This is a genomic window from Aeromonas sobria, assembly GCF_050266975.1.
Lineage (GTDB): Bacteria > Pseudomonadota > Gammaproteobacteria > Enterobacterales > Aeromonadaceae > Aeromonas > Aeromonas sobria_B.
In genome coordinates, this window is the sequence record NZ_JBKISU010000013.1 from 1 (window position 1) to 114,476 (window position 114,476).

General features: G+C 60.2%; 97 protein-coding genes and 3 pseudogenes (1 of these 100 running past the window's edge). 60 read left to right on the forward strand and 40 right to left on the reverse strand.

The genetic code is table 11. The features are described 5' to 3' along the window. Window positions 1–496: 496 nt before the first annotated feature. The 5 genes from ACLHZ1_RS09140 to ACLHZ1_RS09160 are packed head-to-tail and all read right to left on the reverse strand — an operon-like array spanning window position 497 to window position 4,003. Window positions 497–811, reverse strand: a complete 315-nt coding sequence (locus ACLHZ1_RS09140; protein ID WP_427261824.1) for a hypothetical protein — start codon at window positions 809–811, stop codon at window positions 497–499. Further along, a complete protein-coding gene (gene fliS, locus ACLHZ1_RS09145) occupies window positions 808–1,233 on the reverse strand; it encodes a flagellar export chaperone FliS (protein ID WP_427261825.1) in 426 nt (141 codons plus the stop codon). The genes ACLHZ1_RS09140 and fliS overlap by 4 nt, the downstream gene beginning before the upstream one ends. Window positions 1,234–1,258: 25 nt before the next feature. Further along, window positions 1,259–2,641, reverse strand: a complete 1,383-nt coding sequence (gene fliD, locus ACLHZ1_RS09150) for a flagellar filament capping protein FliD (RefSeq protein ID WP_427234565.1) — start codon at window positions 2,639–2,641, stop codon at window positions 1,259–1,261. Window positions 2,642–2,669: 28 nt separating this feature from the next. Further along, entirely contained in the window at window positions 2,670–3,131 is a 462-nt protein-coding gene (locus tag ACLHZ1_RS09155) for a flagellar protein FlaG (RefSeq protein ID WP_427261826.1), read from the reverse strand. A 38-nt stretch (window positions 3,132–3,169) separates the two neighbouring features. Then, a complete protein-coding gene (locus ACLHZ1_RS09160) occupies window positions 3,170–4,003 on the reverse strand; it encodes a flagellin (RefSeq protein WP_427261827.1) in 834 nt (277 codons plus the stop codon). Between the two features lie 415 nt (window positions 4,004–4,418). Between ACLHZ1_RS09160 and ACLHZ1_RS09165 the strand changes: the two genes are divergently transcribed. Next, the gene (locus tag ACLHZ1_RS09165) at window positions 4,419–5,051 is read left to right on the forward strand and encodes a trimeric intracellular cation channel family protein (protein WP_317841095.1); all 633 of its coding nucleotides are present in this window, start codon (window positions 4,419–4,421) and stop codon (window positions 5,049–5,051) included. A 102-nt stretch (window positions 5,052–5,153) separates the two neighbouring features. Continuing rightward, the gene (locus ACLHZ1_RS09170) at window positions 5,154–5,543 is read left to right on the forward strand and encodes a hypothetical protein (protein ID WP_408797437.1); all 390 of its coding nucleotides are present in this window, start codon (window positions 5,154–5,156) and stop codon (window positions 5,541–5,543) included. Window positions 5,544–5,622: 79 nt separating this feature from the next. Here the strand turns inward: ACLHZ1_RS09170 and thiI are convergent, their stop codons facing one another. Further along, window positions 5,623–7,071, reverse strand: a complete 1,449-nt coding sequence (thiI, locus tag ACLHZ1_RS09175; protein ID WP_427261828.1) for a tRNA uracil 4-sulfurtransferase ThiI — start codon at window positions 7,069–7,071, stop codon at window positions 5,623–5,625. A gap of 200 nt (window positions 7,072–7,271) precedes the next feature. On the opposite strand from thiI, the gene ACLHZ1_RS09180 reads away from it, so the two are divergent. Further along, window positions 7,272–8,261, forward strand: coding sequence for a hypothetical protein (locus tag ACLHZ1_RS09180; RefSeq protein WP_427261829.1), 990 nt, complete (start codon window positions 7,272–7,274; stop codon window positions 8,259–8,261). A 32-nt stretch (window positions 8,262–8,293) separates the two neighbouring features. On the opposite strand, the gene ACLHZ1_RS09185 is transcribed toward ACLHZ1_RS09180, so the two are convergent. After that, complete coding sequence (locus ACLHZ1_RS09185; protein ID WP_427261830.1) at window positions 8,294–9,991, reverse strand: FAD-dependent oxidoreductase; 1,698 nt, start codon at window positions 9,989–9,991, stop codon at window positions 8,294–8,296. A gap of 132 nt (window positions 9,992–10,123) precedes the next feature. Between ACLHZ1_RS09185 and ACLHZ1_RS09190 the strand changes: the two genes are divergently transcribed. The 3 genes from ACLHZ1_RS09190 to ACLHZ1_RS09200 all read left to right on the forward strand — a co-directional run bounded on the left by ACLHZ1_RS09190 (window position 10,124) and on the right by ACLHZ1_RS09200 (window position 14,627). Further along, entirely contained in the window at window positions 10,124–13,084 is a 2,961-nt protein-coding gene (locus ACLHZ1_RS09190; RefSeq protein ID WP_427261831.1) for a sensor domain-containing phosphodiesterase, read from the forward strand. Window positions 13,085–13,149: 65 nt separating this feature from the next. Next, window positions 13,150–13,935 carry a pyruvate formate lyase 1-activating protein gene (gene pflA / locus ACLHZ1_RS09195; RefSeq protein ID WP_427261832.1) on the forward strand — a complete coding sequence of 262 codons (786 nt, stop codon included), beginning with the start codon at window positions 13,150–13,152 and terminating at the stop codon, window positions 13,933–13,935. 50 nt (window positions 13,936–13,985) lie between these two features. Then, window positions 13,986–14,627, forward strand: a complete 642-nt coding sequence (locus ACLHZ1_RS09200; protein ID WP_427261833.1) for an energy-coupling factor ABC transporter permease — start codon at window positions 13,986–13,988, stop codon at window positions 14,625–14,627. A gap of 68 nt (window positions 14,628–14,695) precedes the next feature. Here ACLHZ1_RS09200 and ACLHZ1_RS09205 read toward each other — a convergent pair whose 3' ends face one another. Then, the gene (locus tag ACLHZ1_RS09205; RefSeq protein WP_427261834.1) at window positions 14,696–15,220 is read right to left on the reverse strand and encodes an acyloxyacyl hydrolase; all 525 of its coding nucleotides are present in this window, start codon (window positions 15,218–15,220) and stop codon (window positions 14,696–14,698) included. A 949-nt stretch (window positions 15,221–16,169) separates the two neighbouring features. Between ACLHZ1_RS09205 and ACLHZ1_RS09210 the strand changes: the two genes are divergently transcribed. The 15 genes from ACLHZ1_RS09210 (at window position 16,170) to ACLHZ1_RS09280 (ending at window position 35,747) form a co-directional block, all read left to right on the forward strand. Continuing rightward, window positions 16,170–16,544: a hypothetical protein gene (locus tag ACLHZ1_RS09210; RefSeq protein ID WP_427261835.1), complete on the forward strand. Its 375-nt coding sequence runs from the start codon at window positions 16,170–16,172 to the stop codon at window positions 16,542–16,544. A gap of 26 nt (window positions 16,545–16,570) precedes the next feature. Beyond that, on the forward strand, window positions 16,571–18,340 hold the full coding sequence (locus ACLHZ1_RS09215; protein ID WP_427261905.1) for a polysaccharide biosynthesis/export family protein: 1,770 nt from the start codon (window positions 16,571–16,573) through the stop codon (window positions 18,338–18,340). Between the two features lie 64 nt (window positions 18,341–18,404). Further along, on the forward strand, window positions 18,405–19,205 hold the full coding sequence (locus tag ACLHZ1_RS09220; protein WP_427261836.1) for an ABC transporter permease: 801 nt from the start codon (window positions 18,405–18,407) through the stop codon (window positions 19,203–19,205). A 6-nt stretch (window positions 19,206–19,211) separates the two neighbouring features. Then, entirely contained in the window at window positions 19,212–19,862 is a 651-nt protein-coding gene (locus ACLHZ1_RS09225; protein ID WP_427261837.1) for an ABC transporter ATP-binding protein, read from the forward strand. Window positions 19,863–19,877: 15 nt separating this feature from the next. Further along, window positions 19,878–21,080: a sugar transporter gene (locus tag ACLHZ1_RS09230; protein WP_427261838.1), complete on the forward strand. Its 1,203-nt coding sequence runs from the start codon at window positions 19,878–19,880 to the stop codon at window positions 21,078–21,080. Window positions 21,081–21,153: 73 nt separating this feature from the next. Then, window positions 21,154–22,149, forward strand: coding sequence for a KpsF/GutQ family sugar-phosphate isomerase (locus tag ACLHZ1_RS09235; protein ID WP_427261839.1), 996 nt, complete (start codon window positions 21,154–21,156; stop codon window positions 22,147–22,149). Window positions 22,150–22,401: 252 nt separating this feature from the next. Further along, on the forward strand, window positions 22,402–25,845 hold the full coding sequence (locus ACLHZ1_RS09240; protein WP_427261840.1) for an HAD family hydrolase: 3,444 nt from the start codon (window positions 22,402–22,404) through the stop codon (window positions 25,843–25,845). Window positions 25,846–25,847: 2 nt separating this feature from the next. After that, on the forward strand, window positions 25,848–27,878 hold the full coding sequence (locus ACLHZ1_RS09245) for a hypothetical protein (RefSeq protein WP_427261841.1): 2,031 nt from the start codon (window positions 25,848–25,850) through the stop codon (window positions 27,876–27,878). 16 nt (window positions 27,879–27,894) lie between these two features. Next, entirely contained in the window at window positions 27,895–28,593 is a 699-nt protein-coding gene (locus ACLHZ1_RS09250; RefSeq protein ID WP_427261842.1) for a glycosyltransferase family 2 protein, read from the forward strand. After that, window positions 28,593–28,964 (forward strand): HAD-IIIC family phosphatase, encoded by a 372-nt coding sequence (locus ACLHZ1_RS09255; RefSeq protein WP_427261843.1) that lies wholly within the window; start codon window positions 28,593–28,595, stop codon window positions 28,962–28,964. The genes ACLHZ1_RS09250 and ACLHZ1_RS09255 overlap by 1 nt, the downstream gene beginning before the upstream one ends. Beyond that, window positions 28,961–30,526 carry a hypothetical protein gene (locus tag ACLHZ1_RS09260; protein ID WP_427261844.1) on the forward strand — a complete coding sequence of 522 codons (1,566 nt, stop codon included), beginning with the start codon at window positions 28,961–28,963 and terminating at the stop codon, window positions 30,524–30,526. The genes ACLHZ1_RS09255 and ACLHZ1_RS09260 overlap by 4 nt, the downstream gene beginning before the upstream one ends. A gap of 120 nt (window positions 30,527–30,646) precedes the next feature. Then, window positions 30,647–31,444 (forward strand): 3-deoxy-8-phosphooctulonate synthase, encoded by a 798-nt coding sequence (gene kdsA / locus ACLHZ1_RS09265; RefSeq protein ID WP_427261845.1) that lies wholly within the window; start codon window positions 30,647–30,649, stop codon window positions 31,442–31,444. 97 nt (window positions 31,445–31,541) lie between these two features. Further along, window positions 31,542–32,342, forward strand: coding sequence for a 3-deoxy-manno-octulosonate cytidylyltransferase (gene kdsB, locus ACLHZ1_RS09270; RefSeq protein WP_427261846.1), 801 nt, complete (start codon window positions 31,542–31,544; stop codon window positions 32,340–32,342). 101 nt (window positions 32,343–32,443) lie between these two features. Then, window positions 32,444–34,426: a capsular polysaccharide biosynthesis protein gene (locus ACLHZ1_RS09275; protein WP_427261847.1), complete on the forward strand. Its 1,983-nt coding sequence runs from the start codon at window positions 32,444–32,446 to the stop codon at window positions 34,424–34,426. 7 nt (window positions 34,427–34,433) lie between these two features. Then, entirely contained in the window at window positions 34,434–35,747 is a 1,314-nt protein-coding gene (locus ACLHZ1_RS09280) for a capsule biosynthesis protein (protein WP_427261848.1), read from the forward strand. Between the two features lie 63 nt (window positions 35,748–35,810). Here ACLHZ1_RS09280 and ACLHZ1_RS09285 read toward each other — a convergent pair whose 3' ends face one another. The 4 genes from ACLHZ1_RS09285 to ACLHZ1_RS09300 all read right to left on the reverse strand — a co-directional run bounded on the left by ACLHZ1_RS09285 (window position 35,811) and on the right by ACLHZ1_RS09300 (window position 39,151). Continuing rightward, window positions 35,811–36,503 carry an ABC transporter permease gene (locus ACLHZ1_RS09285; protein WP_043130022.1) on the reverse strand — a complete coding sequence of 231 codons (693 nt, stop codon included), beginning with the start codon at window positions 36,501–36,503 and terminating at the stop codon, window positions 35,811–35,813. A 93-nt stretch (window positions 36,504–36,596) separates the two neighbouring features. Next, window positions 36,597–37,337 (reverse strand): ABC transporter permease, encoded by a 741-nt coding sequence (locus ACLHZ1_RS09290; protein WP_427261849.1) that lies wholly within the window; start codon window positions 37,335–37,337, stop codon window positions 36,597–36,599. A 204-nt stretch (window positions 37,338–37,541) separates the two neighbouring features. Next, window positions 37,542–38,315, reverse strand: a complete 774-nt coding sequence (locus ACLHZ1_RS09295) for an ABC transporter substrate-binding protein (RefSeq protein WP_041206090.1) — start codon at window positions 38,313–38,315, stop codon at window positions 37,542–37,544. A gap of 65 nt (window positions 38,316–38,380) precedes the next feature. Then, window positions 38,381–39,151, reverse strand: coding sequence for an ABC transporter ATP-binding protein (locus ACLHZ1_RS09300; protein ID WP_005332890.1), 771 nt, complete (start codon window positions 39,149–39,151; stop codon window positions 38,381–38,383). Window positions 39,152–39,683: 532 nt separating this feature from the next. Between ACLHZ1_RS09300 and ACLHZ1_RS09305 the strand changes: the two genes are divergently transcribed. The 3 genes from ACLHZ1_RS09305 to ACLHZ1_RS09315 all read left to right on the forward strand — a co-directional run bounded on the left by ACLHZ1_RS09305 (window position 39,684) and on the right by ACLHZ1_RS09315 (window position 42,901). Next, the gene (locus ACLHZ1_RS09305; protein ID WP_427261850.1) at window positions 39,684–40,586 is read left to right on the forward strand and encodes a lysine exporter LysO family protein; all 903 of its coding nucleotides are present in this window, start codon (window positions 39,684–39,686) and stop codon (window positions 40,584–40,586) included. 121 nt (window positions 40,587–40,707) lie between these two features. Further along, window positions 40,708–41,313: an ACP phosphodiesterase gene (locus ACLHZ1_RS09310; RefSeq protein WP_427261851.1), complete on the forward strand. Its 606-nt coding sequence runs from the start codon at window positions 40,708–40,710 to the stop codon at window positions 41,311–41,313. A gap of 253 nt (window positions 41,314–41,566) precedes the next feature. Next, the gene (locus ACLHZ1_RS09315; protein WP_427261852.1) at window positions 41,567–42,901 is read left to right on the forward strand and encodes an amidohydrolase family protein; all 1,335 of its coding nucleotides are present in this window, start codon (window positions 41,567–41,569) and stop codon (window positions 42,899–42,901) included. A 65-nt stretch (window positions 42,902–42,966) separates the two neighbouring features. On the opposite strand, the gene ACLHZ1_RS09320 is transcribed toward ACLHZ1_RS09315, so the two are convergent. Beyond that, window positions 42,967–43,347: a DUF2069 domain-containing protein gene (locus ACLHZ1_RS09320; protein WP_041996473.1), complete on the reverse strand. Its 381-nt coding sequence runs from the start codon at window positions 43,345–43,347 to the stop codon at window positions 42,967–42,969. After that, window positions 43,344–43,694, reverse strand: a complete 351-nt coding sequence (gene arsC, locus ACLHZ1_RS09325) for an arsenate reductase (glutaredoxin) (protein ID WP_427261853.1) — start codon at window positions 43,692–43,694, stop codon at window positions 43,344–43,346. Before arsC ends, ACLHZ1_RS09320 begins: the two co-directional genes overlap by 4 nt. A 174-nt stretch (window positions 43,695–43,868) precedes the next feature. Between arsC and ACLHZ1_RS09330 the strand changes: the two genes are divergently transcribed. Continuing rightward, the gene (locus tag ACLHZ1_RS09330) at window positions 43,869–44,315 is read left to right on the forward strand and encodes a TlpA family protein disulfide reductase (RefSeq protein WP_427261854.1); all 447 of its coding nucleotides are present in this window, start codon (window positions 43,869–43,871) and stop codon (window positions 44,313–44,315) included. Window positions 44,316–44,381: 66 nt separating this feature from the next. On the opposite strand, the gene ACLHZ1_RS09335 is transcribed toward ACLHZ1_RS09330, so the two are convergent. Next, window positions 44,382–45,836 carry a M48 family metalloprotease gene (locus tag ACLHZ1_RS09335; RefSeq protein WP_427261855.1) on the reverse strand — a complete coding sequence of 485 codons (1,455 nt, stop codon included), beginning with the start codon at window positions 45,834–45,836 and terminating at the stop codon, window positions 44,382–44,384. A gap of 119 nt (window positions 45,837–45,955) precedes the next feature. Here ACLHZ1_RS09335 and ACLHZ1_RS09340 point away from each other — a divergent pair, with 119 nt between their 5' ends. From ACLHZ1_RS09340 to ACLHZ1_RS09350, 3 genes are all read left to right on the forward strand, one after another. After that, complete coding sequence (locus tag ACLHZ1_RS09340) at window positions 45,956–46,189, forward strand: sulfurtransferase TusA family protein (RefSeq protein ID WP_427261856.1); 234 nt, start codon at window positions 45,956–45,958, stop codon at window positions 46,187–46,189. Between the two features lie 9 nt (window positions 46,190–46,198). After that, window positions 46,199–47,269, forward strand: a complete 1,071-nt coding sequence (locus ACLHZ1_RS09345) for an AI-2E family transporter (protein WP_427261857.1) — start codon at window positions 46,199–46,201, stop codon at window positions 47,267–47,269. A gap of 146 nt (window positions 47,270–47,415) precedes the next feature. Further along, complete coding sequence (locus tag ACLHZ1_RS09350; RefSeq protein WP_427261858.1) at window positions 47,416–48,225, forward strand: MipA/OmpV family protein; 810 nt, start codon at window positions 47,416–47,418, stop codon at window positions 48,223–48,225. A gap of 83 nt (window positions 48,226–48,308) precedes the next feature. Here ACLHZ1_RS09350 and ACLHZ1_RS09355 read toward each other — a convergent pair whose 3' ends face one another. Next, window positions 48,309–49,109: an alpha/beta fold hydrolase gene (locus tag ACLHZ1_RS09355; protein ID WP_427261859.1), complete on the reverse strand. Its 801-nt coding sequence runs from the start codon at window positions 49,107–49,109 to the stop codon at window positions 48,309–48,311. 138 nt (window positions 49,110–49,247) lie between these two features. On the opposite strand from ACLHZ1_RS09355, the pseudogene ppk2 reads away from it, so the two are divergent. Then, a pseudogene (gene ppk2 / locus ACLHZ1_RS09360) lies at window positions 49,248–50,051 on the forward strand (polyphosphate kinase 2); the annotation flags it as partial. Window positions 50,052–50,274: 223 nt separating this feature from the next. On the opposite strand, the gene ACLHZ1_RS09365 reads toward ppk2, so the two are convergent. From ACLHZ1_RS09365 to yejK, 5 genes are all read right to left on the reverse strand, one after another. Next, a complete protein-coding gene (locus tag ACLHZ1_RS09365; protein ID WP_427261860.1) occupies window positions 50,275–51,411 on the reverse strand; it encodes an ABC transporter ATP-binding protein in 1,137 nt (378 codons plus the stop codon). Between the two features lie 86 nt (window positions 51,412–51,497). After that, the gene (malG, locus tag ACLHZ1_RS09370; RefSeq protein ID WP_427261861.1) at window positions 51,498–52,388 is read right to left on the reverse strand and encodes a maltose ABC transporter permease MalG; all 891 of its coding nucleotides are present in this window, start codon (window positions 52,386–52,388) and stop codon (window positions 51,498–51,500) included. Window positions 52,389–52,398: 10 nt separating this feature from the next. After that, window positions 52,399–54,051 carry a maltose ABC transporter permease MalF gene (gene malF / locus ACLHZ1_RS09375; protein ID WP_427261862.1) on the reverse strand — a complete coding sequence of 551 codons (1,653 nt, stop codon included), beginning with the start codon at window positions 54,049–54,051 and terminating at the stop codon, window positions 52,399–52,401. Window positions 54,052–54,117: 66 nt separating this feature from the next. Then, window positions 54,118–55,299 (reverse strand): maltose/maltodextrin ABC transporter substrate-binding protein MalE, encoded by a 1,182-nt coding sequence (gene malE, locus ACLHZ1_RS09380; RefSeq protein ID WP_427261863.1) that lies wholly within the window; start codon window positions 55,297–55,299, stop codon window positions 54,118–54,120. 397 nt (window positions 55,300–55,696) lie between these two features. Next, a complete protein-coding gene (yejK, locus tag ACLHZ1_RS09385) occupies window positions 55,697–56,746 on the reverse strand; it encodes a nucleoid-associated protein YejK (protein ID WP_427261864.1) in 1,050 nt (349 codons plus the stop codon). A gap of 73 nt (window positions 56,747–56,819) precedes the next feature. Here yejK and ACLHZ1_RS09390 point away from each other — a divergent pair, with 73 nt between their 5' ends. From ACLHZ1_RS09390 to hdfR, 10 genes are all read left to right on the forward strand, one after another. Further along, a complete protein-coding gene (locus ACLHZ1_RS09390) occupies window positions 56,820–57,047 on the forward strand; it encodes a DUF1414 domain-containing protein (protein WP_408796910.1) in 228 nt (75 codons plus the stop codon). Window positions 57,048–57,090: 43 nt separating this feature from the next. Continuing rightward, window positions 57,091–58,941, forward strand: coding sequence for a DUF3413 domain-containing protein (locus ACLHZ1_RS09395; protein WP_427261865.1), 1,851 nt, complete (start codon window positions 57,091–57,093; stop codon window positions 58,939–58,941). A gap of 260 nt (window positions 58,942–59,201) precedes the next feature. Then, on the forward strand, window positions 59,202–61,361 hold the full coding sequence (locus ACLHZ1_RS09400) for a TonB-dependent hemoglobin/transferrin/lactoferrin family receptor (RefSeq protein WP_427261866.1): 2,160 nt from the start codon (window positions 59,202–59,204) through the stop codon (window positions 61,359–61,361). Next, a complete protein-coding gene (locus ACLHZ1_RS09405) occupies window positions 61,361–63,400 on the forward strand; it encodes a prolyl oligopeptidase family serine peptidase (RefSeq protein ID WP_427261867.1) in 2,040 nt (679 codons plus the stop codon). The genes ACLHZ1_RS09400 and ACLHZ1_RS09405 overlap by 1 nt, the downstream gene beginning before the upstream one ends. A gap of 35 nt (window positions 63,401–63,435) precedes the next feature. Then, window positions 63,436–65,850 carry a proprotein convertase P-domain-containing protein gene (locus tag ACLHZ1_RS09410; RefSeq protein WP_427261868.1) on the forward strand — a complete coding sequence of 805 codons (2,415 nt, stop codon included), beginning with the start codon at window positions 63,436–63,438 and terminating at the stop codon, window positions 65,848–65,850. Window positions 65,851–65,915: 65 nt separating this feature from the next. After that, window positions 65,916–67,274, forward strand: a complete 1,359-nt coding sequence (locus ACLHZ1_RS09415) for a DUF1566 domain-containing protein (RefSeq protein ID WP_427261906.1) — start codon at window positions 65,916–65,918, stop codon at window positions 67,272–67,274. Next, a complete protein-coding gene (locus ACLHZ1_RS09420) occupies window positions 67,271–67,828 on the forward strand; it encodes a DUF1566 domain-containing protein (RefSeq protein WP_427261869.1) in 558 nt (185 codons plus the stop codon). The genes ACLHZ1_RS09415 and ACLHZ1_RS09420 overlap by 4 nt, the downstream gene beginning before the upstream one ends. Window positions 67,829–68,020: 192 nt before the next feature. After that, window positions 68,021–68,503, forward strand: a complete 483-nt coding sequence (gene eco / locus ACLHZ1_RS09425; RefSeq protein WP_427261870.1) for a serine protease inhibitor ecotin — start codon at window positions 68,021–68,023, stop codon at window positions 68,501–68,503. A gap of 300 nt (window positions 68,504–68,803) precedes the next feature. Continuing rightward, complete coding sequence (maoP, locus tag ACLHZ1_RS09430; RefSeq protein WP_427261871.1) at window positions 68,804–69,169, forward strand: DUF413 domain-containing protein; 366 nt, start codon at window positions 68,804–68,806, stop codon at window positions 69,167–69,169. Further along, window positions 69,169–70,047: an HTH-type transcriptional regulator HdfR gene (gene hdfR, locus ACLHZ1_RS09435; RefSeq protein ID WP_408796903.1), complete on the forward strand. Its 879-nt coding sequence runs from the start codon at window positions 69,169–69,171 to the stop codon at window positions 70,045–70,047. Before maoP ends, hdfR begins: the two co-directional genes overlap by 1 nt. Before the next feature lie 65 nt (window positions 70,048–70,112). On the opposite strand, the gene tyrA is transcribed toward hdfR, so the two are convergent. The 4 genes from tyrA to glpD form a co-directional block, all read right to left on the reverse strand. Further along, entirely contained in the window at window positions 70,113–71,252 is a 1,140-nt protein-coding gene (tyrA, locus tag ACLHZ1_RS09440) for a bifunctional chorismate mutase/prephenate dehydrogenase (protein ID WP_427261872.1), read from the reverse strand. A 71-nt stretch (window positions 71,253–71,323) separates the two neighbouring features. Beyond that, entirely contained in the window at window positions 71,324–72,397 is a 1,074-nt protein-coding gene (locus ACLHZ1_RS09445; protein WP_427261873.1) for a 3-deoxy-7-phosphoheptulonate synthase, read from the reverse strand. 365 nt (window positions 72,398–72,762) lie between these two features. Beyond that, complete coding sequence (gene glpQ / locus ACLHZ1_RS09450; RefSeq protein WP_427261874.1) at window positions 72,763–73,845, reverse strand: glycerophosphodiester phosphodiesterase; 1,083 nt, start codon at window positions 73,843–73,845, stop codon at window positions 72,763–72,765. A gap of 172 nt (window positions 73,846–74,017) precedes the next feature. Continuing rightward, the gene (gene glpD / locus ACLHZ1_RS09455) at window positions 74,018–75,505 is read right to left on the reverse strand and encodes a glycerol-3-phosphate dehydrogenase (protein WP_427261875.1); all 1,488 of its coding nucleotides are present in this window, start codon (window positions 75,503–75,505) and stop codon (window positions 74,018–74,020) included. Between glpD and ACLHZ1_RS09460 the strand changes: the two genes are divergently transcribed. Next, a complete protein-coding gene (locus tag ACLHZ1_RS09460) occupies window positions 75,504–75,737 on the forward strand; it encodes a hypothetical protein (RefSeq protein WP_408796898.1) in 234 nt (77 codons plus the stop codon). The genes glpD and ACLHZ1_RS09460 overlap by 2 nt on opposite strands. Window positions 75,738–75,883: 146 nt before the next feature. Here ACLHZ1_RS09460 and ACLHZ1_RS09465 read toward each other — a convergent pair whose 3' ends face one another. Both ACLHZ1_RS09465 and glpT read right to left on the reverse strand, forming a co-directional pair. After that, entirely contained in the window at window positions 75,884–76,642 is a 759-nt protein-coding gene (locus ACLHZ1_RS09465) for a DeoR/GlpR family transcriptional regulator (protein WP_427261876.1), read from the reverse strand. A 101-nt stretch (window positions 76,643–76,743) separates the two neighbouring features. Next, a complete protein-coding gene (glpT, locus tag ACLHZ1_RS09470; protein ID WP_427261877.1) occupies window positions 76,744–78,099 on the reverse strand; it encodes a glycerol-3-phosphate transporter in 1,356 nt (451 codons plus the stop codon). A 481-nt stretch (window positions 78,100–78,580) separates the two neighbouring features. Here glpT and ACLHZ1_RS09475 point away from each other — a divergent pair, with 481 nt between their 5' ends. Both ACLHZ1_RS09475 and glpK read left to right on the forward strand, forming a co-directional pair. After that, window positions 78,581–79,429, forward strand: a complete 849-nt coding sequence (locus tag ACLHZ1_RS09475) for an MIP/aquaporin family protein (protein WP_427261878.1) — start codon at window positions 78,581–78,583, stop codon at window positions 79,427–79,429. A gap of 41 nt (window positions 79,430–79,470) precedes the next feature. Next, the gene (gene glpK, locus ACLHZ1_RS09480; RefSeq protein ID WP_408796895.1) at window positions 79,471–80,976 is read left to right on the forward strand and encodes a glycerol kinase GlpK; all 1,506 of its coding nucleotides are present in this window, start codon (window positions 79,471–79,473) and stop codon (window positions 80,974–80,976) included. Between the two features lie 197 nt (window positions 80,977–81,173). Here glpK and ACLHZ1_RS09485 read toward each other — a convergent pair whose 3' ends face one another. Next, on the reverse strand, window positions 81,174–82,076 hold the full coding sequence (locus ACLHZ1_RS09485) for a LysR substrate-binding domain-containing protein (RefSeq protein ID WP_427261879.1): 903 nt from the start codon (window positions 82,074–82,076) through the stop codon (window positions 81,174–81,176). 195 nt (window positions 82,077–82,271) lie between these two features. Between ACLHZ1_RS09485 and ACLHZ1_RS09490 the strand changes: the two genes are divergently transcribed. From ACLHZ1_RS09490 to ACLHZ1_RS09515, 6 genes and pseudogenes are all read left to right on the forward strand, one after another. Further along, window positions 82,272–82,646: a DUF6404 family protein gene (locus tag ACLHZ1_RS09490; RefSeq protein WP_427261880.1), complete on the forward strand. Its 375-nt coding sequence runs from the start codon at window positions 82,272–82,274 to the stop codon at window positions 82,644–82,646. Between the two features lie 32 nt (window positions 82,647–82,678). Then, a complete protein-coding gene (locus ACLHZ1_RS09495) occupies window positions 82,679–83,044 on the forward strand; it encodes a VOC family protein (protein ID WP_427261881.1) in 366 nt (121 codons plus the stop codon). Window positions 83,045–83,198: 154 nt separating this feature from the next. Further along, window positions 83,199–83,489 (forward strand): putative quinol monooxygenase, encoded by a 291-nt coding sequence (locus ACLHZ1_RS09500; RefSeq protein ID WP_408796890.1) that lies wholly within the window; start codon window positions 83,199–83,201, stop codon window positions 83,487–83,489. A 94-nt stretch (window positions 83,490–83,583) separates the two neighbouring features. Then, a complete protein-coding gene (gene dkgB / locus ACLHZ1_RS09505) occupies window positions 83,584–84,384 on the forward strand; it encodes a 2,5-didehydrogluconate reductase DkgB (protein WP_427261882.1) in 801 nt (266 codons plus the stop codon). A 154-nt stretch (window positions 84,385–84,538) separates the two neighbouring features. Continuing rightward, window positions 84,539–85,753, forward strand: a complete 1,215-nt coding sequence (locus ACLHZ1_RS09510; RefSeq protein WP_427261907.1) for an IS256 family transposase — start codon at window positions 84,539–84,541, stop codon at window positions 85,751–85,753. A 789-nt stretch (window positions 85,754–86,542) separates the two neighbouring features. Next, window positions 86,543–87,720: pseudogene (locus ACLHZ1_RS09515) on the forward strand (MFS transporter). Between the two features lie 66 nt (window positions 87,721–87,786). Here the strand turns inward: ACLHZ1_RS09515 and cydX are convergent. From cydX to ACLHZ1_RS09530, 3 genes are read right to left on the reverse strand one after another with little or no spacing between them, the layout of a single operon-like run. Continuing rightward, window positions 87,787–87,900: a cytochrome bd-I oxidase subunit CydX gene (gene cydX, locus ACLHZ1_RS09520; protein WP_025326454.1), complete on the reverse strand. Its 114-nt coding sequence runs from the start codon at window positions 87,898–87,900 to the stop codon at window positions 87,787–87,789. A gap of 24 nt (window positions 87,901–87,924) precedes the next feature. Further along, the gene (gene cydB / locus ACLHZ1_RS09525; RefSeq protein ID WP_427261883.1) at window positions 87,925–89,007 is read right to left on the reverse strand and encodes a cytochrome d ubiquinol oxidase subunit II; all 1,083 of its coding nucleotides are present in this window, start codon (window positions 89,005–89,007) and stop codon (window positions 87,925–87,927) included. After that, the gene (locus ACLHZ1_RS09530) at window positions 89,007–90,578 is read right to left on the reverse strand and encodes a cytochrome ubiquinol oxidase subunit I (protein WP_427261884.1); all 1,572 of its coding nucleotides are present in this window, start codon (window positions 90,576–90,578) and stop codon (window positions 89,007–89,009) included. The genes cydB and ACLHZ1_RS09530 overlap by 1 nt, the downstream gene beginning before the upstream one ends. Before the next feature lie 120 nt (window positions 90,579–90,698). Here ACLHZ1_RS09530 and ACLHZ1_RS09535 point away from each other — a divergent pair, with 120 nt between their 5' ends. Continuing rightward, window positions 90,699–92,114 carry a PLP-dependent aminotransferase family protein gene (locus tag ACLHZ1_RS09535; protein WP_427261885.1) on the forward strand — a complete coding sequence of 472 codons (1,416 nt, stop codon included), beginning with the start codon at window positions 90,699–90,701 and terminating at the stop codon, window positions 92,112–92,114. A gap of 68 nt (window positions 92,115–92,182) precedes the next feature. Here ACLHZ1_RS09535 and ACLHZ1_RS09540 read toward each other — a convergent pair whose 3' ends face one another. Continuing rightward, window positions 92,183–92,641, reverse strand: a complete 459-nt coding sequence (locus tag ACLHZ1_RS09540) for a GNAT family N-acetyltransferase (protein ID WP_427261886.1) — start codon at window positions 92,639–92,641, stop codon at window positions 92,183–92,185. 190 nt (window positions 92,642–92,831) lie between these two features. Then, window positions 92,832–93,485: a tellurite resistance TerB family protein gene (locus tag ACLHZ1_RS09545; protein ID WP_427261887.1), complete on the reverse strand. Its 654-nt coding sequence runs from the start codon at window positions 93,483–93,485 to the stop codon at window positions 92,832–92,834. A gap of 63 nt (window positions 93,486–93,548) precedes the next feature. Here ACLHZ1_RS09545 and ACLHZ1_RS09550 point away from each other — a divergent pair, with 63 nt between their 5' ends. From ACLHZ1_RS09550 to ACLHZ1_RS09570, 5 genes are all read left to right on the forward strand, one after another. Beyond that, a complete protein-coding gene (locus ACLHZ1_RS09550; protein WP_427261888.1) occupies window positions 93,549–94,397 on the forward strand; it encodes an EamA family transporter in 849 nt (282 codons plus the stop codon). Then, window positions 94,394–94,693: a hypothetical protein gene (locus ACLHZ1_RS09555; RefSeq protein ID WP_427261889.1), complete on the forward strand. Its 300-nt coding sequence runs from the start codon at window positions 94,394–94,396 to the stop codon at window positions 94,691–94,693. Before ACLHZ1_RS09550 ends, ACLHZ1_RS09555 begins: the two co-directional genes overlap by 4 nt. A gap of 64 nt (window positions 94,694–94,757) precedes the next feature. After that, a complete protein-coding gene (locus ACLHZ1_RS09560; protein WP_427261890.1) occupies window positions 94,758–95,225 on the forward strand; it encodes an acyl-CoA thioesterase in 468 nt (155 codons plus the stop codon). Between the two features lie 86 nt (window positions 95,226–95,311). After that, a complete protein-coding gene (gene rsmS / locus ACLHZ1_RS09565) occupies window positions 95,312–95,467 on the forward strand; it encodes a pleiotropic regulatory protein RsmS (protein WP_408796879.1) in 156 nt (51 codons plus the stop codon). 69 nt (window positions 95,468–95,536) lie between these two features. Then, window positions 95,537–96,004 carry a GyrI-like domain-containing protein gene (locus tag ACLHZ1_RS09570; protein WP_427261891.1) on the forward strand — a complete coding sequence of 156 codons (468 nt, stop codon included), beginning with the start codon at window positions 95,537–95,539 and terminating at the stop codon, window positions 96,002–96,004. A 54-nt stretch (window positions 96,005–96,058) separates the two neighbouring features. Here the strand turns inward: ACLHZ1_RS09570 and ACLHZ1_RS09575 are convergent, their stop codons facing one another. Beyond that, window positions 96,059–96,916: a LysR family transcriptional regulator gene (locus ACLHZ1_RS09575; RefSeq protein ID WP_427261908.1), complete on the reverse strand. Its 858-nt coding sequence runs from the start codon at window positions 96,914–96,916 to the stop codon at window positions 96,059–96,061. 124 nt (window positions 96,917–97,040) lie between these two features. On the opposite strand from ACLHZ1_RS09575, the gene ACLHZ1_RS09580 reads away from it, so the two are divergent. Then, entirely contained in the window at window positions 97,041–97,544 is a 504-nt protein-coding gene (locus ACLHZ1_RS09580) for a nucleoside deaminase (protein WP_427261892.1), read from the forward strand. After that, window positions 97,537–98,775, forward strand: a complete 1,239-nt coding sequence (locus tag ACLHZ1_RS09585) for a cyanate transporter (RefSeq protein ID WP_427261893.1) — start codon at window positions 97,537–97,539, stop codon at window positions 98,773–98,775. Before ACLHZ1_RS09580 ends, ACLHZ1_RS09585 begins: the two co-directional genes overlap by 8 nt. A 91-nt stretch (window positions 98,776–98,866) precedes the next feature. Here ACLHZ1_RS09585 and rluF read toward each other — a convergent pair whose 3' ends face one another. Then, entirely contained in the window at window positions 98,867–99,895 is a 1,029-nt protein-coding gene (gene rluF / locus ACLHZ1_RS09590) for a 23S rRNA pseudouridine(2604) synthase RluF (protein ID WP_427261894.1), read from the reverse strand. Between the two features lie 673 nt (window positions 99,896–100,568). Between rluF and gdhA the strand changes: the two genes are divergently transcribed. After that, complete coding sequence (gene gdhA / locus ACLHZ1_RS09595) at window positions 100,569–101,915, forward strand: NADP-specific glutamate dehydrogenase (protein WP_427261895.1); 1,347 nt, start codon at window positions 100,569–100,571, stop codon at window positions 101,913–101,915. 76 nt (window positions 101,916–101,991) lie between these two features. On the opposite strand, the pseudogene ACLHZ1_RS09600 reads toward gdhA, so the two are convergent. Together ACLHZ1_RS09600 and ACLHZ1_RS09605 are read right to left on the reverse strand one after the other, a co-directional pair. Continuing rightward, a pseudogene (locus ACLHZ1_RS09600) lies at window positions 101,992–102,225 on the reverse strand (VOC family protein); the annotation flags it as partial. Window positions 102,226–102,324: 99 nt separating this feature from the next. Beyond that, window positions 102,325–102,807, reverse strand: a complete 483-nt coding sequence (locus ACLHZ1_RS09605; RefSeq protein WP_427261909.1) for a hypothetical protein — start codon at window positions 102,805–102,807, stop codon at window positions 102,325–102,327. Window positions 102,808–102,959: 152 nt separating this feature from the next. Between ACLHZ1_RS09605 and ACLHZ1_RS09610 the strand changes: the two genes are divergently transcribed. Then, a complete protein-coding gene (locus tag ACLHZ1_RS09610) occupies window positions 102,960–106,106 on the forward strand; it encodes a DUF3427 domain-containing protein (RefSeq protein WP_427261896.1) in 3,147 nt (1,048 codons plus the stop codon). Window positions 106,107–106,364: 258 nt separating this feature from the next. Further along, window positions 106,365–108,443 carry a putative bifunctional diguanylate cyclase/phosphodiesterase gene (locus ACLHZ1_RS09615; protein WP_427261897.1) on the forward strand — a complete coding sequence of 693 codons (2,079 nt, stop codon included), beginning with the start codon at window positions 106,365–106,367 and terminating at the stop codon, window positions 108,441–108,443. Window positions 108,444–108,572: 129 nt separating this feature from the next. Here the strand turns inward: ACLHZ1_RS09615 and speA are convergent, their stop codons facing one another. Then, window positions 108,573–110,477 carry a biosynthetic arginine decarboxylase gene (gene speA, locus ACLHZ1_RS09620; RefSeq protein ID WP_427261898.1) on the reverse strand — a complete coding sequence of 635 codons (1,905 nt, stop codon included), beginning with the start codon at window positions 110,475–110,477 and terminating at the stop codon, window positions 108,573–108,575. Window positions 110,478–111,467: 990 nt separating this feature from the next. Here speA and ACLHZ1_RS09625 point away from each other — a divergent pair. After that, window positions 111,468–113,180, forward strand: coding sequence for a GNAT family N-acyltransferase (locus tag ACLHZ1_RS09625; protein WP_427261899.1), 1,713 nt, complete (start codon window positions 111,468–111,470; stop codon window positions 113,178–113,180). 121 nt (window positions 113,181–113,301) lie between these two features. Here ACLHZ1_RS09625 and ACLHZ1_RS09630 read toward each other — a convergent pair whose 3' ends face one another. Together ACLHZ1_RS09630 and ACLHZ1_RS09635 are read right to left on the reverse strand one after the other, a co-directional pair. Then, a complete protein-coding gene (locus tag ACLHZ1_RS09630) occupies window positions 113,302–113,604 on the reverse strand; it encodes a SelT/SelW/SelH family protein (protein WP_427261900.1) in 303 nt (100 codons plus the stop codon). A gap of 290 nt (window positions 113,605–113,894) precedes the next feature. Further along, window positions 113,895–114,476 carry the 3' portion of an adenosylhomocysteinase gene (locus ACLHZ1_RS09635; RefSeq protein WP_427261901.1) on the reverse strand. It continues 552 nt past the right edge of the window, so only the last 582 of its 1,134 coding nucleotides appear in the window; its start codon lies off the right edge, out of view; its stop codon occupies window positions 113,895–113,897.

Below are 114,476 nucleotides of genomic sequence, written 5' to 3' on the forward strand. Positions count from 1 at the left end.
CCTAAAATGAAAGAAACCAATGCGGTCTTGTTGATGGATAAATTTATCTACTACCTGAAGCAACACCGCTTATATACCCGCACACTTGGAATTATTTGAGTCTCTAAAAATGAGGGGATCTCTGAGGAAGAAACCCATACCCCATGAAAAGATATCCAATCACAGGATAGGGCGAGTAGACGGCGACCACTACCGCCACCATGGATAACATGAGGTGACTCAGCACCCAAAAATCGACAAATCGAGCGGTGATGGCTGAGGGGAACAGTTTCCTTACCAGTGTGAATACTGACACTTTAGCCAGTATGCCGAAGATGCTTGACCAGAACTCGACAATAAATGAGGGCATATAAAAACCTGGTGTGCGTGCGATTAATGTTCACTTCATATCGGGAAAGTGACAGCGAATATCCCACTATCTAAACAAGGGGATTAATTCATTTCTCACGGCAGTGATGTTTTCAAACGACGATACGCGTCATCTGACTGTCTATGACTACCTGTTCACTCGATAGCTAGATTTCGCCTTATTGGCCCTGTTAAGGGTAACCAACTGAGTGGCGATCTCTTTTTTGAACGCGTCAACCTGACTCTTCAGATCCTGCTCTTTTGCCAATTGGCGTCTTACCAAGGCTGCCATTTCAGTTGACGCTATCGTCTGCTGCCGGGAAAAATCTGTCAGTGCCCTGATGAGCGCCAGACGCTCATCCATACAAGCCAAGGCCTCTTCATACTGATGGCTCGCCAATAATCGCTGCAGTGTCGCGATATTATCGGTCAAGGCATCATCATAAGCATTCAGCTCATTCACAGCAAACTCCCTGACGCTTGCCTTAGCTGGAAGCCCTGCTGCTTATCCGCATCGGTAATTTGATCCCAGGCAGATTTGATGGTCACCATCAGTGTCATGACCTCGTCGAGGGGTTGAACGTCACGTCGTAGGCTGGCATCCCAGATGCGCTCATCCATGTAGGCATAGAGCGCAAACAGATCCTCGGCTATCTGCCCTTGTGCCATGTCCAACGCATCCTGCAGGCCATGCACCAGCCCCTGCGCCTTGGAGATGGTTCTGGCCTTTGCCTCCATGTCCTTGCGCTCTATGGCTCCCTTCGCCTGTGCGAGGCACTCCAACAGCCCTTGCATCATCAGTTGAATGACTCGATGAGGGTCGGCGACCGCCAGATCGGCCGCTATGCTGGTCGCCTTGTATGCTTTCAGATTACGGTGGTACATGACATGGGTCCTCGAAATATCACTTTCAGTTACTGTTTATCTGCAATGCGGTCAGGGCGGCCGCCGAGTTGTTCATTTTCACAAGCAGGGCATCCAGGCTGCCGTATTGGGCACGTAAGGCGGCCTCATATTTCACCAGCTGTTCATTGGTGGTAGCCTGCTTCTGGTTCAGGGTGCGTAGATCCGAGTTGAGGGTATCGGTCCGTTGCGCCAGCATGCCCCCTGACTTGGTATACTCCTTCAGCCCCTTGGTCAGGGTCGCGGCCAACCCCTCATCACCGCCAAGCAGGCCAGCCACCTGGTCGAAGTTCTTGTCGATAGCCTCGCCAAATTTATCCTTGTCGAGGGAGAGCTTGCCCTTGTTATCCATCTTGACGCCGAGCTCGAAGATGGTGGAATAGGTGGTGCTGGTACCGCCCGGGTTGGTAATGGCGTTGGTCATGAAGTTGCTGATGGCCCGGGTAACGGAATCCCCCGCCAGAGCCCCGCCATCATCCTGGCTGACCCCACCGACGATGCTGCTGCGCTTGCCCAAGCCGCTCAGTTTCTCCTGCAGCGCATTGTAGCCATCGATAAACTTCTGAACCGTCTCTTCGATGGCGGTCTTGTCGGTGGTGATATCTACCTTGTTGGACTTGAGATCGCCATTGCTGTCGGTGTCGGAGACCCGCAGCACAGTCAGCTTCAAGTCCTGGATGGTGTCATCGAAGACATTGGTATCGCTCTTGAGCACATTGCCATCCACCAGGATCTCGGCGCTGGACGCCTGTTGCGTCTCTGCCATTTTGCCCGTGAACTTGTCCTGTAGTTCGGTTGTGCTGCCCGTGATGACCAGATCCTTGCCATCCCCCGACACGCCCGAGTCGATGATGAACTTGGCCTTGCCGTCTGCGGTGTTGACGATGTTGGCACTGAGCCCGAAGTTGTCGCCATCATTGTTGATGCGCTTGCGAATGTTTTGCAGGGTATCCCCCGCCTTGACGTCGACCGTGAACTCCTTGTCCCCCGCCTTGAAGGTCAGCTGACCATCCTGGGTGATGAGCGGTGCGGTCGAGCTATCAAAGATGCCTTCCTGACGGCTGGTCTGTGCCAACTTGTTGACGGTGATATTGTACTGGCCGTTGGAGCCGCCACTCTTGCTCTCCATCTTCAGCACGGGGTCATCTTTATCCTGGGTGATATTGATGGCCCGCTTGTTGAAGGCGCCAGGCTTGCTCAAGGTATCCAGGATATCGGTGAAGGCGGTGAGGGAGGACTTGAGCTGACCTATGCCAGACAAGGTGATATTGGTGCTGGTTTGCTTGGTGGTGATGGGCTGCTGCAACTGCGCCTTTTTGGCGGCGATGCTCGCCGTGATCACGCTCTCGAGATCGATGCCCGACCCCGCCCCGGCGGAGGTAATCGCCATAACATGCTCCTCTTATCTCGTTAACAACCTATACCTGACCGTCGAACAGCAACCCCGAGAGGCTGAACTCATCGCCATGGCCCTGCTCCATCGCCTTCAATCTCTTGCTTAGCAACAGCATCTCCTCGCTCGGGATCTGGCGGATCACCTGCTCGGTCTCGGTATCGATGACCCGGATCACTGGCCTGTCGAGCTCGGGCACCAGGCTGAAGTTGATGGTCCACCCCTTCACCTTGCTCAAATTGGCCAATTTTTCTTGCAATTCTTGGGCCTGTTCTTCTATCTGGTTATTTCCCATGCGCGATTCGGATGGATGGGCGTGGATGGGCGGCTCTGGCACAACCTTGTCCGCCGGCTCGACACTGGCCTGTTTGAGCCCATCTTCCCCAGCCGGGACGGGCGAGCGAGAAACAGACATGGCGGCCTGAGGGCCGCCATGTTGGTGTAGCGTCGAAGTAACAGAAGGCATGGCTATCGATTCATTGGCCATCTGCTGCTCCTTGTATCAGTGGCTAATGGAAGACCGGCTTAACCCAGCAACTGCAGGGCAGACTGCGGCCGCTGGTTGGCCTGGGCCAGGATGCTGGAGGCCGCCTGTTGCAGGATATTCTGCTTGGTCATATTGGCGGTCTCGGTGGCGAAGTCCGCATCGCGGATGCGGGAGCGGGCGGCGCTGACGTTCTCCGAGATATTGGACTGGTTGCGAACGGTGGAGTCCAGTCGGTTTTGCACCGCACCCAGCTCGGCGCGCTTACTATCAACCGCCTTCATCATTGTATCTACTGTATCCATGACTCCTTGGGCGGCGGCCGCATCGGTCGCAATATCAAGCGTCGCAGAACCACCAAGGGTTAGAGTATCTATTTTGTCCAGTTCAAAGCCTATTGTTTGACTAGTGCCATCAGGACCCACCTGGAAGTCAAACTGATTAGGTGTACCCGTATTATCAAACAGCTTGGTGCCGGCAAAGGTAGTGTCTTCGGAAATACGATCAATTTCCTCGGTCAGCTGAGTCACTTCTGCTTGCAATGCTATGCGATCATCACTTGAGTTGGTACCGTTCGCAGACTGCTGAGCCAGGGTGCGAATGCGCTGCAGCATGCCGGACACCTCGTCCATGGCCCCTTCCGCGGTCTGGGCCAGGGAGATGCCGTCGTTGGCGTTGCGATTGCCCTGGTCCAGGCCGTTGACCTGAGCAGTCATACGGTTGGAGATCTGCAGGCCGGCCGCATCGTCCTTGGCGCTGTTGATACGCAGGCCTGAAGCAAGGCGGGTGAAGGAGGTATCCAGGGATTTGCTGGAGTTCGCCAGGTTGCGCTGGGCATTGAGCGACGAGACGTTGGTGCTGATGAACATGGACATAATGAATTCTCCTGATAAGTCTAAAACTGCGGATCCCAGCGCACGGCGATTGAGATCCCTCTTCAGTCCGCAGGGCCAATCCGCTGCCGGTGACTGAGGCAGATCTGATTCAACGTGGTGATGACCAGATCCGCAGCACTGCAAAAAGTTGGATTTCCTGACACCCTTCCATTTGCTTCCCCCTTAGTAACGGCACCGCCGCCCGATGCTTTAGCAAATTTTTCGCCTCATCATGCACAAATCTGTCTGTGCTCCCGGCATCAGCCACCTTGCCGTCTCAGCCTCTCTCATCGGCCCAGGCCAACGCCCCCAGAAACCCGCTCTGGCTCCCACTTTTGCATGCCGGCATTGCTCACACGCGCCCCTTGCCCCTAAAATCGCCGCCCCATCATTTATTGGACGTGAGTTGTTCTCCATGCAGACACTGGTTGAGCAGATTGTTTACATCAGCGACATGTTTGGTACTGCGGTATTCGCGTTTTCGGGGGTATTGGTGGCGGGGCGCCTCAGGATGGATGCCTTCGGCGTGCTGGTGCTGGCCGCGGTCACCGCCATCGGCGGCGGCACCATACGCGACATGATCCTGGGGGCCACCCCGGTATTCTGGGTGCGCGACACCCTCTATATCTGGGTCATTCTGGTCACCGCCCTGCTGGGGATGTGGCTGGCCGGGCTGCCCAAGCGCCTGCCCTGGTATGTGCTGCCGGTGGCCGATGCCTTCGGCCTGGCGCTCTTTACGGTGATCGGGGCCCAGAAAGCCCTTCACTTCGGCGCCTCCGGCCTCATCGCCGTCCTGATGGGCACCATGACGGGGGTGGCTGGAGGCATGATCCGCGACGTGCTGGCCCGGGAGATCCCCATGGTGCTGCAAAAGGAGATCTACGCCACCGCCTGCATCCTCGGCGGCATCGTCTACACGGTGGCCCTCGAGTGCGAGGTGGAGCGGGTGCTGGCCATGTTCGTCAGCATGGGGGTGGTATTTGGCCTGCGGGTCGCCGCCATCTACTGGCACCTCTCCCTCCCCACCTTCAGCCTGCAACGGGGCTGAATACCTGGGAGTCGAACAGAACGATGACACCCGCCCGCCGGATTGAACCTCGCGGGCTTTTCTGTTGTCATAGAGGGCAGTCGTTGTCAGGCAGGAACCTTCATGCAAAAAATCGGGATCTTTACCTCGCTGCTACTCCTGGTCGCCTCCAGCTGTGCCAACGCCCAGCTCCTGTTTGGACGGCTCGCCTCCACCCCGGTGCAGGAGTTCAACCAGCAGATCCGCCAGGCCAACACCAGGCAGCAAACCTGGGTGAACGACTACAGGGCCATCGCCTTGCGCTTCGTGGGACACGGGGATGTCCCCAGCCGTATCCAGGCTCAACAGCTGGATAACGATCTGGTGCTCTCCGTCGCCCTCGATGGCAGCAAGAACGACATGCTCTACATCCTCACCCTGTTTCGCAGTGACAATCTGTGGCAGATGCGTCAGGCCCAGATGGGCTGGCGTTGTCAGGGGCAGGCGACCTTCACCCCTGTCCCCTGCCCATAGGGGGCGGCGCGTACAACCAGGCGTGCAATAAAAAATCCGGCTCATGGCCGGATTTTTTATTGGCAGGGTATCGCCGTACTCAGGGGCGATAGACCTTGACGTTGTCAAAGCCCTGCTCTTTCAGATAGAGCGCCTGCAGCTTGCTCATCACGCCGCGATCGCAATAGAGCAGGTAGGTCTGCTCTTTCGGCAGATCGCCAAAGGCGGTCGCCAGCTTGAAGAAGGGGATGTGCAGCACCTCGCGCCCTTCCACCACCAGCGGCTTCTCGTCGCGCTCATCACTGGAGCGGATGTCCAGGATCACTTCGTTGGCGGCCAGCACCTGGGTGGTCTCCACCTCCTGCACCTGGGCGGCGGTCTCTTCGCCGATGCGGCGAATATCGAGGTAGCGCGCCTCGTCCACCACCTTGTCCAGGATGGCGAAGTCGAAGTTGGCCTCTTCCGCCTCGATGCGGGCGAGCTCGGCCTTCACGGTCGGCTTCTTGGAGATGACGCCGCAATACTCCGGCATGGTCTCGGCAAACTCCAGGGTACCGATGCGGCGCGCCTCGCTGATGATGTCCGGCTTGTCCCAGGTGATGAGGGGACGCAGGATCACCTTGTCGGTCACCCGATCGATGACATTCAAGTTGGTGAGAGTCTGGCTCGATACCTGACCCACGCACTCGCCGGTCACCAGGGCCGGGATCTGGAAATGGTCGGCCACCTTGCCGGCGGCGCGCATCATCATTCGCTTGAGCACCACCCCCATCTGGCCGTTGTCCACCTTCTCCAGGATCTCCGCCACCACGGGTTCGAAATCGATGGCGGTGAAACGCACCTTGTGGGAGGCGCCAAACTTGTTCCACAGGTAGTAGGCCACCTGCTTGACGCCGATCTCGTGGGCGGCGCCGCCGAGATTGAAGAAGCAGTAGTGCACCCGGCAGCCGCGCTTGATGAACTGGTAGGAGGCCACGCCCGAGTCAAAACCGCCGGAGAGCAGGCTCAGCACATCCTCCTGGGTCGCCATGGGGAAGCCCCCCATACCGTGGTGGACGGCGCTGATGATGTAAAGCTCGTCGTTCTCCACTTCCAGGTTGACCTGGATATCCGGCTTCTTCAGGCGCACACCGGCGGTTTCGCAGTGCTGGTTGAGGCCGCCACCCACGTAGCGTTCCAGCTCCAGGGAGCTGAAGTCGTGCTTGCCGACCCGGCGGGCACGGACGCAGAAGGTCTTGCCCTTGAGACGATCGCCCCAGACCGCGCGGGTCTGCTCGAAGATGTCGTGCAGATCGGTAAAGTTGCTCAGCTTCACCTCGAGGAAGTACTGGATGCCCGGGATACAGGCCAGCGTCTCGAGATACTGGGCGTGGAACTGATCGTTGCGCGAGCTCACCACCAGCTTGTCCCAATCCATGCGCACGCGGGCGTCCTCGTCGAAACGGCGCAACACATTGCGGATATTGCCCTGCAACATCTTGGTGAAGCGCTGACGCACCGACTTGCTCTTGATGGTGATTTCCGGAAACAGCTTGATGATGAACTTCATGTCATTGACTCGGGTGACCTTAACAAAAGGGCGCGAATTATAGCAGAGCTTGCCGCCATCGCCTACCAGGATGGCATGGCGGCCGCCAGGGCGGGCCCTGCGCCCCTCGCCAGCCCGCGCCGCCATTTGCCGGGCCCGGACGAACTGGGTATATTGCCCCTCCTTGCATCAGCTGCGACGGTGGACGGCGATCACCCGAGATGAAGACCTTTATCTACTACCCCGGCATGGAGGTGCGCGACGAGCTCTGGCTCAAATTCGCCCTGCTCTGGCTCGAGCGCCTCGCCTTCGTGTTCACCGTGAGCGAGCAGAGCCGCCTGCCCCCCCTGCTGGCACGGTTGGCCCGCCAGAGCGATCTGCTGGCGCCGCCCCCGAGCGCCGCTGACTTCGACGCCATCACGCCCCCGCTCATGGGGCTGCTGGGCAGTCTGCTCGGCCCCGGCTTCGTCCGACACAAGGTCTTTGGCAACCGGGCGCTCATCGCCCGCTGGCGTGCGAGCGCCAATCACGACTGCTTCTGCCCGGATCAGCCGGGTCTGACCGCCTTGCACCAGTACTGCCTCGAGCAGGGGCTGGCCAGTCGGGATCAGGGAGGCATCCGCATGGCGCGCCGCCTCGCCAATCTCCTCTCCATGTACCTGGCCAGGGAGTGGGCGCTCAGCCATGACGGCCTGCTCATCACCGACCATGACTACCTGGATCGCCTGCTGCACCTGAGCGAATCCCGCTACCAGCCCAGCGGTGGTCAGGCCTGCTTCCATCTGGAGATGGGCCTGCGCCTGCCCGCCAGTCTTGCGAGCCTCTCCTTCGATACCCTGCTCGCCAGGCGCGCCGCCCTCGGCTATGGCTCGGCCCTCGGCGCCTTTCACCTCGCCCTGACCACCCTGTGCCAGACCCTCGGCAAGGGCACCGCCACCCAAGAGCAGCTGCTGGCCTTTGCCCAGGCGAGGGATGCCCTGGAGCAGAGGGTGCTGGGGGAGGACAGCGATGCCCCCCCGCCCGTCCTGCTGCCCCTGATCTGGCTCATCAGCACGGAGCAAGGGGCCCAACCCATGCTCAGTCGCCTGCACGGCGCCAATGAGGCGCTCGCGCGCCCCTTGATCTTCCATCCCATTCGCCAGAGCCACTTCCAAAAGCGCAAGAGCCGGCACGGCTTCACCCGCTTAGGCCAGATCCGCCGACCCCCCTGACTGCCCTGGGCGGCGTCACCCCCCGCTCGGGATCACGGGCGCTCATGGCCAAGGCTCAGCTGCCAGGTCTTGAAACCGCCGGAGAGGTTCTTGACCCGAAAACCGTGCTGACTCAGCAGGCGGCAGGCCACATGGCCGCGCAAACCCACCTGGCAGCTGACCAGCAGCTCCTTGTCTTTTGGCAACTCATGGAGGCGGCCGCGCAGCTCGTCGAGGGGAATGTGCATGGCCCCCGGGATCCGGCCCAGCTTGTCGAGCTCGGGGCCATTGCGCACATCCAGCACCTGCTGATGGGGATTGCGGGCATTGACCTCGGCGGCGTGGCAGAGCAGGGTATCCCCCTTCAAATGGTTGCTCGCCACGAAGCCCGCCATGTTGACTGCGTCCTTGGCCGACCCGAACGGCGGCGCATAGGTGAGTTCCAGATCCTGCAGGTCAAACACGGTGAGCCCGGCACGCTGGGCCACCGCCAGCACGTCGATGCGCTTGTCGACCCCATCCTTGCCGATGGCCTGGGCGCCATAAATTTTGCCATCGGGGGCAAACAGCAGCTTGAGGCTGATGGGGTGGGCGCCGGGGTAGTAACCGGCGTGGCTGCCCGGGTGGACATAGACCTTCTCGAACGGCAGACCCAGCTGTACCAGCCGCTTCTCGTTGAGGCCTGTGCTCGCCACCGCCAGGTCGAACAGCTTGCAGATGGCGGTCCCTTGCGTCTTCTTGTAGGTTTCGCTTCGGCCCAGCATGTTGTCGGCGGCGATGCGCCCCTGGCGGTTGGCGGGGCCCGCCAACGGGATCAGCACCGACTCGCCGGTGACGAAGTCGGTCTCCTCCACCGCGTCCCCCACCGCATAGATGAAGGGATCCGAGGTGCGCATGCCGGCATCTACCTTGATGCCGCCGCGCGGCCCCAGCGCCAACCCCGCCTTGGCGGCGAGCAAGGTCTCCGGCTTGACCCCGATGGCCAGGATCAACAGACCTGTCTCAAGATGCGAGCCGTCGCTCAGAGTCAGGCGCAGGCCGCCGCTGTTGGCGGTCGGCACGTCCGCCGTCTTCTCCGCCGTCACATCCAGACTCTCGATGGCATTGAGACCGGTGTGCAGGCGCAGATCGACTCCCTCTTCCCGGATGCGGGCATGGAGCAGGTTGGCCATCTCCTTGTCCACCGGAGCCATCACCTGATCGGAGAGCTCCAGCAGGGTGACATCCAGCTGGCGCTGATGCAGCGCCTCCATCATCTCCAGCCCGATGAAGCCGCCACCCACCACGGTCACATGGCGTGGCTGGTCGTGCGCCAGGGCCGCCAGGATGCGATCCATGTCCGGGATGTTGCGCAGGGTATAAACGTGGGGGCTGTCGATGCCGGGGAAGGGAGGCCGGATGGGGGCAGCCCCCGGGCTCAGCAACAGGCGATCATAAGGCTCGCGCCGCTCTTCCCCGGTCTGCAGGTTGCGCACCAGCAGGCTCTTGCCCGCCCTGTCTATCTCGATCACATCGTGAAAGACCCGCACATCCACGTTGAAACGGCGCTTGAAGCTCTGGGGCGTCTGCAGCAGCAGGGCATCCCGATCCGCTATGTCACCCCCGATGTGGTAGGGCAGGCCGCAGTTGGCGAAGCTGACAAACTCGCCCCGCTCGAACATCACTATCTCTGCCTCTTCATTCACTCGACGGGCACGGGCCGCCGCCGAGGCGCCGCCAGCCACACCGCCCACAATCAGAATACGCATCATCTCAGACTCCACTTGGCGCGAGGAAAATAATAAATTAGCAACGACTAATTTAGATATCAATGGAATTTTGTTTGCCGCCAATATGCAGTATTCTTGGCCCTCCGGCAGTTGCTCAACAGGATGTTTCCCTTCATGTCGTCTATCGCACTTCGCCAGTCAGTGCCCAGCACCTCGGTACCGCTCTTCTTTCGCCTGGATGCTCGCAGCCAGCGACTGGTCGCCCTGACGGATGTGATGCAGACCCCCCTGCACTGGCTCGATGAGCCCAGGTCCCCCTGGCCGGCCCAGTTGCCGGAGCCCCTGCGCGGCCCCATAGAGCGGATGCTGAGCCAGGGGCAGGGTGGCCGGCTGAGCCTGCGCTTTGACGGCATGATCTGGCAGATTGCCCTCTCCCACGAGCAAGATGCCTTCTGGCTGCTGTGCCTTCAGACCCAGTCCCAGGAGGCCATGGCGGATCTCGCCCTGCACCTGCCCCGGCTGAGCCAGATGGCGAGCCAGCAGCAGTTCGCCCCCATGCTGGAGAGCCTGAGAGAGACCCTGGCGGCGGATCGCCTCATCCTCTGGCATTACCAGGCCAATGGCCCGTTCGGCGGCGAGCAGCTCACCCCCGTCTTCACCCTGGGGCTGGAGGAGGACACCCCTCCCCTCGGCCCCCTGCGCGGTGACAGCCGCTACATCCGCGCCCTGCGCACCCGCAAGGCACTGAGCTTCTCCGAGGCGGCCCACCAGCCCATGCTCTGCCAGCACTACTACCTGAGCGAGCATGGAGTGCGCGCCCGCCTCGATGCCGTCCTGCTCGACCATGACAGACTCATCGGGGTGCTCAGCCTGGAGTACCAGAACCCGATCCAGCTCAACGAAGAGATGCTGCAACTGGTACGCCACTGCGCCCAGCGCCTGGGCCACTGGCAACCGCACATAGAAGACGTCCCCCAGACGGCGGCCCCCCTGCTGGCGCTGCCCGGCGAGCTGAGCATGTTGACCGGCATCGACTATTGCGAGGCGCTGGTCGGCTGGGCCTGCGCCGCCAGCGGCGCCATGCTCGGCTGGATTGGTGAGTACCAACCCAGGGGCAGCAAGCTCTGGGTCATACCGCGCCACGTTCGCCGCCAGGACGAGACCCTGCACTGGTCCCCCATGGACCTGGATCCCGGTCCCAGCGTCGAGCTGTTTCACCATGGCCAGGCCCTCTATGTGGAGGATCTGGCGCTGCGCTACCCCCTGGCGACCAAGCTGCTCCATCACAATGCCCAGGCCTTTATCGGCATTCCCCTGGTGCAGTCGGCCAAGCGGCCCATCGGCCAGCTCATCCTGCTGCTCCCCCAGACCCTGTCCGATCCCATGCCCCTGCTCGATGCCCTCAGCGCCCAGGCCAGCCGCGCCACCGTCGAGATGCAACGCCTGGCCGCCGACGATGCCCTGCGCCTGGCCGAGGTCGCCTTCAACACCCACGACGGCCTGCTGGTGGCCGATGCCAAGGGCATCATCCTCAAGGTGAATCAATCCTTTTGCCGCATCACCGGTTTCAGCGAGCAGGAGATTGTGGGCCAGCATATCGATCGACTGCGCCCCCCCTATTACGGCGATCGCCTGAAGGAGGAGGTCTGGCAGGCGGTACGCAACCAGGAGCTCTGGATCGGGGAGGAGCAGTGCCTAAACCAGGCCGGCAATCTGTTCCCGGTGCGGCTCATGGTGAGCGGGGTCAAGAATGAACAAGACGAGATCAATCACCTGGTCTGCAGCTTCTATGACGTCAGCAAGGAGCGGGAGGCGGCCCGCAACATAGAGCAGCTCGCCTATTACGACGATCTGTGTGGCCTGTTCAACCGCCGCAGCCTGACCGATGCCCTGCGCCGCACCCTGGATGAGCCCAATGGTCAGTGGGGCGCCCTGCTGCTGCTGGATCTGGACAACTTCAAGTCCATCAACGACTCCCTCGGCCATGCCTATGGCGACAAGCTGCTGCAGGCCGTGGTCGAGCGCCTCAAGGGACTGCCCCAGGAGAATTTGGTGCTGGCCCGCATCTCGGGGGACGAGTTCGCCCTGCTGTTCAATGCCCTCGGCCAGGGCTATGTCACCGCCAAAATTCTGGCGGAGCACTTCGCCCGCGAGCTGATGAGCCTGTTTCGCATCCCCTTCGACATCGAGTCCCACAAGCTGCACTGCAGCGTCTCCATCGGCATCAGCCTCTTCTCGGGGGAGGACAAGGATCACCTGATCCTGATGCAGCAGGCCGATACCGCCGCCCACATGGCCAAACGTGGCGGCCAGGGCAGCTATGTCTTCTTCAGCCAGACCATGGCCGAGCAGGAGAAAAACAAGCTGGCCCTCAACAACCAGCTGCGGGACGCCCTGCGCAACCACGAGCTGCTGCTGCACTATCAGCCCCAGTATCGGGTCGACAACGGCGCCCTCTCCGGCATCGAGGCGCTGCTGCGCTGGCAAAAGAGCGATGGCACCATGGTGCCCCCCGGTGAGTTCATCCCCATCGCCGAGGAGACCAGCCTGATCCAGGACATCGGCTACTGGGTGATGAAGACCGCCTGCGCCCAATACAGCTTCTGGCTCAACCAGGGGCGGGCCATTCCCCATCTCTCCGTCAACGTCAGCGCCCGCCAGTTCCACACCGCCGGCTTCGTGCAGCAGGTGGAGTACATATTGCGCGACACCGGGGTGCCCCCCTCCCGCTTGCTGCTGGAGATCACCGAATCCGTGGTGTTGGAGAACCGGCTGGAGAGTATCGCCCGCATGCGCCAGCTCAAGGAGCTCGGCATCCTGCTCTCCATCGATGATTTTGGCACCGGCTATTCGTCGCTGGCCTATCTGCGGGATCTGCCGGCCGATGAGGTCAAGCTGGACAGAAGCTTCATCCAGACCCTGGTCCACAGCGAGCAGGACAGGGCCATCGTCAAAGCGATCCTGGATCTGGCCCGGGTATTTCGCTTCACCGTCACCGCCGAAGGGGTCGAGGAGCAGGAGCAGCTCGACATGCTCAAGCAGCTCGGTTGCCAGCACTATCAGGGCTTCCTCACCAGCAGGCCGCTGCCGGTCAAGGCGCTGGAGGCGCTGCTGGCGCCCTTGTCGCCTGGCTAAACATGTAGGATTTATAGGGACTTTCGTAATAAAATAACGGCCTGCTCGAAACGCTGGAGTTGTCTATGTCTGTCAGTAATCAGATCCCTGCCGTTCAAATCAGTGCGCCCGGAGTCATTGGCCGGATCCACTCCGTTGAAACCTGCGGCACCGTCGATGGCCCCGGTATTCGCTTCATCGTCTTCATGCAAGGCTGCCTGATGCGCTGCAAGTATTGCCACAACCGGGACACCTGGGACACCCAGGGCGGCCGGGAGGTGACGGTACCCGAGCTGATGAAGGATCTCACCAGCTATCGCCACTTCATGAATGCCTCCGGCGGCGGCGTGACCGCCTCCGGCGGGGAAGCCATGTTGCAGCAAGCCTTCATCGCCGAGCTGTTTGCCGCCTGCAAGGCCCAGGGGATCCACACCTGCCTCGACACCAACGGCTTCGTGCGCCACTACGACGACATGCTCGACAAGGTGCTCGACAACACGGATCTGGTGCTGCTCGACATCAAGCAGATCAATGACGAGAAGCACATCCCCCTGACCCATGTCAGCAACAAGTACACCCTGGAATTCGCCCGCCATCTCGCCGCCAAGGGCAAGACCATGTGGATCCGCTACGTAGTGGTGCCGGGCTGGACCGACGACGAGGAGAGCGCCGAGGGGCTGGGCCGCTTCATCAAGGAGCTGGGCAGCGCGGTGGAGAAGGTGGAGTTGCTGCCCTACCACGAACTGGGCAAACACAAGTGGGACGTGCTGGGGGAAACCTACGAACTGACCGGCATTCACCCCCCCAAACGGGAGACCATGGACAAGATCCAGGCCATCCTCGGCCAGTACCATGGCAATGTGAAGTACTGATCTCCTGATACGGCCGCGACCCGTTCGCGGCCCCAAGGCAAGGATGCCCCATGAGTGAAGGCCAACTCGCGGCCCTGCTTCTCTGGTTACTGCTGCTGACGGCGACCCTCAAGGGGAGCCTCTGGCAGAGCCTGCGCACGACCCCCCTCTATCAACACCTGCTCCTTGGCAGCGCCATCGCCTTGCTGCCGCTCTGGTTGCTGCGGGCCGGACTCCATGAGGGACTCGAGGTCCATTTTCTCGGCCTCACCAGCCTGACCCTGCTGCTGGGCTGGCGCCTGGCGCTCTGGGCACCCACCCTCACCCTGTTGCTGCTCAGTTACGCGGGCACAGAGTCCTGGGCCGACCTCGGCTGGCACGCCCTGGTAGGCATCGCCCTGCCGGTGGCCACCAGCTGGCTGCTGTTTCTGGGGAGCTGGGCCTGGCTGCCCCGCCACCTGTTCGTCTACCTGTTTATCGCCGCCTTCCTCGGCGGCGCCCTGGCCATCTCGGCCAAGATGCTGGCCACCGCCCTGCTGCTCGGCCTGAGCGGTGACTATCCCTGGCAGACCATCATGGATGACTACCTCACCATCTGGCCCCTGCTGCTCTTCCCCGAGGCCCTGCTCAACGGCATGACCATGACACTGCTCGCCGTCTACCGCCCCCACTGGGTCTACACCTTCTTCGACCGTACCTACCTCGGCCGCTGAGGAACCCCGCCACACGACGACAAAAGCCCCTGACAGGCAGGGGCTTGGCAGCACAAAAAAGAAGAAATTTAAAACCGATACTCGATATGTAGCGTGTGGGTGTCCAAACCAGGATTCTGCTCATACATATTGGCATTGGACATGTGTTCATACTGATAACCAAGCCGCCAGTTTGCCGTTAGCTCATAACCAAGGCCAATGCCGACAATATATTGGAAAGGGCCACCATAATCCTTGAATCCATTGCCTCTGTGACCAAACTCATGTTCCGCCAGCCACACCACCCCTGCGGGGATCCAGATCACCCAGCTGCCCCATAAGCATTCGGCGCGAACGCCGCCCCCCAGCCTGGTGGTGTACTCCTCCCCAACCTTCAACATGCCACCACGAACGCTCATACCAGATTGGCACCCGGAATCCCCCCAATGCCAGAACATGCGATGATATTTGAGATCTGCGGTAAAGATGTCGAGTTTCTCGCTCTCGGCCGGTGTCCCCAGCTGCAGTGCAATAATCTTGTCATTGGCAAGTGCTCCCGAACTCACCGCCAACGAAGTCAGCAGCCCTGAGAGCAAGAGAGTGTTGACGTCCATGTCCCCTCCTACATCCGGTGATCCAGTGGTGCCTTCCTCAAACTCACTCAGGCACACATCAGGCATAGTCAGTAGTCAGAGCGGTTGTCAACGTGACATGTAAAACTAAAAAATAATGTATTTTCAGCCAATTGAGCTACCAATAAAGATGCCAAACATCAAAAATCAGCATAATAGAAAGGTCAGTCTAAATAATAGCCAAAGCAAGATAACGCCCAGAAATGTAATGTATTTGTAAATTAGGCACCCGGCATGGTTAGAATGGCGAGAAGCACTACATAAGAGGTGTCTGAATTAACCATACCTTGTCCATAAACCTTCATGAAATTAACACATCACTATGAGGTGAAAAATTAATTACTTTAAAAACAATAAGTTGATGGTGATTACTGTGCACTGAAGTTCGTTATTATGTGTTGACTCAATCGCATCCAATAAGTAGGATGTTACGCAATTAAAAACAAAGCGTTGTGCTTGCCATTGGCGAGCACAGACAAGCATGGGATAATGGCCTGGATGACAGGCATTTTTGTTAAACAGTTCCGCTGTTAACCCCCTCTGTGTGCCTTGATTTTACTTTTCAATAAAAAATGTGCTTTTTTTGCACCGGAACAATGTCACTTCCGTGCGGTAGCTTTCCTCTTTTTTTACCTTTCGATGCATCGCATGACGACTAAGAGCTCACGGTAGGGCAAGCGTATAAATCTTTTCTGGGTCAATCTGGTCATTAAACAAACAACCTTCGCTCACCAAACGATCAAGTCAACCAGAGATAGGCCAGGAAAGCTTATATTTCGAGTGAATTGATTTATTTTTGTTCACACATGCGCCCGTCCAGGGTAGCAGACGCGCCCAATAATCCAGCGTCATTGTTGCAACAAACGCGACAACAGTGTTTGGTAACATTATATTTACATCCAGATTTTGATTCCATGGACAATATTGACACATGAACTATATACCCCGGTTTCTGGCAATATCGCTGGCAATCTCTATGAGTGGCTGCGCCTATGAGCCAAAGCAGGTCGAAGCCTCCCGTCCTCTCGTCAATCCATCATCGACCACACAGCTGCAAGCCATGCCAGCAAACCTGCAACAGGCTCTCGATACTCAGCCGCAAGGGGCTGCCCTCAGCACCAACAGCACCACTTTTACCCTGGGGCAACGCTATGTTTCAGCCTTGGGACGTGAGTGCGTAGAACTGTTGTTTGATAGCAGTCAAAGCCACTCACAGAGACGAACCACCTGCAAGCTCGATGAACAGTGGTATCTGGTACCCCAATTGGAACAGGCCTCTATCAGCAACCTTCTTGCTGAGCAATAAACTCGAAGGTATATGTTTTGAAGAAAATGAACGTTCGTCAGCTGGGTGCCCTCCTGTTTCTCATCGGCGCCTCCTGCACCACCATGGCGGCCAGCGCACCTGACCAAGCCCAATCGAATGGGTCATCATTTGGCTATAACCTGTCAGGCAATGGTGGTGGCAACAACCGGCCCCAGTTGGGTGGCCAATCCTCCTTGAGTGGTCAAGCCAACACCAGTTCCACCACCGGCAGCTTTACCCAGCAGAATCGTCAGGGCATGTTGCTGCCAGGCGAATCAGATGTGCGGAAATTGCTGCCACAAGCCGAGGCTGGACTCCCTCCCCCCTACGGCGCCAATCTGTTTGCCGGTGGCTATGAAACCGAACGCAGTGATGGCTTGAACGACAATTATCTGATAGCGCCCGGAGACAAGCTGAATATCTGGATCTGGGGTGCGGTCAATTTCTCCAATGTGGTAACGGTCGACAATCAGGGTAATATTTTCATCCCCGATGTGGGCCCGATCAATGTCAAGAATGTCCCTGCCAGCCAGATAAACAATTTGGTGACCAGCAAGATTGGTGACGTATTTACCAACAACGTCAACATTTACGTCAACCTGCTGACGACAACCCCGGTGAGTGTATTCGTGACGGGGCCGGTGATCCGCCCAGGCCAATATGCCGGACAATCGTCTGACAGCGTGCTCTATTTCCTCAAGCGGGCGGGTGGCATCGATTCAGAGCGTGGCAGCTATCGCAAAATCAAAGTCTTGCGCCAAAACCAGCTCATCCAGCAGATAGACCTGTACGAATTTATCCAGAAAGGCAGAATGCCGAAGATGTCCCTGAAAGATCAAGATGTCATCTTGGTGGAACCCCAGGGGCCGATGATCAATGTGGCAGGCAAGGTTAGAAATCCGTTCCGCTTCGAGTTGAAGCAGCGCAATACGCTGGGTTCGGAGCTGGTCAACTATGCCCTCCCCCTCGCCAAGGTGAGCCATGTCGGTGTTATCGGTGACCGCTCAAATGGTCCCTTCTCTATCTATCTGCCTTACAAGGATTTTGCCCGAGTCCAGCTCAAGGATGGGGACAAGGTGTTGTTCAACGATGACATGCATGCGCAGGTTTACGATGTGCAGGTCAGTGGCAGTTACATGGGGCCCTCTTATTTCACCGTCCGCAAAGAAACCAAGCTGCACGATCTGCTCAATCATATTCCGATTAACCCAGAGCTGGCCGATTACCAATCCATCTATCTGATGCGAAAGAGTGTGGCCATCAGGCAGAAAGAGATGCTGGATGAGTCGCTCAACCGGCTGGAGCGCAGCGTATTCACAGCGCCAGCCAGTTCGGATGGTGAGGCGACCATCCGAGCCAAAGAGGCAGAGTTGGTCATGCAGTTTGTGGACAAGGCACGCAAAATTCAGCCTCTGGGCAAGGTCGTAGTCACAGACAAGGGTATCATCGCCAACATTCAGCTGGAGCAAGGCGACCAGATAGTGATCCCGAACAAGACTGACCTTATCCAGGTGGGCGGTGAGGTGCTGATGCCACAAGCCGTGGTTTACAACGCCAATGCCAACCTCGATGACTATGTTGCCTGGGCCGGTGGGTTTACCGAACGAGCCAATGACCAGCGCATCGCCGTGGTCCATGCCAACGGATTAGTGGAGTTCAAGGATCAAGGGAGTGTTCAGCCTGGGGATCAGATCATGGTGTTGCCCAAGGTTGACAGCAAAACCATGCAGTCTGTCAAAGACATCACCCAAATCATCTATCAGATCGCCGTGGCGGCGAACGTAGCCATCAACTAAACCGCCCACACCGAACAATGCAGGCTCGACCCTCGGCGAGCCTGCCATACGGTAAAACGACGCCATGCATAAACCCATTCTCAATCAAATACCTAGAACGCCTTTACAGGTACTGCGTGATGTGACGTTTGGTTTGCTTATCCGTGAACTAAAGACCCGTTTTGGCAGTTACCGGCTGGGCTACGCCTGGGCCTTGATCGATCCTTTACTAATGATTAGCGCCTTCAGCCTGATTTTCGGGTTACGTGGCCACAGCGGTTTCGGGGGGGCGCCGGCCCCACTTTTTATAACCGCCGGCTATTTACCATTTCTCTTTTTTAAGAATGTCGTGAGCAAGCTGCAGTCCGCAGTCGGTGCCAATATGGGATTATTTTGCTACCGGCAGGTAACTCCTTTCGCGACCTTTATTGCCCGCTTTATGCTCGAAATGATGGTTGGCATGATCGTAGGCATCATCCTGATATTGGGACTGCTCTGGTTTGGTTTCGATGCCATACCCGCCGACCCTTTGCAGGTGATCCTCGGTTATTTCCTGCTGATGATCTTCTCATTTTCTCTCGGTATCATCTTCTGTGTTCTCTGCAACCTGTTTCAGGAGGCAAGCAAATTTCTCGACCTACTAATGATGCCATTGATGTTTATCTCTTGTGTGATGTTTCCGCTGATAAGCATCCCCCCCCAGTATCAGCACTGGTTTTTATGGAATCCGCTGGTACATGCCTTGGAGCTTATCCGAAGTGGCTGGATCGCTGGCTATAACAGCCCCAGTGTGAGCTGGGCATTTCTCTTTGGCGTAACACTGTTGTTACTGACTTTTGCCATGAGCTGCTATCGCCTGAGCCATCGCCGACTGATCGCGAGTTAAAACAACATGATCATTCTCGACAATGTATCCAAGTACTACCCCACCAAGTTTGGCCGCAACTATGTGCTGCGCGATGTGAGCATCGATCTGCCACGGGATCGCAATATCGGTATTCTGGGGGTCAACGGAGCAGGCAAATCCACCCTGCTTCGTCTGCTGGGTGGCATGGATACCCCAAGCAAGGGCAAGGTGACGCGTCATTGTCGCGTCTCCTGGCCGCTGGCCCTTGGCGGTGGCTTTCAAGGGAGTATGACCGGGCGGGAGAATACCCGCTTCGTCTGCCGTATTCACGGGGTGCGCGATACTCAGGAAGTCGAGGAGTGGGTCAAGGAGTTCTCCGAGATAGGTCAGCATTTTGAACTGCCCATAAAAGCCTACTCTAGCGGCATGAGGTCCAAATTTTCCTTTGCCGTCAGCATGGCCTTCGATTTCGATATCTATCTGACCGATGAAATCACCTCGGTGGGGGATGCCCGCTTCAAACAAAAGTGCATCGATACCTTTAATCAGAAGCGCGAGACCGCCAGCCTTATCATGGTCTCCCACGATATGAAAAATCTGCGACAACAGTGCGATATGGGTATTTTACTACGCAACGGCACCCTGGAAATCTTCGACGATATCGACAATGCCATCCGCATTTATCAGAATCTCTAACAAGCTGCACCCAATATGACCCAACCTATCCGTTCCGAAAGACCATCCCCCCTGGTACGCAAACTGCGCAAGCTCGGCAACGAGCCAAAACGTTTCTTTATCGACTCCAGTGGTTTTCAAATTGCCCACCGATCCTGGCAACAAAGCCTAAAACTTGGCAGCTTCCTCTGGGTATTGGCCTGCTTCGCCATCGCTGCCATCTATCTGGGTATCATCGCCTCAGACCGTTATGTGAGCCGGTCGGAGATCATCATCAAGCAGGCTGATCAGATTAAAATGTTGCCCGACGCCCTGTCGATGCTGGGAATAGGTGGCAGCAATCATCAGGATGTATTACTGGTGCAGGACTATCTGAAATCCTGGGATCTGCTCGCCAAGCTCGACAAGGAGCTTGGCCTCAAGTCCCATTACCAGAGTGACAAGGCCGACTACTTCTCACGCCTGCCAAAGGATGTCAGCCGAGAAGACTTCATCGAATATTACCGTGAGCACCTGACACTGCGACTGGATGAACTGTCGGGCGTGCTCACCATAGAGTTGCAGGCGTTTGAGCCAGAATATGGCCAGCGAGTCGTAGGTCTGATGCTGAAAGAGTCCGAACGCTTTATCAACAAACTGGGGCACCAGGTCGCGCTGGATCAGCTGGCTTTTGTCGAGAAAGAGGTCGATCGCGCCTACCAACGGTTGCAGGACGAAAAGGCCAAGGTACTGGCGTTTCAAAACAGCCACCAGCTCATCAGCCCGGAATCCACCAGCAGCGCCCGTCTCGGGGTCGTCAGCCAGATCGAGGCCGAACTGGTGAACCAGCAGGCGCAGCTCAAACAACTGCGCAGCTATATGAGAGAGAACGCCCCCGCGGTCATCTCGGTGCAGAGTCGGGTCGATGCCTTGACCCGGCAACTGGAGCAGGAACGTGCCAAGCTCACTGGCTTGGACAAGGATGCCATGAACGAGATCAACGCCGGTTACATGGATGTGCAAACCCAGGCCACTCTGGCAGCAGATCTCTACAAGACGGGACTCATCAGTCTGGAGCAGACCAGGGTGGAGGCATACCGCAAGCTCAAACACCTGCTGGTTATCAGTCAACCAAGCCTTGCCCAGGATGCGGAATACCCTCGCCGCCTCTATAACCTGGCCACCGTCGGCGTACTGCTGCTCCTCTTCTATGGGCTGGTTGTGATGGGCCTCGCTACCTTGCGTGAGCATCAGGACTAACAGGCCGTTGAGATCTGATTCTTCGATATAAGACTTGCAATTAACAAAAATAAACACGGGTAAATAAGAGACTATGAAAAACCAACATACTGTTGATATCCGCAGCTTTTATGATCAAGTGCCATTTAATGGGGATGTTATCGAGAGCATAAAGCAAACATTCAAACAGCAAGGGGATACGCTGCTGACGTTAGCAGCAGAATTTAACAAAGCGCAATACAAGCTGGCTCTCTCATTGATGTTCCAATCCAAGGGGCACGTCATTATTTGCGGTATGGGTAAGTCCGGTCATGTTGGTCGAAAAATATCCGCCACCTTGGCCTCCACCGGCACACCCAGTTTCTTTGTGCATCCAGCAGAAGCCTTTCACGGCGATCTGGGGATGATTACCCGAGATGACGTTGTCATATTAATCTCTAACAGCGGCGAGACCGATGAAGTTTTAAAATTGATCCCCTCTCTTAAAAACTTCGATAACCGCATTATCGCCATCACAGGTGGTATACAATCCACGCTCGCTAAAAATGCAGATGCAGTGCTGGAGATCAGAATGCAGAGTGAATCCTGTCCCAATAATCTTGCCCCGACCACATCTACTACGCTGACTATGGCAATCGGTGATGCCCTTGCTTCAGCCTTGATGAACAAGCGCCATTTTATGCCTAATGACTTTGCCAAGTTTCATCCTGGTGGCAGTCTAGGCCGTCGTTTATTGACTCGCCTTAAAGATATCATGAGTACCAAGTTGACCAAGGTGACTCCTGAGGCGGCTCTCAAAGAGGTCATCGTTGGAATGACCAAAGATCAACATGGCATCGCCTTGGTCATGGAACAAAAGACATTGATTGGTGTGATTACTGATGGAGATCTGCGTCGTGCGATGCTGCGCCATGATTTCGATTTCAATACTTTTAAGGCCAAAGATATTATGAGTCTGAATCCCATCACGGCGACTCATAACTCCATGTTAAGTGATGCCGAAGAGTTGATGCGCGAACGTCAAGTTAAACAGCTGCTGGTTGTAGATGATACAAATGCCCCTGTCGGAATAATTGATTTCTTCAATTAAAAATCCGAGTGATATATCGTCATATTGAGTCCAATATTGTTGCCAATACATAGCGACAAACAGTATTTAATATGCACACATACATATCACAAGTCACAAGTCACAAGTCACAAGTCACAAGTCACAAGTCACAAGTCACAAGTCACAAGTCACAAGTCACAAGTCACAAGTCACAAGTCACCATCCATTAAATTCGCTAATGGATGATGCTGAAGCATATTTTTATATTATTTTAAACTTTTTGGATAGAGCATGAATTATTTGTTTTTTTTAGAACCATCAATTGAACTTGGTAACCCTGAATTTCGTTTTGCTACACTAAGAAGTTCCCTTGTTCACCAGATAAAAGCATTACGTTCCGGCGGCGCACAAACGCATCTTATCGCTGGTGAAGCCGTGGCCAATCGAGCCATGCAGGATGATCTTCTGGAAGATTTGCATTCCGTTTCTACTATTGACCATTTTGAGTGGACCAAAGGAGAAAACTCGTTTGAACGCTCAATACGTCATCAATCTAATGACTATAAAGATGGAGAGATAGAACGGCTGCGGGGAATTATTTTTGCTCAACTCCCCGATGGTTTCCTACCAAATGTTATTATCGTTTGGGAATCACCAACCTATTACCTAGAGAAGATTTTCCCGGATGCAAAGATTATCTACCAGATGCCCGGTTTCTTCTCGCGAGCCCCCTTCCCTGAAATGATAAAATTTGACGTGGGATTGTTGGACAAGGCAACAGAATCTGAACTTTCCGCGCCAAAAAAATCCTATATCGATGCAACATTAGAAAATCTACGCTTACAAGATAAGAACTTCTTCCACTCCCTAAATCTGGTGGAACCGCATGTGAATGGATACAGGCAAAAGTTCCAAGCCCTTGTATTACTGCCACTGCAAATCGATCAATATTTTATGGTTGATTACTTGTTACAACGAAAGAGTCAGTTTGACATTGTTCTGGATCTACTGCAACGAACACCACCCAATATAGGTGTGTTAGTAACAAATTACTGGTCTGGTCGTCTAAAAAGCTCGGTATTGAGCGAAGAAAATGTTCGTTATCTGCGCAGCAAATTTGATAATTTCATTTATATTGAAAAGTTCAATGCTATTCCATCGGTATCTCAGTTGCTATTACCAATTATCGATGGTGTGTATACTATTTCCTCTTCTGTCGGATATCAGGCAGCATATTGGGGTAAACCGGTATTTTCTATCGGTTCTAGTCATATAAGTAAGTACAACACGGCCGAAAGTCTTGACATTTTCATTCAGCAAGTAGAAAAGAATGAAACTGTCTATCAAGATGATCTTATTAAGCGCGATATCCTCGGCGCTAACTATCCGATGGAATGGATAAAAACTAAGCCACAACATTTTGCTGCTTGGCTAACTGCGTTTGCAAACCCTGCACAATCTGAATGGTGGACCTCCGAAGAAGCCTTTTTACAAGATTTTTCCTCCATGCGTAGAGAGCAAGCGTATCTTAAAAACTCCGGTTTTGCGAAGAGCATCACCGATGCGCATACTCTCACTCACTGCGCAAACTTGTCAGAACAGATTCGCAAACATGACATCGTGTCATTCGATATCTTCGACACCTTGCTCTTTAGACCATTCAAGCGTCCCTCCGATATGTTCGATTTCATGTCGGACGATGCTGCTCATTTAATAGGCAGGCACCATATCCAGTTCAAGGATATTCGTCGTCAAAGTGAGAAACTGGCTTTCGAAGCGGCGATTGCCCGTGGTGAGGGTGAGACGCATATCGACGAAATCTATGAGCATTTTCAAGTGTTAACAGGCTGCACTCCTGCTCAGACTGAAAAAGTCAAGGCACTTGAAATGCAGCTGGAATATGATCTGCTCTATGTACGCGAGAGCGCCAAGACAGCCTTTAACTTGGCAATTAGTCTTGGAAAACGCGTCATCATCATTTCCGATATGTACCTGCCCCAAGACTTTCTGGAAAAAATCCTACACAAGAATGGTTATCAAGGTTACGAGAGAATTTTTGTTTCCAGTACCGCAAAGCAGAAGAAGCATAGCGGCAGGTTGTTCGATCATGTATTGGCAGAATTGAATGTACCGGCTCAATCGATTCTGCATGTTGGAGATAACCTGCAAGCTGATGTGGTAAAAGCAAAGGATCGGGGCATTAAACCTTTCCACTTGGTCAAGGCATCGGAGGTGTTTGAGCAATCCGATGCCTACACGTCGCTCTGGACCCGGGATGAAGAGCGACACAGTCTGGATGCTGAGATGCTGCTCTCTTTGGTAGGCAATACATTGCAAGACAACCCCTATCTGCCAAGCCGGCGCGGCACGCTGTTTAGCGGTGACGCCTGGCGTTTGGGTTACTATGGCTTTGGCACTTTCCTACTTGGCTACGCTAAATGGATATTGGAACAATCTATTCGTGACAAGATGGATCGCTTGTACTTCTTGTCGCGCGATGGCCTGATCATGAAAAAGGCCTATGATCTGCTGGCCAAGAATTATCCGAATGCACCAAAGAGCCACTATTTGCTCTGCTCGCGCCGGGCGGTCAATTTGTCCAAGATCAGGGATGAATCTGGCATCATTGACCTGCTCAACGTCGATTATGCACAGACATCGATCGCTCATTTGCTCAATGCCCGTTTCGGGTTGAAAGAGAGTGATATCGATCCTGCCGTGCTCAAGCTGTATGGATTTGCCAGCGACTCCCGCATTAATGCCAAGCATCGTGCCGTGCTTAAAGAGATCTTGTTGGCACATCAGAGCAAGATCTTCGCAGTTGCCGAACGTGAACGAAATCACTATCTGCAATACCTGCAAGAAGAGGGGGTACTCGACAACGGTAATATCGCCATCGTCGATATTGGTTATGCCGGTACTATGCAAGAGTCTCTCTACGAATTGACGGGGCGTCAAAAAGAGATTCAGGGTTACTACCTGATGACGTTCCGCCAAGCGATACAGCGTATCGAAAAGAACGGTCTGTCTGCCAAGGGTTATCTGGCGAATTTTGTCGATCGTCACGATACTTACCACCCGTTCTGCAAATTTGTTCCATTATATGAGACGCTGTTCTCCAATACCGAAACCAGCTTTATAAAGATGGAAAAAGACTGGAATGGTGTAATGCGCCCGATGCATATGAGTCGCTTCCCACAAGAGGAGATCCGCGAAACTGTTGTTACACGCATTCACGCTGGAGCCTTGCAGTTTATTGAGACATGCTCAACAGTGATGGGTTCCTGGATTTATAAGCTGGATATCGAACCCAATAAATCGATGCGAGCGCTTGATAAATACTTCTCAGCACCACATCCGGTAGATGCCAAGATAATGTGTGGCGTTGTATTTGAAGATGCATATGGTGGTGCCGGGTTAAAAATAATTTTGCCAAAACTCAATGAACTGAATAGGGGCTGTGTATGGCAAATTGGTCGCGATGCTCTCAGTAGCGCCTCTGCCAAAACTAATCCCGCCAAGGGAAATGGCAAAGTAGCGACCATTGATGACCTCGTGAGTGCTCATGCTCCGAATGGATTTAAAAGAAAGATGATATCATTCATCATTGCGAAGACTGTCTCCCAGAAAAAATATAGTAAATTCATTCGCAGCCCGAGAGACTTCTTTGACGATTCACAAAGTGCCGTTGTCAGAAGAATGGGTAAAGCTTATTTTTCAAGGGAGAGTAAATAAATATGGCTTTTTCTGCTTTACAACGAATGAAAGGCACTGTGAGTGAGTGTTCTTTTGAAAAGATAAGTGAAATTTATTTTGAATTTTTTGATAAGCAATTGGCTGCACCTGAAATACAGAGTGCATTGCAAGAATCTATCTCAGATAGTCATGCACGCCTAGCAATATCACTGCTGATGATTGATCAAGGCTTAGGAGGTGTTCGGCCATATTTAACCGTTCACGATGAACTTCAATCAAAGGGATATGGCGAAGTTTCTTTGGATTTTTTATATAAAATTCAAAAAAAATCCCCTTGGCATCCTTTAGTCATCGGTCGCATGATTAACAGATTGCATTTATCTAAACACTTTCCTGAGATAATTTCATTACTGGATTATCTACCGGCTAAACGACGAGAAGAAATTCTAAACGTCAATGGTGTAAGAAAAGTCATCATTGATATAAGCAAATTTCTTCTGTGCGATACACTGCTGTTAAAATTTGGCGGATTTAGTGAGGAAATAAAGTGGATTTCTGATAAAAAAACTGATGTGGCACATCAGTCTCTGCAAGATGTTTCATTATTGATTGCTGAGGAAAAATATGACGCGGCCCAAAACTTAATATCTTATTTATACTCTTTAGGAATACGGACATCTGAGTTTTTCAATCTTGCCATCTTACCGATGAAAAACGAACTAGATATTAACTCACGAGTGTTATTCTTTAGAATTGAAGCCGAGAAGCATTGTACTGATGCCAAATTTTCTGAGCTCGCAGCAAAAAGTTATCTTAATATTGGAGAGATCGAGAGGGCTTTTGATGTGCTCAGACGAGCAATTATCAAGCGCTGCTACAATGAGCAAATTGTTTATTTACTCACCAGAGTGATGGTCTTATTAGGCAAACCATTGAATGACCTGTTATTGACGGGATTCTTTGGGATGCCTGATTATGCTAGGGTATCTTCCTTTGTTGAGAAGTCCTCATTCAACTTTAGCATAAATAGCGGACAATTTGTTGAGTCAGAATTTCTTACAAACGGATTATATAATCGTCATAGCGAATTTTTGAGCAAGCCCGTTTCGTCCCCGATGGTAACTCGGTCTCATAGCAAAAACCGTGTTGCTATCTGCCTTTCCGGACAGATAAGAGGGCTAGATGATAACTATCAAAATATCCTTAGTGTCAAAAACTCAATTGAAAATTGCGATGTTTTTATTGATACCTGGAGTAAGGGACGACTAACATTTCCTAGATTCTCCCGAGTACAGCGCTATTTGGGGGATAGTTTGTGGGCGTTATTACCCGATATAGCAAAAATGCCTGACGGCTTCAGACGTCTGTTTCCGGAAGTTACTAGTCTCATTTCTAAACCGTTGGAACTAGACGTGACTGAGGAATATTTAAGGACATACTTTCCTGATGCAATTGTAAACATTGAATGTGAATCAGCGTTTGAAGAAAAGATAGAAGAATATGCCGGTTTACGCCATAGGGGGAATTTCAATCAAGCAAAGATGTTCTATAAGATTCATGCAGCCAATAGCCTAATAAAAAAAACAGCTCACTGCGATAACTATGATGTCGTCATTAGGTGGCGGCCAGACCTTGATATCTCCATCGACGATTTGCATTCATATATTGATGATGTATCTAGAGATAGAAATCTCATATACACCAGCTACGTTTCAGCAGTTGGCTATGGTGATCAGTTTGCTATTGGTTCTAGGGAAGCGATGGAGCTATATTCCTCACTATGGGAAAAAATTACCGATACTGGTAGATTAGCTTATAGCAATCTCTTTGATGAAGATGCGACTTATTTTGCCGCCGAGGCTCTCTTAGCAAATCACCTTTTATTAAATGGATTAAATATTAAAGTTGCCAAACCCAAAAGAAGCTACTTCACAACTTCGTTAGCTATCAATCTAGTTGACATTGAAGATGCATTAATAAACGACATTTCCCAAAATGGACTCCACGAGGAAATGAAGGCGTTTATGTCTCATTTCAACGCTTGCAGAAAAAACAACATTAGATTTAAATAAAATGATTCTTATCACTATGGCAGGGTTGAGCAGTCGCTTCGCCCGCGCCGGTTATGCATTACCTAAATATGCGCTGGATTTACACGGCCGCACCATGTTCGACTGGGCGATACATTCATTCGAACGCTATTTTGATAGCGAACACTTTCTGTTTGTAGTCCGCCCCGATGGTTTTGCCAAGGCTTTTGTTGCCGATGCGGTACAGAAATTGGGGATCTCCCGATACGATACGGTTGAACTGGAACACGATACGCGAGGGCAAGCCGAGACCGCTTATCTCGCCTTGCGCGAATACGCGAGTGACTTCCCGGTGACCATCTTCAATATCGATACCATCCGCTATGACTACCAAAAACCTGGTTTCCTCGATGCGTGCGATGGTTATCTGGAAGTCTTCAAGGGGGATGGTGAACACTGGTCTTTTGTCGAGCCAGGGGGTGATTTTTCGGTGGTTCGCACCACTGAAAAAGATCGTATTTCTGATCTTTGCAGCGATGGTTTGTATTACTTTAAAAGTCAACTGCAATTTAGACAAATTTTTGAACAAGCCCTGGCACTGAATGAACAGGTAAAAGGGGAATTCTATATTGCCCCGCTTTACAATCAATTAATCAGCACTGGTGGCGTGGTTAAATACGCGGTCATTGGCATGGAACAGATCGATTTTTGTGGAACGCCTGATGAGTATCAGACGCTACTAAAGAAGGCTGTATAATGAAACGAATTATAATGGATCTTGATGAAACCATTTGCTCCACCGTGAATGGTGATTACGCAAATTCGGTACCAAAACTTGATGTTATTGAGCGGATGCGCGAGTTCAAGGCATTGGGCTTCGAGATAGTGATCAGCACCAGCCGAAATATGAGAACTTATGCTGGTAATATCGGGAAAATCAATGCCAATACGCTGCCTGTGATCATCGGGTGGCTGACAAAGCATCAGGTTCCTTATGACGAAATTTACACGGGCAAGCCGTGGTGCGGCACCGAAGGTTTTTATGTCGATGATCGCGCCATCAGACCACAGGAATTTGTTGCCATGTCTGCCGAGGAAATAAAGATATTGCTCGGAGCCCATCAATGATCGTCATCAACTCTGCCGCCTATGTCGTACCCGAGTTCCGAACTGAGCTGGGTACCATCCCCCCCTGCCTCTTACCATTGGGCAACCAAAAGTTGGTGCAGCATCAGGTGGCTACCCTGCGCAAATTTTCTGGTTCACGTATCGTGGTGTCGCTGCCTGCAAGTTACGAACTGACATTAGATGATCGTAATCTATTGCAAATGCTTGATATCGAGGCAATTGCCGTGCCGGACGGGTTCACTCTCGCAGAGGCATTGACCTATATCCTTAATATCGCATCTGACGGAGAGGAAGCTGTACGACTCTTGCACGGCGATACACTCATATTGGATCTGCCCGATCAACTGGATGTCGTTTCGGTTGGACGTTCGCGCGGTGACTATGAATGGGAAGTGGAATCGCCGGGATCGGAAGAAGCGTCAGACGATCTGGTCTGGTCTGGCTATTTTTCTTTTTCTTCACAGCGTGAATTCTTGCGTGCTCTGGCCTTGAGCCGGGGGCATTTTGTAAAAGCAGTGCGTCATTATGGTACTGTCCTACCGCTGACATTGGCAAATTGCCAAGATTGGTTTGATCTTGGGCATGTCAATACCTATTTCTCTTCGCGCTCAAGAATTACTACGCAACGGTCATTTAATTCATTAAGGGTCAGTGAAGGTGTTCTTTATAAAACCGGCACACCTGCGGAAAAAATAGAAGCCGAAGAGCGCTGGTTCAAATCAGTACCTTTGGCGATCAAAAAATATACCCCTCACTTGCTGGATGCTGGTGTACTACCCGAAGGCGGACGTTTTTATGCGTTGGAATATCTACCGTATCTGCCATTGAATGAACTGTTTGTCCATGGCAGAAATCCTGTTTCTTATTGGATGCAGAAGTTTTCCTTGCTGAATAAGTTCTTCTCGGATGCCAGAGAAGTTTGTCAGTTGACCTGTATGGAAATGAGTAACATCTCCCATGATACTTATTCTCTGTATCGGGATAAGACTATTTCCAGGCTAGAACAGTATGCTAAGGAAACAGGGTTCTCTACCAACGCAGAAATTACATATCTGGATGAAAAACCATTATCGGTAGAACAGATTGCTGATGATTGTATAAAGCGCGTGCTGGCAATGCCCGTGATCCCGGCAGTTATGCACGGGGACATTTGCTTTAGCAACATTCTGTTTGATTCACGTTCCGAACGCCTGAAGGTGGTCGATCCTCGTGGAATCAATGTTAACGGTGATTTCTCTATTTACGGCGATCAGAAATATGACTTGGCAAAACTAACGCACTCAGTCATTGGTTTGTATGATTTTATCATAGCCGGTCGATACACGTTTGATATCGATGCTGATGGCTATGAAGTCATACATTTTGAAATTGATTCACGATTGTCGATGGTCCAAGAAGGCTTTATGAGCATACCATTTTTGGATAGTGTGACGATCAAGGATGTAATGCCACTGGTAGTGTTGCTGTTTTTATCGATGCTGCCTTTACATTCTGATCGACAAGACCGGCAAAAAGCTATGTTGTTAAATGCGGTTCGCTTATATAAACACTTTGTGCATTGATATGCTCACTGGCATAAACGTATCTTACTAATAGGATGGATGTTTTTAAATACACCATACTTTAAAAAAGATTATGCTTTTCATTGAAACTTACAATTATATTTATTGGTGTGACGCACTATGTTTTTAATCGCAGGTCCCTGTGTTATTGAATCCGAGCAACTGGTTATAGATGTTGCCGGTCGAATTAAAGAAATTACCGATAATCTAGGTATGGAATATATTTTCAAATCCAGCTTCGATAAAGCCAATCGCAGCTCTACCGGTAGCTTCCGTGGCCCGGGTATGGAACGTGGTCTGCAAATACTGCAGAAAGTCAAAGAGACCTATGGTTTGCGGGTACTCACCGACGTTCATGAAGACACCCCGGTTGAAGAGGTGGCGTCCGTGGTCGATGTATTGCAGACCCCGGCGTTTCTGGTTCGCCAGACCAACTTTATTCAGCGTGTTGCTCGTTGTGGCAAGCCGGTCAATATCAAGAAAGGGCAATTCCAGGCGCCCTGGGATATGGAGCAGGTCGTCAAGAAGTGTCATGAAGTGGGCAACCAGGATATCTGGTTGTGCGATCGTGGCACTTCATTTGGCTATAACACTCTGATCTCCGATATGCGCGGCCTGCCCATCATGCGCCGCACCGGCTGTAAAGTGGTGTTTGATGCGACCCACTCGGTGCAACAACCGGGTGGCCAAGGTGCCACCAGTGGTGGCCAGCGGGAATTTGTTCCTGTGTTGGCTCGGGCGGCTGTTGCGGTTGGTGTGGATGGCCTCTTTATGGAAACTCACCCGGAGCCAGCCAAGGCGTTGAGTGATGGCCCCAATATGCTGCCTCTTTCAGTGATGGAGGAGATGTTGACCGTGTTGGCAGAGATTGATCAGGTCACCCGTGCTCACCGTTTTCTGGAAGATTCTCTGATCTAAGTGTTTCGGCGCAGACATCTTTTCTCTTTCGTATAAAAAGGGGCAACTACGGGGGCTCCTTTTTCGTCTCTGCCCGCTCTGAGTTTATGGATTTTATATGTCGTACAAAATTGTAATCCCGGCCCGATATGGCTCAAGCCGCCTGCCAGGAAAGCCACTCGCTCTTATCAGCGGCCGCCCCATGGTGTGGCATGTTTGGCAACGCGCATTGGAAACTGGCATTTGTGCTGCTGATATCTGGGTTGCGACCGATGACCAGCGTATCTATGAGGTTGCTGTAGCTTTTGGCGCCAATGTGGTGATGACCGATATCAATCACAGTTGCGGCACAGACAGATTGGCCGAAGTCGCTGCTCGGCTAGGATGGGCTGACGATGAAATTGTGGTCAATGTGCAAGGCGATGAACCGCTGCTCCCCGCCCATCTTATCCAACTGGCAGCCGATACGCTGGCTGCGGATCAGGAAAGCGGTATCGCCACCCTGGCTTGCCCCATCGTGGATTTCGAGCAGGTCATGGCCCCGCAGTGCGTCAAAGTCGTGACGAATATAGTGGGCCAAGCGCTCTATTTTTCCCGAGCACCCATTCCGTGGGATCGTGACACATTCGCGCAATTACAGGCTAGTGGGAAATCCAGTAATAACGCTGCGGCCATAGCGCCGCACTGGTTACGGCATATTGGCCTGTACGCCTATCGGGTCAGTACCCTGACAGGCCTCAGCCATCTCCCCGCCTCCCCTTTGGAGCAGTTGGAATCCCTGGAGCAATTGCGTGCACTCTGGCATGGCATCAAGATCGCCGTTGCCCGTGTTGAGCAGGCGCCACCACACGGGGTTGATACGCAGGAAGATCTGGCCCGTATCCAGCGTCATTTCGAGTCTGAGGTTGTGTCGGCATAATGACGATTTGGGTCAGCACTAAAGGGGTTTATGCCCGCAAGCATCAGATTGCACCTCTGCTTGGTCAGGCGGTTGCTCGTTATACATCACAGTCACAATTGATGGCCGACGATCTGTTCGCTGGCTGGGGCCAAAAAGCCAATACCCGTCAGATTAAGCAGCAGGCACAGGAATTGGGTCTGCCTTATTGGCAGCTGGAAGATGGCTTTATCGGCTATATCGGCCATCCGGCCAAGGGCGGCAAGGCGGTGTCCCTTATCGCCGATCCGATCGGTATCTATTACGATGCCCGCCAGCCCAGCCAGCTTGAACAGTTGATCGCCACCCCCTGTGACGCCGCCATGCTGGCGCGAGCCGAGCGGCTTGTCCATGAACTGGTGCGCCTTGGGGTCACCAAATACAACTGCTATGCCGGGCGACCCACCTCTCTCTCTTCTTGTTCGGCGACCAGCCTGACGGCGAAGGATGTCGCCGGGCTGCCTGTGGCGCTGGCCCAGCGCCTGCTGCAAGATGGCAGGCCCAGAGTCTTACTGGTGGATCAGGTGGCCGGGGATCTCTCCATTCCCGGCGCCCTGGCCAGCGAGGCGGACTTTATCGCCATGGTGGAGGCGGCACGGCGCAATCACCCCGATGCCCGCCTAATGCTTCGCACCCACCCGGATACCCGCTTTGGCAAGAAGAGTGGCGTGCTGGCCAGATTGAAACTGAGGGATGTAGAGATCGTTGCCGACCATTGTCATCCCCATGCCCTGCTCAACCTGGTGGACGCCGTTTACACGGTGTCATCCCAGCTTGGCTTCGAGGCGCTGCTGCTCGGCAAATCGGTGTATTGCTTCGGCATGCCGTTTTATGCGGGTTGGGGCCTGACCCAGGACAACAAACCGTGTGAACGCCGCAACGTTCAGGTGTCACTGGCCCAACTGGTGGCGGCGGCGCTGATCTGCTATCCCCGCTATCTGGATCCCGTGCTTGGCCAACGCTGCGAGGTGGAAGAGGTGATCGCCATCATCGCCCGTCAGCAGAAGGCCGCTCCCCGCTGGCGCAGGCTCTATCTGGTGGGGTTCTCCTTGTGGAAGCGCGCCTTTATGCAGGCCTTCTGCCGGCCCCTGGCCGAGGAACTCTGCTTTGTGCGCAAGCCGCCAAAACGGCTGACCGGTGACGAGCAGGTGCTGGTGTGGGGCAGTCGTTACCCCGAGCTCACCTCGGCCATTCGGGTGGAAGATGGCTTTATCCGCTCCAAGGGGCTTGGCTCCAACCTGTGTCGCCCCTCTTCCCTGTCGCTGGATCCGGTCGGGATCTATTTCGACAGCCGCAGCCCCAGCGGGCTCGAGCAGTTGCTCAATTACCAGGAGCTGACCCGGTCACAGCTCGACCGGGGTGAGCAACTGCTCACCCTGCTGCGCGAAAACAAGGTGAGCAAATACAATGTCGGCGCCCCGGCGCACTTCACGCCCCCCGCCGATGGCCGTCCCCTGGTGCTGGTGGTGGGTCAGGTGGATGGGGATGCCTCCATCCTGACCGGCAGCCCGACCATTCGCAGCAACGAGCAGTTGCTGTGGGCGGTGCGCGCCGCCAAGCCAGAGGCCCACATCCTCTACAAACCCCACCCGGATGTGGTGGCGGGCAATCGGGCCGGGGCCATTTCTACGGCCTGCCTGGCGGAGTGCGTGGACAGCCAGGTGCTGGATATCGGCCTGACCAGCCTCTATCCCCACGTGGACGAGCTGCACACCATGACTTCCCTGAGCGGCTTCGAGGCGCTGGTGCAAGGGGTCAAGGTGACGACCTGGGGCCAGCCCTTCTACAGCGGCTGGGGGCTGACCACGGATGCCCATCCCCCGGCCAGGCGCCAGCGCTCGCTCCCCCTGGCGGCACTGGTCTATCTGACCCTGGTAGCCTATCCGCTCTATATCGATTGGCAGAGCGGACTCTGGATAAGTCCGGAGCAGTTGATCCGCCAACTGGCCGCACAAGGCCAATCATCTACCCGCAAGTCGAGCCGCTGGCAACGCTGGCAAGTCAAGCTGAGTTATCTGGTGCAGACCCTGCTGCAACGCCCCTCCCTTCCCCAGTTGATGAGATAAGTCGTACATGAAGATTTTGCTGCTGCAAGGACCGCTGGGCCCCTTCTTTCAGACCCTCAGCCAGGCGCTTTCCGACGCCGGCCACGAGGTCTACAAGATCCATTTCAACGGGGGGGATGAGTGCTGGCGCTGCGTGGGCCATAGCGAACGCTTCACCGGCAAGCCGGATACCTGGAACACCTTCTTTCGCCGCTTCATCAAGCGCCATGGCATCGACAGTCTCATCTGTTACGGTGATTGCCGTTACTACCATCAGCAGGCCATCCGTATCTGCAAGCTGAAAAAAATCCGTGTCTGGGCCATGGAGGAGGGCTATCTGCGTCCCGACTTCGTGACCCTGGAACAAGGGGGCGTCAATGCCTTCAGCCCGCTCTATGCCAAGCGTGATTCGCTGGTCGAGATGACATGGCCAGCGCCTTATGAGGCGCCGCTGAAGGTGGGCAAGACCTTCGCCCGCCGGGCCTGGTATGCCAGCCGCTACCACATCAACAAGAACCTGTTGCGCTGGCGCTACCCCCATTTCGTCAATCACAGGCCTTGGAGTCTCTATCAGGAGGCCAGGGGCTGGGTGGCTGGGGGCCTGGTGAAGTGGAAACACAGATGGAGCGACCACTCCCTGCTCAAGGCCCTGCCCCGGCACAAGGGGCATATCTTCTTCGTGCCGCTGCAGGTCACCGAAGACTTTCAGATCCGGGAGCATTCGGATTTGAGCGGGGTGGAAGAGATGGTTGCCCAGGTGATGAACTCCTTCGCCGAGCACGCCCGCCGCGAGGATGTGTTGCTGTTCAAGCACCACCCCATGGATCGGGGCTATGTCAGTTATCAATCCCAGATCAACCGGTTGGTGACACTGCTCGGGCTGGAAGGGCGGGTGTTCTATGGCTATGAGCTGCCACTGCCCACCCTCTATCCACTGCTCAAAGGGGTTATCACCATCAACAGCACGGTAGGCCTCTCCGCCCTGTTGCACCATGTGCCGACCTTCTGCATGGGGCGGGCCCTCTATGATCTGCCAGGTCTGACGACAAGAGGCTCCCTTGAGGGGTTTTGGCACAAACAAGATCCGGTTTGCAAAAAGACCTTCGAACGGATGCGCCAGTCATTGCTGCATCTGACCCAGCTCAATGCCAGCTTCTACCGTCATCTGGACATGGGTGCCATGGCCGTGGTGGAGAAGATCCAGCAGCACAATGTGCAGGCCCTCTCTGCCCAGAAGAGTCAACGCGCGGCAACACCTTCCGGCGTTGTCGGGGCCTTGGCCATCCTGAGTGCATTTTGCCTCCTGACCGAGGAGATGCTCACTCCGGTGACCATGCTCTAGCTCATGCCGAGCAAGAAAAAGCCCGCAACTGCGGGCTTTTTTGTCTCTGGTTTTTGTATCAGGTCAGACGCTGCGGGGACGCAGGTGCGCGTGCCAGCGGGCCTCCCACTTCTTGAACAGCCAGACGATGGCGAAGGTGAGCAGCATGTAGAGCAGGCCGGCGGTCAGGAACGCCTCGAACGGGCTGTAGTAGCGGGAGTTGATGATCCGCGCCGCACCGGTCAGGTCGACGATGGTGATGATGCCCGCCACCGCCGAGCCCTGCAGCATGAAGATCACCTCGTTGCTGTAGGCGGGCAGCGCACGGCGAAACGAGTTGGGCAGGATGATGCGGGTGAGGGTCTGCCAGCGGCTCATGCCAAACGCATTGGCCGCCTCGATCTGTCCCTTTGGCATGTTCAGCACGGCGCCGCGCACTATCTCGGCGGTGTAGGCACCGGTGTTGAGGGTAAACGCCAGCAGGGCGCAGAACCAGGCCTCGGAGAAGAGCGCCCAGGCGGGGCCGTTTTTCAGCCACTCCCACTGGGCGGCGCCGTAGTAGATGATGAACAGCTGCACCAGCAGCGGAGTGCCGCGGAAGAAATAGATATAGGCCCAGATCGGCCCCTTGATCAGCCAGTTGCGGCTGTTGCGCAGAATGCCCATGGGCACCGCCAGCATGAGGCCGAGCATGAGGGATACAGCCACCAGCCAGATGGTGGTGTAGAAACCCTCCCAATAGGTGGGCCACTCCGTGAGAATGATCGAGAAATCCATGGCTTACCTCATCTTGATCGTGATGTAGATACGCTCGTCACTGACACCGCGACGATCACAGTAAACGAACGACTGCATTGAATACGACATGGCTTACCTCGTCTTGATGGCGTAGTGACGCTCGGCCCACTTAAGCGCCGAGGTGGAGACTGCGGTGAAGATCAGGAAGATCAGCGCCACCGCCATGTAGAAGGTGAAGGGCTGCTGGGTCGAGCCCGCCGCCAGCGACGCCTTGCGCACCATGTCATCGAGCCCGATGATGGAGACCAGCGCCGTGGTTTTCAGCAGTACCAGCCAGTTGTTGCCAAACCCCGGCAGGGCGTGGCGCATCATCTGGGGGAAGAGGATCCGCACAAACACCTGGGTCGCCCGCATGCCAAAGGCGCGCGCCGCCTCGAGCTCCCCTTTGTCCACCGCCAGGATGGCGCCGCGGAAGGTCTCGGTCATGTAGGCGCCGAAGATGAAGCCGATGGTGGCGACCCCGGCCGCAAACGGGCTGATGTCGATGTAATCCGGCAGCAGGGAGACCCACTCCTGGCTCGGGTTGCTCTCCAGCAGGTAGTTGTTGTAGGCCTCGTTGACCCAGCTGCAGATCCCGTTGATCAGCACCTGGCCGCCGAAGAACAGCAGCATCATCAGCACCAGATCCGGGATGCCGCGAATGACGGTGGTGTAGGCGGTCGCGATGCCGCGCGCCCACTTGTAGGGGGAAAGCTTGGCCAGCGCACCCAGAATGCCCAGCAGCAGCGCCAGCAGCAGAGAGGCCAATGCCACCTCCAGGGTGACCCAGGCCCCCTCCAGCAGGGAGGTTTCGTATCCTTTCAAATCAAACATATGCGGCTCCATTGCAACGCATTGAGCGGGATCGCCCGTCCCAATATCCTTTCAAACCAAACACATGCAGCTCCATTGCAACTAAGCGGGCCCATCGCTCCCTTGCGAGAGACAACGGGCCCGGTGACTACAGACGAGGGTCAACCTGTCGTGATGATTCGCCGCAATCCCTTCGGCGGCTACCCGGGGTAGCGCGCCTCGGGGTTACTCGCCGTACACGTCGAAATCAAAGTACTTGTCGTTGATTTCCTTGTACTTGCCGTTGGCGCGCAGGGCCAGGATGGCGGCATTGAATTTCTCTTTCAGATCCTTGTCTGCCTTGCGTACCGCGATGCCGGCACCCTCGCCAAACCACTTGGGATCGGTCAGTTTCGGGCCGACGAACTCGTAGGCATCGCCACCCTCTTTCTTCAGCAGGCCATCGCTGATGGCGGCGGAGTCGGCCATCACGTAGTCAACCCGGCCGGATTTCAGATCGAGATAGGCTTCGTCTGCGGTGCCGTAGCGCTTGATGGTGGCGTTGGGGAAGTTGTCGGTGATGTAGGTGTCCATGGAGGTGGCGCGCTGCACGGCAATGGTCTTGCCATCCATGAAGGCCTTGTCGAGCTGCACGTCAGTGCCTTTCTTGGCGGCGAAGCGGGCCGGAATGTGCTGGTACTTCTGGGTGAAGTCCACCTTCTTCTTGCGCTCTTCGGTGATGTCCATGGTGGCGATGATGGCGTCATACTTGCGCGACAACAGCGCCGGAATGATGCCGTCCCAGTCCTGCTTGACCAGGGTGCACTTCACCTTCATCTCTTCGCACAGGGCGTTGGCGATGTCGATGTCGAAGCCTTTCACCTCGCCGCTCGGTTCGGTCCAGGAGAAGGGAGGATAGGCACCTTCCACCCCGATCCGCACCTCTTTCCACTCCTTGGCCATCAGGCTACCGGAACACAGGGCCGTCATCACGGCAGTCGCCAGCATCAGCTTGTTCATGTATCTCTCCTTGATAAACACGTCGATCATTGAAAACGCAGATTGTTGAAAATACAGCCCGTCCATCAATAGATGGAAGAGATGAATTGCTTGAATCGCTCCGACTTGGGATGGGCGAAGATCTCCTTGGGATTGCCCTCCTCCTCCACCCGCCCCTGATGCAGGAACATGACCTTGTTGGAGACGTCACGGGCAAACGACATCTCGTGGGTGACCACCAGCATGGTGCGCCCCTCCTCGGCCAGCTCGCGCATCAGGCCAAGCACCTCCCCCACCAGTTCGGGATCGAGCGCCGAGGTGGGTTCATCGAACAGCATCACCTCGGGATCCACCGCCAGCGCCCGGGCAATGGCCGCCCGCTGCTGCTGGCCGCCGGACAGATGACCGGGGTAGTAGTCGCGCCGCTCCCACAGACCCACACGGTTGAGCAGCAGCTCCGCCTTGGCGATGGCCTCGGCACGGGGTACCTTGAGCACCTGGATGGGCACCTCGATGATGTTCTGCATGATGGTCATGTGCGACCAGAGGTTGAAGCTCTGGAACACCATGGCCAGACGGCTGCGGATCCGCTCCACCTGACGCATGTCCTCAGGCAGGCGCTCACCGGCCCGATTGCTTTTCATGCGGATCAGTTCGCCATGGAGGGAAACCGTGCCGGAAGAGGGGGTTTCCAGCAGATTGATACAGCGTAGAAAGGTCGACTTCCCCGAACCCGAGGAGCCGATCAGGGAGATCACATCCCCCTTGTGGGCCGTCATATCGATGCCCTTGAGCACTTCGTGGGTGCCAAAATACTTGTGCAGTTCACGAACTTCCAGTGCGGCAACGTCGCTCATCCATTACAACCTTGTCTGTCCCTAGACGCCGCTACGGCGTGATCCCACCATCGTCCATTTAACAAAACGTTAACCGATGGCAACCTTCAGCGAAAATATCATTCAGGTAGTCAAAAAACAATACAGAACCGAGGTATTTGGTGTTTTATCTGTATTTTTATTGGCCTCATCGGTATTTTTCAGCACTTTGTCTGCATAAAATCCATTTTCAGTCGGTTCTCGGATACCGCACTTTTATACCTGCAACGCCCTACTGGCAAGAATATTCCACTATCCACACCAGATGTCACCCAAAACGACTTTATTCATCCTCCTCTGGTGAAGCCATCGCACAATTATATGAGGATGGAATTGATTTTACTGGTGATGATCCCCCGTTTCACGCAGCCAGTCCATTTCGTCAGTCATCGAAAAAACATAACAATGTGATAAAAAAGCCCCGTCTGGGGCATTCAAATACACGGATATGTGACACAGATGCAACAAGTCGTGATAAGGTGCCGTTTTTCCCAGTTTTGTGACCGAGGCCCCAATGTTGCTGAATGTGTTGCTGATCCTGTTACCCTTGGCCATCGGCTATCTTGTTCCCCTCTCCAGTCAGCGGCTCATCAAGCTGGTCAATCAGTCGCTGGGCAAGATGGTCTATCTCATCCTGTTCCTGATGGGGCTGGGGCTCGCCTACGTGGAGAACCTCGGCAGTAACCTGGCGGTGATCTTCAAGGTGGCCGGGGTGATGCTCGCCGCCATCACCGCCTGCAACCTGCTGGCGCTCTGGTGGCTAGACAGGCGTAGTCCGCCCACCCATGAGGCGAGCGACGGCAAGATGCTGAGCAAGCTGCACCTCTTGTGGGAGTCTCTCCAGCTCTGCTTCGTGGTGCTCGGCGGCGTGCTGCTGGGGCTGCTGGTGGACTTGCGCACCCTGCCCATCGACAAGTGGAGCGAGTGGGCGCTGATGTTGCTGCTGCTGCTCATCGGCATCCAGATGCGCAACTCCGGCATGCGCCTGCGCCAGATCCTGCTCAACCCCTGGGGCATGAAGATAGCGGCCGTGGTCATCCTCACCAGCTGGTTTGGCAGTCTGCTGGCCTCACAGCTGTTGGGCATGCCCTTTGCCCACGGGCTGGCCATGAGCTCCAGCTTCGGCTGGTATTCGCTCTCCGGCATCCTGGTGGCCGACAAGCTGGGGCCAGTGCTGGGCTCGGCGGCCTTCCTCAACGATCTGGGCCGTGAACTCATCGCCATCCTCATCATTCCCATGCTGATGCGCCACCACCCCTCGGCGGCGGTGGGATACGGCGGCGCCACCGCCCTGGACTTCACCCTGCCGGTGATCCAGCGCGCCGGGGGCATCACCATGGTGCCCATCGCCATCGTCTCCGGCTTTATCCTGAGCCTGCTGGGCCCCATCCTGATCCTCGCCTTCCTGGCCATCTGAGCCGTCCCCACCGGGCCGGGCCCTGTGCCCGGCCCCGCTCCGTCCGCCGTCATAGGCAAGGGGCGCCAGATCCGCTAGGCTCACCAGCAGTCACCCCAGCCAAGGTCCCTCCCGCTTCCCCATGAATTTTCTGGCACACCTCCATCTGGCGGCCCATACCCGAAGTTCCCTCACCGGCAATCTGCTGGGGGATTTTATCAAGGGCCCCTTGCCCACTGGCCTTGCGGCCCATTTCGATGAGGGGATCTGGCTGCACCGCAAGATAGACGCTTTCACCGACGCCCACCCGGAGCACAGGGCGGCGGTCGCCCGCTTCGCGCTCCCCTGGCGCCGCTTTGGCGGCATCCTGGTGGACATGCTCTACGACCACTGGCTCTGTGGCCACTGGCCGCAATTTTGCCCGGATCCCCTGCCCCGCTTCCTGCATACCAGCTATGCGCAGCTGCTGGCGGATCACCATGCCTTGCCGGATGGACTGCCGCTGCCCCTCAAGCGGATGGCGGAGCAGGACTGGATCGCCTCCTACCGACAGCGGGAGGGGCTGGATCTGGCCCTCGATGGCATCGGCCGCCGCCTGCGCCGCCCACTCCCCCTGGGTCAGGCCCTCGCCACCCTGGACGAGGAGGCCTGGCACGCCAGCGAGCAGGGTTTCCTGCGCTTCTATCCCCAACTGATGGGCCACAGCGCGCGCCAGCTCGCCCACTATCGCGCCACCTGGCGACCATGATCGCCGCCAGGGCGACCCCTCCAGACCGGTTGTCACAGGGCCGATGACGGCGCACCAGCCATGGGGCTCGTTTGGGTGACTTGTGAAGCGGAAACGCCCGACAACCCGGAGGGGTGAGAGGGGTGCCCGCAGAATGGAGGCTGTTCTGGAACCCAAAAAAAGAGGAAACTGCTGTTTCGTTCAGTCTGGATTCAGGCCGATAGCGCGGGGCTAGACTAGAATCCCTTCCCTCAAGACCCAAGGAGATCTCTTCATGTCATTGCGATTGCTCTGTAGCGCCCTGTGCGGCGCCCTGCTGGCGGGTGGTTCGGCTCATGCCGCCGAGCCGACCAAGTCCGCCATTTTGTTTGAAAACGTTCGCATCTTCGATGGCAAGGGGAGTACCCTCAGCGCCCCCTCCTCGGTGCTGGTGGAAGGCAACCTGATCAGCAAGATCAGTCAGGGCGACATCAAGGTAGAAGGGGAGGTGCTGCGCATCGACGGCCAGGGCAAGACCCTGATGCCGGGTCTCATCGACGCCCATACCCACCTGATGTTCGCCACCCTGCCACAAATCGCCGTGCTGACCAATGACATCACCTTCACCACGGTGGCGGCGACCAAGGCCGCCAACGACATGCTGCTGCGCGGCTTCACCAGCGCCCGTGACCTTGGCGGTCCCGTGTACGGCCTCAAGAAAGGGATCGACATGGGCCTGACCAATGGCCCGCGCATCTGGCCGGCCGGCGCCATGATCTCCCAGTCAGGTGGCCATGGTGACTTCCGCCTGCCCAACGAGCTGCCGGCCCTGGCGGGGCTGTACTCCTTCAGCGAGAAGGCCAATGCGGCCATGGTCGCCGACAGCCCGGATGCGGTGCGTCAGCGTGCCCGGGAGCAGCTGGCGCTGGGCGCCTCCCAGATCAAGGTGATGGCAGGTGGTGGCGTCGCCTCCAACTATGATCCCATCGACGTGGCCCAGTACTCGGTGCCGGAGATCCGCGCCGCCGTGGAGGCCGCCGACAACTGGGGCACCTATGTGACCGTGCACGCCTATACCCCGAAGGCGGTGCGCCAGGCCATCGAGGCCGGCGTCAAGTGCATCGACCACGGTCAGATGCTCGACGAGGACACCGCCAAGCTGATGGCCGAGAAGAAGGTCTGGTGGAGCCTGCAGCCCTTCACCGACGATCGCAAGTCCCCCTTCCCGGAGGGCTCGGCCAACCGTCTGAAGCAGCTTGAGATGTACAAGGGCACGGACCACGCCTATGCCATGGCCAAGAAGTACGGCATCAAGACCGCCTTTGGTACCGATGCCCTGTTCAGCGCCCAGGCAGCCGCCGATCAGGGCACCATGCTGGCCAAGATGGGCACCTGGTACACCCCGGCCGAGGTACTGAAGATGGCGACCCATGACAACGCCGAACTGCTGGCCCTCTCGGGTCTGCGCAGCCCCTACCCGGGCAAGCTGGGAGTGGTGGAAGCGGGGGCGCTGGCCGACCTGTTGCTGGTCAATGGCGACCCGCTCAAGGAGCTCGCCCTGGTGGCCGATCCGGCCAACAACTTCAAGGTGATCATGAAAGACGGCAAGATCTACAAGAACACGCTCTGATCCTGTCGGATGGTAAAAAGGCCCCTTATGGGGCCTTTTTTATGCGTTTGGCTTAAGGGGCTGACTCAGGCCTGCTCTTTCTTCTTGCGAATGCTCAGGCCCAGCTCGCGGCCCCGCAGGCGGGCATAATAGATGGTGCCGACGAAGGCGAGGATGGTGAACACCAGCTCCACCACCGCCAGCCAGCGCTCCCCTTCATCCGTGGTGATGAGCGTCAGGGCATGGAGGAAGTAGGGCATCAGCACGAAGTTGCCCCAGGCGTGGGTGTAGGGGTTGCCCTGGAGTATGCCCTTGAGGGGGAACAACAGGGGCACGGTCCAGATCACCGGCAGCAGCCAGGGGTTGAGATCCGGGTGGGGAGAGAGCCAGACGTGCCAGATGATGACCCAGGCCAGCAGGCCGAGGAAGCCGACCAGGGTCAGCAGACGGGCGGCAAAGGTGGTCACTTGAGGATCTCCAGCACCTGCTCGGGGGGACGACCGATGCGGGCCTGCCCCTTGCAGATGACGATGGGACGCTCGATGAGCTTGGGATGCTGGTGCATGGCGCGAATGAGTGCATCGCCGCTCGCCTCCCCCAGCCCCAACTCCTTGTAGAGATCTTCCTTGGTGCGCATCAGCTGGCGGGGATCGGCAAAGCCCAGCTGGGTCAGCAGGGTGCGGATGGTCGCCTCGCTCGGGGCCTGCTCCAGATAGAGCACCACCTCGGGCTGGATGCCGTGCAGCTCGAGCAGGGCCAGGGTCTCACGGCTCTTGGAGCAACGTGGATTGTGGTAAATTTGGGTCTCGCTCATGATAACTCCCTGATTTATCGCATGAGAGGGAAAGAAACGGCGCTATTGTATGGCAAAGCCGGGGGGCCGTCTCCCATTGATGAAATGAAACCGGACCGTTATCAACTTGTGCCAGGACAGCCCCCTCACGGGCGCGGGTCCGTCACGACGTCAACCGCACACGAGGAGGGAAGGATGCCGAGAACCATCTGGATGCTGGCCCTGGTCTGTCTGCTGGCCGCCTGCCGCCCCCCGGCCGAGCTGAGCAATGCCAGGGGCGAGGCGGTCAGCCTGAGCCAGTTTGCGGGCAAGCCGCTCCTGGTCAACTACTTCGCCCAGTGGTGCGCCCCCTGCCTGCGGGAGATGCCCCTGCTCAACGCCCTGCACGCCGAGGGGCGGGTGCAGGTGCTGGCCCTGAGCTTCGATGCCATGACCCCGGCCGAGCTCGGCGAGCTCGCCCGCCGCCACGACATCCGGGTGCCCATCATGCAGCGCAATGATGGCGGCGCCCCCCTGCCCTTCCCGCGCCCGGGCCAGCTGCCCACCAGCTACCTGCTCGATGGCGATGGCAAGCTGGTGCAGACCCTGGTGGGGGAGCTCGATGAGGCGCGGCTCGCGGCCCTGATGCTTCCTCGGCCATGAGGGAGCGCTCAGACAACAAAAAGGGCGCAGTGGTCACCCACTGCGCCCTTTCCCACGGCCAGCCCCTTACCGCTTGAGGCTCTCCAGGGCCTTCTTTTCCCGTTCCAGCTCGGTGATCCTCGCCTCGATGCGTGCCAGGCTCAGCTTGTTGCTGGTATTGCCGCGGGCCACGATCAGCTCGTCGATGGCGGCCTGGTAGTCCCCCCGCAGGGAGAGGGTCTCGGCCCGCGCCATGTGCAGCTCCTCCAGCCGGCCCGCCTTGCGATAGGCATCCGCCAGCAGGCCCCAGGTCAGGCTGCTCTCCTCATGCTCCCGGGCGTAGGGGTCCAGGATGGCGATGGCCTTGGCGGCATTGCCGCTCTCCAGGTAGGCGTTGCCCAGGTTGATGACCACCACCTCGTTGTCGGGCATCCGGCGCCTGAACTGCTCGAGGCGGGCGATGGCCTGGCTGCCGCGCCCCTTGGCGAGATCGATGTCAGTCTGGCCATCCAGGATGAAGAGATCCTCGGGGTGGCGGCTGGCCAGCTCCTTGATGATGAGATCGGCCTCATCGATGCGCTTGAGCTGGAGCAGCACCAGGGCCTTGCCATAGAGGGCGGCATCCTTTTGCGGGTAATCCCCCTTGGCGATGCGCTGCTCGAAGAAGGTGAGCAGGGCGGCCTGGCGCTCAGTGCCGAAGCGGGTCTGGATCCGCACCTTGGCGAACCAGAAGTCCAGGCTGGGGGCCAGGTTGCGCGTGCCATAGCTGGCGGCCCGGGCGCGGGCCTCGGCGATACGGGTCTCCGGCAGGGGGTGGGTCAGCAGCATCTCGGGGGGCTTGCTGGCATAGCGGTACTCCGCCGCCAGCTTCTGGAAGAAGGTCGCCATGCCGCTGGGGTCGAAACCGGCGTCATACAGCGTCTTCATGCCGATGCGGTCCGCCTCGTACTCGTTGTCCCGGGTGTAGTTGATGGCCGACTGCATGGAGAGGCCAAGGGTGGTCTGCAGGGCGGCGATGCCGGCGGTGGGGTTGATCACCGCCAGGGCGATGGAGCCCACCAGACCGGCCAGGGTCATGGCGGTGCTGCTCGCCTGGGACTCGAGATAGCGGGCGATGTGGCGCTGGGTCACGTGGGTGATTTCATGGGCCAGCACGGAGGCAAGTTCGCTCTCGCTGTCGGCGTAGAGGAACAGACCAGTGTGTATCTTGACCCGGCCGCCGAGGAAGGCCGCCGCGTTGATGCTGGGATCGTTGACCAGGAAGAAGGTGAACGGGAAGCGCACCCCGTCGGCGTTGGTGAGCAGTCGCTGACCCAGGTCGTCAATGTACTGGTTGAGCACGGGGTCGTCGATAACGGGCAGACCGGCGCGGGCGAAACGCATGAAGGCATTGCCGTAGCGCACCTCCTGCTCGATGGGCAGGGCCGCGACGCCGGCGGTGCCGATGTCGGGCAGCTGGTTGTTGCCCTGGGCGGTGAAGCTGGCGCTCATCAGGGAGAACAACAGGGGAATGCTTGCCGTCAGGGGGGAAAAACGTGCCACGTTATCGCTATCTCCAAATAGGGTCTTCGGCAGGATACCCTCGCCCCCGGCGCCCCACAAGCGTTGTTTCAGGCCCCCATCGCGGCCATAATAACGGCGTCTCACCCGCTGGAGCCGTTATGGAGCATCTGGATCTGACCCCCTATCGCTGTCCCGAGCCGCTCATCATGGTCAAACTCTGGCTGCGTCAGGCCAGACCGGGCCAAATCCTGGCCATCAGCCTAGCCGATCCCGGCTCGCGACGGGACATTCCGGCCTATCTGACGCGCCAGGGCCATACCGTGGTGCTGTGTCGGCAGACCCCTGCGCACTTGCAGCTGCAATTGACGGTCGGGGAGCCACCCTGTTGTTGAGGAGTACCCATGTTTGAAGTCCTGAAGCGCTGGTATCAGACCCGATTCTCCGATCCCAACGCCGTCACCCTGTTCCTGCTGCTGCTGTTCTGCTTTGCGACCCTCTGGCTGTTTGGCGACATCCTGGCGCCCCTGCTGGTGGCCGTGGTGATGGCCTATCTGCTGGAGTGGCCGGTGAGCCGCTTGCAGCGACTGGGCCTGGGCCGCACCCCGGCCACCGCCCTGGTGCTGCTGCTGTTTCTGGTGCTCGCCGTGCTGGCCCTGCTCGGCCTGGTGCCGACCCTGTTCAGTCAGGGGATCAATCTGGCCAAGGAGTCCCCCGCCATGCTGGCCCATGCCCAGGACGCGGTGCGCACCCTGCCAGAGAAGTACCCAGAGCTCATCGACATCAGCCTGGTGGAGACGCTGATCGACAACATACGCCAGCGCATCCTGAGCGGTGGCGAGAAGCTGGTGACCGCCTCCCTGAGCTCCCTCATCAACCTGGTCGCCCTGCTCATCTACCTGATCCTGGTGCCGCTGATGGTCTTTTTCATGCTCAAGGACAAGGGCGTGCTGCTGGGGGGGCTGCGCCGCTTCCTGCCCCGCAACCGCACCCTGGTCAACAGGGTCTGGGTGGAGATGAACGATCAGATCATCAACTATATCCGGGGCAAGGTGATCGAGATCCTCATCGTCGGCATCGCCACCTATCTCCCCTTCGCCCTGATGGGGCTGCGTTACTCCGCCCTGCTGGCGGTGGCGGTCGGCCTCTCGGTGCTCATCCCCTACATAGGCGCGGCCGTGGTGACGGTGCCGGTGGCCATGGTGGCCCTGTTCCAGTGGGGACTCACCCCCGAGTTTGCCTGGCTGATGGTCGCCTACCTGGTGATCCAGGCCCTCGACGGCAACCTGCTGGTGCCCCTGCTCTTCTCGGAGGCGGTCAACCTGCACCCCGTGGTGATCATCATCGCCGTGTTGGTGTTTGGCGGCCTGTGGGGCTTTTGGGGCGTCTTCTTCGCCATTCCCCTGGCCACCCTGGTCAAGGCGGTGATCAATGCCTGGCCCAAGCGGGACGAAGAGATCCAGCCTGCGGGCTGAGATCCTGGGGTCTGTGCCCATTCCCTGACGATGGCGCCCTGGTGCCTGGACTTGAAGGGATCGCCAAAACAGGCTTCACTGGCAGCATCCACCCGGGCTCGGTCTGACCGAGCCCCCCTTGTCCATGGATCACAAGGAATTTCTCCATGCCCTCTGTCCGCACGCGGCGCCCCACCTCCCTTGTCAGCCTGTTGGCCCTGCTGCTGGCCACCCCCGCACTGGCCGATATCGACCTGGGGGCCCTCAGCGTCTTCGCCAGCGACAGCCCGGCCAGCCCCATCCCAAAGGGACTGGTGCTGGGCGGCGCCTTCATCGCCGGCCAGGCGCGCTATCAGCACCAGGATGACACCTTGCTGCCCATCCCGGGGGCCCTCTATTTTGGTGACAACCTGATGTATCTGGGGGACAGGGCCCGCTATTACCTCTCCCGGGACGGCGATCTGTCCACCTATGGCTTCGGCCGCGTGCGCTTTGGCAACCTGGATCCGGATGATGACCCCTTCTTCGATGGCATCCACAAACGCAAAGGCCAGCTGGAGGCCGGATTCGGTGCCGATCTCGTCACCCCCTATGCCCTGCTGACCTTGAGAGCCACCAGCGATGTCACGGGCAACAGCAAGGGCCAGGAGGTGATGGCCTGGGCCAACTTCCCCATAGTGCGCGGCAGGCTGCTGCTCATGCCGGGGGCCGGCCTGATGCTGCGCAGTCACAATCTGGCCAACTACTATTTCGGCGGTGTCTCGGACGATGAGGTGGCGCCGGATCGGGAGCAGTGGAACACAGGGACCACCCTCTCCCCCATGGCCTCCATCATCGGCAGTTACCGTTTCAGCCCCAACTGGATCGGCGGCTTTGGCATCAACTACGAACGCTATGATGACGACGTGGCCGACAGCCCCCTGGTGCAACATGGCGGCGAGCTCTATGCCGGGGTCGGGCTGGGCTATATCTGGTAAGCCCGCACCAGCCGGCGCTTGGCAACGACAACAGGCCCGCATGATGCGGGCCTGTTGTCGTGTCGGGCCAGGTTAACGCCTGTTCACAGCACGGCGAGGAAGGCCTCGAGCGCCGCCGTGACCGCCTCCGGCCGCTCCAGGCTCGCCAGATGACCGGCCCCGGGGATCTCCCTGAGGGGGCAACCCAGCTCCTCGGCCATCAGATAGCCCTCCAGCACCGGGTGCATCCCGTCCTCGCACCCCATGATGATCAGGCTCGGCTGGGAGAGATACTGCAGCCATTCGATGCGATCCTCTCGCCCCACCCAGTGACGCCCCAGTCGCACCAGGGAGTCGATGCGATCCACCGGCCACTGGTCGAGCCGCGTCATCATGGCCTGCTGCAACAGGGGGGCCGGTTGATGGGCCAGATAGCGGCCGGTCCATTCGGCGGCGATGGCGCTCGGCACTCGCCGCGCCGCGGCCATCTCATCGAACCAGCCCTGGTAGCGGGTCCCGCTCACCTGAGGCTCCCAGCCGACGAAGCAGTTGAGCAGCACCAGGCCCCGCAGCCGCGCCGGCGCCAGCTTCGCCAACTCGACGCCCCAGCAGCCCCCCAGCCCCTGGCCCACCAGCACGAACTCCTCTATGCCCAGCCTGTCCATCAGCGCCAGCATCTGGCCGGCCAGGTCGGTCAGGTTGCCATTGGCGGCGGGCAGGGGGCCAGACTGGCCATGCCCCCACAGCTCCGGCACGATGCAGCGATAGCGCCCCTTGAGCGCCTCCAGCTGGGGACGCCACACCTCGGCATCCATCAGATAACCATGGCCAAACAGGATGGCCGGTCCTCGTCCCTCATCCAGATAGGCGAGCGGGCTGGCGTCAATTTCCACAAACTGTCTCATGATGTCCTCGAACAAGCGGATCTGGCGTGGCCACCGTCATGGCGCCGCGCCCCTGATGTGGAGCCAAGTTTACCATATGGCCCTGGCACAGGGTGGCCGAGTGGGGCAAGCTGGCAAGAGGTCAACGAGGAGAGACACATGAGCAAGGACAAGGGACACAGGCTGGGCAAGCAGGCCTACGAGGAGGCGCTGCTGCCCCTGCAGGCCGAACTGGTCAAGTTGCAGGAGTGGGTCAAGCAGGAGGGGCTCAAGGTGGTGGTGCTGTTCGAGGGGCGGGATGCCGCCGGCAAGGGGGGCGTCATCAAGGCGATCACCGAGCCCCTCAACCCGCGGGTGGTCAGGGTCACCGCCCTGCCCGCCCCCTCGGACCGGGAGCGCACCCAGTGGTACTTCCAGCGCTACGCCGCCCACCTGCCCGCCGCCGGCGAGATGGTGCTGTTCGATCGCTCCTGGTACAACCGGGCCGGGGTCGAGCGGGTCATGGGATTTTGCAGCGATGACGAGTATCGCGAGTTTCTGCGGGCCTGTCCCGAGTTCGAGCGCATGCTGACCCGCGCCGGCATCACCCTGCTCAAGTACTGGTTCTCGGTATCGGATGAAGAGCAGGAGAAGCGCTTCCTCGACCGGATCAACACCCCCATCAAACGCTGGAAGTTCAGCCCCATGGATCTGGAGTCCCGCTCGCGCTGGGCCGAATACTCCCGGGCCAAGGACGACATGTTCATCTACACGGATACCACGGACAGCCCCTGGTTCGTGGTCGAGGCCGACGACAAGCGCAGCGCCCGCATCAACTGCATCAGCCATCTGCTCGGCCAGATCCCCTATCAGGCCATCGAGTACGCCCCCGTCACCCTGCCCCCCATCGACAACCAGGGCTATGAGCGCCCCGCCCTCGCCATGCAGACCCTGGTGCCGGATGTCGCCAGGCGCCTGCGCAGCAGAAAGGCCAGCCAGGACCCTGAGTCCCAAGGCAGGCAGAGCGGGGAGCGCAAGACGAGAGTCGCCAGCGGCAAGGGCGGCGCGGGCAAGGGCAAAGCCTAGCCAGGGCCATCACTGGCGCAGGGCCCTGGCGACCCCCTCTCCCTGGCCTCGCCGCCAATAAAAAGCCGGCCCAGGGGGCCGGCAAAAGGCATTGAATGACAATCAACAAGGCACGGCGTGATCAGCCGCGAATGTACTTGGCGGTACGGGGGAATGCCTGCTCCTTGGCATCGAACAGGTAGCAGGCCTCGGCCGGGATGCCGACGCTGTATGCTTGACCCGCCTCCACATCGATATCCGCATTGGCCTTGACGGTGAAGTCCTGGCCCTCGACCTCCATGTAGACGAAGGATTCGGCCCCCAGGTGTTCGGCCACCTGCACCTGACCCGTCACCTTGCTGTGGGCATGGGGATGATCCAGGGTCACCAGATGTTCGGGGCGCACCCCCAGCTCCACCTTGTCGCCGACCGCGCCGCGCCGGGCATCGACCCGGGCGCGTACCCGATCTCCGGACGCCAGGGTGATCAGGCACTCCTGCTCACCTATCTCCGCCAGCTCGCCGGAGAGGAAGTTCATCTTGGGGGAGCCGATGAAACCGGCCACGAACTTGTTGTCCGGGTTGTGGTAGAGGTCGAGCGGGGCGCCAAACTGCTCCAGGTTGCTGGTCGCCTCTCCCTTGAGGGGGCTCAGCACCACTATCTTGTCCGCCAGGGTCATCGCCTCTATCTGATCGTGGGTCACGTAGATGATGGTGGAGTTGAGCTCCTTGTGCAGCTTGGCGATCTCAATGCGCATCTTGACCCGCAGGGCGGCGTCCAGGTTGGACAGGGGTTCATCGAACAGGAACACCTGGGGCTGCTGGACTATGCTGCGGCCGATGGCCACCCGCTGGCGCTGGCCGCCGGAGAGGGCCTTGGGCTTGCGCTCGAGCAGGGGCTCGAGGCCGAGGATCTCGGCGGCGCGCATCACCCGCTTGTGGATGTCGTCTTTGCCCATCTTCTTGAGCTTGAGACCAAAGGCCATGTTCTCGTAGATGTTCATGTGGGGATAGAGGGCGTAGGACTGGAACACCATGCCGACGTTGCGCTCCACCGGCGGCACGTCGTTCATGTAGCGGCCGCCTATGGTCAGCTCGCCGCTGGTGATGTCTTCCAGACCCGCGATCATCCGCAGCAGGGTGGACTTGCCACAGCCGGACGGGCCGACGAAGACGATGAACTCCCCTTCCTTGATGGAGAGGTTGATGTTGCGCAGCGTGTCCTTGTGAACCGCCGGATCGTAATTCTTGCGAACGTTGTTGAGTACTACTTCAGCCATGACGAGCTCCGCTCTTGAATCTTTGCAAATCGTGACGGCGGGGGGAGTCGGCTCCCCCGGCCATAAACCTTAACCTTTGACGCCATTTAACCTTTCACACCGCCAGCGGTCAGACCGCCGACCAGCCAGCGCTGAGCCAGCAGGAACACCAGGGTGATGGGCAGACCGGACAGCACGGCGGCCGCGGCAAAGTCACCCCACAGGTAGTTCTGGGGATAGAGGTATTGCTGGGCCCCGACCGCCAGGGTCAGATTGTCCACATCCTGCAGCAGGATGGAGGCCATGGGCACCTCTGTGATGGCGCCGATGAAGGAGAGGATGAAGACCACCGCCAGGATGGGCACCGACAGGGGCAGCAGGATCAACCTGAATGCCTGCCACGGGGTGGCGCCATCGATGGCCGCCGCCTCTTCCAGGGAAGAGTCGATGGTCTCGAAGTAGCCCTTGATGGTCCACACGTGCAGCGCTATGCCCCCCATGTAGGCCAGGATCAGGCCACCGTGGGTGTTGAGGCCAAGCCAGGGAATGTACTCCCCTATCTTGTTGAACAGCGCATAGATGGCCACCAGGGCCAGCACGGCCGGGAACATCTGGAAGATCAGCATGCCTTTCAGGATGGTTTGCTTGCCACGAAAGCGCAGGCGAGCGAAGGCGTAGGCACAGGTGGTGGAGAGTACCACTATCATCAGCGCCGTGACCCCGGCCACCTTGATGGAGTTCCACAGCCAGGTCAGCACCGGGAACGGTGGCGGCGTGACGCTGCCATCGGCGTTGGTGATGGTCATGCCGAGCGCCAGCTTCCAGTGATCCAGGGTCGGATTGGTGGGGATGATCTCCCCCACCGAGAAGTTGCCGTTACGAAACGAGATGGCGATAACCATGATCAACGGGAAGATGATCAACGCCAGGAAGCACCACATCACCAGGTGGGTGGCCCACACCCGGTATTTGACAGACTTGGGTTGTACGATAGCCATTGACCGCCCCTTACAGTTGATCAGCTTTGGAAAGCTTGAGGTTGAGCAGTGCCAGGGCCCCGACAATCAGGAAGATGGCGGTGGCGATGGCGCTGGCCAGACCGTAGTCCTGGCCACCTGAACCCTGGAACGCGATCCGGTAGGTGTAGCTCACCAGCAGATCCGTGGTCCCGGCCGGGGTACTGGCCCCTATGATGTCCGGCGCCCCGTTGGTCAACAACTGGATAAGCACGAAGTTGTTGAAGTTGAAGGCAAAGGATGCAATCAACAGCGGTGTGAGCGGCTTCATCAGCAGCGGCACCGTGATCTTGAAGAAGTTCTGGACCGGGCCGGCGCCGTCCATGGCGGACGCCTCATAGAGATCGTCCGGGATGGCCTTGAGCAGCCCCATGCAGAGGATCATCATGTAGGGGTAGCCGAGCCAGGTGTTGACGATGAGGATCATCACCTTGGCCAGGAAGGGGTTGGTGTACCAGTCCGGCTTGATGCCGAACGCCGCTTCCAGGAAGAGGTTGATCTCACCGAAGTTCTGGTTGAACAGGCCCTTGAACACCAGGATGGAGATAAAGGCCGGGATGGCGTAGGGCAGGATCAGCATGACCCGGTAGAAGCCCCGCCCCCTGAGCTGCTCCCACTGTACCAGGCAGGCGACGACCATGCCGATGGCCAGGGTAAACAGCACGGAACAGGTGGAGAAGACGACGGTCCAGACGAAGATCTGGAAGAAGGGCCCCTGGATACCCGGATCGGTGAGGATGCGGGTGAAGTTCTTCCAACCGACGGCCACCACGAAGCCCGGAGCCACGCTCTTGCCGACAAACTGACCCTGCTCGTCGATGTACTGGTAAAAACCGGTCTCGGGATTGGGCATCATCAGCTCGTTGCGCTGGTTGTCCCGCAGCAGGTTGCTCTCCTTGATCATCACCCCGGATTTCAGCACCACACCGTCCGTCAGCTGGGTGTAGAGCGGTTTTTGCGCCGCAAACTTGCGCAGGCTGCTCATGGTGAGCTGGACGCCCCCCTCGGGCAGCACCAGATCCAGCTCGGAGAGGTGGGTGCGGTGGGCGATGATCTCGCGAATGGGGGCAGGCTGGAAGGCCGGCTCTCCCTCGAGGGGCACCAGGGTGACCTGCTGATCGGTATCGATCACATTCGCCTGACGCTCGGCCTGGATGCGATTCTGGTTGTCCATCAGCGCCAGGGAGGGGCTGACGAAGCTGCGACCATCCTGGGTGAGCAGCAGTTGATACTGGTTGTTCTCCCCCTTGAGCAGGGTGAAATCAAACTCGCCGCCGGCGACCTTGTAGCTCTTCTTGAGATGGTAATTACGCGCCTGCTCGACCGAGAGCAGGTTCGCGCCTGAATAGTTGGTAAACGCTATGCCTATGGTGTAGGCCAGCGGGAAGATGATGAAGACCACCATGCCTGCCACACCGGGAAAGATGTAGCGATGGGCATAGGTCTTCTTGTTCATGAATACATAGAGGCCAACGGAGACCACCAGCAGATCGAGCAGGGCAAACACCCATTCGCCGCTGGCATACATCATCACGGCCGCATAGCCGTTGAGCACGGCAATCAGCGCCGCCATGGTCCACTTAAGCCAGGTGTGCTTGTTATCGGGACCGGCATTGGATTCTATAGAAGAAGGTACTACTTCCATGCCATTCAACCTTATTACGCCAAGGGGAGGAGAGAGGGGAGGCCCGAGGGCCTCCCTGGTACATGCTTACTGAACGATACGCTTGGCAGCGGTATCCAGGGCTTCATCAACGCCCTGACGACCTGAGGTGACGTTCTTGAGGGCTGTTTCAAAGGAAGACCAGAAACGGCTCATCTCGGGCACGGACGGCATCGGTTCGCCATTTTGCGCGTTCATCATGGTCGCCTTGATGTTGGCATCGGATTCCAGGGTCTTCTGGAAGGACTTGAGTGCCACGGCGCCCAGGGGCTTGTCCGCATTCACCGCACCCAGACCCTTGTCGGTCAGCAGGTAGTTTTCCAGGAATTCGATGGCCAGATCCTTGTTCGGGCTGGCGGCGTTGATGGTGGCACCCAGCACGCCGACGAAGGCCTTGGCCGGCTTGCCATTCAGGGTCGGCAGCGGGGCGACGCCATACTTGATGCCGCTCTTGTCCAGGTTGCTCCAGGCCCAGGGGCCGTTGATCATCATGGCCACTTCACCCTTGTTGAACTTGGCATCCATGACGCCGTAGTCGATGCCCTTCTCCAGGTGACCGGACTTGATCATGTCGGCGATGTAGCCCACGCCCGCCTTGGCACCCGCGTTGTTGACGCCAGTGTCTTTCACGTCATAACCGGTGGCGGTCTTCTTGAAGGCGTAGCCGCCGTTGGCAGCCACCAGCGGATAGCTGAAATAGGGGGTGTCATAGGCCCACATGATGGCGCGCTTGCCGTCTTTCTTCAGGGCTTCGTCGATCTTGGCGATCTCTTCGAAGGTCTTGGGCGGCTCGGGCAGCAGGTCTTTGTTGTAGATCAGGCTCACGGCTTCGACGGCAACCGGGTAACCGTAGGTCTTGCCATCGACGGACATGGCATCCCAGGCGAACTGTTCGAATTTGGCCTTCTCGTCGGCATTGGGGGTGACGGGCACCAGCAGGCCGGACTTGACCCACTCACCGTAACGGTCATGGGCCCAGAAGAAGATGTCCGGACCGTTGCCGGTGGCGGCCGCTTGCTGGAATTTCACTTCGACCTGGTCCGGGTGAGCCACGGTCACCTTGATGCCGGTCTCGGCTTCAAATTTCTTGCCTACTTCGGCCAGGCCGTTATAGCCCTTGTCGCCGTTGATCCAGATGGTCAGCTGGCCTTCATCGATGGCTGCGGTAGCAGAGCAAGCCACACCCAGGGTAGCCAAACCGATCAGAGAAGAGAGTAATGTCTTTTTCATGAGCCTTGTCCTTGTTGTTGTACCGTGCTGCAAGAGCATTGTGTGCGGAATTAATATTATCCCAAAGCTCAATTGCCTCACATGACGCAACTCGCATTTTTGAAATGCAATTACGTATTTCTTTCCAAAAAGTTCTGAAAACATTTTCTTGTTTCAGGTAGTTACCGCATTTTATGGCCATATTCGCTTACCAATAAGGTAAACCAGTTACCTTACTGAAACAAAATTACATAATTGAAAGGGTTTTCATTGGGATGAAAACCCTTTCAACGCTACTTCCCTGTTTAATTTGCTAACTAAAGCACCTACCCGGTTTCTTGCCGTCTCCCCAGGCAAAATAAAAAGGCACCCGGGCCAAGCCGGGTGCCTTTTTGGCAAAAATCAGGGGCGGATCACATTACGAGGAGCGGGTGAGCTGATCCTTGAGGTTGGGCGGCACCCCCCTGATGGTCAGGGTATCGGTCTGGGGATCGTAGAAGACCCGGCTGTTCAATAGCTTCTGCTCGAAGCTCAGGGTCAGGCCGCCGCCGGAGCCGACAAACTTGGTGAGGCCACGCAGGGTGGAGCGGTCCGCCGGGAAGCGATCCTCCAGTTCATACTCCTTGCCGATGAAGCTGTAGAAATCGAGATCATTGTCCCCCGGTAATTCGGCGGACAATTCGCGAATTTCTATCTCCTCGCCGGCGCTGGCCTGCTCGCTGCAATATTTGAAGACCTGCTTCTTGTAATCATTGCGCTCGGCCGCCTCCAGCTGCTGGCTGTCGCAATAATCGTCCACCGCCTGCAGCAGGCCTTTATTTTGCAGCTTGGCATCCATGCCTTCCCGGGCCCCCAATACATCGAGGAAGAAATCTCCGAGCTTGCGTCCGACCCGCCCCTTGCTGAAGGTGATATAACGGCGAGAGTCGGGCTGGGTTTGCCATTCGGTCAAATCGATGCGGGCCACCAGATTAAGCTTGCCGATGTCGAGATATTGAATATGGCTGAGCTCGAGCGCCTCGCTCACGGTCACGCTCTCCTTGCCCTCCAGCAGGGCAATCATCAGGTAATCGACCCCGACGTAGTTGTATTTGGCAAACAGCAATACCCCTTGCTCGTCGAGGGCATGCTCCACCAGATTCTTCACCAGCAGCTGGGTCATGTTGACCGAGAATGGAACGAACTCCATCTGCTCGCCGAGCAGTTGCTCGAGGGCGATGCGAAAGGCGGGTGAGGGTTGCTTGGGCGCCTCCTCACCGTCCGCCAGCTCGGCAACGGCCGCCTCTGGATCGGCAAAGAAACCGAACCCCTTGCCACCCTTGCCGTTGTAGATGCGATGCAGCTCTGCCATCAGCCCCTGCACCGCCTCGTCGGGGACCAGCGTCTGGCTGCGGGTGTCGGCGTGGGGTTGACCATCGCCCGCCTGGCGCAGGGAGTGAAGAATGATCTTGTCGATATCGAGACTCATGTCACAAAGCCATAGTGTTAGCCGAAAGGGTGAAGTATTATAAGGCGCTTTGAACCGAGATGAACCCAAGATTATGCCCATCGTATCAAAGTACAATAACGCGCAATTTGACGCCCTGATGAACGACCTGATCACCGCCCTGGAAAAGCACAAGGCGCCGGTGGATCTCAGTCTGATGGTGCTCGGCAACCTGACCACCAACATCATCAATGGCATGGCCCCGGCCCAGCGTCAGGCAATCACCGAAAAGTTCATCCAGGCGCTCACCGCCTCGGTGGATCATCGCCACGATGCCCATTGAGTTTCTTCGCATTCTTTGATGTTTTTCAAGTAGATGGATCACTATGGTCGAAACCGGCAACCCCTATCGTGATAACGTTTCTCGCCTGATCACCTGGGGGCATTGGTTCTCCTTCTTCAACATCATACTGGCCATGCTGATCGCCACCCGTTATCTGGGCGCCATCGGCTGGCCATCGACCACCCTCGGGGTCGTCTACCTCATCATCAGCTGGATTGGTCACTTCTCCTTCCTGAGTTTCGTCACCTATCTGCTGACCATCTTCCCCTTGAGCTTCGTGCTGCCCAGGGAGAAGCTGCTGCGCTTCGTCTCCGCCGTGGTGGCCACCCTGGCCCTGGTGCTGCTGCTCATCGACACCCAGGTGTTCCGGCTGTTCAAGTTCCACTTGAACGGCCAGGTGTGGCAACTGCTGCTGGAACAGGCACAGACCGAAGAGGGCTCTATCTGGAGCATCATCTTCGTCGCCGTGCCCACTATCTTCCTGCTGCAACTGCTGCTGTCGGCCTATGTGTGGCGCAAGATCAACAAGCGCAAACGCCGTCAGTACGGCAACCATGTGGGGCTGGCCCTGCTCGCCTGCTTCATCCTCACCCATGTGGTCAACAGCTGGGCCGACGCCACCCTGTATCAGCCCATCACCATGCAGAAGGCGAACTTCCCCCTCTCCTACCCCATGACGGCCAAGAGCTTCCTGGCCAAGCATGGCTGGCTGGATCTGGATCAGTACGAGAAGAAGGCCGAATCCCAGGACGGCGATGGTGACAGCCGCTTGCGCTACCCGCTGCGCCCCCTGAGCGTCAGCGCCCCCACCACCCATCAGAATCTGCTGATCGTGGTGGTGGACTCCCTGCGCTATGACATGCTCAACAACATCAACATGCCCAATCTGCAACGTTATGCGGATCAGCACCTCAATTTCCGCCATCACCTGAGCGGCGGCAACGACGATGTGATGGGCATGTTCAGCCTCTTCTATGGGCTGCCCGGCCACTACTACAACGACATTCGCCTGGACAAGACCCCACCTGTGCTGCTGGACGAGATGCTGCGTCAGGATTACGAATTCGGCCTGTTTGGCTCCCTTGATGAGGCCGAGAAGTACCGCCAGAGCATACTCGCCGGGCTGCGCAAACAGGTGTTCGTGTCACGGCAGCAAGATGACGGCAAACTGGTGGCAGACTGGCAGCAGTGGCTGGCCCAGCGCCCGAGCGACAGGCCCTGGTTCTCCCTGGTCTATCTGTCGGGCCCGGGGGATTATCAGGTGCCTGCCGGCGTCAAGGGCCCCTTCCAGCCCGAACTGACCCGGTTCAACCCGGCCACCGCCTATCGCCCGGAGAACCGCCAGAAGCTGGAGAACCGCTACAAGAACGCCGTCTTCTATGCCGACCAGCAGATCGAGCAGATGCTGAACCAGCTGCAACAGCAGGGCCTCGGCGATGAGACCATAGTGGTCGTCACCGCCAACCACGGCCAGGAGTTCAACGACACTGAGCGCAACAGCTGGGGCTCGGGCACCAACTACTCCCGCTACCAGGTGCAGGTGCCCCTGGTGCTGGCCTGGCCCGGCAAGGCCGCCGCCACCATAGCGGAAGGGACCAGCCACATGGATCTGGTGCCGACCCTGATGCCCAATATGCTGGGGGTGCGCAACCCTGAACGGGACTACAGCAGCGGTCGCACCCTGTTCGAGCCGGGCCAGCGCAACTGGCTGCTGGCGGGCAACCAGCAGGATTTTGCCATCTATCAGGGCAAGACCATCACAGAGTTCAACCGCCAGGGTGACTTCGAGCTGCGCGACTGGGACAGCTATCGCCACATCCAGCACGCCACCCCGGACATGGGGGCCATGATCCAGGTGATGAACGAGCTCAACCGCTTCTATCGCGCCCCCTAGCTCGGCCGACCAGTCCCATCAGCCCGCCCTCTCGGCGGGCTTTTTATTGCCACGGGTTCCCGGTGGCGCTCCTCCCCCTTATCTCCCAGACAGAGTCATACGAAAACGTATTCCCCTCGGCGAGTGACTCTTCTCTCAAGAAAAACCAATCCGATCAAGATCATAAAACTGAAATGATAATGATTATCAATCGTTGATGCGAAAGGATTCATCTGCAATAATCCGCGCCCTTCAGGCTGAAACAATAACTATTATCATTTATGAAACCACCCGTTTATTACTGGCCCATGCTGCTGTCCGGGACAGCCCTGGCCGCCAGCGAGCCGGGCCAGACCGGCTCGCCCGCCCCCCTCCCCCAGGCCCATGAGACCATCATGGTCAAGGGACAACGCGTCGAGCAGAAGCTGTCCGATGTCTCCGGCTCCATCACCGTCATCACCGAAGAAAATCTGGATCGCCAGGTCGCCACCGAGCTCACCGACCTGTTCAAGAACGAGCCCGGCGTCTCGGTGACCGGCTCCGCCGGCCGACCGCAGAACATCATCATCCGCGGCATGGGCGGCAACCGGGTGCTCATCATCAAGGATGGGGTGCGGGTCAGCGACGGCTTCGGCGCCGACGACCTCAACGACAAGGTGGGCCGCTTCAGCTTCGATCTCGATGACGTCAAGCAGATCGAGGTCGCCAAGGGCGCCGGCTCCTCCCTCCATGGCTCGGACGCCATCGGCGGCACCATCGTCATCAGCACCAAGCAGCCGGAAGATTACCTGCAGGGGCAGGATGCCTATCTCGCCAGCAAGGTGTTGCAGGACGGCGGCAGCGACAAGCAGAAGCTGAGCGCCACCGGCGCCGCCCGGCTGCTGGATAGCGAGCACCTGCTGCGCCTCTCCGGCTGGCAGGGGCACGAGACCGCCAACTATGACGAGAGCCGCATCCCGGCGGATCTGGACGGTTTCAGCGCCTCCACCAGCTCCCGCGTCCCGTTAAGCGATCGCCACCTGCTGCGCCTCGAGCTCGACTATTTCGAGGACAATGCCAAGCGGGATCAGGGACCGCGCGAAGTGCCCCAGCCCGATGGCAAGTGGCAGGTGCGCCAATACAGCGAGCAGGGCAGCCAGCGCACCCAGGGGGGCAAACTTGGCTGGGAGGCAAAGGATCTCGGCAGCCTGCTGGCGGATCAGTTCACCTGGAGCCTCTACGGCAATCACGCCAAAAACAGCGCCAACAAGCGCAGCCTGCTGCAAAACGACCTGCTGAGCGGTTATCCGCGCTATCGCAGCGAGCGGGAGCTCGCCACCTTCACCGAAGTGCGCGTTGGCAGCGAGCTGGACGTGCGCCGGGATCTCGTCACCGGCGACCTTGCCCACCAGCTGAGCTACGGCGTCGAGCTGGAGCGTACCCGCCACGAGCGACCGGTGGAGAAGCTGAGCCTGGAGGCGGGGGTGCCCCAGCCCAGCCAGTCCGAGCCCTTCAGCAGTGCCCGCACCGACCGGGCCGGCATCTGGCTCGGCGACGTGGCGACCCTGGGCCGGTGGCAATTCACCCCCACCCTGCGCATGGATCACCAGTGGCTGCGCCCGCAAGATGGCAATCAGGGGGAGAACCACAGCTGGCACCTCTCCCCGAGCCTGGCCACCAGCTACCGCTTCAACGAGCAGTGGCGCAGCTGGCTCAGCTATGCCAACGGCTTCCGGGCGCCCTCCTACGACAAGGTGTACGGCAACATTCCCCACTACTTCGCCCTGCCGCCGTTCCAGATCATCGCCAACACGGATCTGAAGGAGGAGACCAGCCACAGCTTCGAATGGGGACTCAGTGGCGAGGGGGACAACTGGAGCATCAAGCCCGCCCTCTTCTACAACCGCTACTACAACTTCATCGACTGGCGCGAGGTGGGGCTGCGCCTGAGTGACGGCGTCATACTGCGCCAGTACCGCAACGTGGCCAAGGCCGAGACCTGGGGCGCGGAACTCGCCGCCAGCTACTGGCTGACCCAGGAGTGGGAGCTGGCCACCAAGCTCGGCTGGGTCGACGGGCAAGACAGCCAGGGCGAGGCGCTGCGCACCCTGACCCCTCTCGAGGGCAACACCCGCCTGAGCTACCAGACCAATGATTGGAGCCTGGGGGTGCAGGCGGACTACGCCGCCGCCATGAACCGGGTGCCCAGCTGCGGCAACAGCCTGACCAAGAGCCAGGATGCCTGCCTCACCAGCGCGGGCTGGTTCAGCCTCGCCATGACGGCGGACTGGCTGATCACCGATGCCCTCAAGGTCAACTTCAAGCTCGACAACCTGTTCGACACCCGCTACACCCGCTATCAGGATGTGGCCGGGCTGGAAGCCGGTACCGACGCCGGACTCTTCACCCAGAGCGGGCGCACCGTCAGTGCCAGCCTGCGCTACACCTTCGTGGGGATCTGATGCACAGCCTGCTTCTACTGGCCAGCCTGCTGGCCACCCCGACCCCTGCCGCCCCGCTTCCTGAGGCAACCCAGGAGGCCGCGCCCCTTATCCCCGAGCACCCACTGCTGATGAAGGGGGAGATAGCCCGCCTCGATCCCTATGGCGGCTGGCGTGACGACAGTCGCCGCGCCCCCGAGCTGCTGGCGCTGCTGCGCGAGCAGAACCGCTGGACCGAACAGCAGCTCGCCGGCCAGCAGCCGCTCGCGAAAACGCTGCAAGCCGAGTGGCAGGCCAGAGAGCGGGGCGAGCCCCTGCCAGAGGAGTGGCTGACCGAGGCCGGCAGCCAGTGGCGCATGAAGGCGGACGGCAGCCTGTGGCAGCGCAGCGACGCAGGCTCCGCCCCCCGCCAGCGGCTGGCCCCCCGTCAGCCCGCTCAGGGTTACTACGAGGTTGCCGCCTGGGCCCTGCATCCGGATGGCCGCCTGCTTGCCCTGGCCGAAGACCACCGAGGGGACAGGGACTACCGCATCACCTTGCTGGATCTGGCGAGCGGCGAGACGCTCGCCTCTTTGCCACACCGCGCCAGCGATCTGCTCTGGAGCCTGGATGGCAAGACCCTCTATACGGTCGCCAACGAGCGCCACACCCTGCGCCCCTGGCAACTGTGGGCCTGGCAGGCAGGCAAGGAGGCGCTGGTGCACCAGGAGGCCGATCCCGCCTGGCTGCTCAGCCTCTATCGCACCACGGACAACCGCCACCTCATCTTGCAGAGCAACAACCACGACAGCTCTGAGCAGTACCTGCTGGATAAGGGCAAGGCCGTGCTCATCAAGGCACGCCAGCCCGGCCTCGAATACTACCTGGATACCCAGGGAGAGCGGGTGCTGCTAAAAAGCAACCGGGACGGGGCCATGGGCCTCTATCAGGCGCCCAGCCTGGCTCAGGTCGCAACCGGGCCCTGGCAACCCCTCTGGTCCGGCGAGGGAAAGGATCTCGAGAAGTGGCGCCTGTTTGCCCGCCACACCGTGCTGCAATACCGCAAGGCCGGGGACGACTGGCTCGATGTGCTGGATGCCGGCGGCAAGCTGACCCACAGCCTGACGCTCACCGACGGGGCCGGCACGGCCTGGATCCAGGGGGCCCATGATCCCGCCAGCCAGCAGATCCTGATCCGCCGCCAGGGCATGGCCGAAGCGCCGCACCAGCGCTGGCTGGATCTCGCCTCCGGCAGCTGGCGCCAGGGGCAGCCGGCCTCCTCCTCTCCCTACCAAAGCGAGCGGCACTGGGTAGTGGGCAAGGATGGGGCCCGGGTGCCCGTCTCCCTGGTGTGGCGCAAGGACATTCAGGCCCCCAAGGCGCTGCTGCTCTACGGCTATGGCGCCTACGGCACCCCCATGCGCCCCTACTACCAGCCCAGGGTGCTGAGCCTGCTGGATCGCGGCTTCGTCTACGCCATCGCCCATGTACGCGGCGGCGGCCTGCTGGGGGAGGCCTGGTACAAGGAGGGTCGCGGCCAGCGCAAGCAACAGAGCGTGGATGACTTCCTGGCGGTGGCAGAGAGCCTGGCCCGGGATCCCGCCATCGATCCCGCCCGGCTGTTCGCCATGGGGGGCAGCGCCGGCGGCCTGCTGGTGGCCGCGGCCCTCAATCAGGCGCCGACCCGCTTCGCCGGGGCCGTGCTGCAGGTGCCCTTCGTCGACCTGCTGGGCACCATGGCGGATCCCGAGCTGCCCCTCACCCGCCAGGAGTACGCCGAATGGGGCAACCCGGCCATCCCGGCCGACCATGCGGCCATGGCCCGCCTGAGCCCCTACGACAACCTGCACCCGGCCCCCTACCCGCCCCTCTATGTGACGGCCGGGCTGCACGACAGCCAGGTCCCCTACTGGGAGCCCCTCAAGTGGCTGGCCCGCCTGCGAGCCCACAGCACAGGAACGGGCCCCTATCTGCTGCACACCGAGCTCGAGGGGGGCCACCTGGCCAATCCCCGCACGGCCGAGCTGAACGCGGCCCGGGAGTATGCCTTCCTGCTCTCCCTGGCCGGGGTCGGTCACTGATGTCCGCCTTCACCTTTTCTGTTTTGGAGTCACCCATGAAACCCTCCTCCCTGGCCCTCTGGCTGGCGGCGACCCTGCTCGCCCAGCCCCTGCTGGCGGCCGAGCTGCAGTTTGTCGACGAGCAACCCCTCTCCACCACGCCCCAGGCCTGGCTCGAGCAGCGCCTGGGCGTGACGCTCGCCCCCGACTACGACAGGGCCAGCCTGCTCGGCCACCATTACAGCTTCCGCATGCTGGTGAACGGCCTGCCGGTAGCCACCACCCAGGCCGCCGTCAGCATAGACAGTGCCGGCAGACCCTGGCGCCTCTATCACAATCTGCGCCCCCTGCAGAGCGCAGAAACCGGCTGCGATGCCAGCACCAGCCTGGATCCCCTGCTCGGCCAGCTGCGCGCCGACGGCAGCCAGGTAGCGCCGCTGGGACAGGTCGAAGCCTGGTACTGGCGTGACGGCGACACCCTGTTACCGGCCCTGCGCCTGCGGGTGAGCGAGCACAAGGCGGGCAATGCCAAGGCCAGCCGAGTCCAGCTGTTTGCCAGTTGCGAGGGGGATCGCGAGCTCGGCCGCTGGGGCGATCAGGCCAGCACCCAGGCAGTGCGCCCCCCGGATGCGGGGGATCAGCGCGTCCTGGCGCGGGTGTTCGACCCCGATCCCCGCACCCAGCTGCAAGACGCCAGCCTGGTCTGGCACGAAGCCCTGGTGCTGGCGGATGCCGCCTATCAGGACCGGGTGGCCCTGCCGGTCACCCTGCAGGGCACGGACTATGTGCTGAGCGGCCCCCACGCCAGGGTAGTGGATGCCATCGAGCCCACCACGGCCCCCTACGGGGCAGACAACCAGCAGGCCTTTCGCCTGACCCGGGACGATCCGGGCTTTGCCGACATCAACGCCTACTACCACCTGGACTTGGCCCAGCGCCACCTCAAGGCGCTCGGCTTCACCGACCTCATTCCCGGCGCCCTCGACGTCGACACCGACGCAGGCTATCAGGACAACTCCCTCTACGATCCGTTCGAGCGCAGGCTGGAGCTGGGTCGCAGTGGCGTGCCCGATGCCGAGGATCCCATGGTGATCTGGCACGAGTTCGGCCACGGCGTGCAGCACCACATCCTGCCGGATCTCGGGGAGGAGGGGGACTGGGGCGCCATCGGCGAGGGCTTCGGCGACTTCCTGGCCGCCAGCCATCGCCAGCGCAGCGAGACGGGCCGCCAGTTCGAGCCCGCCATGGTGTTCAACTGGGATGCCTGCTTCACCGACCGCACCCCGCGCCAGCTGGACGATGTTCGGGCCCGCTACCACCCGGACTACCACTACCCGGCCCACCGCACCATCAACGGCAGCAACGGGGATCAGCTCTGGGGCACTCCCCTGTTCCAGGCCCTGCTGGCGTCGGTGGCCGAGCACGGCGACGCGGCCCGGGACGAGTTCGATCGCCTCATCATCGAGTCTCACTTCGGCTTGGGGCCCGCCATCCGCATGCCGCAGCTGGCCCGCATCACAGTGGACACGGCGACCCGCCTCTACCCGGCGCGCGCCTATGCCCGCCATCTGGAGCAGGCGTTTCGCCAGCACGGCCTGTTGCAGGCCCCCGTCAACGTCGTGCTGGCCGAGGGCAGCGCCCTTGTGCTGGATCAGCGCCAGTCGGTGCAGCTGAACCTGAGCAACCCCGGCAGCGCCCCGGTGACCCTCAACGCCCTGACCCTGTCCCTGCCCGCCGGCTTGCAGGCCGATCCCCTGGCCTGGTCAGCGACCACACTGGCGGCCGGCGCCAGCACCATCGCCACCCTGCGGCTGCTGGCCACCAGCCCGCTGACCTGTGGCGACGAGGTGAGCCTGCCGATAAGCCTCGCCATGAGCGGCACCAGCCCGACCGAGCGTCAGTGGCAGCAGTCCCTCACCCTGCCCATAGGCGCCCCCGTCATCAGCCGGGCCAGCGGCCAGCCGCTGGCCCTCAAGGATGCCCAGAGCGAGGAGGTGCGCGGCATCAGCGAAACCAGCCTGGTGCTGGAAAAAAGCGACGCCAGGGTGAGCGATCGCCTGCAACTGAACCTGGACTTGCAGCACCAGGCCCTCGATGAGCTGGAGATCTGGCTCAACTCCCCCTCAGGCACCCGCATCCAGATCTGGGACAAGGGCTACAGCCCGTTGCCACGGATCAAAGGGGTCTTCCCCACCGAGCTGCTGCCCCTGCAACCCTTCACTCCCCTGGTGGGAGAGCCGCTGGCCGGTCGCTGGACCCTGGAAGTGGTGGACAGCAAGCCGGGCAATCAGGGGCGCATCAACGGCTGGAGCATCAGCCAACGCATCGGCGCCCAGTGTGGTGAGCCCGTCGCCCCGCCGGATGACGGCATCATCCACTTCAACACCGCGGACAGCAGCGGGGGCGGCACTGTCAACCTGCTCTGGCTGCTGCCGCTGGCCCTCTGGCGCCGCCTCTGCCGTCGCACCTGATCCATCCCTATAAAAGCAAAAAAGAGGGGCCAAGGCCCCTCCAAGGACAAGAAATAAAGATGAGAATGACCCCGCTGGCCTGCCTGCTGGCCCCCCTGCTCAGCGCCTGTGGTGGTGGCGAGTCCGATGAGGCGCCCCTGACGCCCCCCGACTACCGTCTGACGGTCAAGCTGCCAGCGGCGGGCACCCTGTGCGTCAACCTGAACCAGAACGACAGTTGCGAGCCCGGCGAGCCAGTGGTCAGTGGCGAGGCCGGCGCCCGTCAGCTGAGCGCCAGCGCCCCCGGCCTGCTCACCAGCCCCTTGCTGTTCATCCCCCGGGATCCGGGCGCCCTGACCCTGACCCACCCGGCGGCGCGCCTGGATGATCAGACCCTGACGCCCACCCCCTTGAGCACCCTGTTGCAGACCCGGGTCGCGGACGGGCTGCCACCAGCCCAGGCCCTGACCGAGCTGCTGCGCGCCCTGGCGCCCCTGCAACCGGGTCAGGGACTCGCGGCCCTGGCGCAGCTGGAAGGGTTCAATGGAGCCCTCGGCGAGCTGGCCCTGGCGGCGCGCGCTGACGTCGCCACCCTGCCCGACCTCGCCACCGGAGAGCGCCAACGCCAGATCTGGCAGGGGCTGGTCACCCTGTTGCCCGAGCTCGCCCGCCACTTCGCCGCCAGCCCAGAACTGCTGAGCCAGCAGACCCGGCTCGCCAGCGTGCTGGCGCAGCAGCAACCCAGGGCCCTGGTGACCGCCAGCGGCGTCACCACCTACACGGACGGGGTGGATTACCTGCTGACCCAGGAGCCTGCCGATCACCCGGGCCAGGAGGCGAGCCTGGACCAGGCGCCCCTGCGCTATCGCAAGCTGGACGGCAAGGGGCAACCCCTGGCGGACAATGCAGACCAGTGGGAGTGCGTGGAGGATCTCAATACCGGTCTCGTCTGGGAGAAGAAGCTCGAAGATGCCGACAGTCCGCGGGATCTGCACAAAGTCTTCGCCTGGGCCCTCGACGACTATCAACCCCTGCAAGCCGAACTGGATGAAGCCTGCCCGAGCGGCGAGGCCATCTGCTCCACCGAGCAGTATCGTCAGTGGCTCAATGCGCAGCGGCTATGCGGCATAGGGCACTGGCGCCTGCCCACGGCCCAGGAGCTCGGCAGCCTGCAACACTACGGCTCCCTCGCCCGCCAGGATGGCCAGCCGGTCACCCTGGATGTGCGTTACTTCCCCGACGTCGGCACCGCCAACAGCTACTTCGACGGCAATTATTGGACCCGAACCCTGACGCCGTCCCGGCGCCTCGAGAGCGTTCCCCTGGCGGTCATCAGTCCCCTGTTCCTCGGTGAGGATGCGGGCACCGATTACCCCTTTGCCGTGCAAAACCCTGATGACGTCAATGTCCTGCAACTGCGCCTGGTGGCCGAGGTAACCCGATGAACAAGTCTCTTCTGACCCTGCTGCTCACCCTGTGCAGCCCGCTGGCACTGGCCATCGCCATCTGCGACGACACCCTGCCCCGCACCAGTCCCAGCTCCCGCTTCCTGGATCGCGGCAACGGCACCGTCACCGACCGTGCCTCCGGCCTCACCTGGATGCGCTGCCAGCTCGGCCAACGCTGGCAAGATGGGAGCTGCAGCGGCGAGCCGACCCGGCTCTACTGGCAGCAGGCCCTGCTGACCGCAGAGCGGATCCGCACCGAACCGAGCCATGCCCTCCACGGTTTTGGCGGCCACACCGACTGGCGCCTGCCCACCATCAAGGAGCTCACCAGCATACTGGAGTCCGCCTGCTACAAACCCGCCCTCAACGAAACCCTCTTCCCCCACGCCATGGCCGGGGACGGGAAGGAGGTGAACGACGGCTATGTCTACCTCTGGTCCTCGACCCCGGTGCCCGCCAGCAGGGGCGTCGCCTATCTGGACATCACCAGTGGCGCCGTCGGCATGCGCGCACCCGGTTCCTGGGCCAAGCAGGTGCTGCTGGTACGCTGAGTGCCCGGCTGGCAGAGAGGCTCTGCCAGCCGTTTCCCCCCCGGATCGGTACGACCGCTCGGCACATCGTCAGAAAATAACCAGATCACGTCATTGTGTGGCCGAACAGGCAGGAATTGCGTGGCAGAGCGCTGGTATGAAAGGCACAGAGCGGTTAGTCTAGCGACGATAGACCAATCCCATGAGGTACAGATGAAAACCGTATTGCGTTTTAGCCTGCTGGGCGCCTTCTTGCTGAGCGGCCATGCCTTCGCCGCCGAACCGAAAAAATTTGATATCAGCATGTTTCCGGCCGCCGAAGTGAACCAGGAACGTGTCGTGATCCGTCTGCCGGAAGTCGAGAACGAGGCCGACATGATGGTCGAGCTGCAAGTGGGCAAGAAGATGCAGGTGGACTGCAATGTTCCCCGCTTCGCCGGCAACCTGGAGCAGCACAGCGTCAAGGGCTGGGGGTACAACTACCTGACCCTGGGCAAGGTATCAGACCCCATCAGCACCCTGATGGCCTGCCCCGAGGGTCAGCAGAAGGAGAGCTTCGTCCAGATCTATGGTCAGGGCTTCTTCGTGAACTACAACTCCAAGCTGCCCTTCGTCATCTATGTGCCCCAGGAGTACGAGGTTCGCTACCGTCTGTGGCGCGCCGATGCCCAGGCACAGCCGGCGATGATCGAGTGATCCCAAGCCGTTTGGCCCCTGCCGGCCTGCGCTGACAATGACACCCAAAGGGCGCCGCTGTGCGCCCTTTTCCTTGGCAAAAAAAGGGGTATTCCGGTGACATTCTCATGACGAAATACGTCATAACTCCGTTATTTTTCTCACTTTTTAATCAAACGGCCCCAACTGTTTCCCGTCGGCACGACGCCGACAAGTTCAACAAGATATTTTTATCCATATAGTGAAAAAATTGATTTTGCACTCTGTAAAAGCCTGATGATACTTGCCCGCAAAGGTCAAACTAACCAGAACAAGAGCACTATGAGCTTCGAATCAGACAAGCGTTTCAACGACTTCAAACATTTTCCCCGTGGCCTGCGTCGCAGTGGTGAATTCACCGTCGCCGAAGCAGACAGTCTGGAAAAACACGGCACCGCCATGCTGGCCATCTACCAGGGCAATCTGGCGCCCCGGGACGAGGTGGAGACCGCCTTTGCCGAGCAGCTCAAGGCCGGTGAGGCTGGCAGCAACCCCCACGCCAAGGTGTGGTTCAAGTATCTCAAGGTGATTGGTCCCAAGCGGGTGCATCGCCTGTGCACCGTCGCCGGCGGCGCCAGTGACGATGCCGGGGACAGCTTCGACAGCGGCGGTGGCAGCGCGGGTGGCGGTGACGAGTCCCTCGACTGATGGATACCGAACTGCTGCGCACCTTCATCGAAGTCAGCAAGACCCGTCACTTCGGCCGCGCCGCCGAGAATCTCTACCTGACCCAGTCGGCGGTGAGTTTTCGCATCCGCCAGCTCGAGCAGCAACTCGGGGTCAGCCTGTTTGCCCGTCATCGCAACAACATCAGGCTGACCGCCTCCGGTGAGCGTCTGCTCCCTTACGCAGACGCCATCTTGCACACCCTGGGCCGCGCCAAGCAGGACGTGGCCCTCTCCCCCGGTTTCAGCCAGCAACTCGCCATCGGCGCCCCTCCCGTGTTCTGGGAGCTGGATTTCAACGACTGGCTCAACCACGTCTATGCCCTGGCACCGGGCCTGGCGGTACGCCTCGAGACCGCGTCGCGCGAGCACCTGTGCCGCCAGTTGCTGGAGCGTTCCCTCGACTTGGCCCTGCTCTCCGAGCCGACCAAGATCGATGAGATAGCCCTGCATCCCATCGGCGAGCTGGTGTTCGACCTGGTGAGCCGGGAGCCGGCCGCCAGCGCCGACAGCCTGATGCAGATGCCCCATATCCATCTCGACTGGGGCACCAGCTTCGAGCCTCAGCCGAGCCGGTTGCAGAGCCTGCAGAAGACCCCGGTGCTGCATTCGAGCTCCGCCAGCATGGCGCTGCAATTCGTGCTGGCCAACGGCGGCGCCGCCTACCTGCCAAGGCGGATGCTGACCCCCTTCCTGGAGCAGGGGCGCCTGCACCTGGTGGAGGGAGGCCAGCCCCTGCGTCGTCCGCTCTACCTCGCCTATCTGGAGAAATCCGATCGCCGGGAGCTGATCGATCAACTGCTCACCCTGCCGCTGGGCTGGGACAGTGCCGAGCTCTACCTGCCAGCCTCCCAGGGTTGACAGGTGCCAAAAAACAGCAGGGGCCCGCGGGCCCCTGCTGTTTCTTATGTCGTGGTCACAGGCCCTCAGCCATAGTGGCGTCTGTCGTTGGCCTGGGCCAGCAGCAGACGGCTCTCTTTCAGGAACTGCTCCGCATGGGGGCCGAAGAAGTCGGACACCTGACGAAACGCGGCGATAAAGCCTGCCCTGTCGCCCTGCTCCAGCAGATGCAGCCCTTCGCCAAAACGCTCGAAGTAGCGGCGCACCATGGCCAGATTCTGGGGTGAGGAGAGAATGATGTCGGCGTACAGCTCGGGATCCTGGGCAAACAGCCGTCCCACCATGGCCAGCTCCAGCCGGTAGATGGGGGAGCTAAGGGCCAGCAGCCGCTCCAGATCCGCCCCCTCCCGGGAGAGGTGCCAGCCGTAGGCGAAGGTGGCGAAGTGGCGCAGCGCCTGAATGAGGGTCATGGCCTCGTCGTGGGCCTTGGCCTCCACCTGCTGCAAGCGCGCGCCCCAGATGGTCATCTGATCCAGCAGCCACTGGCTGGCTGAAGGGTCACGGCCCTGGCAGCAGACGATCACCTGCTTGGCGAGGCTCGCCACATCCGGCCCGAACATGGGGTGCAGCCCCAGCACAGGTCCCTGGTGCACCGCCAGCATGTGCTCGAGCGGCACCGCTTTCACGCTGGTCACGTCCACCAGCAGGCAATCCGCCGGCAGCTGGCCGAGCCGGTCGATCACCTGGCAGGTGACGTCGATGGGCACCGCCACCATCACCAGCCCGGCCCCTTGCAAGATAGCGTCGGCCCTTGGCCAGTCGGCCTGCTCCAGGCTCTCGACCCGATAGCCAGAGAGGCTGAACAGCTGGCTGAACAGACGGCCAAGCTGACCCTGACCGCCGATGATCACCACCTTGCCAAGTTCCGGCTTCATGCACTTGAAGTGGTGTTCCTTGTCACTGGTCGACTCGAGGATATAGGACTCGCGCATCACACGGCGCAGCACGTCCTCGATGAGATCCCCGGGCACCCCGAGGCGCTCGGCTTCCTCCCGGCGGCGGGCCAGCATGCTCGCCTCCCGATCCGGCGCGTAGATGGGCAGGCCGTGCCGGCTCTTCACCTCCCCCACTTCTCCCACCAGGGCCAGGCGGGCGGCCAGCAGATCGAGCAACTGCTTGTCCACCGCATCTATCTTGTCCCTGAGGGCGTTCAACTCTTGTGCCATATCCAGTCCCTGCCGGCGCCGCCAGTAAGCGGCGCCTTGTGAATCAATACGTTGTGACAAGATACCACGGCTTAACGCCCGGATCTGGCCAAAAGTGGTGCGGCCAGCTGGCTGTGGCAGCGAGCCAGCAGCGCGTCCGTGGTGTCCCAGTCGATGCAGGCATCTGTGATGGAGACGCCGTAGCGCATGTCGCACTTGGGCTGCTCGCTGGACTGGTTGCCTTCAAACAGGTTGGATTCGAGCATCACCCCTATGATGGAGCGGTTGCCCTCCTGGATCTGGTGGATCACGTTGTCCGCCACCTTGGGTTGCAGGCGGTGATCCTTGCTGGAGTTGCCGTGGCTGCAATCCACCACCAGCCCGGGCAGCAGGCCCGCCTTCTCCAGCGCCTCTTCCGCCAGGGACACATTGACCGAGTCGTAGTTGGGGTGCTTGCCGCCGCGCAGGATCACGTGACCATCCGGGTTGCCCTGGGTCTGCAGCAGGGCGACCTGACCCTGCTGGTTGATCCCCATGAAGGCGTGAGGGCTGGAGGCCGCCTGCAGCGCATTGATGGCGGTGCCCAGGTTGCCGTCCGTGCCGTTCTTGAAGCCGACCGGCATGGAGAGGCCGGAGGCCATCTCCCTGTGGGTCTGGGATTCGGTGGTGCGGGCGCCGATGGCCGACCAGGAGAAGAGCTCCGCCAGGTATTGCGGGCTGATGGGGTCCAGGGCCTCGGTCGCCAGCGGCAACTCCAGCTCCGCCAGCCAGCAGAGCAGCTCCCGGGCCCGGTGCAGCCCCAGCTCCACGTCGAAGGTGCCGTCCAGATTGGGGTCGTTGATGAAGCCCTTCCAGCCGACCGTGGTGCGCGGCTTCTCAAAGTAGACCCGCATGACAATGTAGAGAGAGTCCTGATAGGCGTCATGCAGCGCTTTGAGTCTGGTTGCGTACTCTTTGGCGGCGTCCATGTCGTGGATGGAGCAGGGTCCACAGATCACCAGCAGGCGGTGATCGCGACGATGGATGATGTCGGCTATGGTATTGCGGGCCCCTTGCACGAATGCCAGGGCGCGATCGGAGATGGGCAGTTTCTCCTTGAGCTGGGCAGGCGTGATCATCACTTGTTCGGACTGGATATGGATGTTGTTCAGGGGATCTCTTTGCATTTTCTCGTTCTCTCTACTGTATTTAGCCAAACGCGCCGACGTGTATTATTTTGTTTACACGAGAGGCGCCTTGTTACGCAACCGCCCTCACCTTACCAAGGAAAAACAAAGAATCAAGTGCAAGCAGCGGTAAAGGCGCTCGTCAGCTGGATAAATGACCAAGATCAGCGCCGAGATGGCGATAAGATAGGGTTGGCAAGTTGACGGCACAGCTGCAAATCGTAAACAAATAATTACACTCGATGATATGGACCCTCTGCCCTGGCCGTGGCCCCTGACGTCGGCAGCGCCATCCCACCCCCTGGCTATCGCGCAATGAAAAGCGGGGCTCCTGGCCCCGCTCGCGCTCCCCTGTTGCTCTTCTTTTATGATTTGCCGTGAGCCTTGATGGCTTCCACCGCCTTGTCCGGGAAGTCGCTGAACACCCCGTCCACATCCGCCTGATAGAGGAAGATGTTGAGCAGGTCGTTGAAGTCCTTGGCATAGGCCGGGATCTGGCCCTCGTCCTGGCGGAAGGTATAAGGATGCACTTTCAGACCCGCGGCGTGGGCCTCCTTCACCATGGCGGTGATGACCGGCTTGCCCGGGGTACCCGGCTCGGCGACCACCATGGGCTTCCAGGGACCTATCCCCTCGGCATAGGTGGCGATGGTCTTCATGGCCCCCGGCTTGAACATCCAGTCGTAGTCATAGGGGATCGCCTGGCCCTTGGCATCATAGACCATGGTCTCGTGCCAGTCGGTCTCGGCCATCAGCTGCACCAGTTTCAAGTCCATCCCCATGGCGGGCATCAGCTCATCATTGATGCGCTTGAGCTCGTTGGCATCGAAGCACTGCAGGTAGACCTTGTCGCCCTTGGCCGTGTAGCCGTACTCCTTGAGCACGGTGAGCACGGCTTTCGAAATGTCCTTGCCCTCGTGGCGAAACAGCCAGGGGGCTTTTATCTCCGGGTAGATGCCGATCTGCTTGCCGGTGCTCTTGTTGAGCCCCTGGATCATCTCTATCTCTTCCTGGAAGGTGTGGATCCGAAAATCCGACTGCCACAGCGGGAAGCGGGCCGGATAGACGGGCACCTGCTTGCCGTCCACCAGCTGGAAGGGCTCGGTCATGCGCAGGGAGCGCACCTCGGCCAGGGTGAAGTCCACCACATAGTAGCGACCATCGGCGCGGGCGCGGCCGGGGAAGAGCGTCGCCACGTCCGTGATGCCATCGAGGAAGTGATCGTGCATCACCACCAGCTGGTCATCCTTGGTCATCACCAGATCCTGCTCCAGATAGTCGGCCCCCATGCCATAGGCCAGGGCCTTGGACGCCAGGGTGTGCTCGGGCAGGTAGCCGGAGGCGCCACGGTGGGCGATCACGATTTTGCCTTCATCAGCGGCCAGTGCAGGCAGAGAAAGGCTGGCGCCGAGGGAGAGGGCAAGCAGGGGGATGGCAAATGATTTCATCTTGGATGCTCTTGTTGTCTTGAAGGGTCGGTCAGACCGCCAGCCCCGGCGGTAGACGGAGGCTGGGGCAGGTTATTGTTATATGGGAAAAAGATGACGGGCAGATGATGACTGCCCAGGCGGCAGCGCTGCCGGAGACGAGGGACACGCCCGGGGCATGTCCCTCATCCCGTTACATCGCCTGGGGCAGGGCGTGATGGAACTGCTCGAGCCAGGCTTGCAGCCGGGCCTGCTCGGCCGCGTTCAGGCGCAGCCCCAGCTTGCTGCGACGCCACAGAATGTCTTCCAGGCTGTGGGCCCATTCACACTCCAGCAGGTAGCGCACCTCGGATTCGTACAGACCGGCACCAAAGTGCTCACCCCGCTCCTGTTGCAGCCAGAGGCGGGCCTGGCTGCCGTAAGCCTCGCTGATGCGCAGGGCACTGCGCTCGTCCAGCCAGTCGAATTCGAGCATATAGGCGCGGGCCAGCTCCTGGGTGCTGCAATCGAACTCGCCGCCGGGCAACCGGCTGGTGGCAGTCCAGTCCTCTCCCATCTGGCTGAACCAGGGCTTGAGCTTGTGGCACGCCGCCTGGGCCAGCTTGCGGTAGGTGGTGAGCTTGCCGCCAAACACCGACAGCAGGGGCGCGCCATCGGCATCGCCGGACAGCTCCAGGGTATAGTCCCGGGTCACCGCCTGGGGGGAATCGGACTCGTCATCGCACAGGGGACGCACACCCGAGTAGGTCCAGACCACGTCGGAGGGGGCTATCTTGCGGGTAAAGTGGGCATTGACCACGTTGCACAGGTAGTTCACTTCCGCATCGCTGATGTGGGCATCCCGGGCGCTGCCCTTGTGCTCCACGTCCGTGGTGCCGATGAGGGAGTAATCCTGCTGGTAGGGGATGACGAAGACGATGCGGTGATCCTCGTTTTGCAGAATGTAGGCCTCTTCGCGCTCGTGGATGCGCGGCACTATGATGTGGCTGCCCTTGATGAGGCGAATGCCGCGGGGAGATTTTTCGTGGATCCCCTCGTCATAGAAGGTCTTGACCCAGGGGCCCGCCGCGTTCACCAGCCCCTTGCAGGTGACGGTGAAACGCTCCCCCCCTTCCCGCTCCAGGGTCAGGGTCCACTGCTTGTCGCCTCGCTCTGCCTTGACGCAGCGGGTGCGGGTCTGCACCTGGGCGCCTTTGCTGCGGGCCATCATGGCGTTGAGCACCACCAGGCGGGCATCATCGACCCAGGCATCCGAATACTCGAATCCCTTGTCGATCCCGGCGACCAGGCCATCCTGGGGCAGGAGGCGCACGCCGCAGCTGCCCTTGAGCCTGTCGCGCTTGGCCAGGTTGTCATAGAGGAAGAGGCCGGCGCGGATCATCCAGGCCGGGCGCAGGTGCGGGCGATGGGGCAGGCGAAAGCGCATGGGGCGGGCGATGTGCGGCGCCATGGCGAGCAGCACTTCCCGCTCCGCCAGGGCCTCTTTCACCAGCCTGAACTCGTAATGCTCGAGATAGCGCAGGCCGCCGTGGATCAGCTTGCTGGAGTTGGACGAGGTCGCCGAGGCGAGATCATGAGCCTCGAACAGACCGACTTTCAGGCCACGACCCGCCGCATCGGCCGCGATGCCGACTCCATTGATACCGCCACCGACGACGACCAGATCATAATGTTCGCTCATGTTCACCTACTTTCTTATTTTTGCGTTCGCCAACGTGGCAATGTTTGATTTCGCTCATATTAGAGCATTAAAAAGCGATAAACGAACATTTCATGAAGAAAGTGTGATCGAGATAGAGGACGGCGTCGAAAAAGACGCCATCTGCCCCGCCCTCCCCTGCCACTCCCCCTGGCGCACCAAGGTCATGCGCACGTTATCGGCGAGGAGCCATGACGGCAGTATGGCGGTTTGATGACAGGACCATGACGAAGGGCGACGCCCTGATCGGGACGTGATGAAGGTGGCGCGAGAGGCGCAAGCGTCAGGCCGCCGCGGGGCGGCCAAAGGGAAACCGAGGGGGGTCAGCCTGGCGTCAGCAAGAGGAGGACGCCGGCGTCATCAGCAGATATGGCACTCGATCTGGTGCTGAGCCATGATGCGCATCAGCTTCTCGGGGGGGGACTGGTCGGTGAACAGGGCGTGGACCTGATTGAGGTGGCCCAGGTTGACCATGGCGTTGCGGCCGAACTTGGTGTGGTCGGCGGCCAGAAATACCTGGCGGGAGTGGGCGATGATGGCCTGGGCAATCTTCACCTCGTGGTAATCGAAATCGAGCAGGGAACCGTCGCCATCGATGCCGGAAATGCCGATGACGCCATAGTCCATGCGAAACTGGCCGATGAAGTCGCGGGTCGCCTCGCCGACGATGCCGCCATCCCGGTTGCGAATTTCGCCGCCGGCGATGATGACGGTGAAGTCATCCTTGGCGGTGAGAATGCTGGCCACGTTGAGGTTGTTGGTGACAATGCGCAGCTCCCTGTGATCCAGCAGGGCCCGGGCGATGGCCTCGGTGGTAGTGCCGATGTCGATGAACAGCGACGAGCCGTCGGGAATGTTGGCGGCCACTTCCCGGGCGATGCGCTCCTTCTCCTTGAGCTGCATCACCTTGCGGGCGCTGTAGGCGGTATTGACGGTACTCGAATGCAGGGAGGCACCGCCATGATGGCGCCGGATCTTGTTCTGCTCGGCGAGATCGTTCAGATCCCGGCGAATGGTCTGGGGGCTGACGTCGAAATGACTCACCAGATCTTCCGTCGAGACAAATCCCTGCCGCGTCAGGACGTCCAATATCTCCAGATGTCGTTGGGTTTGCTTCACGTGTGTACTCCGATGATGAAACAAAAAAAGGCCCCGGCAGATGCGGGGCCTTTCGGAGTTTACCTTATCCCCTTTGGGATCAATAAGGTCAGGATCACGTTTTATGCCTTATTGGCGGCCGCCTTGGCTGCCACTGCGATGTTTTCGTGCTTGAGGGTCATGGCCAGCAGCACGATGGAGAGCACGCAGGAGATGGTCAGCACCAGGAAGCCGCCGTCCCAGCCGAAGTGGTCGACCGTGTAGCCCAGCATGGCGTTGGCCGCCACGGCGCCCCCCAGGTAACCGAACAGCCCGGTGAAGCCTGCCGCGGTACCGGCCGCCTTCTTGGGAGCCAGCTCAAGGGCGTAGAGACCGATCAGCATGACGGGGCCGTAGATGAGGAAGCCGATGGCGATCAGTGCCATCATGTCCACGGTCGGGTTGCCCGCCGGGTTGAACCAGTAGACCAGCACGGAGAGGGTCACCAGCACCATGAACAGGATGCCGGCCGGGGCGCGGCGGCCCTGGAACAGCTTGTCCGAGATCCAGCCGCACAGCAGGGTGCCCGGGATGCCCGCCCACTCATAGAGGAAGTAGGCCCAGGAGGAGTGATCCACGCTGAAGTCCTTGGCCTCCTTCAGGTAGGTCGGGGCCCAGTCCAGCACGCCGTAGCGAATGAGGTAGACGAAGGCGTTGGCGATGGCGATATACCACAACAATTTGTTGCGAAACACGTACTTCATGAAGATCTCCTTGGCGGAGAACTCCTGCTCGTGGCTCTCGTTGTAATCCTTGGGGTAATCGTCCTTGTACTCCTCGATGGGCGGCAGGCCGACCGATTGCGGGGTATCGCGCATCACGAAGAAGACGATCACCGCGATGGCGGCCGCGGCGGCCGCCGGCACATAGAAGGCGCTGCGCCAGTCGTTGAACCACCCCATGCCGAGGATGAACAGCGGGCCTATCATGCCGCCACCCACGTTGTGGGCCACGTTCCAGACCGAGACTATCTCGCCCCGTTCCTTCTGTGACCACCAGTGCACCATGGTGCGACCGCAGGGGGGCCAGCCCATGCCCTGCACCCAGCCGTTCAGGAACAGCAGCACGAACATGATGGCGATGCTGGAGGTGGCCCAGTGCATGGTGCCCATCATGAACATGATGCCGGCCGAGAGCAGCAGACCGGCGGAGAGGAAGTAACGGGCATTGGATCGGTCGGAGACGTTGCCCATCAGGAACTTGGAGAGGCCATAGGCGATGGAGACCCCGGACAGGGCCAGACCCAGATCGCCACGGGAGAAGCCCTGCTCCACCAGATAGGGCATGGCCAGACTGAAGTTCTTGCGAACCAGGTAGTAACCGGCGTAGCCGAGGAAGATCCCGAAGAACATCTGCCAGCGCATGCGCTTGTAGAAGGGATCCACCTTGTCGGCCGGCAGCCGCTCTATGTGGGGCGCGGGCCTGAACAAACTGAGCATCTTGGTGTCCTTGTCTTGTTGTTATGGTTGAGGAAGTTATCCGGTGCAGGATGCACGATCAGAGCAACCTGATTCGTAAGCGAGCCTATTATGCGCATTTGGGAACATTCAATCTGTGATGAAACCGAAAATATTACAGTTTTATTACAGTTGATGCGCACGAATGAGCAGACAGCCATCGGGGCGACAGGCGGCAATGGCGCGGTTCACAGGCTAACCACTAAGGGGTAAACCACTTTGCCAACACCGTCTTTCGTCACATTTTCTTAGCAATGAATGGGATCTTGTCCACATTTCCCAACAGAGGGGTGTGGCGAACAGATGAGAAAGGTTTATTTTCTTTTTCGTCCGACAACGAGCATAAACGAGCATAACGTTTGCGCAGGTTCAAAAAACAACAAGTACGGTGTCGAGACCAACTGGACTGAAAACATGGAACACCAAAACCTGTCTGTGGGTGGATAAAAAGGAATCTAACGGTATGAGCATACGAAGACCCAATACCCTGCTCGGCGAGTGCCTCGCCGAGTTTATCGGCACCGGCCTGCTGATCTTCTTCGGCGTCGGTTGCGTGGCGGCCCTGGTACTGGCCGGCGCCAACTTCGGCCAGTGGGAAATCTCCATCACCTGGGGCATGGGGGTGGCCATCGCCATCTACGTGACCGGCGGCATCTCAGGCGCTCACCTGAACCCGGCGGTGACCCTTGCGCTGATGACCTTCTGCGGCTTCGACAAACGCAAGGTGGTGCCCTTCATCATCGCCCAGATAGCGGGCGCCTTCGCCTCCGCCGCCCTGGTCTACTTCCTCTATGGCAACCTGTTCACCCAGTGGGAGCTGACCCATGGCGTGGTGCGCGGCAGCGTGGAGAGCCTCGGCACCGCCGGCATCTTCTCCACCTACCCCAATGCCCTGCTCTCCAACATGCAGGCGTTCGCGGTCGAGCTGGTGATCACCGCCGTGCTGATGCTGGGCATCATGGCTCTGGGGGATGCGAACAATGGCGGCCCCAAAGGCTTCGCCGCCGCCCTGCTGATCGGCATCCTGATCGCGGTGATCGGCGCCTCCCTCGGCCCCTTGACCGGCTTTGCCATGAACCCGGCCCGTGATTTTGGTCCCAAACTGTTCGCCTTCTTCGCGGGCTGGGGCGACATGGCCCTGACCGGCGGCCGCGACAATCCCTACTTCTGGGTCCCCATCCTCGGTCCCATCGTCGGCGCCCAGCTGGGTACCGCTCTCTATGTGAAAGTGCTGGCGCCCTGCGTGCCGGGCAACCGTGTCGCGACCGAAGACGCCGCCAAGCTGTCTAACAAAGAAGAGGCCGCCGCCTAAGAGCGGTCCCTTACGTGGAAAATAAGAACCTGGAGAACATCATGTCTACTGAACAACAAAAATACGTCGTCGCCCTGGACCAAGGCACCACCTCTTCCCGCGCCATCGTCTTCGATCAGGATGCCAACATAGTGGCGGTCTCCCAGCGCGAGTTCACCCAGCACTACCCGAAAGCGGGCTGGGTCGAGCACGACCCCATGGAGATCTGGGCGACCCAGTCCTCCGTGTTCACCGAGGTGCTGGCCAAGAGCGGCCTGCACAGCGACCAGATCGCCGCCATCGGCATCACCAACCAGCGTGAAACCACAGTGGTGTGGGAGAAGGCCACCGGCAAGCCCATCTACAACGCCATCGTCTGGCAGTGCCGCCGCACCGCCGCCATCTGCGAAGAGCTCAAGGCCCGCGGCCTGGAAGAGTACGTGCGCGAAAACACCGGCCTGGTGGTCGATGCCTACTTCTCCGGCACCAAGGTGAAGTGGATCCTGGACAACGTGGAAGGGGCCCGGGAGCAGGCAATGAACGGCGAACTGCTGTTTGGTACCGTCGACACCTGGTTGCTGTGGAAGATGACCAACGGCGAGGTGCATGTCACCGATCCGACCAACGCGTCGCGCACCATGCTCTACAACATCCGCGATCTGAAGTGGGATCAGCGCATGCTCGACGAGCTGGGCATCCCCGCCTCCATGCTCCCCGAAGTGAAGCCCTCCTCCGAGGTCTATGGCTACACCACCCGTGGCGGCGGTGCCCGCATCCCCATCGCCGGCATCGCCGGTGACCAGCAGGCGGCCCTGTTCGGCCAGCTCTGCTTCGAGAAGGGCATGGCCAAGAACACCTATGGCACCGGCTGCTTCCTGCTGATGAACACAGGCACCGAGCCGGTTCGCTCCAGCAACGGCCTGCTGACCACCATCGCGGTCGGTCCCAAGGGTGACGTCAACTACGCCCTGGAAGGGGCCGTCTTCATGGGCGGCGCCACTGTGCAGTGGCTGCGCGACGAGATGAAGCTCATTCACGATGCCCGCGACACCGACTACTTCGCCACCAAGGTGGGGGACACCAATGGCGTCTACCTGGTACCGGCCTTCGTCGGCCTGGGCGCCCCCTACTGGGATCCCTACGCTCGCGGCACCATGGTCGGCCTGACCCGTGGCACCAACCGCAACCACGTGATCCGCGCGGCGCTGGAATCCATCGCCTACCAGAGCCGTGACGTGCTGGATGCCATGCAGCAGGACTCCGGCATCAAGCTGGCGGCGCTCAAGGTGGACGGTGGCGCCGTCGCCAACGACTTCCTGATGCAGTTCCAGTCCGACATGATGCGCACCCCTGTGATACGTCCGACCCGCATCGAGACCACCGCCATGGGCGCCGCCTTCCTGGCCGGTCTAGCCGTCGGCTTCTGGAAGAGCGCCGACGAGCTCAAGGACAAGTTCAGCGTGGACCGCGAGTTCACCCCCCAGATGGACAGCGCCTGCCGCGATCGCCTCTATGGCGGTTGGCAGAAGGCCGTGCAGCGCTCCCTGCGCTGGGCAGAAGAGGAGTAAGGTTCAAGGCAAGTGGCGCCGCCCGCGCACGCCACTGGCCAGCCTGCCGCCAGGGCGGGCCTGACACCACCCAGCCCCCTGGCGCAGCCGCAAAATCATAAAAAGTGCATACAAAGAAAAAGAAAGAGGGGTAGTAATCAACAGGCCGACAGCAATGTCGGCCTGTTTCTTTTCTGGCGTGGGGCAATGGCGGCCCCTCAGAGCGATTGCGGCCCGAGCTGCTCTTTCAGAAAATCGAGCCAGACCCGCAGCCGGATGTCCCGCTGGGCATCGGAGTAGAAGACCCCGTGAATGGGACGCGAAGCGCCGCTGTTGCTGCGGGCCAGCACCTCCACCAGAGCGCCGCTCGCCCTGTCCTCCCCGGTCATGAAGTCCGACAGGCAGACGATCCCCTGCCCTCCCAGCGCCAGCTGGCGCAAGGTCTCGCCGCTGCTGGCCCTCAGGGTCGGGGTGATGGCGAATCGGTCCCCCTGCTCCGTGCTGAGCAGGGGCCAGTGGTTGAGGCTCTCGGGATGCAAGAAGCCGAGCAGCTCGTGGCCCGCCAGCAAGTCAGCGGGCTGGCGCGGGGTGCCGCGCGCCGCCAGATAGGCGGGGGACGCGAGCAGCCGCAGCTTGGATCGGCCAAGGGGCAGGGCGCGCAGGGAGGAATCGGTCAGCTCGCCGATGCGAATGGCCATGTCCACCCGCCGCTCCATCAGGTTGATGAAGCCCTCGGAGCTGTGCAGTTGCAGCTCGATCCCCGGATAACGGCGGCGAAACTCGCCGATGATGGGCACCAGCCGGTGCAGGATGAAGGGGGTGGCGGCATCGACCCTCAGAATCCCTTCGGGTTGTTCCCGGCGCATCAGCAGATGGCTCTCCGCCTCGCTCATCTCGGTCAGCACCTTCACCGCCCGCTGATAGAACCAGCGCCCCTCCTCGGTCAGGCTGACCCGCCTCGTAGTGCGGTTGAGCAGCAGGGTGGCGAGTTTCTCTTCGAGGCGCTTGATGCCGCGGCTCACCACCGAATTGTCCATGCCGAGATTCTCCGCCGCCTGGCGAAAACTGCCCGCCTCCACCACGGCCACGAACAGGGTCAGTTCATCGGAATGGGTCTTCATTGTTGTCATCCAGGCAAGAGTATTGGGCCTTTATAGATGCAATGGCCCTGGATTGACAAGAACGGCAAGGGGCCAAACTCTTTATTTGCACAGATAATTAATGTGATGACCAGCTCAAACTCCCAACCCCCCTTGTCGATACAATGCCGGCCAGGAGGCACCGTATGGCGCCAAACCATCGCAAGGATGAACATCATGAACTTCGAAGAGCGGTTGACGGCAGCCCACCAGGAGCTGGAAAGCAAAGGCGTGTGGCACGCCAACTACAATCCCCCCTTGCTCAGACTGCTGCGCAGGCTGGGCCTGCGACTCAGACCGCCCCACCATGAACGCTTTCTGGTCAACCTGCTTGCCTTTGGTCTGCCGACAGGTGCCATCTGGGGGATGTTGATGTGGTACCTCGGCTGGCAAGATGAGGTGAGTCCGGCATTCGCCCTGCGCCAGAGCGCCCTGTTCGGCATAGGGGTTGGTCTGCTAATGGCGACATGGCTCTGGTTTCGCCGCAAGCAGCTCAGGCTGACCCCCTGGGACGCCTTGCCCCACTCCACGAGCAGCACGCAAAAACGCTGACAATCGCCATCATCATCAACAAGGAGACCCTAATGACCAGGGCCCATGAAAAACTGAACTATGTGGAATTTGCGGCCAGGGATCTCGCCGCCACCCAGGCCTTCTTCACTGCCGCCTTTGGTTGGCAGTTCGCCGATTATGGCCCCGACTACTGCGCCTTCGAAGGGGAAGGACTGGATGGCGGCTTCTATCGCGCGGATCTCTACAGCCACACGGCCCAGGGCGGGGCCCTGCTGGTGTTCTACAGCGCCGATATCGAGGCCACCCAGGCCAAGGTGAGCCAGCACGGCGGCACCATAGTGCGCCCCCTGTTCGATTTTCCGGGCGGCCGCCGCTTTCACTTTATGGAACCCAGCGGCAATGAATTTGCGGTCTGGTCGGAACCGGCCAGCGCCTGATCATATCCCGCCCTCCCCCTGGCCTGCCTGCTCCACGACCAGCCATGGGGAGGTCACATTGCTGCACTCACCTCAATGGTGTTTTGCAACTGCTGCCCTGTATCCCCCAGTCTGCGGCGGGCATACTGGCCTTCGATATTGCAAGGAGGCCCAGATGCCATCCCCCCTGATCGTGATTGCCCAGCTTGACGCCAAACCCGAGTATGCTGACCGGTTTCGCGCCGCCTTGAACCCGCTGATTGCCGCTACCCTGCAAGAGCCGGGGTGCCTGCGCTATGAGCTGCACCAGAGCCTGGAGAGCCCCCACGGCTGGATGCTGCACGAGGAGTGGGAGAGCCAGGCCGCCCTCAGTGCCCACCAGCAGCAGCCCCATTTTCTCGCCTTCGTGGCCGATACCCAGGCGTGGTTTGCCAGCAGCCTGGTACGCCGCTACCAGAGGGTCTGAGGTCGACGGCGCCCTTGCCATCCGGGTCTGCACCGCAGGCCCGGCGAACAGACAAAGCATTGAGTGTAAAAACATTAACCTGAGGAATTGAACGATGAAGATGCCCAACCTGGGTCTTGGTACCTTCCGCCTGAAAGATCAGCCCCTGCGCGACTCCCTGCTGCAGGGTCTGGATCTCGGCTATCGCCATATCGATACCGCCCAGATCTATGACAACGAGGCCGAAGTGGGCCAGCTGATGAGCGAAAGCGGCGTGCCCCGCCAGGATATCTACCTGACCACCAAGGTGTGGACCAGCGAGTTCGGGCCGGGCAAGGTGATCCCGAGCCTGGAGCTGAGCCTGGAGAAACTGGGCACCGACTATCTGGATCTGGCCCTCATTCACTGGCCCTCCCCCAAGGATGAGGTGCCGATGGCGGTCTATCTGGAGCAGCTGGCCGAGGCCAAAGCCCGGGGTCTGACCCGGGAGATCGGGGTCTCCAACTTCACCGTGGCCCAGCTTAAACAGGCCGTCGAGATCCTGGGACCGGGCGCCATCGCCCACCAGCAGGTGGAGATCCACCCCCTGCTGCAAAACCGCAAGGTGGTGGAGTTCTGCCAGGATCACGGCATCGCCATCACCGCCTATATGCCGCTCGCCTATGGCAAGGTGCTCGCCGAGCCGCTCCTGATGGAGATAGGCAAGCGCCACGGCGTCTCGGCGGCCCAGGTGTCGCTCGCCTGGCTGCTGGCCCAGGGCATGACGGTGATCCCGAGCTCCACCAAGCGGGAGAATCTCGCCGCCAACCTGGCCGCCCTCAAGGTACAACTCAGCCCCGAGGAGATGGCACAGATTGCCACCCTGGATCGAGGGGAGCGCTGCGCCAACCCGGATTTTGCACCAAAGTGGGATTAAACGGGAGAGGACGCATTGTATCTCTCGCTGCGGCGGCGGATACCGGCAACCCTCACTAGCCTATTGCAACCACGGGCTAGAGCCTGTAAATCCAATTGTGTAACCGCCCACGAATAAGTAACTTTTTCAAAAGGATACCTTCGTGGGTAAGCAAATGGACCAAGACACACTCAAAGCTCTGGCTGCTGAGCTGGCCAAAGACATCAAGTCTGAAAAAGATCTCGGCACCCTCACCCAACAGCTGATCAAGCTCACTGTTGAGACCGCGCTCAATGCCGAAATGGACGAGCATCTGGGCTACGAGAAACACGCCCCACAAGGCCGTGGCACCGGCAATAATCGCAATGGCTATTCCACCAAACGCCTCAAAGGGCAGCACGGAGAGGTCACCATCCAGGCGCCTCATGACCGCAACAGCTCCTTCGAGCCTCAGTTTGTCCGCAAGGGCCAGTCCCGCCTGACCCAGATGGACGACCAGATCCTCGCCCTCTACGCCAAGGGCTTGAGCACCCGGGATATCGTGGACGCGTTCAAAGAGATGTATGACGCCGACATCTCGGCGGGGCTGGTATCGAAGGTGACCGAACGTGTCATCGAGCAGGTCCACGAATGGCAAAACCGGCCGCTGGATCCGCTCTATCCCATCGTCTATCTGGACTGCATTGTGCTGAAGATCCGCGCGAACCAGCGGGTGATTAACAAGTCGCTCTATCTGGCACTGGGCATCAATATGGAGGGCCACAAGGAGCTGTTGGGCCTGTGGCTGGCCGAGACCGAAGGGGCAAAGTTCTGGCTATCGGTCCTGACCGAGCTGAAGAATCGCGGCTTGGAAGACATCCTGATTGCGTGTGTGGACGGTCTCAAGGGCTTCCCTGATGCGATTGCAGTGGAGTATCCCCAGACCAAGGTTCAACTGTGTATCGTCCACATGGTGCGCAACTCGTTGCGCTATGTCTCCTGGAAGGACTACAAGGCGGTGACGGCGGATCTGAAGCAGATCTACCACTCTGCGACGGAACGTGAGGCTCAGCAGGCGCTGGCGGCCTTCGGCGAGCGCTGGGATAGCCAGTACCCGCAAATAGCGCGCTCCTGGCAGGGTAACTGGGATAATCTGATCACGCTGTTCGATTATCCCCCCGCCATCCGGAAGGTGATTTACACCACCAATGCCATTGAGTCGTTGAACAGCGTGCTGCGCAAAGCGACCAAGCAAAGGAAGCTCTTCCCGACCGACGACTCTGCGCTAAAAGTGGCGTACCTTGCGATACAGCAGGCCTCCAAGAAATGGACCATGCCGATCCAGAATTGGAAGCTTGCCCTGAATCGCTTTATTATCGAGTTCGGAGATCGCCTGAACGGTCACGTGTAATGGAGTGGGCAGTTACACAGAATCATTTACAGGCTCGGGCAAGCTACCTCCCCCTCATCCCCACCCCTTCTCCCACCAGGGGAGAAGGGAGCAAAGAAAACCCAACACCATCGACGAGAACCCCAGCGGGAGGCACCATGCCTCCCGCTTTTTTTGTCTCCAGTATCGCTCCAGCCGCCCGCGCCGCTGACCCCTACCTCTGCTACCTTCCCTCACCCCCCTGACCTCTTTGTCCCGGCTCGCTCTGCACGCATTGCTGCTGTGCGCTTTGTCTCTGCACTCACCTCGCACGCTACGACCAGCTCTTGCCGCCGTTGCCTCAGCCACTCTCACGCCTTACTCCTCACTCCTCCTTCCATGTTCCATGGCACCATTGCTGCTGATTTGGCAAAAGTAATTTGACGTTACCGTCATTTTTGTCAACAAAGCTCATCGACATACTGGCGCCATTCTCCCGTCGGGATGCATATTCCGGTCGAAAATGAACACCTATTCCGGTTTAAAATGAACGCTGATTCCGGCTTGCGTGTACACCGATTCCGGACACCTCAGTGCACGTACTCTGATGTCAGATGAACCGTCCTGTTCCAACGTCTTGGATCCACAACTGCCGCGCTGCGCTTGGCTGCTGGCTTGTTCAGTGAGTCGAAAAGATGCCTCCCCTCAAAGCTCAGCTTCTGCTCGAAGAATCCCTGTCCGCATACTTTCCGGAAATGGTGTTCACAGATTCCGGAATCACTGTTCAACTTCACCGGAATACGCACGGGAGCCACTATCCAAGGAGTTGTTATGCCACTGGCGTTATTTGCCCTCACCCTGAGTGCCTTTGCGATCGGCACCACCGAATTCGTGATCGTGGGGCTCATCCCCACCATCGCCGAGCAGCTCGATGTCTCGCTCCCCTCGGCGGGCCTCTTGGTCAGCCTCTATGCCCTGGGGGTGGCCATAGGCGCGCCGATCTTAACGGCGCTCACCGGCAAGCTGCCGCGCAAGTGGCTGCTGGTGGGACTGATGGCCCTGCCCTGTTCACCGCCGGCAACCTGCTGGCCTGGCAGGCACCGGGTTACGAGAGCCTGATCGTCGCCCGCATCCTCACCGGCCTGGCCCACGGGGTCTTCTTCTCGGTGGGCAGCACCATAGCCACCGGGCTGGTGGCCAAGGAGAAGGCGGCGAGCGCCATCGCCATCATGTTCAGCGGCCTCACCGTGGCCCTGGTGACCGGCGTGCCGCTCGGCACCTGGATTGGTCAGCAGTTCGGCTGGCGCGAAACCTTCCTGGTGGTGAGCCTGCTGGGCCTCGTCGCCATGGTGGGCAGCCTGCTGCTGATCCCGAGCAACCTGCCCAAAGGAGCAGCCTCGACCATCCGCGAGCAACTCGCCGTGCTGACCCACAAGCCCCTGCTGATGGTCTACGCCAAGACGGCCCTGGGTTACGGCGGCGCCTTCACCGCCTTTACCTTCCTCGCCCCCATCTTGCAACAGGTGAGCGGCTTCGGTGCCAACGCGGTGAGCCTCATTCTGCTGGTGTACGGGGTCTCGGTGGCGGTCGGCAATATCTGGGGCGGCAAGCTGGCGGACAAGATGGGCCCGCTGCCCGCGCTGAAGCTGATGTTTGGCGGTCTGGCACTTATCCTGCTGATGCTCACCTTCACCGCGCCGCACCCTGTGCTGGCGGTGCTGACCGTGCTGGTGTGGGGCGCCTTTGCGTTTGGCAATGTGCCGGGCCTGCAGGTGCTGGTGGTGAAACAGGCCGAGCGCCATACCCCGAACGCCGTGGATGTGGCCTCCGGCCTCAACATCGCCGCCTTCAACGTCGGCATCGCCCTCGGCTCCGTGGTGGGCGGTTTTGTGGTGGAGCACCTGGGGTTGATGCACACCCCCTGGATCGGGGCCCTCATAGTGCTGCTGGCCTATGGCCTCACCCATATCAGCGAGAAGCGCGAGGCCAGGCTGGCGCTGGCAATCTAATCCGCCGCGCAAAAAAACAAAAAGGCCGACACCCAGTGTCGGCCTCTCTCGTTTTCAGGGGCGGGATCAAGGCTCCTTGAGATCCTCATCCGCGGCCCAGCGCGCCTCCAGCCAGAGCAGGTTGACCAGGCCGCACAGCAGGGCAAACCCCAGCCCCAGTATCCAGGTGAAATACCACATATCAAAGACTCCTCAATTCCGGTGTTAGTAGAGGCTATGGCCCTGCTGGCGCACCTGCTCGGTACTCATCTTGCCCCGCGCCACCCAATAGACCCAGAGGGTGTAACCCAGGTTGATGGGCATCAGCACGGCCACTATCCCCAGCATGATGAGCAGGGTGCCCTCGCTGGAGGTGCCGTCCCACAGAGTCAGGCTGCTCGACGGATCCAGGGACGAGGGCAGCACGAAGGGGAAGAGCGCGATGGCCACGGTCAGCATCATGGCGGCGCAGGCGCCGCCGCTGGCGAGGATGGCCAGGCGCGGCCTGCCGAGACGACTCGCGAGCGTGCTCATCAGGGGCAGCAGCAAGCCAAGGCCCGGTACGACCCAGAGACAGGGCTGTTCCACGAAGTTGCCAAGCCAGCCATCCGGCGCCGTCGTCACTTGCTTCATCAGCGGCGTGAGGGCGCCGTTGAGATCCCCAATCTCGGCTATCCGGTAACCGCGCATCTGGCTGAGCCAGAGGCTCTGGCGGGCGCAGCGCTCGGCTATCACCCCTTGAGTCTTGCACTGCAGGAAGCTGGCGCCGTGCAGCATCAGCAGGGCCAGCGCCGTGCCCATGCAGGTGAAGAGCAGCGGCCAGTTGAACTCGAAGGCGCCGTAGTGGATGCGCAGGGCCGTATCGAAGCGAAACGGCAGTCCTTGCAACGAGAAGCCGATGGTGGCGCCAAACACCAGGGTCGGCAGCAGGGCCCCCGTCACCAGGGCCCTGTCCCACCAGCGGCGCCAGAGCGGGTCCGGCAGCTTGCTGCGATAGTCAAAACCGACCGGGCGCAGGAAGAGGCCGAACAGCAGGAACATGAAGGGCACATAGAGCGCCGAGAAGGAGGCGGCATAGACCAGGGGCCAGGCGGCGAACAGGGTGCCGGCACCGGCGATGAGCCACACCTGGTTACCCTCCCACACGGGCCCCACGCTGTTGAGCAGCACCCGCCGCTCCTCATCGCTCTTGGCCACCACGGGGAGCAGCATGGCCACGCCGAGATCGAAGCCGTCCATCACCACGAAGCCGATGAGCAGGAAGAGCACCAGCCCCCACCAGACGAGTTTCAGGGTTTCGTAATCCATCAGACAGGACTCCCGTTTTGCAACACTTCACCTTGATAGCGACCCGTCTGCAGGCTGGCGGGCCCTTTGCGGATCACATGACGCAACAAGAACAGCTCCACCACCAGCAACGTGCTGTAGATGAGGAAGATGGCGATGAGGCTGAACCAGAGCTGGCCCGGTTGTAGCAAGGAGACGGACGCCGACACCGGCAGCACGTCGCTGATGGTCCAGGGTTGGCGACCGAACTCGGCCACGAACCAGCCCGCCTCGATGGCGACCCAGGGCAGCGGAATAGACCAGAGCAGCGCCCTGAGCAGTCGGGGCGATTGCACCAGCCGGCCCCGGCACAGTTGCAGGAAGGCGGCGCCAAAGAGCGCCAGCAACACCCCCCCTATGCCCACCATCAGCCGGAAACTCCAGAACAGCGGCGCCACCTGGGGGATGGAGTCCGCCACCGCCCGGGCGATGGCTGCCTCGTCCGCCTTGCCGATATCGGCGGCATAGGGGGTCAGCAGCAGACCGTAGCCGAGATCCGCGCGGTGGCGCTCGAAGGTGGCCCTGGCCTCGGCATTGCTGCCATCCGCTCGCAGCGCCTCCAGGGCGTCGTGGGCCAACATGCCGCTGCGAATGCGCACCTCGTGCTGCGCCTTCAGATCTTTAAGGCCTGTCACCTGCTCATCGAGGGAGCGGGTGGCGATGATGCCCATCAGATAGGGGATCTTGATGGCCGCGTGAGTGGTCTCGGCACCCTGATCCGGCAGGCCGAACAGGGTGAAGGAGGCCGGCGCGGGTTCCGTCTCCCACTCCGCCTCGATGGCGGCGAGCTTGACCTTCTGCACCTCCCCGGAGCGATAGCCCGACTCGTCCCCGAGCACGATGACAGAGAGGATGGCGGCGAGGCCAAAGCCCGAGGCGATGGCGAAGGATCGCAGGGCGAAGCGCACCTCCATTTGGCGCAGCAGATACCAGCTGCTCACCCCCATCACGAACAGGGAGGCCGCCACATAGCCCGCCGCCACCGTGTGCACGAACTTGACCTGGGCCACCGGGTTGAAGATGACAGCCGCCACGTCCACCAGCTCCATGCGCATCGTCATGGGGTTGAACTCGGCGCCGACCGGGTTTTGCATCCAGCCGTTGGCGATGAGGATCCAGAGGGCGGAGAGGTTGGAGCCAAGCGCCACCAGCATGGTCACCAGCAGGTGCTGACCGCGGGAGAGCTTGTCCCAGCCGAAGAAGAACAGACCCACCAGGGTGGATTCGAGGAAGAAGGCCATCAGCCCCTCCACCGCCAGCGGGGTGCCGAAGATGTCACCGACGTAGTGGGAGTAGTAGGCCCAGTTGGTACCAAACTGGAACTCCAGGGTGATCCCCGTGGTGACCCCCATCACGAAGTTGATGCCAAACAACTTGCCCCAGAAGCGGGTGATGTCCTGGTAGATCACCTTGCCGGTCATCACGTAGGCGGATTCGGCGATCACCAGGATCCAGGACAGCCCCAGGGTGAGGGGCACAAACAGAAAGTGGAACATCGCGGTCGCCCCGAACTGTATTCGGGAGAGGCTGACCACATCATCCAGGCTTATCATGCATGACTCTCTATGTTGCATTTAACGGACAGGTTTTCGCCCGCCAAGTACAACACGCCCTATGACACCTATAACAGATGCAGTTATAGTGAAATCCACCTATAACAGTTAGGACACACCATGTCCCGTTACGGTCAGCTGGCTGCCTTGTTGCAACAGCAGGTAGAGAGCGGCCTCTGGCAGCCGGGGGAGCGCATCCCCTCCATCCGCCAGAGCTGCAAGACCCATGGCCTCAGCCCCATGACGGTGCTGCAGGCCTATCAGCTGCTGGAGAGCCGCGGCCTCATCCTGGCGCGGCCCCAGTCCGGCTACTACGTCAAGGCCGCCCCCTCCCCGCTGCCCGCCAGCGCCGTCCAGCAGGCCCACTACAGCGGCTCGGTGGACATCAACGATCTGGTGTTCGAGGTGTTGCAGGCGAGCAAGTCCCGGGAGCTGGTGCCCCTGGGGCTCGCGGTGGCGGATCCCGCCCTCTTCCCTCATTCCCAGCTCGGCCGGGCCCTGGCGAGCTGCATGCGCCGCCTCGACCCCTTCAGCACGGTGGCAGATCTGCCCCCCGGCAACGAGGCGCTGCGCCGCGCCATCGCCCAGCGTTACGCCAGCGACGGCCTGGCGGTGGATCCCCAGGAGATCATCATCACCACGGGGGCCATGGAGGCGCTCTCCCTCAGCTTGCAGGTGCTGACCGAGCCCGGGGACTGGGTGGTGGTGGAGTCCCCCACCTTCTACGGCGCCCTGCAGACCATAGAGCGGCTGAAACTCAATGCGGTGGAGATACCTGTGATCCCCGGGGTGGGCATAGACCTCGCCCTGCTCACCGAGGCCCTGGCACAGCGCCCCGTCAAGGCGTGCTGGCTGATGGGCAACGTCCAGCACCCCCTCGGTCACACCATGCCGGATGAGCACAAGCAGGGGCTGATGGCGCTGCTCAACGCCCATGAGGTGCCCCTGGTGGAGGACGACGTCTACGCCGAGCTCTATTTTGGCCGCGAGCGCCCCGCCCCCATCAAACGCTGGGACGCCCGGGGCGACAGCCTGCTGTGCGGCTCCTGGACCAAGTGCCTGGCGCCGGGCTTTCGGGTCGGCTGGGTGGTGGCGGGGCGCCACGCCGAGCGCATCCAGCGGCTGCAACTGATGTCGACCCTGTCGACCAATGTGCCGAGCCAGCTGGCGCTCGCCGACATGCTGCGCCAGGGCGGGGTGGATGCCCACTTTCGCCGCCTGCGCCACACCCTGGCCCAGCGCCAGCAGCAGATGCGGGCGGCCCTGCTGCGCCTCTTCCCCGAGGCGCGCATCTCGACCCCGGACGGCGGCTACTTCCTCTGGCTGACATTCGACGCGCGCCTCGACAGCCGGGCCCTCTACGCCCAGGCGCTGGCCAGCGGTTTCTCACTGGCCCCCGGGGCGCTCTTCTCCAGCCAGGGCCAGCACAACCACTGCCTGCGCCTCAACAGCGCCCATCCCTGGAGCCCTGAACTCGAGGCGGCCCTCACCCGGCTGGCGGCCCTGGTTCGCCAGCAGCTCGCTCCCCATCAATAGGCATAGGCCAACAACGACAAGGCCCCATGACGGGGCCTTGTGGACGGGACAGCCAGGTGCGAAGCTCCTTATCTGGCGTAGATCTCGGACTGGCGCTTGAAGCCAAGGGACTCGTAGAGCGATCTGGCGCGGTCATTGAACGACATGACCTCCAGCTTGAGCTGGCAGGCATCATGGGCCTTGGCCCAGCCGTCACAGTGGGCGATCAGCGCCCGGCCTATGCCCCGGGATCTGTGCTGCTCATCCACCACCAGGGTCGTGATGCGGCAGACCGGCAGACTGGTGAGAAACGGGACGGTTTCATTGATGTCGATCCGGGCGCTCAGAAACCCCACCACCGCTCCCTCCACCACGGCGACACAGAACAGTCGCCCCTCGCTCTGGATGGCGTCCAGCAGAAACGGTCTCTGCCGGGAAGAGGGAGGACAGAACACCTCGGGGACCTGCTCGAAATGGATCTGCCCTATCTGCCGATCCAGCTCGACGATGGCGTCGAGATCCTGCTCGGTTGCCTTGCGTATCTCCAATGGCGGCTCCTTGTGTGGCATTTGGCTGGCGATCAGGCCCAGCAGGCCCGGGGAAGAGGTCCATCATGGGGCGTTCACACCATAATAAAGGGTCAAATGTATCCTTTCCTGGCACCAGATCACACCCATGGCCACAAACAAGCAAGGCCCCATGCGGGGCCTTGTTGAAGATCTTGCCGGCAGAGCGCCGTCAGGCCGGTGCCCCCAGCTGGGCCACCTGGCGCTCTATGCTGGCTTTGAGGTTGTCATCGAGCTTGAGGGCACGGGCCAGCTCGTCGAGATAGCCGCGCTCCATGAAGTGATCCACCTCGACGGCGAGCAGGGAGGCGAGGTAGACCTCGGTGGCCTGCTCCATGTCGGTCACCTCCCGGGCCAGGGCCTGGGGATCCAGGGGGCGGGCCAGCTCGGCGTCAATCCAGCGGGCGGCGTCGGATTGGCCCTGCTCGGTCAGGTACTGCTGGATCTTCTGGCGCTCGGCAGCGTCGATGTGGCCATCGGCCCGGGCCGCCGCCACCATGGCGCGCACCAGCAGGTTGGCGCGGGCATCCAGTTCGGCCCCCGCCAGCTCGTTGAGGGGATGGGGCGTGCCGGCCGCCGGCGCACTCTGGTTCTGCTGCCAGTCCTGATAGAGCTTGTAGGCCAGCCCGCCGAGGGCCGCCGCGCCGCCCACCGCCGCCACCTTGGTGCCGTATTTGCGTATCTTCTTGTTGCCAAGCAGCAGCGCCATGGCCCCGGCGGCCAATCCCCCCTGGGCCATGCCCTTCATCTGGGCCTTGCGCGTGTCACCACCGTCGTTGAGCCAGCCCTTGCCAGCTCCCATCAATTGCTCCAGCATCTGCTTCATGGGGCCTCCTCATTGGCATGAGATTCCATGCTGTGCCGCCTCCTCTGAACTCAAGGTGAATGGATGTCTCTGCCCCGCCTCCTGATGCTGACCCTGCTGACCCTGATGGCGTTCGCCGCCAATTCCGTGCTCTGTCGCCTCGCCCTGTTCGAGGAGCGGATGGATCCGGCCCTGTTTACCCTGCTGCGCCTGACCAGCGGCGCTCTGGTGCTGGTGCTGCTCTGCTCGGCCCGGCGCCAATCCCCCCGGCAAGGGGACTGGGGTGGCGCCCTCGCCCTCATTGTCTATGGCGCCGCCTTCTCGTTCGCCTACCTGACCCTGACCACGGGCACCGGGGCCCTGCTGCTGTTTGCCGCTGTCCAGCTCAGCATGCTGGCGCCGCCCCTGCTGCGGGGCGAGCGACTGCCCGCACGCCAGTGGGCTGGCCTGCTGCTCGCCATGGCGGGTCTGGTGGTATTGCTGCTGCCCGGCCTCAGTGCGCCGGATCCGCTGGGGGCAGCCCTGATGGTGGCGGCCGGCATCGCCTGGGCCGGCTATACCCTGCGAGCCTCGCGCTTTGGCGATCCCATCGCCGCCAATGCCGGCCACTTTCTGCGGGCCAGCCTGCCCGCCGCTCTGCTCTATCTACTGCTCGGGCAGTTGCAGGCCAGCCATGCCGCCATCGGCTACGCCCTGGCCTCGGGGGCTCTGGCCTCCGCCCTCGGCTATGCGCTCTGGTATGGCGTCTTGCCCCAGCTCGGCCGCACCCTGGCCGCCAGCGTCCAGCTGCTGGTGCCCCCGCTGGCCGCCCTGGCCGGGATGCTCTGGTTGGATGAGTCCTGGTCGCTGCGGCTGTTATTGTCATCCTTGGGAATTTTGGGAGGGATAGCCCTCATCATCTGGGGCCGTCCCCCTGCCGGAGACAAACCATGAAGATTGTCATCTTGTTGCTGGGTTGCATCCTCTCGATGGGCCTGTCGGCCGCCCTGGAAGATAGGGAGGCGCGTCAGAGGGAACTGGACAAGGCATGTCTCGATGCCCAGCAAACCTTGATTGCCCAGGGTCGCTCCCAACGCATCGAGGCTTGTGAAGAGCAGGGCGGCGAGGCCGCCAGGTGCCAGCAGGAGTACGCCCGCTTCGGCCAACGCGAGGGCAACAAGCGCCCGGATTTCAGCCAGGTCCCCGCCTGCCAGCAGGCCGAACGTTACCGGCAGAGCTATCGACGGTGATGGGCTCTGTGTCGCCCCTCTCAATGCCCGCGCCTTTCCACCCCATACACCATAAGGAAGTACCATGAGTGCCCGTGAACTGACCCTGCAATTTCTCGCCGAGCCCGCCGACGTCAACTTCGGTGGCAAGGTCCATGGCGGCATGGTGATGAAGTGGATCGATCAGGCCGGCTACGCCTGCGCCGCCGGCTGGTGTGGCGGCTACGCCGTCACCGTCTATGTGGGGGGCATCCGCTTCTTGCGCCCCATCCAGATTGGCCAGCTGGTGGAGGTGCACGCCAAGGTGATCCACACCGGCACCACCAGCATGCACCTGGCGGTGGATGTCTACAGCCGCCACCCCACGGATCCTGCGCGCCACAAGACCACCCACTGCATCATCATCTTCGTGGCCATGGACGAGCACGGCAAGCCGAGCCCTGTACCTCAATGGCAGCCGGTGAGCGAGAGCGATCTGCAGTTGCAGCAGTACGCCAAGAAGCTGATGGCCCTGCGCGAAGAGCTGGACAAGGAGATGCGCCAGCACATGTGAAGCCCATCAAGCCCCGGGCCGCCGAGGCGTGTCTTCGCCGCCCGGGGCGCTATAATGACGCCCACTCTGCCCCGTGAGAAACCAAGATGTCACTGGAAACTGCTCCCCCCGAGGTCAAACTCGCGGTGGATCTGATTGAACTGCTGGAAACCAACCAGATTGCCCCGGCGCTCGCCCTGGCGGCGCTTGCCATCGTCCGCCAGGACTATGAGCGCAAGCTCGAGGAAGGCCGGGCGCACTGACGCTTTGCGCTCGACGCTGTCCCGTCAACCCTTCCGTTCCAACCTTTCCCTTCCAACCCAGGAGGCACCATGTCAGACCCCATCCGCGTCGAACAAGGCCGCGCCATGCAGCTTGCCGGCCTGCGTCGTCAACACGACTTCCAGCACGGCGACGTCGGTGGCCAGTGGCGTGACTTCGGCGCCCTTGGACCCCTGCCGGGCCAGCTGGGGGAGCACGCCTACGGCGTCATCTGCGCCGCCACCGACACCCACTGCGACTATCTGTGCGCGGTGGAGGTCGCCGCCCTGGCGGCGCTGCCCCCCGGTCTGGATAGGATGCAGCTCACCCCCCAGACCTATGCCGTCTTTTGCCATCTTGGCCATGTCTCGGCCATGCCCCAGACCTGGCAGAGTGCGCTGGATTGGCTGGCGCACTCGGACTACGAGTCCGCCCACATGCCGAATTTCGAACGCTACGGCGCAGGCTTTGACGCCACCACAGGCAGCGGCGAGGTGGAACTCTGGTTCGCCGTCGTGCCAAGGCAAGCCCTGGCCTGAGGCAGCGCAGGCCTGCGCCCTGTACCGCTCTGTTGGTTGGCTGGGGGCGTGCACTTAGCGAGGCACAGTCACCTCCTCCCCCATCACCTCGTCACAGAGCGCGATCAAGGCCTCGCACAGCCGGCTGAGGGGCTCACTCTCCCCCGCCCCCTGGTGCAGGGCCAGCTCCACCGAGCGCACCGCGGGCCAGTCCACCAGCGCCACCTGATCGGCCTGCAACAATCGGGCGGGCAGCAGGCTGACCCCGATGCCTGCGCTCACCGCCCCTTGCAGGCTGGCGAGGCTGGCACTCACGTAGGCGATGCGCCAGGCGCGCCCCTCGGCATCCAGGGCGTCGGTGATCTGACGCCGATAGAGGCCTTCGCTCGGAAACACCACCAGGGGGAGAGGTTCCCGCTCGCTGGCGGGCCACTCTCGGCTGTCGACCCAGGCCAGGGGCTCGCGCCAACGGGCGATGGGATCCCCCTGCCCCCGCCCCTGCTTGATCAGCGCCAGATCCAGCTCTCCCCCTTCGAACGCCTGCCACAGGGCGTGGCTGAGATCGCTTCGCACCTCCAGCCTCACCTCTGGGTATTGCCGGGCGAAGGCCGCCAGCACCGCCGTCATGGCGCCGGCGGCGAAATCCTCGGGCACCCCGAGGCGCAGGGGGTGACTGGCCTCGCTCACCCGCTCCCCCGCCCGGGCCAGCAGCCCCAGGATGCGGCGCGCCAGCCCCAGCAGTGTCTCCCCCTGGGCCGTGGTCACCACCTGGCGGCCGGAGCGGTCGAGCAGGGTGCAGCCAAGCTGCTGCTCGAGACGGCGCATCTGCTGGCTGATGGTGGACTGGGTCAGGTGCATCCGCTCGCCGGCGCGGGTGAAACTGCCGGTCTCGACGATGGCGACGAAGCTCTGCAGCAGCTGGGGATCCAGCAAGGGTCGCTCCATGGGGGGGATCTCCATTTATAAAATCACTGAAAGTCATTTTATCATTTAATTTCCAAATGACTTGTGGGCCCGTTAGGCTGCCGTCACCCCCCTCTTTTGCCAGGATGATCCCATGTCACAGCCTCCCCACTCCGGCGCCCGCCTCGTCAACGCCCTCAGCGCCGCCTCGGCCCCCCGCCATCAGGCATGGCTGGAGCAGACCCTGCAGCTGGCCCTGACCCACCGCCAGCAAGGGGGGCGCCCCTTCGCGGCCCTCTTGGTGCGAGACAACCAGCTGGTGGCGAGCGCCGTCAACCGCATGCTGGAGGCGGGCGACCCCACCCGCCACGCCGAGCTGGAGGCGCTGCGGGAGGGGAGCAGCCAGGGCCCGCTCGCGGGCGCCATCGTCTATGCCAGCGGCCACCCCTGCCCCATGTGCCTGTGCGCCCTGGTGATGAACGGCATCAGCGCCGTCTACTACGCCTTCGACAATGAAGATGCGGCCCCCTTCGGCTTTGACAGCACATCGAGCTATGACAAGCTGCGCCTGCCGCTGAGCCCGCCGCCCCTGCCCCTCATCAAGTTGCCAAGCCCCATCCCGGCCGCCGCCCTCTACGGCCCCCAGTCCCATGGTTAAGCGCCCGCTCCCCTCCGGCAGCGGCGCCCTGCTGGTGCTGGTGGTGCTGATTGGCATCAACCTGCGCCCCTTCCTCACCGCCATCGGCCCACTGGCGGGGCAGATAGACGCCCAGCTGGACCTCGGCATGGACAGGCTGGCCTGGGTCACCCTGCTGCCGCTCTGGCTTATCGGGGTCGGCGTGCTGCTCACCCCGACCCTGCTCGACAGGACCGGGCCGCGCCCCTTGCTCGGGGTGGCCCTGTTGCTGCTGACGCTGGGCAGCGCCCTGCGCCTCGACCTGTCCAGCGGCACCCTGCTCATCGCCAGCGCCGCCCTGTGCGGGCTGGGGTCGGCCCTCGTGCAGGGTACATTGCCCGGCCTCATCAAGGGGGCCTTTGCGGGCAAGGTGCCCCTGGTGATGGGGATCTTCTCCGCCTGCATGATGGGGGGCGGGGCGCTCGGCGCCGTGCTCACCCCGAGGGTCGCCCTGCTCCTCGACTGGTCCAGGGCGCTGGCGCTCTGGGGCCTGCCGGTGCTGCTGGCCCTGCTCTGGCTCGCCTGGCGGGTGCGCCTGCCCGCCGCCGCGCCGCACTCCGCCGAATCAGGGGAGCCGCGGCTGATCGCGCTGCCCCGCTCCTGGCTGCTGATCGCCTGCTTTGGCATCATCAACAGCGGCTACGGCATCGTCGTGGCCTGGCTGGCCCCCGCCTATATGGCGCTGGGTTGGAGCGCCGAGCAAGGGGGCGAGCTGGTGGCCTGGCTGGCCCTGGCCCAGACCGCCAGCGGCCTGGGTCTGCCCCTGCTGGCGGCGCGCAAGGAGGACAGACGCCCCTGGATGGGGCTGGCCATTGTGATGCAGGTGGCGGGCTTTGGCGGACTCTGGCTCGCCCCACAAGCCGCCCCCATCCTCTGGTGCCTGCTGTGCGGCGCCGGCCTTGGCGGCAGCTTCTCCCTCATCATGGTGATGGCGCTGGATCACCTGCCAGACCCCAGACGCGCCGGTAGCCTGAGCGCCCTGATGCAGGGCTTTGGCTTTATGCTCGCGGCCACCGGCCCCTGGGTGGCGGCCCGCCTGCACCACTTGAGCGGGGATTTTTCCGCCGCCTGGCAGTGGCAGCTCGGCGGTTTGATGCTGATGAGCCTGCTGGTGCTGCGCCTGAACCCGCGCCACTACCCCAGGGCCATGGGCCTTGCTCCGAGCCAGGCAGGGCATGAAGGGACGCCCCTCCCCGGCAACACACCCGCCTGATCCGGCCCCAGCCCCGAAACCTTTGGGCCAAAAAGCAAGACACCGGCCAGGGGCCGGTGTCTTTCATCAGGATGCGAGGAAGGTCGGGGCCTCAGCGCCCCTTCTTCTGGCGTCCACCCTGGCTCGAGCGCGGTTTGCCCGGGGCGGCCGGTTTGCCCCCCTTGCCTGGCGCGCCTTTACCTGAAGCGGCTTTGCCGGCGCCGCCTTTGTTGGCAGCCCCTTTGCCCGCGCCGCCCTTGCCTGCGGGGAGCCTCTTCTCGAAGGCCTCCGGGCCCGGCACATTGGGGCGCCCGCCAATCTCGTGATCGTCGTCGCGGCGCGGCTTCTTGCCCTGGGCCGGTTTGGCGGTTTGCGCCGCCGGGGTCTTGGGTTTCTCCCCCTTGGCCGGTTTCACCTCGGAGGAGGAGTCTTCAATGAGCTTGAACAGCTCGATCAGCTCGTCGTCGGTGAGATCGCGCCACTCCCCCACCGGCAGCCCCTTGAGGCTGACGTTCATGATGCGAATGCGCTCGAGCTTGGTCACCTCGAAGCCGAAGTGCTCGCACATGCGGCGGATCTGGCGGTTGAGCCCCTGCACCAGCGTGATGCGAAACACGAAGGGGGCCTCTTTTTTTACCTTGCACTTCTTGGTGACGGCGCCGAGGATGGGCACCCCGGCCGCCATGCCCCGGATAAACTCGTCGGTCACCGGCTTGTCGACGGTCACCAGGTACTCTTTCTCGTGATCGTTGCCCGCCCGCAGTATCTTGTTCACCAGATCCCCGTGGTTGGTGAGGAAGATGAGCCCCTGGGAGTCCTTGTCGAGGCGCCCTATGGGGAAGATGCGGGTGCTGTGGTTGACGAAGTCGACGATGTTGTCCTTCTCCGCCGCCTCCGTGGTGGAGACGATGCCCACCGGCTTGTTCAGCACGATGAAGACCAGGCTGTCCGCTTCGCGCGGCTCGATCACCTGACCGTTGACCTTGACCAGATCCCCGGCAAACACCTGATCCCCCACCTCGGCCCGCTTGCCGTTGATATAGACATGGCCCTGCTCGATGAAGCGGTCGGCCTCACGGCGCGAGCAGATGCCGCTCTCGCTGATGTACTTGTTCAGGCGCATGGATTCATCGGCCAGCATGGGTCACCTGCCAGATCGTCGAGGTCAGAAGAAGTGTCGGCTGAGTCAGCCAGGTCATGGTCGGGTTAGTCTGCATACGGTTCCATTTACAAAAAGCATCTACAAAAAGTATCTACAAAAAGCATCTGCAAAAAATCGCGTCAAAGGGGCAAGGCTTTCGCGTTCATCAAAAAAACGCCGCTACAGTAGCATATTGCCCCGCCTCATTCCCCGGATACTTGTCACCCGCCCCGATCCAGCGCACCAGAGTGCCCCCCTCCCGCCGCCCTGTTGGCACAAGGCCCCCATCTTCACCAGCAAATGGGCACGACCAGGAGGGGAAAACATGGCAAAAACGGCGCCATGCGCCATCCAGACACGAGGTGCAGACCGGCTTTAAATGTATCCAGTCAATATGTAACAAAGTTGTTAAATTCCACTGTAATGGCGAAAATTGCTTGCTAACTATTGACATAAAACGCATAAAAAGATTTTCGTTCGCGCGAATCATCTTGCTATGATTGTGCCGGTTTTCTATGACTTTCGGCTGCTAGCACCCCCATCGCTGGCAAACCCGACAAAAGATCGGATCTTTGTCCGCATTCATCCCCAACATACACGGACACCTTGGATGCAGGGCATGTGCTCTTCTCTGGCAAGAGGCCAATTTCATCATTCATTACAGGAGTTACAGATGAGTCATTCCCTATCGCAGGCGGATTTTCTGGCCCAGGTGGCCAAGCGCAACCCCCATCAGCCGGAGTTTCTTCAGGCGGTGAGCGAGGTCCTCGCCTCTATCTGGCCCCATGTTGAACGCCACCCCCGCTACCTGCAACACGGCCTGCTGGAGCGGCTAGTGGAGCCCGAGCGCCTCATCCAGTTCCGGGTGAGCTGGGTGGATGACCAGGGTCAGGTGCAGGTCAACCGTGGCTATCGGGTGCAGCACAACAGCGCCATCGGCCCCTTCAAGGGAGGCATGCGTTTTCACCCCTCGGTGGATCTCTCCGTGCTCAAATTCCTCGCCTTCGAGCAGACCTTCAAGAATGCCCTCACCACCTTGCCCATGGGTGGCGGCAAGGGGGGCAGCGATTTTGATCCCAAGGGCAAGAGCGAGGGGGAGGTGATGCGCTTCTGCCAGGCGCTGATGCTGGAGCTCTATCGCCACCTCGGCGCCAACACCGACGTGCCGGCCGGTGACATCGGCGTGGGCGGGCGCGAGGTGAGCTACATGGCGGGCATGATGAAGAAGCTGACCAACAGCGCCGAGTGCGTCTTCACCGGCAAGGGGCTCTCCTTTGGCGGCAGCCTGATCCGCCCGGAAGCCACCGGCTATGGTCTGCTCTATTTTGTCGAGGCCATGCTGGCCCATCGCGGTCAGTCCCTGGCCGGCCTGCGGGTCTCGGTGTCGGGCTCGGGCAACGTGGCCCAATACGCCATCGAGAAGGCGATGGCGCTGGGCGCCCGGGTCATCAGTGCCTCTGACTCCGGCGGCACCGTCTACGATCCGGACGGTTTCACCCCCGAGAAGCTGGCCCGCTTGATGGCACTCAAGAACGAGCAGCGCAAGCGTATCGCCGATTATGCCTACGACCAGGGGCTGGAGTTCTTCACCGGCCGCACCCCCTGGCACCTGGCGACCGACGTCGCCCTGCCCTGCGCCACCCAGAACGAGCTGGGGGAAGAGGATGCCGCAGCCCTGATCGCCAATGGGGTGCAACTGGTGGCCGAGGGGGCCAACATGCCGAGCAGCGCCGCCGCCATCCGCCTCTTCCACGAGGCCAGAGTGCTGTTTGCCCCGGGCAAGGCGGCCAACGCCGGTGGGGTGGCCACCTCGGGCCTGGAGATGAGCCAGAACGCCCAGCGCCTCTGCTGGACTCGAGAAGAGGTGGACGCCCGCCTCAAGGGGATCATGACCAGCATCCACGCCACCTGCGTACGCTACGGTGAAGATGAGCATGGCCATGTGAACTACGAGAGCGGCGCCAACATCGCCGGCTTCGTCAAGGTGGCCGACGCCATGCTGGCGCAAGGGGTCTGCTAGTTCCCGCCCGCCTTGATGTCAGCACAAAACGGCAGCCAGGGGCTGCCGTTGTTGTCTGGAGGCCAAGGCGCTCTGACCGGGCCATCACCCGATCCAGGGGCCAGTGGGTGATGAGGCAGAGATCCCCGGCCCCACCTGCGCCCGGTTGCGCGGCCCCTCCCCCAGCATCTGCAGATTGATCTTCTGGTTGCCAAAGCGCAGGGCCCGGCGCCGAAGGTGATGGGCTCCATCCTGAAGGCGTTGCTGTAAAAGCCACCGCCCGCTCGATGTCGATCACCGTCAACACCAGATGGTCGATATGGCTGATCAGGCTTACTCCCTGTGGTGGTGATCGCCGCCCCATCATAGCCAACCCCTTGGCAGGGACTGTGCCTTGGCGCACATCAAATATCCCTAAACATTTCTTTTATCAGGGGAATACGCCTTTTCGCACGGCGGCACAGGCCTTGTCGCGCTGGGCAAGCAGGGCTTCGTCCTCGCTCTCCATGACCGCCAGAATGGCCTGATTGCAGGCCCGCTCCGCGAGCTTCGCCGGGCTCTGCGTGGCATCGGCGATCTCCGCAATCATGGGGCGATAGCCGATGGCAGCCGAGCAGTACATGGTGCGGTACTTCGGGAGCTGCCAGCTACTGTCATCCTGGCGCGATAGCTCATCGCACAGCTTGCCAAACAACGCCCTTGCCTTGACCGTACACTGGCTAAAGCGCCGCACATCCTGCTCATAGGGACGGCAGACGCTATTCTGTTTGATCTGCCAGAGCTGATAAGAGAAGGGGACTTGCTCCCCCTCATACTGCACCACCAGCGCCTTGACCTCGGTGCCATAGATGTCCGTCACCTGCTGCTGCACCAAATTGAGATAAGCCGAAAAAAGGTAAGAAACCGGATCCATCACCACCTCCTTGTGGTTGGCTTTGCTGCTCTGCACCGCTAAAACCCTGATGGATTTTCAAACGAGTAACAGGCGACAACAGCTTACTGATTTAGTTACGAAAAATGATACTCTTCTCACCATCCTCATGTACAAGCTCAAGGTCAATAGTGATGCAACAATGCGGCATTTATGAACAGCTCATTACTCAACTGCTGGCATCCCGACTCGACCGAGATCGCTTTTACGTAGGAGAGCGCCAGCTTGACCCCTCCGAAGCCGCCGTCTGGTTATCTCGATTTCTTAGCCGCATTTTGGAATATGCAGTCGGCTCGGTAGCCGCTGGGGCTGATCAACTACAACGGCAGATTGAACTGGCCAATCAATTACTACTCTGGTTGAAAGATCACATTCAAGACCCAGGCTTTGTTGAAGAAAACCTGATTAGCAGCCAAGGTAACATCCTCACCGCCCTCTATACATTGGACAACCCCCTCTCCGCCAATTTAAAGCAATATGCTGAGGATATTTCCCCCCTGACTGGGCTGACCCAAAGTGAGCTGTTTTGCGGCAGTAATGCGGGCTTGTCGATGGAATCAGAGATTAAACGGGAAATATTATCTGCAGATAGCATCTGCTGGCTGGTCTCGTTTATAAAATGGGCAGGTATTCGTATTTTCCGCCATGAGCTGGAAGAATTTACCCGTAGTGGCCGCAAGTTAAGAATCATCACCACCTCTTATATGGGGGCAACCGACGCCAAGGCAGTTGAATTTTTAGCCAGCCTACCCAACACCGAAGTCAAACTCAGCTATAACACCCAGCGCGAGCGATTGCATGCCAAGAGTTATATCTTTTGCCGAAATACCGGCTTTCATACCGGCTATATAGGTTCATCCAATCTCTCTCACTCTGCCCTCACCAGTGGCTTGGAGTGGAACCTAAAAATCACCTCCCAAGAGATCCCTCATATTATCGAGAAATCCCTGAGCACCTTTGAAACCTATTGGGAGTCCGATGATTTTGAGCTGTTTGATGGCAAGCTCGAAAGCCGTACAAAATTGCAGCATGCGCTGCAAGAGGCCCGTGGGAATGGCGATAGAAATAGCCCTGCCTATTTCTTTGATGTCACGCCGTTTCCCCATCAGCAGGAGATCCTTGAGCAACTGGCAATGGAGCGCGCTTTACACCAGCGCTTCCGTAACTTGGTGGTGGCGGCAACCGGGACGGGGAAAACCCTGATCTCAGCCTTTGATTTTGCTCGTTTTCTGAAAACAAAACCCGATGCCAAGTTGCTGTTTGTCGCCCACAAAGAAGAGATCTTGCGTCAGGCACAGGCGGCTTACCGAGGGGTGCTTAAACAGTCTCACTTTGGCGAGTTGATGGTCGGTGGTGTGACACCAAACCACTACAAGCAACTCTTTGCTTCAGTGCAATCCTTGAATAATCAACTACCGAACTTGCGTCTTAGCCCTGATTACTTCGATTACATCGTTATCGATGAGGTTCACCATATTGCGGCAGCCAGTTATCGTGGCTTGCTCGCCGCCTTTTCCCCTCACATTCTCTTGGGATTGACAGCCACTCCTGAACGCCACGATGGCGGTGATATTCTCGCCGACTTTTGTGGTGTGATCGCAGCCGAAATCCGCCTGCCAGAGGCCATCAATCGTCGCCATCTCTGCCCATTCCAATATTTTGGCATCGATGATGATACAGATTTACGCCAAGTCCCTTGGAAAAATGGTCGCTATGACATCACCGAGATCACCAATCTCTACACCCACAATCAGCAGCGGGTGCAGAAGATAGTCCAGAGCCTCGATGAGATCGTCACCGATATAACCAAGATCAAAGCACTGGCATTTTGCGTGAGCCGTGACCATGCCGATTTTATGTGCAAGGCATTTTTACTGAAGGGGATCAAGGCGGACATTCTCACCAGCGAGAATCGCGACGAGCGGCATAGAAAACAACAGGGGTTGCGTACAGGCGTTATCAACATTCTCTGCGTAGTGGACATTTTCAACGAAGGTGTCGATATTCCGGAAATCGATACCTTGCTGTTTTTAAGACCAACGGAAAGCCTAACCATTTTCTTACAGCAATTAGGGCGTGGCCTGAGACTGGCAAACGATAAAGAGTGCTGCACAGTGCTGGACTTTGTCGGCAATGCCCGTGCGGAATATGACTTTGCCCAAAAATTCCGAGCTCTGGTTGGCAAAACCAATAAGGCGATTAGCCACGAAATCAAGCAGGGCTTCCCTCATGCCCCCTTGGGTTGTCGCATCGAGCTGTCGAAGCAGACCCAAGAGTTGATACTGCATAATATCCGCCAAGCCACTCTTAATACGGCACGGTTAATTGGTCTGATCCGCCGTTTCTCACAGGATTGTGATTTGCCGCTGACACTGGCGAACTTTTTGAGGTTTTACCCTCACATCACTCTTGAGGAGGTCTACAAACGCGGTAACTGGAGCGCATTGGTCAAGCAAGCATACAACCACACAGTATCTGAGTTCACCGACGATAAGTTACACACCCTCTACACCCGTGCCATTAACACCCGCTTGCTCGGCTGTGATGCGCTCCATTACTTGCAGTTTCTGCAAGAGCTGGCCGCAGGGCACTTTGCCCCCTCTTCTGAACAAGATGAGCGCATGGCCTTGATGTGCCATTACGACTTCTGGCAACAGAGCGGTCCCAAGGCGGGTTTCGCCACCCTGGCCCAGAGCCTTAAGCGGCTCGAACACCCGGAGCTGCGAGCTGAACTGGCAGACCTCTTGCCCATCTTGATCAACCGAGTGCAACACGAGCAGTTAGCTATGCCTCATCTTCCCGGCAACCCGTTGCGACTACATGCTCGTTATGCCAGAGAGCAGATTTTGGTGGGGTTTGGCGCTACCCGTTTCGCTCAACAGCCCTCAACCCGTGAGGGTGTCTTCGTCATCCCAGAGCAAAATATCGAGTTGCTTTTTGTGACCTTGAACAAAACGGAGAAACACTTCTCCCCCACCACGCGCTACCACGATTACGCCATCAGCGAGTCGCTTTTCCATTGGCAGAGTCAAAATAGCGCTCGCCCCGATCGTGGCAAGGGTTTGAGTTACATCGAGCACAAGGGGAAGGGAAAGCGCTTGTTTTTGTTCGTCCGTGAGCACAATAGCGATGAGTTTGGACGCACCCTCGGCTTCGTGAACTTTGGTGAAGTGGAGTACGTCTCCCACAACGGCAGCCAGCCGATGAACATCACATGGCGTCTGACGACCCCAATGCCGCCCTTTATGTGGAAAGATGCAGCCAAGCTGGCGGTGGGTTAGCGACTGTTGCTGAGCGGGAACCCTACACTCCCCATACCCCTGCTTTTCAAGCGGGAAAATTTGGAACCCGCCTTGGGACAAGGGGCGGGGGAGCATGGCCAGCAAGGGGTAAATTCAGTGTTTTTACTCTGATCCAGGGCTCATTTTGGCAGGTATTGCTGGCCGGTTTCGGGCGCCCCTGGTGTACAATCCCCAACCCGATTTTCCCCGCAAACCCGGCCATGGCTCAGGCCGTTATCCATCCCAGAGTGAGTGAACGTGACCGCGACCCACCCCATGCTCGACAGTTATTACAGCCAGGATCTGGTGTTCTTCTCCATCCTGGTGGCGGTGCTCGCCTCTTACACGGCGCTGAATATGACCAGCCGGGTGAGCCAGAGCCGGGGACGGGCGGCGGCCCTGTGGCTCGCGGGGGGCGCCTTCGCCATGGGTCTGGGCATCTGGTCCATGCATTTTATCGGCATGCTCGCCTTCAACCTGCCCATCGCGCTCGGCTACGATTTGACCCTCACCGGTCTCTCCCTGGTGGCGGCCATCGGCTCGTCGGCCTTCGCGCTCTGGCTGGTGAGCCGCCCCCAGCTGCCCTGGCGTCACATCGCGGGCGGCGCCCTGCTGATGGGGGCCGGCATCGCCACCATGCACTACATCGGCATGGCGGCCATGAAGATCACCCCGGGCATTCATTACGACCGCGGTCTCTTCGTGCTCTCCATCCTCATCGCCGTGCTCGCCTCCGGCGCCGCGCTCTGGATTGCGTTTCGCCTGCGCAACAGCACGCCGCGCGCCTTCTTTCAAAAGGCCCTCGCCTCCCTGGTGATGGGAGCGGCCATCATCGGCATGCACTACACCGGCATGGCGGCGGCCCAGTTCCCGGAAGGGAGCCTGTGCGGCGCCCTCTATACCGGCCTCAATGCCCAGTGGCTGGCGACCGTCATCATCATAGTGACCCTGGCGGTGTTCGCCATCGCCCTGGTGCTCTCCATGCTCGATGCCCACGCCGCCCGCCTCTCCACCTCATTGAACCTGGCCCACGACGAGCTGCTCAAGCTGGCGCTCCATGACAGCCTGACCCGGCTGCCGAACCGGCTGCTGTTTGCCGACCGGCTGGAGCAGCGCATCCAGGAGTGCCAGCGCAGCCAGCGCAGTTTCGCCCTGCTGTTTCTCGACCTCGACGGCTTCAAGATCATCAACGATGCCCACGGTCACCACACCGGAGACCTGCTGCTGGCCGAGGTGGCAGCGCGGATCACCGGGCTGCTTGGCGGGAGCGACACCGCCTCGCGCTTTGGCGGCGACGAGTTCGTGCTGGCCCTGGCGCCGGGGGATATCACCCAGACCACGGCCTTCGCCGAGCGGCTGCTGGCGGCCCTGGCCCAGCCCTACCCCTGGGAGCATCACAGCCTGCACATCACCGCCAGCATCGGCATCGCCGTCTATCCCCAGGATGGCACCAGCCTGCACGAGCTGACCCTCAACGCCGATGCCGCCATGTACCACGCCAAGGAGCGGGGGCGCAATGACTACTGCTACTTCGACAGTGCCATGAACGCCAACGCCCACCAGCAGTTCCTGCTGCAACAGGAGCTGCGCCATGCCCTGGAGCGGGGGGAGCTGGTCCTGCACTACCAGCCCAAGTACGACGCCCGCAGCGGCCGGGTGGTCGGCGCCGAGGCGCTGCTGCGCTGGCAGCACCCCGAACAGGGGGCCATCTCGCCGGCCAATTTCCTCCCCCTGGCGGAGAAGAGCCGCCTCATCATCCCCATCGGCAACTGGGTCATCGACGAGGCCTGCCGCCAGATGAGCGCCTGGCGGGCGGCGGGTCATGACGACTGGAGCGTGGCGGTGAACCTCTCCACCATACAGCTGGCGAGCCCCGGCCTGCTGGAGGAGGTGGAGGGCGCCCTCGCCCGCCATCGACTGGAGGCCCGCCACCTCACCCTGGAGATCACCGAGTCCACCGCCATGGAAAACGCCGAGGAGAGCCTGGCCATCCTCAACCGCCTGGCCGAGCTCGGCCTTGGCATCTCCATCGACGACTTCGGCACCGGCTACTCCAGCCTGCTCTACCTCAAGCGCTTCCCCGCCAACGAGCTCAAGATTGACAGGGGCTTCGTCACCCCCCTGGCGCGGGGGAGCGACGATGCCACCATCATCGCCGCCATCATTGCCCTGGGTCAGGCCCTGGGGATGCGCATCGTGGCAGAAGGGGTGGAGACCCCGGCGCAGCGCGCCCTGCTCACCGAGCTCGGCTGCGACACCCTGCAGGGCTATCTGCTGGGGCGCCCCATGGCGGGGGAGCTGCTGCTGGCTCACTGCCACCAGCCCCGCTGTACCTGATGATGCCAGGGGCGTACGCGCCTTGCGGCCACTCCTCCGTGAACCACGACCATGAAAAACGGCGCCCGAAGGCGCCGTTTTTTGCACTGTCGTCCTGGCGTGGCCACGGACGGGGAACAAGGGGTGAGCTTATTCCTCTTCCAGGTAGGCATAGCCTTGCAGACCCAGCTCCAGCTCGTCGAGCAGGGCCTTGCGGGTCTCATCGTCCAGGGCCGGGTGGGAGACGATGCGCTGATAGCTTTCGCGGATCACCGAGGGGTCGATGTTGACGTAACGCAGCAGCTGGTCGACGGTGTCGCCGCGCACCACGTTGCGGATGTCCATCTTGCCTTCCTCGTCCAGCCAGACTTCCGCGCAGTGGGTGTCACCGAACAGGTTGTGCAGATCCCCCAGGATCTCCTGGTAGGCACCCACCAGGAAGAAGCCGACGTGGCACTCTTCGTGCTCGCCATACTCCGGCATCGGCAGTGTGCTCTCCACACCCAGACCGTCGACGTAGTGCTCCACCTGACCGTCGGAGTCGCAGGTGATGTCCATCAGGATGCCACGGCGGCTGAGCGGCCTGTCCAGACCGGTCAGGGGCATCACCGGGAACACCTGGCCTATGCCCCAGGCATCGGGCAGGGACTGGAACAGGGAGAAGTTGGCGAAACACTTGTCGGCCAGCTTCTCGTTCAGGTCATCGGCCAGGGCGCGGTGGCTGCGGTTGATGGGGTTGAGCTTCTCTTTCAGGGTGAGGCAGGTGTTCTGGTGCAGCATCTCGGCCCAGGCACGCTGCTCCAGGTTCAAGAGGCCCATGGTGTACTGGGCATTGACGTCGGTCAGATCGGCCAGGGAGTCATGGAACAGCTCCAGCAGGGAGGGATCTTCCTCGTTGTTGAGCTCGAGCCAACCCTTCCACATGTTCTGCAACAGGGTCGGTGCATCCTCATCCGGTGCATGGACCTCGCTCATCTGCGCCCCTTCGGCACCGATGATGTTGGTGACCAGCACGGCGTGGTGCGCGGTCAGGGCGCGGCCGGACTCGCTGATGATGGTCGGGTGCGGCAGGTCGAACTCGCGGCAGACATCGCCGATGCCCCACACCACGTTGTTGGCGTACTCGGACAGGCTGTAGTTGGCGGAGCAGTGGCTCTGGGAGCGCGTCCCTTCATAGTCCACCCCCAGGCCGCCGCCCACATCGACCACGTCGACGTTGGCGCCCAGGCGACGCAGCTCGGCGTAGAAGCGGCCGCACTCGCGGATGCCACCCTGGATGTCGCGGATATTGGCTATCTGGGAACCCAGGTGGAAGTGCAGCAGTTGCAGGCAGTCCAGCTGACCCAGGCTGCGCAGACGCTCCACCAGGGCCAGGATCTGGGCGGCGGAGAGGCCGAACTTGGACATGGCGCCGCCGCTCGATTCCCACATGCCGGAGCCGGTGGAGGCCAGACGGGCGCGCACCCCGATATTGGGCTTGATGTTGAGGCGCTTGGCCTCGTCGAGCACCAGCTCCAGCTCGGAGGGCTTCTCGACCACTATGTAGACCTTGTGGCCCATCAGGTTGCCGAGCAGGGCGTGACGCACGTATTCACGGTCTTTGTAGCCGTTGCAGACGATGACGGAGCCACGATCGTGATGGTGGGAGAGGACCGCCAGCAGTTCTGGCTTGGAGCCCGCTTCCAGGCCCAGACGGGGCTTGTCGCTGTAGGACTGGCTGATGGTTTCGATGACGCGGCGCTGCTGGTTCACCTTGATGGGGTAAACGCACAGGTAGTCCCCCTCATAGCCTGACTTCTCGATGGCCTGACCGAAGGCGTTGAACAGGGCATCCACCCGACTCTTGAGGATGTCGGGGAAACGGAGCAGCACGGGGGTGGTCAGCCCGGACTGGCGCAGTTGTTCGATGGCGTCAGACAAGACGATCTGCGCCTCGGGGCGAGATTTATCGGGCGATACCGTCACGTGACCGGCGTCGTTGATATTGAAGAAACCCGCACCCCAGTAGGGAACGTTGTACACCTTCAAGGAGTCCTTGCTGGACCAGTTAGTCATGGGCTATGCCTCGCAAATGAGCGGCCGGGGGCCGCCTTCGTTACCCTCAATCACATCCAGACCATCGATCGCAGAGTCTGACCAGCCGGGGCGGTCAGCGGTGGCGGCAAGGTCTTGGGTCACATCACGCTTGACCATGAACCTTTCCTCGCCCCCGGATCCTCTATTGCACATCGCGGCAAGCCAAGGCTGCCTGGTGGATCTTGGGAAGTAACGAGTCTTGATGTGGGGCTTGTGGCTTTACATCAAGCTCAACGGTATGCGGTGCTGGATCTCAGCGCCGCGGTACTTTGATGGCACGCGGCATCAGCCACGCCACGGCTCATCATGGCCTCGCAGTCACTACACCCAGAGAGCGGAATTTCAAGGAAGAGAGGGACGAGGCGCCATCGCAAACGCGAACAGATGACGACAAGATACCGCAGCCGATAACGCCATCCACGACCGCCCATGACAAGGGGATGATGATGAGCCCGGGGACCCACTCGGTCGTCTGGAGATGGCAATGCCTGCTGTTCTCCCTGATACCGGAACCTAACCGGTATAAAAGAAATCCAATCCCTGCAGTGTCTGTCGTGTCTGCATGCCTCGCCCTATAGGCGGTCGAACTCAAGGGGAACTGGCGGCCTCGCCTGCTCAGGGTGACCCCTTGGATCGGCGCGGAGTTTACACACTTTGGCGCCGGGCTGACAATAAAAAATCCTGTTAAATTTTCCCTTTTTTGCCATGGGGTGGATCTCGCTGCCAGCCAAGCCAGCTCTGGGGTTGGCCCCTGTCCCCCTCCCCTGGCGGCCTGTGGCTTTTTGCGCCCTTTTTCCCAGACCCGGCCATCCCTTTTTCCCAGGCGACGGGCTGCGGACAGGGGCTGTCGGCAACCACGCTCAACAGAGTCTTGCCATCGCGCCAGCGCCATCAAACTGTCATCGAGCTGCCACGAGGCGGGAACAGAAGGGCGCCATGCTGGGGGGAGAACCACAGCCGGAGCCAGCCATGTTCAGCGTCGATAGCCTCCTTCGTCAGCACTTTCCCCGTCTCACGCTACCGGGTCCGGCCCGCAGCGCCCTCAGGTGGCTGCTGCGCGAGCGCGACTTCCAGGCCTTTGCCGCCCAATTTCCCCACCTCAAGGGGCTCGATTTCGTCGAACAGGCCCTCAGCCAGCTCGATTTCGACTATCACGTCAGCGATGCCCAGCTCGAGAACATACCGGCCGAGGGGCGGGTCATCCTGGTGGCCAACCACCCCATCGGCTCCCTGGATGGCCTGGCGCTGCTGCGCCTGCTCGGCCGCATGCGCCCGGACGTCAAGATAGTCGCCAACCAGCTGCTGGCGGGCCTGGCCCCCCTGCGCCCCCTGCTGCTGCCGGTGGACAATCTGGGGGGCAAGACCGACAGGCGCGCCATCCTCGCCATGGGGGAACACCTGGCCAGGGAGGGGGCCCTCATCATCTTCCCGGCCGGGGAAGTGTCGCGCCTGGGGCCCAGGGGAATCAAGGATGGCCCCTGGCAGGGAGGCTTTCTCAAGCTGGCCAGGCGCACCCAGACCCCGCTGGTGCCGATCCACCTGGGGGCGCGCAACGGCCTGGGTTTCTACCTCGGCTCCTGGCTCAACAAGTCCTGGGCCGGTCTCCTGCTGGTGGGCCAGCTGTTTCGCCAGCAAGGGGGGCGCATGACCATCACCATAGGTCAGCGCATCCCGCCCCACGCCTTCTGCGCCCTGCCTGCCAAGGAGGGGGCCAGGCTGGTACGCGCCCACCTCTATCGCATCGGACGCGGCAAGCCTGGCCGCCTCACCACGGAGGCCCCCATCGCCCTGCCGGGGGACAGGGCGCGGCTCAAGCAGGCGGTGGAGGGCTGCGAGGCCCTCGGCCACACCCCGGACGGGCAGGGGATCTACCTCTATCGTCGCCACGAGCAGAGCCACTCCGAGATACTGCGCGAGCTGGGGCGCCTGCGGGAGATTGCGTTTCGGGCGGTGGGAGAAGGGTCGGGTAAGCGCCGGGATCTGGATAGCTACGACGATGACTACTATCACCTGCTGCTCTGGGATCCGGTCCGCCTCGAGATAGTGGGGGCCTACCGCTTCATCCCGGTGCAGGAGATCCTGGCGAGCAAGGGGCTCGCCGGCCTCTACAGCCACACCCTGTTTGGCTTCGACCCGGCGCTAGAGCCCCAGCTGGAGCAGGCCATCGAGCTGGGCCGCAGCTTTATCCAGCCCGCCTACTGGGGCAAACGCGGCCTGGACTACCTCTGGTTTGGCATCGGCGCCTACCTGGCCCGCTATCCCCACTACCGCTACCTGTTCGGCCCGGTGTCGCTGTCCGCCAGCCTGCCGCCCCAGGCGCGGGACCTGCTGGTGAGCTTCTACCGTCAGCACTTCGCCCCCAAAGAGGCGGCGGGAGGCGCGCCCCTCGCCCCCTCCCGTCGCCCCTATCCGGCCACGGACCCCCACTTCGCGGATCTCGACTATGGTCGCGCCCTCACCGAGCTCAAGTCCCGGCTCGGCAACCTGGGCTGCGCCATCCCCACCCTCTACAAGCAGTATTCCGAGCTGTGCGAGCCGGGGGGCGTCCAGTTCATGGACTTTGGCATAGACCCCGACTTCAACCACTGCATCGACGGCCTGGTGTGGGTGGACGTGAGCCGGATAAAAGCCCACAAGCGGGTTCGCTACATCAGCAGCCATCTGGCCGATCCGCGCCCGTAGCCCTGCGGGCGCAACACAAATAGTACTGCGGGCGCAACACAAACAGCAGAGGGAGGCCATGGCCTCCCTCTGCTTTCTCGGTATTGCTGAACACCCTTTGAGACGCCCAGCCAATCAGGCGTTACTCGCCCGGCTTGCGATCCGAGTGGCCGAGGTCGCGCTCCGGGGCGATGACATCGCGCACCCGCTGCTTGATCTCCTTGGCCTCGGGGAAGCCCTCGTCCGCCACCCTGTCCCACACCAGCACGCCGTCCACCAGGATGCGAAACTCCCCCTTGCTGGCGGGCACCAGGGCCACCTCGCCGAGATCGCTGTCAAAGGTCGACAGCAGCTCCTGAGCCAGCCAGGCGGCCCGCAGCATCCAGCGGCACAGGGTGCAGTAACGGATCTCTATCCTGGGTTTGGTCATGGTCTGGGTGTTCATCGGGTTGCTCCGTTCTTGCCCGCCCCCTGGCGGTCTCTGTTCTCTATGTATCATTGACTGCCGCCATGCACTACCGACATGCACTACTGAATGGCGCAGGCCGTTCATTTCACGGCCCCCTTGGCCCGCGTTGGCACTATCACTGGGTCACCCCGTGGTAATCGGCAAGCCCGCGTTGGGGCTGTCGTTTACCGCTATGCCCATGTGGCCAGCATCACTGGGTCACGCCGTGGAAAATAAGCGAGCCGGCGTTGGGGCTGTCGTTTACCACTATGCCCATTTGGCCAGCATCACTGGGTCACGCCGTGGAAATCGGCGAGCCAGTGACGGGCGATGGTGCGCATCAGATCCGGCGGCAACTCCCGCAATCCGGGCACCATGGGGAACTCGGCCAGCAGCCGCATTCCCTCGATGATCTCCGCCAGCACCAGGTAGACATACTCCCCGATCACGGCGCCATGGACAAAATTGACCGCCTCGCCGCGGTTGAGCAGGAAGATGGTGCTGCCATCGGGGCGGCTGAGCGCCAGCACATGGGGGCACACCTCCTCGCTCGGCCAGGGCAGCTCGGCCAGGTTGAAGGCGAACTCATCATCGGCCGAGGTGACGGAGGCGAGCATGACGCCGGGGCGCAGCGCCGCCAGATCCTCGAGGTTGAGGGAGCCATTGCCGGTGGAGCAGACCACCAGCTCGGCCCGGGCCAGGGCCTGGGCCTTGTCCACCAGTGAAAAACCGTGGGAGAGGGCCTCCACCTGGCGCAGCTCGTCCGTCTCCACCAGATCCAGATGCAGGTTACGGCACCTGAGCTCCCGGGCGATGCTGCGCCCCACCTTGCCATAGCCAAACAGGGCGGCCTGACAGACATTGAAGGT

What these genes read in the sequence shown, in the direction of transcription:
- ACLHZ1_RS09180 (WP_427261829.1), top strand. Translation starts at nt 7,272, where the DNA reads ATGAAGACCTTTATCTACTACCCCGGCATGGAGGTGCGCGACGAGCTC.
- ACLHZ1_RS09355 (WP_427261859.1), bottom strand. Translation starts at nt 49,109, where the DNA reads ATGAGACAGTTTGTGGAAATTGACGCCAGCCCGCTCGCCTATCTGGAT.
- speA (WP_427261898.1), bottom strand. Translation starts at nt 110,477, where the DNA reads ATGACTAACTGGTCCAGCAAGGACTCCTTGAAGGTGTACAACGTTCCC.
- ACLHZ1_RS09395 (WP_427261865.1), top strand. Translation starts at nt 57,091, where the DNA reads ATGGTCGAAACCGGCAACCCCTATCGTGATAACGTTTCTCGCCTGATC.
- hdfR (WP_408796903.1), top strand. Translation starts at nt 69,169, where the DNA reads ATGGATACCGAACTGCTGCGCACCTTCATCGAAGTCAGCAAGACCCGT.
- fliS (WP_427261825.1), bottom strand. Translation starts at nt 1,233, where the DNA reads ATGTACCACCGTAATCTGAAAGCATACAAGGCGACCAGCATAGCGGCC.
- ACLHZ1_RS09580 (WP_427261892.1), top strand. Translation starts at nt 97,041, where the DNA reads ATGTCACAGCCTCCCCACTCCGGCGCCCGCCTCGTCAACGCCCTCAGC.
- ACLHZ1_RS09550 (WP_427261888.1), top strand. Translation starts at nt 93,549, where the DNA reads ATGTCTCTGCCCCGCCTCCTGATGCTGACCCTGCTGACCCTGATGGCG.
- ACLHZ1_RS09420 (WP_427261869.1), top strand. Translation starts at nt 67,271, where the DNA reads ATGAACAAGTCTCTTCTGACCCTGCTGCTCACCCTGTGCAGCCCGCTG.
- ACLHZ1_RS09210 (WP_427261835.1), top strand. Translation starts at nt 16,170, where the DNA reads ATGAACTATATACCCCGGTTTCTGGCAATATCGCTGGCAATCTCTATG.
- ACLHZ1_RS09165 (WP_317841095.1), top strand. Translation starts at nt 4,419, where the DNA reads ATGCAGACACTGGTTGAGCAGATTGTTTACATCAGCGACATGTTTGGT.
- pflA (WP_427261832.1), top strand. Translation starts at nt 13,150, where the DNA reads ATGTCTGTCAGTAATCAGATCCCTGCCGTTCAAATCAGTGCGCCCGGA.
- ACLHZ1_RS09160 (WP_427261827.1), bottom strand. Translation starts at nt 4,003, where the DNA reads ATGTCCATGTTCATCAGCACCAACGTCTCGTCGCTCAATGCCCAGCGC.
- kdsA (WP_427261845.1), top strand. Translation starts at nt 30,647, where the DNA reads ATGTTTTTAATCGCAGGTCCCTGTGTTATTGAATCCGAGCAACTGGTT.
- ACLHZ1_RS09495 (WP_427261881.1), top strand. Translation starts at nt 82,679, where the DNA reads ATGACCAGGGCCCATGAAAAACTGAACTATGTGGAATTTGCGGCCAGG.
- ACLHZ1_RS09605 (WP_427261909.1), bottom strand. Translation starts at nt 102,807, where the DNA reads ATGGATCCGGTTTCTTACCTTTTTTCGGCTTATCTCAATTTGGTGCAG.
- gdhA (WP_427261895.1), top strand. Translation starts at nt 100,569, where the DNA reads ATGAGTCATTCCCTATCGCAGGCGGATTTTCTGGCCCAGGTGGCCAAG.
- malE (WP_427261863.1), bottom strand. Translation starts at nt 55,299, where the DNA reads ATGAAAAAGACATTACTCTCTTCTCTGATCGGTTTGGCTACCCTGGGT.
- ACLHZ1_RS09250 (WP_427261842.1), top strand. Translation starts at nt 27,895, where the DNA reads ATGGCAGGGTTGAGCAGTCGCTTCGCCCGCGCCGGTTATGCATTACCT.
- ACLHZ1_RS09255 (WP_427261843.1), top strand. Translation starts at nt 28,593, where the DNA reads ATGAAACGAATTATAATGGATCTTGATGAAACCATTTGCTCCACCGTG.
- ACLHZ1_RS09155 (WP_427261826.1), bottom strand. Translation starts at nt 3,131, where the DNA reads ATGGCCAATGAATCGATAGCCATGCCTTCTGTTACTTCGACGCTACAC.
- ACLHZ1_RS09225 (WP_427261837.1), top strand. Translation starts at nt 19,212, where the DNA reads ATGATCATTCTCGACAATGTATCCAAGTACTACCCCACCAAGTTTGGC.
- ACLHZ1_RS09245 (WP_427261841.1), top strand. Translation starts at nt 25,848, where the DNA reads ATGGCTTTTTCTGCTTTACAACGAATGAAAGGCACTGTGAGTGAGTGT.
- ACLHZ1_RS09545 (WP_427261887.1), bottom strand. Translation starts at nt 93,485, where the DNA reads ATGAAGCAGATGCTGGAGCAATTGATGGGAGCTGGCAAGGGCTGGCTC.
- ACLHZ1_RS09570 (WP_427261891.1), top strand. Translation starts at nt 95,537, where the DNA reads ATGTCAGACCCCATCCGCGTCGAACAAGGCCGCGCCATGCAGCTTGCC.
- ACLHZ1_RS09475 (WP_427261878.1), top strand. Translation starts at nt 78,581, where the DNA reads ATGAGCATACGAAGACCCAATACCCTGCTCGGCGAGTGCCTCGCCGAG.
- ACLHZ1_RS09315 (WP_427261852.1), top strand. Translation starts at nt 41,567, where the DNA reads ATGTCATTGCGATTGCTCTGTAGCGCCCTGTGCGGCGCCCTGCTGGCG.
- ACLHZ1_RS09215 (WP_427261905.1), top strand. Translation starts at nt 16,571, where the DNA reads ATGAACGTTCGTCAGCTGGGTGCCCTCCTGTTTCTCATCGGCGCCTCC.
- glpT (WP_427261877.1), bottom strand. Translation starts at nt 78,099, where the DNA reads ATGCTCAGTTTGTTCAGGCCCGCGCCCCACATAGAGCGGCTGCCGGCC.
- ACLHZ1_RS09585 (WP_427261893.1), top strand. Translation starts at nt 97,537, where the DNA reads ATGGTTAAGCGCCCGCTCCCCTCCGGCAGCGGCGCCCTGCTGGTGCTG.
- ACLHZ1_RS09405 (WP_427261867.1), top strand. Translation starts at nt 61,361, where the DNA reads ATGCACAGCCTGCTTCTACTGGCCAGCCTGCTGGCCACCCCGACCCCT.
- cydB (WP_427261883.1), bottom strand. Translation starts at nt 89,007, where the DNA reads ATGGATTACGAAACCCTGAAACTCGTCTGGTGGGGGCTGGTGCTCTTC.
- ACLHZ1_RS09555 (WP_427261889.1), top strand. Translation starts at nt 94,394, where the DNA reads ATGAAGATTGTCATCTTGTTGCTGGGTTGCATCCTCTCGATGGGCCTG.
- ACLHZ1_RS09240 (WP_427261840.1), top strand. Translation starts at nt 22,402, where the DNA reads ATGAATTATTTGTTTTTTTTAGAACCATCAATTGAACTTGGTAACCCT.
- dkgB (WP_427261882.1), top strand. Translation starts at nt 83,584, where the DNA reads ATGAAGATGCCCAACCTGGGTCTTGGTACCTTCCGCCTGAAAGATCAG.
- ACLHZ1_RS09460 (WP_408796898.1), top strand. Translation starts at nt 75,504, where the DNA reads ATGTTCACCTACTTTCTTATTTTTGCGTTCGCCAACGTGGCAATGTTT.
- ACLHZ1_RS09345 (WP_427261857.1), top strand. Translation starts at nt 46,199, where the DNA reads ATGTTTGAAGTCCTGAAGCGCTGGTATCAGACCCGATTCTCCGATCCC.
- ACLHZ1_RS09330 (WP_427261854.1), top strand. Translation starts at nt 43,869, where the DNA reads ATGCCGAGAACCATCTGGATGCTGGCCCTGGTCTGTCTGCTGGCCGCC.
- ACLHZ1_RS09445 (WP_427261873.1), bottom strand. Translation starts at nt 72,397, where the DNA reads ATGCAAAGAGATCCCCTGAACAACATCCATATCCAGTCCGAACAAGTG.
- ACLHZ1_RS09390 (WP_408796910.1), top strand. Translation starts at nt 56,820, where the DNA reads ATGCCCATCGTATCAAAGTACAATAACGCGCAATTTGACGCCCTGATG.
- malG (WP_427261861.1), bottom strand. Translation starts at nt 52,388, where the DNA reads ATGGCTATCGTACAACCCAAGTCTGTCAAATACCGGGTGTGGGCCACC.
- ACLHZ1_RS09485 (WP_427261879.1), bottom strand. Translation starts at nt 82,076, where the DNA reads ATGAAGACCCATTCCGATGAACTGACCCTGTTCGTGGCCGTGGTGGAG.
- ACLHZ1_RS09530 (WP_427261884.1), bottom strand. Translation starts at nt 90,578, where the DNA reads ATGATAAGCCTGGATGATGTGGTCAGCCTCTCCCGAATACAGTTCGGG.
- ACLHZ1_RS09510 (WP_427261907.1), top strand. Translation starts at nt 84,539, where the DNA reads ATGGACCAAGACACACTCAAAGCTCTGGCTGCTGAGCTGGCCAAAGAC.
- ACLHZ1_RS09190 (WP_427261831.1), top strand. Translation starts at nt 10,124, where the DNA reads ATGTCGTCTATCGCACTTCGCCAGTCAGTGCCCAGCACCTCGGTACCG.
- malF (WP_427261862.1), bottom strand. Translation starts at nt 54,051, where the DNA reads ATGGAAGTAGTACCTTCTTCTATAGAATCCAATGCCGGTCCCGATAAC.
- ACLHZ1_RS09285 (WP_043130022.1), bottom strand. Translation starts at nt 36,503, where the DNA reads ATGGATTTCTCGATCATTCTCACGGAGTGGCCCACCTATTGGGAGGGT.
- ACLHZ1_RS09410 (WP_427261868.1), top strand. Translation starts at nt 63,436, where the DNA reads ATGAAACCCTCCTCCCTGGCCCTCTGGCTGGCGGCGACCCTGCTCGCC.
- thiI (WP_427261828.1), bottom strand. Translation starts at nt 7,071, where the DNA reads ATGAAGTTCATCATCAAGCTGTTTCCGGAAATCACCATCAAGAGCAAG.
- rsmS (WP_408796879.1), top strand. Translation starts at nt 95,312, where the DNA reads ATGTCACTGGAAACTGCTCCCCCCGAGGTCAAACTCGCGGTGGATCTG.
- glpK (WP_408796895.1), top strand. Translation starts at nt 79,471, where the DNA reads ATGTCTACTGAACAACAAAAATACGTCGTCGCCCTGGACCAAGGCACC.
- ACLHZ1_RS09340 (WP_427261856.1), top strand. Translation starts at nt 45,956, where the DNA reads ATGGAGCATCTGGATCTGACCCCCTATCGCTGTCCCGAGCCGCTCATC.
- rluF (WP_427261894.1), bottom strand. Translation starts at nt 99,895, where the DNA reads ATGCTGGCCGATGAATCCATGCGCCTGAACAAGTACATCAGCGAGAGC.
- ACLHZ1_RS09415 (WP_427261906.1), top strand. Translation starts at nt 65,916, where the DNA reads ATGACCCCGCTGGCCTGCCTGCTGGCCCCCCTGCTCAGCGCCTGTGGT.
- ACLHZ1_RS09295 (WP_041206090.1), bottom strand. Translation starts at nt 38,315, where the DNA reads ATGAACAAGCTGATGCTGGCGACTGCCGTGATGACGGCCCTGTGTTCC.
- arsC (WP_427261853.1), bottom strand. Translation starts at nt 43,694, where the DNA reads ATGAGCGAGACCCAAATTTACCACAATCCACGTTGCTCCAAGAGCCGT.
- tyrA (WP_427261872.1), bottom strand. Translation starts at nt 71,252, where the DNA reads ATGGCACAAGAGTTGAACGCCCTCAGGGACAAGATAGATGCGGTGGAC.
- ACLHZ1_RS09235 (WP_427261839.1), top strand. Translation starts at nt 21,154, where the DNA reads ATGAAAAACCAACATACTGTTGATATCCGCAGCTTTTATGATCAAGTG.
- ACLHZ1_RS09350 (WP_427261858.1), top strand. Translation starts at nt 47,416, where the DNA reads ATGCCCTCTGTCCGCACGCGGCGCCCCACCTCCCTTGTCAGCCTGTTG.
- kdsB (WP_427261846.1), top strand. Translation starts at nt 31,542, where the DNA reads ATGTCGTACAAAATTGTAATCCCGGCCCGATATGGCTCAAGCCGCCTG.
- ACLHZ1_RS09260 (WP_427261844.1), top strand. Translation starts at nt 28,961, where the DNA reads ATGATCGTCATCAACTCTGCCGCCTATGTCGTACCCGAGTTCCGAACT.
- ACLHZ1_RS09300 (WP_005332890.1), bottom strand. Translation starts at nt 39,151, where the DNA reads ATGAGCGACGTTGCCGCACTGGAAGTTCGTGAACTGCACAAGTATTTT.
- ACLHZ1_RS09490 (WP_427261880.1), top strand. Translation starts at nt 82,272, where the DNA reads ATGAACTTCGAAGAGCGGTTGACGGCAGCCCACCAGGAGCTGGAAAGC.
- fliD (WP_427234565.1), bottom strand. Translation starts at nt 2,641, where the DNA reads ATGGCGATTACCTCCGCCGGGGCGGGGTCGGGCATCGATCTCGAGAGC.
- ACLHZ1_RS09310 (WP_427261851.1), top strand. Translation starts at nt 40,708, where the DNA reads ATGAATTTTCTGGCACACCTCCATCTGGCGGCCCATACCCGAAGTTCC.
- ACLHZ1_RS09500 (WP_408796890.1), top strand. Translation starts at nt 83,199, where the DNA reads ATGCCATCCCCCCTGATCGTGATTGCCCAGCTTGACGCCAAACCCGAG.
- ACLHZ1_RS09290 (WP_427261849.1), bottom strand. Translation starts at nt 37,337, where the DNA reads ATGTTTGATTTGAAAGGATACGAAACCTCCCTGCTGGAGGGGGCCTGG.
- ACLHZ1_RS09280 (WP_427261848.1), top strand. Translation starts at nt 34,434, where the DNA reads ATGAAGATTTTGCTGCTGCAAGGACCGCTGGGCCCCTTCTTTCAGACC.
- cydX (WP_025326454.1), bottom strand. Translation starts at nt 87,900, where the DNA reads ATGTGGTATTTCACCTGGATACTGGGGCTGGGGTTTGCCCTGCTGTGC.
- glpQ (WP_427261874.1), bottom strand. Translation starts at nt 73,845, where the DNA reads ATGAAATCATTTGCCATCCCCCTGCTTGCCCTCTCCCTCGGCGCCAGC.
- ACLHZ1_RS09305 (WP_427261850.1), top strand. Translation starts at nt 39,684, where the DNA reads ATGTTGCTGAATGTGTTGCTGATCCTGTTACCCTTGGCCATCGGCTAT.
- ACLHZ1_RS09625 (WP_427261899.1), top strand. Translation starts at nt 111,468, where the DNA reads ATGTTCAGCGTCGATAGCCTCCTTCGTCAGCACTTTCCCCGTCTCACG.
- ACLHZ1_RS09365 (WP_427261860.1), bottom strand. Translation starts at nt 51,411, where the DNA reads ATGGCTGAAGTAGTACTCAACAACGTTCGCAAGAATTACGATCCGGCG.
- ACLHZ1_RS09610 (WP_427261896.1), top strand. Translation starts at nt 102,960, where the DNA reads ATGCAACAATGCGGCATTTATGAACAGCTCATTACTCAACTGCTGGCA.
- ACLHZ1_RS09200 (WP_427261833.1), top strand. Translation starts at nt 13,986, where the DNA reads ATGAGTGAAGGCCAACTCGCGGCCCTGCTTCTCTGGTTACTGCTGCTG.
- ACLHZ1_RS09170 (WP_408797437.1), top strand. Translation starts at nt 5,154, where the DNA reads ATGCAAAAAATCGGGATCTTTACCTCGCTGCTACTCCTGGTCGCCTCC.
- glpD (WP_427261875.1), bottom strand. Translation starts at nt 75,505, where the DNA reads ATGAGCGAACATTATGATCTGGTCGTCGTCGGTGGCGGTATCAATGGA.
- ACLHZ1_RS09400 (WP_427261866.1), top strand. Translation starts at nt 59,202, where the DNA reads ATGAAACCACCCGTTTATTACTGGCCCATGCTGCTGTCCGGGACAGCC.
- ACLHZ1_RS09275 (WP_427261847.1), top strand. Translation starts at nt 32,444, where the DNA reads ATGGCCGACGATCTGTTCGCTGGCTGGGGCCAAAAAGCCAATACCCGT.
- ACLHZ1_RS09560 (WP_427261890.1), top strand. Translation starts at nt 94,758, where the DNA reads ATGAGTGCCCGTGAACTGACCCTGCAATTTCTCGCCGAGCCCGCCGAC.
- yejK (WP_427261864.1), bottom strand. Translation starts at nt 56,746, where the DNA reads ATGAGTCTCGATATCGACAAGATCATTCTTCACTCCCTGCGCCAGGCG.
- ACLHZ1_RS09535 (WP_427261885.1), top strand. Translation starts at nt 90,699, where the DNA reads ATGTCCCGTTACGGTCAGCTGGCTGCCTTGTTGCAACAGCAGGTAGAG.
- ACLHZ1_RS09630 (WP_427261900.1), bottom strand. Translation starts at nt 113,604, where the DNA reads ATGAACACCCAGACCATGACCAAACCCAGGATAGAGATCCGTTACTGC.
- ACLHZ1_RS09230 (WP_427261838.1), top strand. Translation starts at nt 19,878, where the DNA reads ATGACCCAACCTATCCGTTCCGAAAGACCATCCCCCCTGGTACGCAAA.
- ACLHZ1_RS09185 (WP_427261830.1), bottom strand. Translation starts at nt 9,991, where the DNA reads ATGATGCGTATTCTGATTGTGGGCGGTGTGGCTGGCGGCGCCTCGGCG.
- maoP (WP_427261871.1), top strand. Translation starts at nt 68,804, where the DNA reads ATGAGCTTCGAATCAGACAAGCGTTTCAACGACTTCAAACATTTTCCC.
- ACLHZ1_RS09205 (WP_427261834.1), bottom strand. Translation starts at nt 15,220, where the DNA reads ATGGACGTCAACACTCTCTTGCTCTCAGGGCTGCTGACTTCGTTGGCG.
- ACLHZ1_RS09220 (WP_427261836.1), top strand. Translation starts at nt 18,405, where the DNA reads ATGCATAAACCCATTCTCAATCAAATACCTAGAACGCCTTTACAGGTA.
- eco (WP_427261870.1), top strand. Translation starts at nt 68,021, where the DNA reads ATGAAAACCGTATTGCGTTTTAGCCTGCTGGGCGCCTTCTTGCTGAGC.